The organism is Hymenobacter piscis (assembly GCF_018760735.1).
GTDB lineage: Bacteria > Bacteroidota > Bacteroidia > Cytophagales > Hymenobacteraceae > Hymenobacter > Hymenobacter piscis.
The window spans coordinates 1-115343 of sequence record NZ_JAHHZN010000011.1; the positions used below are offsets into that span (position 1 = coordinate 1).

General features: G+C 61.3%; 103 protein-coding genes and 1 tRNA gene (1 of these 104 running past the window's edge). 43 read left to right on the forward strand and 61 right to left on the reverse strand.

Annotated features, from left to right (window positions below; genetic code table 11):
* Positions 1-359: 359 nt before the first annotated feature.
* The 3 genes from gldD to KLP40_RS12740 all read left to right on the forward strand — a co-directional run bounded on the left by gldD (position 360) and on the right by KLP40_RS12740 (position 5327).
* Positions 360-956 (forward strand): gliding motility lipoprotein GldD, encoded by a 597-nt coding sequence (gene gldD / locus KLP40_RS12730; RefSeq protein ID WP_215594167.1) that lies wholly within the window; start codon positions 360-362, stop codon positions 954-956.
* 121 nt (positions 957-1077) lie between these two features.
* On the forward strand, positions 1078-3177 hold the full coding sequence (recG, locus tag KLP40_RS12735) for an ATP-dependent DNA helicase RecG (protein WP_215594168.1): 2100 nt from the start codon (positions 1078-1080) through the stop codon (positions 3175-3177).
* Positions 3178-3875: 698 nt separating this feature from the next.
* Positions 3876-5327 carry a TolB-like translocation protein gene (locus KLP40_RS12740; protein WP_215594169.1) on the forward strand — a complete coding sequence of 484 codons (1452 nt, stop codon included), beginning with the start codon at positions 3876-3878 and terminating at the stop codon, positions 5325-5327.
* Positions 5328-5460: 133 nt separating this feature from the next.
* Here the strand turns inward: KLP40_RS12740 and KLP40_RS12745 are convergent, their stop codons facing one another.
* The 7 genes from KLP40_RS12745 to KLP40_RS12775 all read right to left on the reverse strand — a co-directional run bounded on the left by KLP40_RS12745 (position 5461) and on the right by KLP40_RS12775 (position 15827).
* Positions 5461-6885: a Glu/Leu/Phe/Val family dehydrogenase gene (locus tag KLP40_RS12745; RefSeq protein WP_215594170.1), complete on the reverse strand. Its 1425-nt coding sequence runs from the start codon at positions 6883-6885 to the stop codon at positions 5461-5463.
* A gap of 222 nt (positions 6886-7107) precedes the next feature.
* Entirely contained in the window at positions 7108-8895 is a 1788-nt protein-coding gene (locus KLP40_RS12750; RefSeq protein WP_215594171.1) for an acyl-CoA dehydrogenase family protein, read from the reverse strand.
* Positions 8896-9219: 324 nt separating this feature from the next.
* Positions 9220-10398 (reverse strand): acetyl-CoA C-acyltransferase, encoded by a 1179-nt coding sequence (locus KLP40_RS12755; protein WP_215594172.1) that lies wholly within the window; start codon positions 10396-10398, stop codon positions 9220-9222.
* Positions 10399-10458: 60 nt separating this feature from the next.
* Positions 10459-10809 carry a four helix bundle protein gene (locus tag KLP40_RS12760; protein WP_215594173.1) on the reverse strand — a complete coding sequence of 117 codons (351 nt, stop codon included), beginning with the start codon at positions 10807-10809 and terminating at the stop codon, positions 10459-10461.
* A 39-nt stretch (positions 10810-10848) separates the two neighbouring features.
* Positions 10849-13257 (reverse strand): 3-hydroxyacyl-CoA dehydrogenase/enoyl-CoA hydratase family protein, encoded by a 2409-nt coding sequence (locus tag KLP40_RS12765; protein WP_215594174.1) that lies wholly within the window; start codon positions 13255-13257, stop codon positions 10849-10851.
* A gap of 171 nt (positions 13258-13428) precedes the next feature.
* Entirely contained in the window at positions 13429-13905 is a 477-nt protein-coding gene (locus KLP40_RS12770) for a MarR family winged helix-turn-helix transcriptional regulator (RefSeq protein WP_215594175.1), read from the reverse strand.
* Positions 13906-14045: 140 nt separating this feature from the next.
* Positions 14046-15827 (reverse strand): AMP-dependent synthetase/ligase, encoded by a 1782-nt coding sequence (locus tag KLP40_RS12775; protein WP_215594176.1) that lies wholly within the window; start codon positions 15825-15827, stop codon positions 14046-14048.
* 202 nt (positions 15828-16029) lie between these two features.
* Here KLP40_RS12775 and KLP40_RS12780 point away from each other — a divergent pair, with 202 nt between their 5' ends.
* The 4 genes from KLP40_RS12780 to KLP40_RS12795 all read left to right on the forward strand — a co-directional run bounded on the left by KLP40_RS12780 (position 16030) and on the right by KLP40_RS12795 (position 19197).
* Positions 16030-17223 (forward strand): formimidoylglutamase, encoded by a 1194-nt coding sequence (locus KLP40_RS12780; protein WP_215594177.1) that lies wholly within the window; start codon positions 16030-16032, stop codon positions 17221-17223.
* Between the two features lie 58 nt (positions 17224-17281).
* Positions 17282-17551, forward strand: a complete 270-nt coding sequence (locus KLP40_RS12785; RefSeq protein ID WP_215594178.1) for a cytochrome b5 domain-containing protein — start codon at positions 17282-17284, stop codon at positions 17549-17551.
* Positions 17552-17677: 126 nt separating this feature from the next.
* Positions 17678-18481, forward strand: a complete 804-nt coding sequence (gene murQ / locus KLP40_RS12790; protein ID WP_215594179.1) for an N-acetylmuramic acid 6-phosphate etherase — start codon at positions 17678-17680, stop codon at positions 18479-18481.
* Positions 18482-18630: 149 nt separating this feature from the next.
* On the forward strand, positions 18631-19197 hold the full coding sequence (locus tag KLP40_RS12795; protein WP_215594180.1) for a hypothetical protein: 567 nt from the start codon (positions 18631-18633) through the stop codon (positions 19195-19197).
* A gap of 120 nt (positions 19198-19317) precedes the next feature.
* Here the strand turns inward: KLP40_RS12795 and KLP40_RS12800 are convergent, their stop codons facing one another.
* From KLP40_RS12800 to era, 4 genes are all read right to left on the reverse strand, one after another.
* The gene (locus tag KLP40_RS12800) at positions 19318-19557 is read right to left on the reverse strand and encodes a hypothetical protein (RefSeq protein ID WP_215594181.1); all 240 of its coding nucleotides are present in this window, start codon (positions 19555-19557) and stop codon (positions 19318-19320) included.
* Between the two features lie 197 nt (positions 19558-19754).
* Positions 19755-21077: a ribosome biogenesis GTPase Der gene (gene der, locus KLP40_RS12805; RefSeq protein WP_215594182.1), complete on the reverse strand. Its 1323-nt coding sequence runs from the start codon at positions 21075-21077 to the stop codon at positions 19755-19757.
* A gap of 92 nt (positions 21078-21169) precedes the next feature.
* Positions 21170-21412 carry a hypothetical protein gene (locus KLP40_RS12810; protein WP_215594183.1) on the reverse strand — a complete coding sequence of 81 codons (243 nt, stop codon included), beginning with the start codon at positions 21410-21412 and terminating at the stop codon, positions 21170-21172.
* A 157-nt stretch (positions 21413-21569) separates the two neighbouring features.
* The gene (era, locus tag KLP40_RS12815; RefSeq protein ID WP_215594184.1) at positions 21570-22469 is read right to left on the reverse strand and encodes a GTPase Era; all 900 of its coding nucleotides are present in this window, start codon (positions 22467-22469) and stop codon (positions 21570-21572) included.
* 236 nt (positions 22470-22705) lie between these two features.
* On the opposite strand from era, the gene hemH reads away from it, so the two are divergent.
* Positions 22706-23743 carry a ferrochelatase gene (gene hemH, locus KLP40_RS12820; protein ID WP_215594185.1) on the forward strand — a complete coding sequence of 346 codons (1038 nt, stop codon included), beginning with the start codon at positions 22706-22708 and terminating at the stop codon, positions 23741-23743.
* A gap of 154 nt (positions 23744-23897) precedes the next feature.
* On the opposite strand, the gene KLP40_RS12825 is transcribed toward hemH, so the two are convergent.
* Positions 23898-24380 (reverse strand): PRC-barrel domain-containing protein, encoded by a 483-nt coding sequence (locus KLP40_RS12825; RefSeq protein WP_215594186.1) that lies wholly within the window; start codon positions 24378-24380, stop codon positions 23898-23900.
* Positions 24381-24446: 66 nt separating this feature from the next.
* The gene (locus tag KLP40_RS12830) at positions 24447-25103 is read right to left on the reverse strand and encodes a hypothetical protein (protein ID WP_215594187.1); all 657 of its coding nucleotides are present in this window, start codon (positions 25101-25103) and stop codon (positions 24447-24449) included.
* 159 nt (positions 25104-25262) lie between these two features.
* Between KLP40_RS12830 and KLP40_RS12835 the strand changes: the two genes are divergently transcribed.
* Both KLP40_RS12835 and KLP40_RS12840 read left to right on the forward strand, forming a co-directional pair.
* Entirely contained in the window at positions 25263-26267 is a 1005-nt protein-coding gene (locus tag KLP40_RS12835; RefSeq protein WP_215594188.1) for a DUF2157 domain-containing protein, read from the forward strand.
* Positions 26251-27480 (forward strand): hypothetical protein, encoded by a 1230-nt coding sequence (locus KLP40_RS12840; RefSeq protein ID WP_215594189.1) that lies wholly within the window; start codon positions 26251-26253, stop codon positions 27478-27480. The genes KLP40_RS12835 and KLP40_RS12840 overlap by 17 nt, the downstream gene beginning before the upstream one ends.
* Before the next feature lie 240 nt (positions 27481-27720).
* On the opposite strand, the gene KLP40_RS12845 is transcribed toward KLP40_RS12840, so the two are convergent.
* Together KLP40_RS12845 and glmM are read right to left on the reverse strand one after the other, a co-directional pair.
* Positions 27721-28860 (reverse strand): cysteine desulfurase family protein, encoded by a 1140-nt coding sequence (locus KLP40_RS12845; RefSeq protein WP_215594190.1) that lies wholly within the window; start codon positions 28858-28860, stop codon positions 27721-27723.
* 208 nt (positions 28861-29068) lie between these two features.
* Entirely contained in the window at positions 29069-30457 is a 1389-nt protein-coding gene (glmM, locus tag KLP40_RS12850; protein WP_215594191.1) for a phosphoglucosamine mutase, read from the reverse strand.
* A 168-nt stretch (positions 30458-30625) separates the two neighbouring features.
* Here glmM and mazG point away from each other — a divergent pair, with 168 nt between their 5' ends.
* The 9 genes from mazG (at position 30626) to KLP40_RS12895 (ending at position 38825) form a co-directional block, all read left to right on the forward strand.
* On the forward strand, positions 30626-31456 hold the full coding sequence (mazG, locus tag KLP40_RS12855) for a nucleoside triphosphate pyrophosphohydrolase (protein ID WP_215594192.1): 831 nt from the start codon (positions 30626-30628) through the stop codon (positions 31454-31456).
* Positions 31457-31735: 279 nt separating this feature from the next.
* Positions 31736-32626, forward strand: coding sequence for a MotA/TolQ/ExbB proton channel family protein (locus KLP40_RS12860; RefSeq protein WP_246558816.1), 891 nt, complete (start codon positions 31736-31738; stop codon positions 32624-32626).
* Positions 32627-32695: 69 nt separating this feature from the next.
* Complete coding sequence (locus tag KLP40_RS12865; protein WP_215594193.1) at positions 32696-33322, forward strand: ExbD/TolR family protein; 627 nt, start codon at positions 32696-32698, stop codon at positions 33320-33322.
* A 15-nt stretch (positions 33323-33337) separates the two neighbouring features.
* Positions 33338-33859, forward strand: a complete 522-nt coding sequence (locus KLP40_RS12870; RefSeq protein ID WP_215594194.1) for an ExbD/TolR family protein — start codon at positions 33338-33340, stop codon at positions 33857-33859.
* The gene (locus KLP40_RS12875) at positions 33856-34686 is read left to right on the forward strand and encodes an energy transducer TonB (RefSeq protein WP_246558817.1); all 831 of its coding nucleotides are present in this window, start codon (positions 33856-33858) and stop codon (positions 34684-34686) included. Before KLP40_RS12870 ends, KLP40_RS12875 begins: the two co-directional genes overlap by 4 nt.
* A 234-nt stretch (positions 34687-34920) precedes the next feature.
* The gene (locus tag KLP40_RS12880) at positions 34921-35751 is read left to right on the forward strand and encodes an energy transducer TonB (protein WP_215594195.1); all 831 of its coding nucleotides are present in this window, start codon (positions 34921-34923) and stop codon (positions 35749-35751) included.
* A 195-nt stretch (positions 35752-35946) separates the two neighbouring features.
* Positions 35947-36204 (forward strand): DUF308 domain-containing protein, encoded by a 258-nt coding sequence (locus tag KLP40_RS12885; protein WP_215594196.1) that lies wholly within the window; start codon positions 35947-35949, stop codon positions 36202-36204.
* Positions 36191-37153 (forward strand): PstS family phosphate ABC transporter substrate-binding protein, encoded by a 963-nt coding sequence (locus KLP40_RS12890; protein ID WP_246558819.1) that lies wholly within the window; start codon positions 36191-36193, stop codon positions 37151-37153. The genes KLP40_RS12885 and KLP40_RS12890 overlap by 14 nt, the downstream gene beginning before the upstream one ends.
* A gap of 46 nt (positions 37154-37199) precedes the next feature.
* On the forward strand, positions 37200-38825 hold the full coding sequence (locus KLP40_RS12895; RefSeq protein ID WP_215594197.1) for a tetratricopeptide repeat protein: 1626 nt from the start codon (positions 37200-37202) through the stop codon (positions 38823-38825).
* Between the two features lie 83 nt (positions 38826-38908).
* On the opposite strand, the gene KLP40_RS12900 is transcribed toward KLP40_RS12895, so the two are convergent.
* From KLP40_RS12900 to KLP40_RS12970, 15 genes are all read right to left on the reverse strand, one after another.
* The gene (locus KLP40_RS12900; RefSeq protein ID WP_215594198.1) at positions 38909-40021 is read right to left on the reverse strand and encodes an RluA family pseudouridine synthase; all 1113 of its coding nucleotides are present in this window, start codon (positions 40019-40021) and stop codon (positions 38909-38911) included.
* Positions 40022-40140: 119 nt separating this feature from the next.
* Positions 40141-40767: an OmpH family outer membrane protein gene (locus KLP40_RS12905; protein ID WP_246558820.1), complete on the reverse strand. Its 627-nt coding sequence runs from the start codon at positions 40765-40767 to the stop codon at positions 40141-40143.
* A 45-nt stretch (positions 40768-40812) separates the two neighbouring features.
* Entirely contained in the window at positions 40813-41490 is a 678-nt protein-coding gene (locus KLP40_RS12910) for an OmpH family outer membrane protein (RefSeq protein WP_215594200.1), read from the reverse strand.
* Between the two features lie 42 nt (positions 41491-41532).
* Positions 41533-44064 carry an outer membrane protein assembly factor BamA gene (bamA, locus tag KLP40_RS12915; protein ID WP_215594201.1) on the reverse strand — a complete coding sequence of 844 codons (2532 nt, stop codon included), beginning with the start codon at positions 44062-44064 and terminating at the stop codon, positions 41533-41535.
* Positions 44065-44073: 9 nt separating this feature from the next.
* Positions 44074-44820, reverse strand: coding sequence for an isoprenyl transferase (locus KLP40_RS12920; protein WP_215594202.1), 747 nt, complete (start codon positions 44818-44820; stop codon positions 44074-44076).
* Positions 44821-44972: 152 nt separating this feature from the next.
* Complete coding sequence (gene porG, locus KLP40_RS12925; RefSeq protein ID WP_215594203.1) at positions 44973-45707, reverse strand: type IX secretion system protein PorG; 735 nt, start codon at positions 45705-45707, stop codon at positions 44973-44975.
* Between the two features lie 71 nt (positions 45708-45778).
* Positions 45779-46669: a DUF6089 family protein gene (locus KLP40_RS12930; RefSeq protein WP_215594204.1), complete on the reverse strand. Its 891-nt coding sequence runs from the start codon at positions 46667-46669 to the stop codon at positions 45779-45781.
* Positions 46670-46797: 128 nt separating this feature from the next.
* On the reverse strand, positions 46798-47691 hold the full coding sequence (locus KLP40_RS12935; RefSeq protein ID WP_215594205.1) for an NAD kinase: 894 nt from the start codon (positions 47689-47691) through the stop codon (positions 46798-46800).
* Between the two features lie 35 nt (positions 47692-47726).
* On the reverse strand, positions 47727-49193 hold the full coding sequence (locus KLP40_RS12940; protein WP_215594206.1) for a POTRA domain-containing protein: 1467 nt from the start codon (positions 49191-49193) through the stop codon (positions 47727-47729).
* A gap of 12 nt (positions 49194-49205) precedes the next feature.
* Positions 49206-49883 carry a CBS domain-containing protein gene (locus tag KLP40_RS12945; protein WP_215594207.1) on the reverse strand — a complete coding sequence of 226 codons (678 nt, stop codon included), beginning with the start codon at positions 49881-49883 and terminating at the stop codon, positions 49206-49208.
* Positions 49884-50021: 138 nt separating this feature from the next.
* The gene (locus tag KLP40_RS12950; RefSeq protein WP_215594208.1) at positions 50022-50798 is read right to left on the reverse strand and encodes an alpha/beta fold hydrolase; all 777 of its coding nucleotides are present in this window, start codon (positions 50796-50798) and stop codon (positions 50022-50024) included.
* Positions 50752-51423, reverse strand: a complete 672-nt coding sequence (locus KLP40_RS12955; RefSeq protein WP_215594209.1) for an anthranilate synthase component II — start codon at positions 51421-51423, stop codon at positions 50752-50754. Before KLP40_RS12955 ends, KLP40_RS12950 begins: the two co-directional genes overlap by 47 nt.
* Before the next feature lie 110 nt (positions 51424-51533).
* Entirely contained in the window at positions 51534-52055 is a 522-nt protein-coding gene (locus KLP40_RS12960) for a CvpA family protein (protein ID WP_215594210.1), read from the reverse strand.
* A 111-nt stretch (positions 52056-52166) separates the two neighbouring features.
* Positions 52167-52631, reverse strand: a complete 465-nt coding sequence (locus tag KLP40_RS12965) for a GatB/YqeY domain-containing protein (protein WP_215594211.1) — start codon at positions 52629-52631, stop codon at positions 52167-52169.
* A 101-nt stretch (positions 52632-52732) separates the two neighbouring features.
* Positions 52733-53788, reverse strand: a complete 1056-nt coding sequence (locus KLP40_RS12970) for a hypothetical protein (RefSeq protein ID WP_215594212.1) — start codon at positions 53786-53788, stop codon at positions 52733-52735.
* 80 nt (positions 53789-53868) lie between these two features.
* Here KLP40_RS12970 and KLP40_RS12975 point away from each other — a divergent pair, with 80 nt between their 5' ends.
* The 7 genes from KLP40_RS12975 to KLP40_RS13005 all read left to right on the forward strand — a co-directional run bounded on the left by KLP40_RS12975 (position 53869) and on the right by KLP40_RS13005 (position 61193).
* Positions 53869-54594, forward strand: coding sequence for a pyridoxine 5'-phosphate synthase (locus tag KLP40_RS12975; protein WP_215594213.1), 726 nt, complete (start codon positions 53869-53871; stop codon positions 54592-54594).
* 96 nt (positions 54595-54690) lie between these two features.
* Positions 54691-55722, forward strand: a complete 1032-nt coding sequence (gene mnmH / locus KLP40_RS12980) for a tRNA 2-selenouridine(34) synthase MnmH (protein ID WP_215594214.1) — start codon at positions 54691-54693, stop codon at positions 55720-55722.
* A gap of 42 nt (positions 55723-55764) precedes the next feature.
* A complete protein-coding gene (gene selD / locus KLP40_RS12985) occupies positions 55765-56811 on the forward strand; it encodes a selenide, water dikinase SelD (protein WP_215594215.1) in 1047 nt (348 codons plus the stop codon).
* 74 nt (positions 56812-56885) lie between these two features.
* A complete protein-coding gene (locus tag KLP40_RS12990; protein ID WP_215594216.1) occupies positions 56886-57479 on the forward strand; it encodes a hypothetical protein in 594 nt (197 codons plus the stop codon).
* A 222-nt stretch (positions 57480-57701) separates the two neighbouring features.
* Positions 57702-59549 carry a tetratricopeptide repeat-containing sensor histidine kinase gene (locus tag KLP40_RS12995; protein WP_215594217.1) on the forward strand — a complete coding sequence of 616 codons (1848 nt, stop codon included), beginning with the start codon at positions 57702-57704 and terminating at the stop codon, positions 59547-59549.
* A 62-nt stretch (positions 59550-59611) separates the two neighbouring features.
* Complete coding sequence (locus tag KLP40_RS13000) at positions 59612-60391, forward strand: alpha/beta fold hydrolase (protein ID WP_215594218.1); 780 nt, start codon at positions 59612-59614, stop codon at positions 60389-60391.
* A gap of 94 nt (positions 60392-60485) precedes the next feature.
* On the forward strand, positions 60486-61193 hold the full coding sequence (locus KLP40_RS13005) for an SAM-dependent methyltransferase (RefSeq protein ID WP_215594219.1): 708 nt from the start codon (positions 60486-60488) through the stop codon (positions 61191-61193).
* A 70-nt stretch (positions 61194-61263) separates the two neighbouring features.
* On the opposite strand, the gene feoB is transcribed toward KLP40_RS13005, so the two are convergent.
* Entirely contained in the window at positions 61264-63447 is a 2184-nt protein-coding gene (feoB, locus tag KLP40_RS13010; protein ID WP_246558823.1) for a ferrous iron transport protein B, read from the reverse strand.
* Positions 63448-63458: 11 nt separating this feature from the next.
* Positions 63459-63725, reverse strand: coding sequence for a FeoA family protein (locus KLP40_RS13015; protein ID WP_215594220.1), 267 nt, complete (start codon positions 63723-63725; stop codon positions 63459-63461).
* 224 nt (positions 63726-63949) lie between these two features.
* On the opposite strand from KLP40_RS13015, the gene KLP40_RS13020 reads away from it, so the two are divergent.
* A complete protein-coding gene (locus KLP40_RS13020) occupies positions 63950-64846 on the forward strand; it encodes a carboxypeptidase-like regulatory domain-containing protein (RefSeq protein WP_215594221.1) in 897 nt (298 codons plus the stop codon).
* Positions 64847-65016: 170 nt separating this feature from the next.
* On the opposite strand, the gene KLP40_RS13025 is transcribed toward KLP40_RS13020, so the two are convergent.
* Positions 65017-65646, reverse strand: a complete 630-nt coding sequence (locus KLP40_RS13025) for an OmpA family protein (protein ID WP_215594222.1) — start codon at positions 65644-65646, stop codon at positions 65017-65019.
* Between the two features lie 77 nt (positions 65647-65723).
* The gene (locus tag KLP40_RS13030) at positions 65724-68243 is read right to left on the reverse strand and encodes a bifunctional UDP-N-acetylmuramoyl-tripeptide:D-alanyl-D-alanine ligase/alanine racemase (RefSeq protein WP_215594223.1); all 2520 of its coding nucleotides are present in this window, start codon (positions 68241-68243) and stop codon (positions 65724-65726) included.
* A gap of 295 nt (positions 68244-68538) precedes the next feature.
* Here KLP40_RS13030 and KLP40_RS13035 point away from each other — a divergent pair, with 295 nt between their 5' ends.
* The 4 genes from KLP40_RS13035 to KLP40_RS13050 all read left to right on the forward strand — a co-directional run bounded on the left by KLP40_RS13035 (position 68539) and on the right by KLP40_RS13050 (position 74193).
* Entirely contained in the window at positions 68539-69477 is a 939-nt protein-coding gene (locus KLP40_RS13035; protein WP_215594224.1) for an EamA family transporter, read from the forward strand.
* A 96-nt stretch (positions 69478-69573) separates the two neighbouring features.
* Positions 69574-72177: a YfhO family protein gene (locus tag KLP40_RS13040; RefSeq protein WP_215594225.1), complete on the forward strand. Its 2604-nt coding sequence runs from the start codon at positions 69574-69576 to the stop codon at positions 72175-72177.
* Between the two features lie 379 nt (positions 72178-72556).
* Positions 72557-73456, forward strand: a complete 900-nt coding sequence (locus KLP40_RS13045; protein ID WP_246558824.1) for a 1-aminocyclopropane-1-carboxylate deaminase/D-cysteine desulfhydrase — start codon at positions 72557-72559, stop codon at positions 73454-73456.
* Between the two features lie 107 nt (positions 73457-73563).
* Positions 73564-74193 (forward strand): DUF4230 domain-containing protein, encoded by a 630-nt coding sequence (locus KLP40_RS13050; RefSeq protein ID WP_215594226.1) that lies wholly within the window; start codon positions 73564-73566, stop codon positions 74191-74193.
* 32 nt (positions 74194-74225) lie between these two features.
* On the opposite strand, the gene KLP40_RS13055 is transcribed toward KLP40_RS13050, so the two are convergent.
* Positions 74226-74729 (reverse strand): regulatory protein RecX, encoded by a 504-nt coding sequence (locus KLP40_RS13055; RefSeq protein ID WP_215594227.1) that lies wholly within the window; start codon positions 74727-74729, stop codon positions 74226-74228.
* A gap of 220 nt (positions 74730-74949) precedes the next feature.
* Between KLP40_RS13055 and KLP40_RS13060 the strand changes: the two genes are divergently transcribed.
* Complete coding sequence (locus KLP40_RS13060; protein WP_215594228.1) at positions 74950-77634, forward strand: DUF5686 and carboxypeptidase regulatory-like domain-containing protein; 2685 nt, start codon at positions 74950-74952, stop codon at positions 77632-77634.
* 79 nt (positions 77635-77713) lie between these two features.
* Here the strand turns inward: KLP40_RS13060 and KLP40_RS13065 are convergent, their stop codons facing one another.
* Together KLP40_RS13065 and KLP40_RS13070 are read right to left on the reverse strand one after the other, a co-directional pair.
* On the reverse strand, positions 77714-78007 hold the full coding sequence (locus KLP40_RS13065; protein ID WP_215594229.1) for a DUF4834 family protein: 294 nt from the start codon (positions 78005-78007) through the stop codon (positions 77714-77716).
* A gap of 24 nt (positions 78008-78031) precedes the next feature.
* A complete protein-coding gene (locus KLP40_RS13070; RefSeq protein WP_215594230.1) occupies positions 78032-78784 on the reverse strand; it encodes an FkbM family methyltransferase in 753 nt (250 codons plus the stop codon).
* 135 nt (positions 78785-78919) lie between these two features.
* Here KLP40_RS13070 and KLP40_RS13075 point away from each other — a divergent pair.
* Positions 78920-78995 (forward strand) — tRNA-Thr (locus KLP40_RS13075).
* Between the two features lie 66 nt (positions 78996-79061).
* Here the strand turns inward: KLP40_RS13075 and KLP40_RS13080 are convergent.
* The 3 genes from KLP40_RS13080 to KLP40_RS13090 form a co-directional block, all read right to left on the reverse strand.
* The gene (locus KLP40_RS13080) at positions 79062-79439 is read right to left on the reverse strand and encodes a cupredoxin domain-containing protein (RefSeq protein ID WP_215594231.1); all 378 of its coding nucleotides are present in this window, start codon (positions 79437-79439) and stop codon (positions 79062-79064) included.
* Between the two features lie 55 nt (positions 79440-79494).
* Positions 79495-81816: a heavy metal translocating P-type ATPase gene (locus tag KLP40_RS13085; protein WP_317196773.1), complete on the reverse strand. Its 2322-nt coding sequence runs from the start codon at positions 81814-81816 to the stop codon at positions 79495-79497.
* Between the two features lie 234 nt (positions 81817-82050).
* Complete coding sequence (locus tag KLP40_RS13090; protein ID WP_215594233.1) at positions 82051-82548, reverse strand: hypothetical protein; 498 nt, start codon at positions 82546-82548, stop codon at positions 82051-82053.
* A gap of 219 nt (positions 82549-82767) precedes the next feature.
* Here KLP40_RS13090 and KLP40_RS13095 point away from each other — a divergent pair, with 219 nt between their 5' ends.
* Positions 82768-83526: an SDR family NAD(P)-dependent oxidoreductase gene (locus KLP40_RS13095; protein WP_215594234.1), complete on the forward strand. Its 759-nt coding sequence runs from the start codon at positions 82768-82770 to the stop codon at positions 83524-83526.
* 236 nt (positions 83527-83762) lie between these two features.
* On the opposite strand, the gene KLP40_RS13100 is transcribed toward KLP40_RS13095, so the two are convergent.
* Positions 83763-84128: a hypothetical protein gene (locus tag KLP40_RS13100; protein ID WP_215594235.1), complete on the reverse strand. Its 366-nt coding sequence runs from the start codon at positions 84126-84128 to the stop codon at positions 83763-83765.
* A gap of 314 nt (positions 84129-84442) precedes the next feature.
* Here KLP40_RS13100 and KLP40_RS13105 point away from each other — a divergent pair, with 314 nt between their 5' ends.
* Both KLP40_RS13105 and KLP40_RS13110 read left to right on the forward strand, forming a co-directional pair.
* Complete coding sequence (locus tag KLP40_RS13105; protein ID WP_215594236.1) at positions 84443-85042, forward strand: C40 family peptidase; 600 nt, start codon at positions 84443-84445, stop codon at positions 85040-85042.
* Positions 85043-85204: 162 nt separating this feature from the next.
* Positions 85205-85885 carry a YkvA family protein gene (locus KLP40_RS13110; protein ID WP_215594237.1) on the forward strand — a complete coding sequence of 227 codons (681 nt, stop codon included), beginning with the start codon at positions 85205-85207 and terminating at the stop codon, positions 85883-85885.
* Positions 85886-86064: 179 nt separating this feature from the next.
* On the opposite strand, the gene KLP40_RS13115 is transcribed toward KLP40_RS13110, so the two are convergent.
* The 6 genes from KLP40_RS13115 to KLP40_RS13140 form a co-directional block, all read right to left on the reverse strand.
* A complete protein-coding gene (locus KLP40_RS13115; protein ID WP_215594238.1) occupies positions 86065-86337 on the reverse strand; it encodes an acyl carrier protein in 273 nt (90 codons plus the stop codon).
* A gap of 178 nt (positions 86338-86515) precedes the next feature.
* Positions 86516-90031 (reverse strand): efflux RND transporter permease subunit, encoded by a 3516-nt coding sequence (locus KLP40_RS13120; protein WP_215594239.1) that lies wholly within the window; start codon positions 90029-90031, stop codon positions 86516-86518.
* Positions 90032-90056: 25 nt separating this feature from the next.
* Positions 90057-90446, reverse strand: coding sequence for a four helix bundle protein (locus KLP40_RS13125; protein ID WP_215594240.1), 390 nt, complete (start codon positions 90444-90446; stop codon positions 90057-90059).
* A 33-nt stretch (positions 90447-90479) separates the two neighbouring features.
* Positions 90480-91604 carry an efflux RND transporter periplasmic adaptor subunit gene (locus KLP40_RS13130; protein ID WP_215594241.1) on the reverse strand — a complete coding sequence of 375 codons (1125 nt, stop codon included), beginning with the start codon at positions 91602-91604 and terminating at the stop codon, positions 90480-90482.
* Between the two features lie 98 nt (positions 91605-91702).
* Positions 91703-93400: a TolC family protein gene (locus tag KLP40_RS13135; protein WP_215594242.1), complete on the reverse strand. Its 1698-nt coding sequence runs from the start codon at positions 93398-93400 to the stop codon at positions 91703-91705.
* A gap of 118 nt (positions 93401-93518) precedes the next feature.
* Positions 93519-94133 carry a TetR/AcrR family transcriptional regulator gene (locus KLP40_RS13140; protein ID WP_215594243.1) on the reverse strand — a complete coding sequence of 205 codons (615 nt, stop codon included), beginning with the start codon at positions 94131-94133 and terminating at the stop codon, positions 93519-93521.
* Between the two features lie 226 nt (positions 94134-94359).
* Between KLP40_RS13140 and ispF the strand changes: the two genes are divergently transcribed.
* The 4 genes from ispF to KLP40_RS13160 all read left to right on the forward strand — a co-directional run bounded on the left by ispF (position 94360) and on the right by KLP40_RS13160 (position 99488).
* Positions 94360-94839, forward strand: coding sequence for a 2-C-methyl-D-erythritol 2,4-cyclodiphosphate synthase (ispF, locus tag KLP40_RS13145; RefSeq protein ID WP_215594244.1), 480 nt, complete (start codon positions 94360-94362; stop codon positions 94837-94839).
* A 140-nt stretch (positions 94840-94979) separates the two neighbouring features.
* Positions 94980-96674, forward strand: coding sequence for a M28 family peptidase (locus KLP40_RS13150; protein WP_215594245.1), 1695 nt, complete (start codon positions 94980-94982; stop codon positions 96672-96674).
* Positions 96675-96969: 295 nt separating this feature from the next.
* Complete coding sequence (locus KLP40_RS13155; RefSeq protein WP_215594246.1) at positions 96970-98364, forward strand: LutB/LldF family L-lactate oxidation iron-sulfur protein; 1395 nt, start codon at positions 96970-96972, stop codon at positions 98362-98364.
* Between the two features lie 98 nt (positions 98365-98462).
* Entirely contained in the window at positions 98463-99488 is a 1026-nt protein-coding gene (locus KLP40_RS13160; RefSeq protein ID WP_215594247.1) for a hypothetical protein, read from the forward strand.
* A gap of 217 nt (positions 99489-99705) precedes the next feature.
* Here the strand turns inward: KLP40_RS13160 and sdaAA are convergent, their stop codons facing one another.
* From sdaAA to KLP40_RS13175, 3 genes are all read right to left on the reverse strand, one after another.
* On the reverse strand, positions 99706-100611 hold the full coding sequence (gene sdaAA, locus KLP40_RS13165; RefSeq protein WP_215594248.1) for an L-serine ammonia-lyase, iron-sulfur-dependent, subunit alpha: 906 nt from the start codon (positions 100609-100611) through the stop codon (positions 99706-99708).
* 234 nt (positions 100612-100845) lie between these two features.
* Positions 100846-101304 carry a peptide-methionine (R)-S-oxide reductase MsrB gene (gene msrB / locus KLP40_RS13170; RefSeq protein WP_215594249.1) on the reverse strand — a complete coding sequence of 153 codons (459 nt, stop codon included), beginning with the start codon at positions 101302-101304 and terminating at the stop codon, positions 100846-100848.
* Between the two features lie 117 nt (positions 101305-101421).
* Positions 101422-102243, reverse strand: a complete 822-nt coding sequence (locus KLP40_RS13175; RefSeq protein WP_215594250.1) for a M949_RS01915 family surface polysaccharide biosynthesis protein — start codon at positions 102241-102243, stop codon at positions 101422-101424.
* A gap of 36 nt (positions 102244-102279) precedes the next feature.
* Here KLP40_RS13175 and KLP40_RS13180 point away from each other — a divergent pair, with 36 nt between their 5' ends.
* Complete coding sequence (locus KLP40_RS13180; RefSeq protein WP_215594251.1) at positions 102280-103791, forward strand: NAD(P)H-hydrate dehydratase; 1512 nt, start codon at positions 102280-102282, stop codon at positions 103789-103791.
* Positions 103792-103885: 94 nt separating this feature from the next.
* On the opposite strand, the gene KLP40_RS13185 is transcribed toward KLP40_RS13180, so the two are convergent.
* The 3 genes from KLP40_RS13185 to pafA form a co-directional block, all read right to left on the reverse strand.
* A complete protein-coding gene (locus KLP40_RS13185) occupies positions 103886-104788 on the reverse strand; it encodes a UbiA family prenyltransferase (RefSeq protein WP_215594252.1) in 903 nt (300 codons plus the stop codon).
* A 140-nt stretch (positions 104789-104928) separates the two neighbouring features.
* The gene (locus KLP40_RS13190) at positions 104929-105513 is read right to left on the reverse strand and encodes an inorganic diphosphatase (protein WP_215594253.1); all 585 of its coding nucleotides are present in this window, start codon (positions 105511-105513) and stop codon (positions 104929-104931) included.
* Between the two features lie 165 nt (positions 105514-105678).
* The gene (pafA, locus tag KLP40_RS13195; RefSeq protein WP_215594254.1) at positions 105679-107388 is read right to left on the reverse strand and encodes an alkaline phosphatase PafA; all 1710 of its coding nucleotides are present in this window, start codon (positions 107386-107388) and stop codon (positions 105679-105681) included.
* A 266-nt stretch (positions 107389-107654) separates the two neighbouring features.
* Between pafA and KLP40_RS13200 the strand changes: the two genes are divergently transcribed.
* Positions 107655-108350, forward strand: coding sequence for an HAD family hydrolase (locus KLP40_RS13200; RefSeq protein WP_215594255.1), 696 nt, complete (start codon positions 107655-107657; stop codon positions 108348-108350).
* Between the two features lie 129 nt (positions 108351-108479).
* On the opposite strand, the gene atpG is transcribed toward KLP40_RS13200, so the two are convergent.
* From atpG to KLP40_RS13240, 8 genes are all read right to left on the reverse strand, one after another.
* On the reverse strand, positions 108480-109370 hold the full coding sequence (gene atpG, locus KLP40_RS13205) for an ATP synthase F1 subunit gamma (RefSeq protein ID WP_215594256.1): 891 nt from the start codon (positions 109368-109370) through the stop codon (positions 108480-108482).
* Between the two features lie 90 nt (positions 109371-109460).
* On the reverse strand, positions 109461-111044 hold the full coding sequence (atpA, locus tag KLP40_RS13210; RefSeq protein ID WP_215594257.1) for a F0F1 ATP synthase subunit alpha: 1584 nt from the start codon (positions 111042-111044) through the stop codon (positions 109461-109463).
* Between the two features lie 6 nt (positions 111045-111050).
* Entirely contained in the window at positions 111051-111611 is a 561-nt protein-coding gene (atpH, locus tag KLP40_RS13215; RefSeq protein WP_215594258.1) for an ATP synthase F1 subunit delta, read from the reverse strand.
* A gap of 106 nt (positions 111612-111717) precedes the next feature.
* Positions 111718-112212 carry a F0F1 ATP synthase subunit B gene (locus KLP40_RS13220; RefSeq protein WP_215594259.1) on the reverse strand — a complete coding sequence of 165 codons (495 nt, stop codon included), beginning with the start codon at positions 112210-112212 and terminating at the stop codon, positions 111718-111720.
* Positions 112213-112394: 182 nt separating this feature from the next.
* The gene (atpE, locus tag KLP40_RS13225; RefSeq protein ID WP_019946527.1) at positions 112395-112655 is read right to left on the reverse strand and encodes an ATP synthase F0 subunit C; all 261 of its coding nucleotides are present in this window, start codon (positions 112653-112655) and stop codon (positions 112395-112397) included.
* A 65-nt stretch (positions 112656-112720) separates the two neighbouring features.
* Positions 112721-113773, reverse strand: coding sequence for a F0F1 ATP synthase subunit A (gene atpB / locus KLP40_RS13230; RefSeq protein WP_215594260.1), 1053 nt, complete (start codon positions 113771-113773; stop codon positions 112721-112723).
* Positions 113774-113806: 33 nt separating this feature from the next.
* The gene (locus tag KLP40_RS13235; RefSeq protein ID WP_215594261.1) at positions 113807-114214 is read right to left on the reverse strand and encodes a hypothetical protein; all 408 of its coding nucleotides are present in this window, start codon (positions 114212-114214) and stop codon (positions 113807-113809) included.
* A gap of 82 nt (positions 114215-114296) precedes the next feature.
* Positions 114297-114548: an AtpZ/AtpI family protein gene (locus KLP40_RS13240; protein WP_215594262.1), complete on the reverse strand. Its 252-nt coding sequence runs from the start codon at positions 114546-114548 to the stop codon at positions 114297-114299.
* 200 nt (positions 114549-114748) lie between these two features.
* On the opposite strand from KLP40_RS13240, the gene porW reads away from it, so the two are divergent.
* Positions 114749-115343 carry the 5' end (the start) of a type IX secretion system periplasmic lipoprotein PorW/SprE gene (porW, locus tag KLP40_RS13245; RefSeq protein ID WP_215594263.1) on the forward strand. It continues 2534 nt past the right edge of the window, so the window shows 595 of its 3129 coding nt (coding positions 1-595); it begins with the start codon at positions 114749-114751; its stop codon lies beyond the right edge, outside the window.

The following is a 115343-nucleotide window of genomic DNA, read 5'->3' on the forward strand; positions in this document are numbered from 1 at the left end:
CCCTGCGCCTGCTCGTCGAAGGCGTCCACTTGGCGGCGCACCTACGCGACGAATAGCCCCTAACCCCGCAACAAAAAAGCGTCGGCCTTCCGGCCGACGCGCTTCGCAAGTTTTGGGTAAGGACAAGGTTCTGCCGGGGCTTTTTGCGTACCGGGATACCGGTAGCAGCACTGGCGAAAGTCTTACCCCAATGAGTCGGCACGACTGCCTGCCGACTCATAAGGCCAGTTCCCCGACGTGTGACCAGCCGGCCCGCGCTGCTTACTGCTCTTGTCGTCCGCCGCGGGGAAAAACCCTTTTTTAAACGCACGAGCCGGCTTTCCTGGTTACCTTTACTGTCTCACCCGATTCGCTTCTGCATGGCCGTTTTCCGATTTTCTGGTGCCTGGTGCCCAGCTGCCCTGCTGGGGCTGTTGCTGGCGGGCTGCACGTCCGCACCCGACTTCACGCCCAAGCCCCGGGGCTACAACCGCATCGATCTGCCGGCCCACGCCTACCAGCAGCTGGCCCCGGGTCACCCGTACACGTTTGAGTACTCGCGCTACGCCAAGGTGCTGCGCGACTCTTCCTATCTGGCTCAGCCCCACTGGATCAACGTGTACTACCCCCAGCTGAAAGCCAGCGTGCAGCTCACCTATGCCGATCTGAAGGGCAATCCGCAGCGCTACACTCGCCTGCTGGAAGATGCCCGCAAGCTCACCAGCAAGCACGAGATAAAGGCCTCGGCCATTGATGAGAAGGTGCTGGAAACGCCCTTCGGCATGCGGGTGGCCGTGTTTGAGCTCCAGGGTGAAGTGCCGAGTCAGTTCCAGTTCTACACCACCGACAGCACCCGCCACTTCTTCCGCGGCGCCCTCTACTTCCGCACCGCCACCGCCAACGACTCCCTGGCCCCCGTCATCGAGTACGTAAAGCAGGACGTAGTGCACCTGTTGAACACGCTGCAATACCGGTAGGATTGAGTTGTTAGCTAATGGCTATTGGCTTTTAGCTTCCTGACAGAAGGCCAGACCACCTAACCGCACCTTCCAGCCCGAAAAAGCGAACAGCCAATAGCTATCCGCTAACAGCTACTTCATGAGTACCTTTTTTCAGACCAAAATAGAGCACCTGCGGGGTGTGGGCCTGCAACGGGCCCAGCTGCTGCAAAAGGAACTGGGCCTGTTCACCTACGGCGACCTGATCCAGCGCTATCCCTTCCGCTACCTCGACCGCACCCAGTTCTACAACGTGGCAGACCTGCACGAGGACCTGCCTTACGTGCAGGTGAAAGGCATTCTGCGGGGGCGGGAGGTGATTGGCGAGGGCCACAAGAAGCGCATGGTGGCCAAGGTGGCCGACGCCAGCGGAGAGCTGGAGCTGGTGTGGTTTAAGGGCGTGAACTACCTGGAAAAGATCATCAAAAACCATCAGGAGTACATCGTATTCGGCAAGCCCACGATGTTCAACGGCCGCCCCCAGATGGCCCACCCCGAGATGGAGGAAGTGACCGAGCAGAAGCCCGGCCAGAGCTTTCTGCAGCCCGTTTACAACACGTCGGAGAAACTCAAGAACTACCACCGCATCGATAGCAAGGCCATTGCGCGCATGGTGGCCGACCTGCTCAAGATTGCCTTGCCCCAGGTCCAGGAAACCCTCTCGCCCGACCTGATTCAGCAGTATGCGCTGCTGGATAAGGCCACGGCCCTCCAGCAGATTCACTTCCCCCAGACGCCCGACCTGCTCCAGACGGCCCGCTTCCGGCTCAAGTTTGAAGAGCTGTTCTACATTCAGCTCAAGCTGCTGCGCCAGCGCGACCAGCGCAAAGTGACCCTGGCCGGTCAGATTTTCAAGGAGGTGCCCACGCTGGTTCACTTCTACAAGAACGTGCTGCCCTTCGATCTGACCGGGGCCCAGAAACGCGTTATCCACGACATTTACAAGGATTTTTGCGCCGGCCAGCAGATGAACCGCTTGCTGCAGGGCGACGTGGGCTCGGGCAAAACCATCGTGGCCTTCATTGCCATGCTCATGGCCGCCGACAACGGGGCCCAGAGCTGCCTGATGGCGCCCACTGAAATCCTGGCCGACCAGCACTACACCGGCCTCAAGCAGTTTGCTGATCTGCTGGGACTCAAAATCGGGCTCCTGACGGGCTCCACCCGCACGGCGGCCCGCCGGGTGCTGCACGAGCAGTTGCGCTCCGGCGAAATGCACCTGCTGGTGGGAACCCACGCCTTACTCGAAGACGTGGTGCAGTTCAGGAACCTGGGCCTCACCATCATGGACGAGCAGCACCGCTTCGGGGTGGCCCAGCGGTCCAAACTCTGGCAGAAGAACCCCCACGTGATTCCCCATGTGCTCGTGATGACGGCCACGCCCATCCCGCGCACCCTGGCCATGACGCTGTATGGCGACCTCGACGTGTCGGTGATTGACGAGCTGCCGGCCGGCCGCAAGCCCATCGTCACGGTGCACCGCTTCGACTCAAACCGGCTCAAGGTATTCCAGTTTCTGCGCGACCAGATCAAGTTGGGCCGGCAGGTGTACATTGTGTACCCGCTCATTGAGGAGAGCGAGGCCATGGCCGACTACAAGGACCTGATGGACGGCTACGAGAGCGTGGCCCGCGCCTTCCCCGAGTTCCAGATCAGCATCGTACACGGGCGCATGACAGCCGGCGAAAAGGACGCCGAAATGCAGCGCTTCGTGAAAAACGAAACCCAGATCATGGTGGCCACCACCGTGATTGAGGTGGGCGTGAACGTGCCCAACGCCTCCGTGATGGTCATTGAAAGCACCGAGCGGTTCGGCCTCTCCCAGCTCCACCAGCTGCGGGGCCGGGTAGGTCGCGGGGCCGACCAGAGCTACTGCATTCTGATGAGTGGCTACAAGCTCAGCAAGGACTCGCGCACCCGCATCGAAACGATGGTACGCACCAACAACGGCTTCGAAATTGCCGACATCGACCTAAAGCTGCGCGGCCCCGGCGACCTGATGGGCACCCAGCAGAGCGGCGTGCTCGACCTGCTCATTGCCGACCTGGCCAAGGACGGCCGCATTCTGAGCGAAAGCCGGGCCGCCGCCCAGGCCCTGCTCCAGGACGACCCCAACCTGGCCAAACCCGCCAACCAAGCCATTCGTCACCATATCGAAAGCCTGCCCGCCACGGCCGTGAACTGGAGCCGCATTAGCTGAGGGAGTTTCCTTTGCCGTGGAGTAATTGGCATAAAAAAAGCGGCTTCCGAAGAGCCGCTTACCGGGATGCTATTGGTATGAGTTGACGCTGACCGGGGCCGCCACCTGCCAGAATCGGGAACCGCTTCCCTGCTTCTGAGCCGGCATGGCTATTCGCCGGTGCTGCAAAGAGGCATTGCGCACGGGGGTTGCAAGCACAGATACGCCCGCTTTGATAACGGTTGCTGGTACGGAGGGCTCCCGGTTGAGCTTGCCAACTACTACCAGGGAAATCATAAGAGCAAACTGGAGTAAAGATTTCATGCTATGCTTTTGCAGTTAAAGGGCCCAAGTATTTTACAATAACCAAGCCAGATGTCATTTTTTTACTGAAGCTGCCCCGAACAAGTCGTGAACAGAGAGTCGAAGTTTCTTCTTTCTAGCAACTCATTGCTTTAGAAAGATGCCATTCCACACGGCAAATATAACTTATGCCATATAAAATTACCCTATTTTTTGAAAATAAGGAACTCTTCGTCTAGGCGTGACTAACGAATTCGTCGCCTTCAGGTTACATTCTGACCACAATAAAAAGTGGGTAAGTCTACTTTCTACCGCTCTAGCTGCCTTTGGTCCTCTGTCCGCTCAAAGTTGGATACCTTTGAAGAATCCATTTTCTTGGATACTGGTCCTGTTCTTTCCTTTAACTGTCTCTGCTTGTGCGTTTTTCACTTTTGTTCGCCGCCGGCTTCTCCGTGGCGGCCCTGGTGCTGAATCCGGCTCCGGCTTCGGCACAGCGGGTAAAATCTGCCGCTTTCAGCTACCTGCCTGAAACTTCTCAGGACCGCTACAACCAGCGCGTGGCGCATAAAACGTTGACCCTGCCCGGGGGCGGTTTTCTTATTCTGGCCCGCAAGGCGGCCAACGAGTACGCTGTACAACGCTACGATCAGGATTTGAAACAGGTCTGGAGCACGGCCCTGCCCCTGGCTGCCGGCGAGGCGGTGGACGGCTTCATGCGCAGCAACGGGCAGGCGACGGTGGTAGTGCACCAAAAAACGGAGGCAGCGCAGCAGCTCAGCGCTTATTCCCTGGACTTGGCCAACGGTCAGAAAAGCCCGGTTAAGCAACTGCTGACGGCCGGCACCCGCGACCGGCGCCCGGGAACGGCCTTCTCGCCCGACGGCAGCCGGCTGGTTGTGTGGAGCTACGCCACCCAGAAAAACCAGATCAAAGCCATCAAGGCTACCGTCTACGACGAAAAGCTGCTCAAGCTCAAGGACCGTACCTACGACTTTCACGACCAGGGTGGCTTCTTCTCCGTGACGGTGCACGTAGGCAACGACGGCTCCCAGTTTGTGACCCTGGCCGGCGACGACATGAAAAAGCTCACCGTCCGCCGCTACCGTAACGATTCGCCGGAGGTGAAGGTCATGTCGGTGTCGGTGGGTGGGACATTTGGGGGCAAAGTGGTGAACATCTTCGACTCCCGCTTTGCGCTGCAGCCCGACAATACGCTCTACGCCGCCGCCATCTGCAACGAGCGGGAAACCGGCCTCTACCACAGCCTAAAGGTGGTCAAGTACGACTTTTCGGACGAAGGTGAGATGAAGTTCGCGCCGGAAATAGCCTTTTCGCCCGAGTACCTGGCCGATGCCAATAAAGCCAGCGGCGCCGCTGCCCAGCGCCTCGAAGATATCTACCTCACCGACCTGCTGCTCACGGCTGAAAAACAGTTGGTGGTGGTGGCCGAGAAAAAGTACGAGGAAGGCGGCGAGGATTCGCCCGGTCACACCCGCGAACTGCACCTGTTTGGCTTCAACGAATTTCTGACTCCCGCCTGGCACAGCATCGTGGGCAAAGATCAGGTGGCTCCGGCTGCGGAAGGCTACAGCAGCATCGGCTACCAGGCCGCCGTGTTCGGCTCGGAAGTTCAGTTCCTGACCTGGGAGAAACTCAAGGGCAAATCGGATGTGTACCTGCGCCGCCTGAACGTGCAGACGGGCGTGCTACAGGAGCCCAAGGGCCTGGGTCTGAACGTAGCCGCCGACCAGAACCTAGCCTACGTAAAGGATTTTACCGCCTGGCTCGACCCTAAAACCATCGTCGGTGTCAGCCGGCCCAGCAAGAAATCGGCGGCCCTCATGCTCAATAAGATTGTGGTGAAGTAGCATCACAGATTAGCCCGAATTTCAACTGATTTCGCGGATTCTGTGAATGACACCAGGCTCCCGGATAAAGAAAGCGCCCCTTCCCACGATAACGGGAAGGGGCGCTTTGTACTGAAGCTGACCGCTAAACAAATCAGGGGAAGATACCAAGCGACTGGTAGCTGACGCCGATTTTCTCGATGGCACTGTAGAAGGCCGCCGTGCGCAGGTCGGTAATGCCGTCTACTTCGTCCATCACCTTGCGGATGGACTGGTAGGCCGTAATCATCGTGTCTTCGAGGCCGGAACGCACTAGGTCAATTTCGTCGGCTCCGTGCACAATGAGCTGGCGCTCCTCGGGGGTGATGGTCTTCCCAGTCGTCCGCTCAATAGTGGCCACCAGGCGGCGCATGGCGCCTTCCTCGGCCCGCTTGCCCATGCGGCCGAAGCGCACGTTGGACAGGTTTTTCAGCCACTCGAAGTAGGATACCGTCACGCCGCCGGCATTCAGGTAGAGGTCGGGCAGGATCACTACACCTTTGGCCAGCAGGATTTTTTCGGCGGCCTGGGTAGTGGGGCCGTTGGCCCCTTCGGCCACTATTCTGGCCTTCACCTTATCGGCATTGCCCTCGTGAATCTGGTTTTCCAGCGCGGCCGGCAACAGCACGTCGCACTCGTATTCGAGCAGGTCGAGAGAGCGTTCCACGTCTGTGGCACCTGCAAATCCCATAATGGAGCCCGTCTGCTGGCGGTGCTGGAACACATCAGCCACATCGAGCCCCTGTTCGCTGAAGATACCTCCTTCGCGCTCGGCAATACCGGTTATGACGGCACCGGCATCCTGGCAGAACTTGGCAGCATAATAGCCCACGTTGCCCAGCCCCTGCACAATAATGCGTTTACCCTCGATGCCAGGCGTCAGGCCCGCCTTCTTCGACATGACCTCATCCTGCAGCAACTCCCGCAGGCCGTAAAACACGCCCAGCCCCGTCGCCTCCGTCCGGCCCCGGATACCGCCCTGGCCCACCGGCTTACCGGTTACACAGCCCAAAGCACTGGTATCGCCGTACTTAAACGTCATATACGTGTCAGCAATCCAGGCCATTTCGCGGCTGCCGGTACCGTAATCGGGGGCGGGCACGTCCATGCCGGGACCAATAAGGTTCTTCTTGATCAGCTCACTGGCGTAGCGACGCGTCACGCGCTCCAGCGTATGCTCGGAACTGGTGCGCGGGTTGATTTTCACACCGCCCTTGGCCCCGCCGAATGGCACGTCCACGAGGGCGCACTTGAAGGTCATCAGGGTGGCCAGGGCCATTACCTCGTCCTCATCCACGTATATGCTGTAACGAATGCCTCCTTTGCTGGGCAGCTTGTGATGGCTGTGCTGCACCCGGATGCCCTCGAACACCTGCACGTGGCCGTCTACTTCCACCGGGAAGTTAACTTTGTAGATACTGTTGCAGGCCCGAATCTGGGCAATAATGCCGGGATCCAGCTTCGAAAAGCTTGCCGCGTGGTCATAGAATTGCAACACGCTTTCGTAAAAGTCCTTGCCCTTTACTTGCTCGTTCGTCATAGTGGATGGGAAGTTGAGAGTGGAAATTTCCTCTGCAAACGGCAGATTACCTTGTGGCGTTGTTCAGGGCAGTAAACTAATAAAAAGCAGCAAGCCGCCCCCGAACCGGGAGCGGCTTGCTGTTTTCTGATTTTTCCCGACTTCACGGTTCGTAGCAAGCGCCTGCCAGCACCGGCTACAAAATCCGTGAAATCCGTGAAAAAATCCGCGTCAGTCCGCGATTTAGTAGGCGTACTCGTTAGCGGCAATCAGCTTGTCGGCAATGCGACGACGGGCTTCCTTGGCGTTGTAGAGGTCGGCTTTGGTGAAGCGCTTGAGGCCCATAGCCAGCAGACGCTGCTCGTCGCCCTCGGTCATGGTGCCGATGGCGTCTTTGCCGAACTTGTTCACCTGATCCACGGTGTCGTAGAGGTACACGCGGGCAATATCAATCTGGGTCGAAACGGCCTCTTCGCCTTTAGCGGCGGCTTCTTTCTCCACGCGCAGCAGCGTGCTTTCGGCGGTGTACACCTTGATGGCCATGTCGGCAATGTTCATCAGTACTTCCTGCTCCTTGGCGAGCGAGTTCATGTACTTCTGCACGGCCGTACCAGCTACCATCAGGATGGCCTTTTTCAGCTTGGCAATGGTCTTTTTCTCGGCGGCGAACAGGCCGGTTTCCTCTTCCAGATTCATGTCCGGAATAGCCATCAGCTCCTGCTGTACGGCCTGGGCCGGGCCCATCAGATCCAGCTCGCCTTTCAGACCCTTCTTCAGGATCATGTCGACGGCCAGCATGCGGTTGATTTCGTTCGTGCCCTCGAAGATGCGGTTGATGCGCGAATCCCGGTAGGCGCGGTCCATGGGGTAGTCGGCCGAGAAGCCGTAGCCACCATAAATCTGCACGCCCTCATCCACCACGTAGTCGAGCACTTCCGAGCCTTCTACTTTCAGAATGGCGCACTCCACGGCAAACTCGCGGGCAGCACCCAGCAAGGCTTCGTTGTGGCTCTGGCCTTTGCTGAGCAGTTCCTGCTCCATGCGGAAGATGTCCATACCGGCGCGGTAAATAGCCGATTCCACGGCGTAAATCCGGATAGCCTGCTGGGCCAGTTTGAACTTGATGGCGCCGAACTTGCTGATGGGCAGCTTGAACTGCACCCGCTCGTTGGCGTATTTCACGCTCTGGGTGGCGCACATCTTAGTAGCCCCCAGGCAGGCCGCGGCCAGCTTGATGCGGCCGATGTTCAGGATGTTGAAGGCAATGAGGTGGCCTTTGCCAATCTCGCCCAGCACCGCCGATTTCGGCACTTTCACGTCGGAGAGGAACACTTGGCGGGTCGAGGAACCCTTGATGCCCATTTTGTGCTCCTCGTTGCCGAGGCTCAGGCCGGGGGTTTCTTTCTCCACGATGAAGCCGGTGAACTTGTCACCATCCACCTGGGCAAACACGATGAATACGTCGGCGAAACCACCGTTCGTAATCCACATTTTCTGGCCGTTGAGCACGTAATGCTCGCCGTCCTCGGTGGGCATGGCTTTGGTTTTGGCGCCCAAAGCGTCGGAACCGGAGCCGGGCTCGGTGAGGCAGTAGGCCCCCATCAGCTCGCCGTTGGTGAGGCCGGGCAGGTACTTGGCTTTCTGCTCCTCGTTGCCGAAGTACAGAATGGGCAGCATGGCAATGCCGGTATGGGCCGCGAAAGCCACCGGGAACGAGTGGCCGCCACCTACCCCCTCCGTCACGCGCAGCGACGTGGGGAAGTCCATGTCGAGGCCACCAAACTGCTCGGGGATGCTCACGCCGAACAGACCCAGCTCGCCGGCCTTCTCCATCAGGCCGCGCATGAGGCCTTCCTCGTGGTTATCGAGGCGGTCCAGCAGGGGCGTTACCTCTTTCTCCACGAAGTCGAGGGCCGTCTGGTGCATCATGTTCTGCTCCTCCGAAAAATCGGCGGGCGTAAATACGTCCTGGGCGTCGGTTTCTTTGATGATAAACTCGCCGCCTTTCACAAGCTGATTGGTTACTTCCATGACCGGGTGAGATGTTGATGTGGGAAAATTCGAAGTCAAAAAGTCGCGTAAACTACTCGGCTTACCTACTAAATACTGGCAAGCAGGCCCAGTTGTTTTCTCGTACCGAAAGATACAAAAATTTGTTATGCTTGCCGACTAGTTCACGAAAAGAAAACCCCGCATTACCGGGGATTCTTTTTTACTGCTCATCTGAACGCGTAGAGCGGCAAGGGGTTGCGCCCAGCGACTGGAACGACGGGCCGGGCACTGACGGGTGCCGTGGGCGGCTGAGTTTTCCGTCCGAAGCCGCGCTTCGGGCCGCCCACGGCACCCGTCAAATAGCTACTTCAGCAGCTCGTAGATGCCGGCTACGCCCTGGCCGCCGCCCACGCAGGCGGTTACCATGCCGTACTTCTGGCCGCGGGCGCGCAGCTCGTGGAACAGCTGGATGCTGAGCTTGGCACCGGAGCAGCCCAGCGGGTGGCCGAGGGCAATGGCGCCGCCGTTCACGTTCACTTTGCTCTGGTCCAGGTCCAGCTCGCGCATCACGGCCAGGCTCTGGGAGGCGAAAGCCTCGTTGAGCTCGAACAGGTCGATGTCCTGGAGCTTCATGCCGGCCTGGCGCAGCGCCTTCGGCACGGCTTTGATGGGGCCCATGCCCATGATGCGCGGGTCAATGCCTTCGGTGGCGTAGGTCACCATGCGGGCAATCGGCTCCAGGTTCAGCTCCTTCACCATGCGCTCCGACATCACAATGACGAAAGCGGCCCCATCGGACGTCTGCGAGGAGTTACCAGCCGTTACCGAACCGTTGGCCGCGAATACCGGACGCAAACGGCCCAGGGCTTCCACCGACGTATCGGCGCGGGGACCTTCGTCGGTATCGACCACGAAGGAACGCTTCTTCTTCTTGCCGCTGGCCGGGTCGAGGTAGGTTTCCTCCACCGTGATGGGCACAATCTGCTCCTTGAACTTGCCTTCCTGAATGGCTTTAATGGCCTTCTGGTGGGAGTTGTAGGAGAACTGGTCCTGGTCTTCGCGGGTGATTTTGTAGTCCTGGGCTACGGCTTCGGCGGTGAGGCCCATGCCGAGGTAGTAGTCGGGGTGCTTTTGGGCCAGGTTGTAGTTGGGCACGGTTTTCCAGCCCACGGTGGGCACCAGACTCATGCTTTCGGTGCCACCGGCCACGATGCAGTCGGCCATACCGGCGGCAATTTTACCGGCGGCCATGGCAATGGTTTCCACGCCGGAGCCGCAGTAGCGGTTCACGATGAGGCCCGACACGTTCATGGGCAGGGCCAGCAACGAAATCAGGCGGCCCATCTGCAGGCCCTGCTCGGCCTCCGGTACGGCGTTGCCCACAATCACGTCGTCGATGCGGGTGGGGTCCAGCTGGGGCACCGAGGCCACCAGGTGCTTGATGACGTCGGCGGCGAGGTCATCGGGGCGGGTGAAGCGGAAACCGCCACGGTTGGCCTTGCCAACGGCCGTACGGTAACCGGCTACGATATATGCGTTCATTTCTTTTAGTACTGAGTAGTGAGACGTGAGTAGTTAGATGCTGTTCTGCTCCAGCAGATTTTACGTCAGTGACTTTTGTAGGCCGAACAGCATTTTCTGCAATTCTGTGAGTTGCGAGGAAATGGTATTGAGATTTTCTTCTGAAACATAGCCGAAGGAAGCCGCCAGCAGAAACTGGGTTTCCAGTTCATAAGCAGAGCCGTTTGCTATAGCCAGAAACTGCCGGAATTCCGGCTTGGAGTTTCGGCCAGCACCTTCCGCAACATTGGAAGGCAACGACACGGCCGCCCGCCGCATTTGCGACACCAGCCCGTACCGCTCATTATCCGGAAACCCGGCGCAAAGCTGATAGGTGAGCTTGGTTATGCTCATCGCCTTCTGCCAAACCTTGAGCTCCTTGTACTGATGCACAGCCAGAAAATCTCAACACTCAATACCAACTACTCACTACTAATTACGAAGCGGTTTGCCCGTCGTCAGAATCGACTGAATCCGCTCCAGCGTTTTCCGCTCGCCGGTGAGCGAGAGGAAGGCTTCGCGCTCTAGGTCCAGCAGGTACTGCTCCGATACTTCGGTGGGGCTGCTCAGGTCGCCGCCGCACATGATGAAGGCCAGCTTGTTGGCAATCTTCATGTCGTGGTCGGAGATGTAGCGGCCTTCCTTCATGGCGTGCACGCCGGTCAGGAACATGCCCAGGGCGCCCTTGCCGTGCACCTTGATGTTGGTTTTCTGCACCGGCTGGGTATAACCGTCCTCGGCCAACTCGATGGCAGCGGCTTTGGCCTGGGCCAGTACCCGGTTGCTGTTTACCACGATTTCGTCGCCCCGGCGCAGGAAGCCCAGGTCGAAGGCTTCGGCAGCCGAGGTAGACACCTTGGCCGTGCTTACGGTCACGAACGTGTTGCGCAGCAGGTTGTACTCCGGCTCGCCTTCCTCGTATTTGAGGGCGGTGCGCAGGGTCATTTCCTTGGTGCCGCCGCCGGCCGGAATCAGACCCACGCCGAATTCCACGAGGCCCATGTAGGTTTCGGCCGCGGCCACCACCTTATCGGCGTGCAGGTTCAGCTCGCAGCCCCCGCCCAGGGCCAGGCCGTGGGGGGCGCTGACTACCGGAATGCTGCTGTAGCGCATCCGCATCATGGCCTGCTGGAACTGGGCAATCATCAGGTTCAGCTCGTCGTACTCCTGATCGAGGGCGTACATGTACACCAGGCCCAGGTTGGCGCCGGCCGAGAAGTTCGGCGCGTCGTTGCCCACCACGAGGCCGCGGAAGTCCTTTTCGGCTAGCTCCACGCCCTTCATCAGGCCCTGGATTACGTCGGAGCCCAGCGCGTTCATCTTGCTGTGGAATTCCACGTTCAGGATACCGTCGCCCATATCGAGCACCGAAGCGCCCGAGTTTTTCCAGAGCACTTTGCCCGTGGCGCGCAGGTTGTCAAGGATGATAAAGTTCTCGACGCCCGGAATGGCTTTGTAGCTCTTCGACTCGATGTCGTAGAACTGTTTCACCCCGGCTTCGCTCACTTGGTAGAAGGCGGTGTGGCCGGCAGCCACCATTTCCTCTACCCACGGCGCCACGGTTTTGCCTTCGGCCTTGGCCAGTTCCAGGCCCTTCTGCACGCCCAGGGCATCCCAGGTTTCGAAGGGGCCCATGTCCCAGCCGAAGCCGGCGCGCAGGGCATCGTCAATCTTGTAGAGGGCGTCGGTGATTTCCGGAATCCGGTTGCTCACGTAGGCAAACAGGCCCGCGAAGGTTTTGCGGTAGAAATCCCCGGCCTTGTCCTTGCCGCCCACCAGCACCTTGAAGCGGTCGGCCAGCTTCTCGATGGGCTTGGTGGTTTCGAGGGTAGCAAACTTCACCTTCCGGCCGGGCTCGTACTCGAGGGTGTCGAGGTTGAGGGCCAGAATGGCGGTTTTGCCCTTGTCGTCCTTGGTTTTCTTGTAGAAGCCCTGGCCGGTTTTGTCGCCCAGCCACTTGTTCTCGCCCATCTTCTTCAGATAGTCGGGCAGCTCAAAAACGGCTTTGGCTTCGTCGTCGGGCAGATTCTGGGCGAGGCCGTTGGCCACGTTCATGAGCGTGTCCAGGCCCACCACATCGGAGGTGCGGAAGGTGGCCGACTTGGCGTGGCCAATAACCGGACCGGTGAGCTTGTCGACTTCCTCCACCGAGAGGCCGAGCTGCTTCATCACCTGGATAACATCCATGATGGCGAACACGCCCACGCGGTTGGCAATGAAAGCGGGCGTATCCTTAGCCAGTACGGTGGTTTTGCCCAGGTACAGGTCGCCGTAGTGCATGAGGAAATCCACCACCGCCTGGTCCGTATCCGGGGTCGGGATGATTTCGAGCAGCTTCAGGTAGCGCGGCGGGTTGAAGAAGTGGGTGCCGCAGAAGTGCTTTTTGAAGTCGTCGGAACGACCTTCGGTCATCAGGTGAATCGGGATGCCCGAGGTGTTCGAGGTAATGAGCGTGCCGGGCTTGCGGAACTGCTCCACGCGCTCAAACAGGCTTTGCTTGATATCGAGGCGCTCCACTACCACCTCAATCGTCCAGTCGCAGCCGGCAATGTCCTTGAGGTTGTCGTCGAAGTTGCCGGTTTTAATGCGGCTCACGTCCTGCTTGCGATACAGCGGCGAAGGGTTGGCCTTCACGGTGGCCTCCAGGGCGCTGTTGACGAGGCGGTTTTTCACCAGGGGCGAATCCAGCTTCAGGCCTTTGGCTTCCTCAGCGGGCAGCAGCTCTTTCGGGGCAATGTCGAGCAGCAATACCTGCACCCCGATGTTGGCGAAGTGGCACGCAATGCGCGAGCCCATCACACCGGAGCCCAAAACGGCTACTTTTTTGATGGTACGATTCATTCGTGGGGGAATTAAGGTTGTTTTAGTAAGCTATTGGCTAAGAGCTGGTGGCTGTTAGCCTTCATTCAAAGTCCTCGGCATGCCGAGTTGTTGAGCCATTGTATATCGTCGGCATCACTGCCGGAAAACAAGAAAGCTATCAGCCAGGGGCCAATAGCTAACCGCCAGCCTTTACGCCGGCGACTCGGAGCGCAGAGGTTTCAGTTTGAAATCGTCGTAGAGCGTTTTGCCCTCAATCATACCCGTAATCTGGCCGATTACCTTGAAGAACACGTTCAACTCACTCTGCGGGATTTTGTCGCGCACCTTCAGGTTGAAGTGGCGCACCGTCTGGCGGGAGATTTCCTTGCCGCGCAGGCCTTCCTCGGTCAGGAAGATGCGCACCGAGCGTTTGTCCTGGGTGTCGGCCTGTTTATAGATCAGACCTTTTTCTTCCATGGAGCGCAGAATGCGCGTGAGGGAGCGGGTTTCGAGGCCCAGCAGGGGCGCGATTTTGGTCGCGGGCGTGCCGTTTTCCTGATCGATGTTCAGTAGCACAAAGCCGATGCTCGTGGTGATGTCGTGCTTGGCGGCCTGCGTATTGTACATACGCGAAATGGCATGCCAGGCAACTTTGATGTTATAATCGACGGTTTCTTCGGGAGTCATGGGGAGGTGCTGCACGTCCGGTAAACATACAGAAATATGTTATGCTTGCATACTACCTCACCTAAAAAAATTTGGTTCTCCGGCCCGGCTTGGCCAATAAAAAGCCCCGCAACCAGGTGACTACGGGGCTTTTCAGGTCGCTACCGCCGCTCATCGCGGTTATAGAGACTTTCAATCAGGTCCTTGTTGTTTTCCGTAATGGCTTTACGTTTCACCTTCATGGTAGGCGTCATTTCGCCGGTTTCCACGGTCCAGAGCTGGGGCAGAAGGGCAATTTTCTTAACCTGCTCCCACTGCGCGAAGCCCTTGTTCTGCTTGTGCACCAGGTCCTCGTACATTTTCACCACTTTCTCGTCTTTGATCAGCTGCTCGTTGGAGCAGTTGCAGTCCACGCCGTTGCGCTTGCACCAGCCTTTCAGGTCGTCGAAAGAGGGAATCACCAGGGCCGACGGGAATTTCTGACCGTCGCCGACCACCATGCACTGCTCCACGAGCGGAGACTCCTTGAGTTTGCCCTCAATCACCTGCGGGGCAATGTACTTGCCGCCCGAGGTTTTGAACATCTCCTTTTTGCGGTCGGTGATTTTGAGGAACTTGCCCTGCACCAGTTCCCCAATGTCGCCGGTGTGGAACCAGCCTTCCTCATCGAATTCCTTGGCCGTGAGCTCGGGCTTGTTGTAATAGCCCTTCATCACGGATTCCGACTTGGTAAGGATTTCGCCGTCGGCGGCAATTTTCACCTCCGTGTTGTCGATGATGGGCCCCACGGTGCCAATCATGTTGTTTTCGGGCTCGAAGCCGCCCACCGCAATAACGGGCGAGGTTTCGGTGAGGCCGTAGCCTTCCATCACCCGGATGCCGGCCGACCAGAACACGCGGGCCAGACGCGGCTGCAGGGCCCCGCCCCCGCTCACGATGCAGCGCAGGTTGCCGCCCAGGGCTTCGCGCCACTTGCTGAAGATGAGCTTGTTGGCCAGGGCCAGCTGGGTGTTGTAGAAGAAGCCGTGGTCCTGCTGGTTATCGTACTTGAGGCCCAGATCCAGCGCCCAGAAGAACAGGTTCTTCTTGACGCCGGTTTGCTCGTGGCCCTTGGCTACAATCTTGTCGTACACCTTTTCCAGCAGACGGGGCACGGTGGTGAAGATTTCGGGCTTCACTTCGCGCAGGTTGTCGGCAATGGTTTCCATGCTCTCAGCGTAGTAAATGCTCACGCCGTTGATCAGGTAGAGGTGGGTGACCATGCGCTCAAAGATGTGGCAGAGCGGCAGGAAGCTCAGGGCCTTGTCGTCCTTGGTCACGGGCACGAAGCGCTGGGCATTGCGGCAGTTGCTGAGCAGGTTGTTGTGGGTGAGCATGACGCCCTTGGGCTTGCCGGTGGTGCCACTGGTGTAGATGAGCGTGAGCAAATCGTCGGGCGTGACGGCGGCTTTCAGGGGCTCCAGGTCGGCGGGGTTGCCTTTTTTGCCGATTTCCAGCAACTCGCCGAAATGGCGGGCGCCGCTCAGCTTATCGAAGGTGAACACGTTTTCGGCCGGAATGGACAGCCCCTGGGTGGCTTCGCGTACCTTATCGAGCAGCTTCTGATCAGACACCAGTACGGCTTTTACGCCCGCATCAGCGAAGATGTACTGGTAGTCTTCTACCGTAATGCTTGGGTACATGGGCACGCTGGTAGCTCCGAGCTGGGCAATGGCAAAATCGGCAATCATCCACTCGGGCCGGTTCATGGAGATGATGGCCACTTTATCATCCTTGCCAATGCCTAGGGACCGGAGCCCCAGGCTGGTCTGATTCACCTGCGCCGCTACCTCATCGGTGCTCATGGGCGTGTACTGGCCGTTTATTTTGGCGGCGAAGCAGTCGGGTTTGTTGTAGTTCTGCTGCAGATGAGGCAGAATATCAAACGTACGGCGAATATCCATGCGGAGAGAGGGCACTAAGGTGGGAGGTAGCAAAAGGGAGAGAGACGTGCTTCCCGCGGCGGGCCAAGGCAGACCTGAAAGCGGAAAAGGCAGCTTAAATAACTACTTTTTTCGCGGAAAAACGGTTATTCCCTTCCGAAAACCGATAGGGCCGTGGCCCGCTTTTGCGTAGCTTTGTCGGGGTCCGCTCCTTCTGCGCGCAATGAATCTGGCTATCTTCTTTGACCCGCTCCCCGAGGAGCTGGTAACGGCTACCGCTACTGCCACCACCCTGGCCGGCTACGTAACGCCCTTTCTGGATACGTTTCCGGATTGGCGCGCCGCCGACCTGGCCCTGATCGGGCTGGACGAATGGCGGGGCAGTGCGGCCGGCGCCCCGGCGGCGCACGGCGCCGACGCCGTGCGCCGCCAGCTCTACCAGCTGCAGAAGGGCAGCGGCCCCTGCCGCCTCGTGGACCTGGGCAACCTGCGGCCCGGCCTGACCCTGGAAGACACCTACCAGCGCCTGCGCGAAATTATTGCCGCCCTGCTCGAACACGGCACGGTTCCGCTGCTGCTGGGCGGCTCCCACGACCTCGACTACGGGCAGTTTCTGGCCTACGAAACCCTGGAGCGGGCCGTGAGCTTCGCCACCATTGACGCCCGCGTGGACATGGCCGAGCCCGAGGGCGCCGCGGCCGAGGACAGCCACCTGCGCCGCATGCTGCTGCACACGCCTACCTTCCTGTTCAACTTCACCCAGCTCGCCCACCAGCAGTACCTGGTGGCTCCCGATGTGCTGACGGCCCTGGAAAAGCTGCACTTCGAGACGCTGCGGGTGGGCCAGATCCGGGACGACATCCGCCAGGCCGAGCCCCTGCTGCGCCAGGCCGATTTCGTGAGCTTCGATATTGCGGCCCTGCGCTGGAACGATGCGCCCGGGTATTTTCCGGCCAACCCCTTCGGCCTCACTAACGAGGAAGCCGCCAAGCTGGCCTGGTACGCCGGCTGCAACGACCAGCTTACCTCCTTTGGTCTTTACGGCTACCGTCCCGACCACGATACCCACGGGTTAGCCGCCCTGGTGCAGGCCACCATGCTCTGGTACTTTATAGAAGGCTACTACTACCGCCGACGCGAAACCGATTTCCGCGGCCCCAGCTTTGTGCGCTACGCCGCCGGCCTGCACGGCCCGGCCCGCTACAGCTTTCAGGCCGACGATGAGGCAGCCCACGACGACGGACCGGACCGCATTGTGTTCTACAAATCCCAGCAGACGGACCGCTGGTGGATGGAAGTGGTGAACCTGACGGGTAACACCCGCCGCATCGTGCCCTGCAGCTACCAGGACTACCTGCGCGCCGCCCAGGGCGACGTGCCCCACCGCTGGATTCTGACGCAGGCGTTGTTGGGGTAATTGGTTGTTGGTGCGTAGTTGTTAGTTGTCAGAACCTGTTTGATTCCATAAGACCTGTATGCCCCTAACAACTGACAACGAAGCCCTAACAACCAACCGCCCCACCTACACCCGCAGCCAGCTGGCCCTGCGCAACGGCCAGGACCGGGACGAAATCTGGGTGGCCTATCGGGGGCTGATTTACGACGTGACCCGCTCCCGCCTCTGGAAGCGCGGCAACCACTATGAGCACTGGGCCGGTCAGGACCTGACCCGCGAACTGGACCACGACGCGCCCCACACGCCCAACGTTTTCGACCGGTTCCCGGTTATTGGGCAGCTGGCGTAGCTGCGGCCCGAACTTCAGTCCAGAGCTCATCATTGGCCCTTCCTCCTATTTCGCTCCGGACTAAAGCCCCAGGACTATAGTCGCCAACTGCAACCACGAACAGATTACAACCGCTCCTGCTCCATCATGACGACCGAAAGCCCTTCCGAATTCAACGACCTCGAAACCCTTCCCACCGCCGCTCTGCTGGCCGGCATGAACCAGGTGGATCAGACGGTGCCCCGGGCCGTGGCCCAGGCCCTGCCGCAGCTGGCAGCACTGGTGGAGGCTACTGTGGCCCGGTTGGGGGCGGGCGGGCGGCTATTCTACATCGGGGCGGGCACCAGCGGCCGACTCGGGATTCTGGATGCCTCGGAGTGCCCACCCACCTTCGGGGTGCCCCAGGGCGTGGTCATCGGGTTGATTGCGGGCGGCGACTCGGCCATTCGCAAAGCCGTGGAAAATGCCGAGGACGATGCTCGGCAGGCCTGGCAGGACTTGCAGGCCTTCGATATCAACAACAAGGATATTGTGGTAGGCATTGCCGCCTCGGGCCGGACGCCCTACGTGATTGGCGGGCTGGAGCAGGCCCGGCGGCACGGGCTGGCTACGGGCTGCATCGTGTGCAACGCGGATTCAGCCGTGGCCGCCGCCGCGGAGTTTCCGGTGGAAGTAGTGACGGGGCCGGAATTTGTGACCGGGAGCACCCGCCTCAAGGCCGGCACCGCCCAGAAGCTGGTGCTCAACATGCTCACCACCGCCACCTTCATCCGGCTGGGCCGCGTGAAGGGCAACAAAATGGTGGACATGCAGCTCAGCAACGCCAAACTGGTGGACCGGGGCGAACGAATGCTGATGGAAGAGCTGCGCATTGGCCAGCCCAAAGCCGCCGAGCTGCTGGAGCTCCACGGCTCGGTGCGGGCCGCCCTGGCCGCCTACCACGGGCACTAGCCGACCTTTTCTCCAATACGGATTTTAGCCCCGGAATTCGGGACGAGTTGGAAACCAGCGGGCTTTTTTCGGAGTTAGCAGGGAATGATAATTGTGGCTCCGCAGGCTTGAGGGCTGATACGGGTGCTTCCTTTTCGCATTTCTCCCCTATGCACACCATCGAACCCCACTACGCCTGGCAGGACCAGTATTCGGCCGCCGAGGACCCGCTTTCGCCGCTTCACGAGGCCGAAAACAGCCTGGATTCTTACGTGAACACCATCTACGGGTACTACATCCACCCGCAATGGGACAGCCTGGGCTCCGAGACGCTGTTTCTGAAGATTCTGTTCGTGGATTACGAGCTGGGCGCGGCCATCATTGAGTTCATCGGGGAGTGGAACGACGCCATCGAGAACGATGTAATGCAGCTCAAGCGCAACATCATCGACCTGATGACCCACGAGGGCATCACCAAATTCGTGCTGGTGGGCGAAAACGTGTTCAACTTCCACGGCTCCGACGACTGCTACTACGAGGAGTGGTTCGAGGACGTGGAGGATGGCTGGATTGCGGCCGTCAACTTCCAGGAGCACGTTATCCGCGAAATGCGCCAGTATAACATTGACAGTTACCTCAACTTCGGCGGGGAGCTCGACGAGCTTCCCTGGCGGACGTACCCGCCCCGCAAGCTATTCAAGCGGGTGGATGGGCTGTTGCAGCGCCGGCTGGGATGAGTGCCCGAAGTAGCTATTGCGACGAAGGAGGGAGCTGGGGCAAGTTCGAGCACAAAAAAAGAGGCTTCCCGCGAACGGAAAGCCTCTTTTTTTTGCACCCGGTGAAGGATGCAGCAGTAATTACTGAGCAGGAGCCGTAGCAGGAGCGTCCTGAGCGTCAGCGGCGTTTTCCATAGCGTCAGCTTTGGCATCGGCCGAGTCACGAACCATGTCAGCCTTCTCTTCCATAGCGTCAGCCTTCATTTCGCCGGCTTCTTCTACGTTGTCAGCAGCTTGCTCCTGAGCATCTTCGGTCTTGCTGTCGCAAGAAGCGAACGAGAAAGAAACAGCAGCCAGGGCGAGGAACAGTACTTTTTTCATGATGGGGGTTGTTGAGAGAATTTGGAAAGTCTTATTTGATAAACCAGGCCGCCGGTTCCTCAGAACTACCGGCTGATTTGGGGCTTTATACCCGAAAGCGGCGGAGGTAACCCGGCGGATGAAAAAAAATGCACCTTTTTTTCACCTGCCACCCTAAAACAGCCTTAGCGGACATTCAGGGGCTTTTTTGGGGTTACTTATTTTTTCCGGAACACAATACCGATGGGTACGCCGGTGAAGTCGAAGTGCTCCCGCATCCGGTTTTCGAGGTAGCGGGCGTAGCTCTCCTTCACGTACTGGGGCAGGTTGCAGAAGAAGGCAAACACCGGGTTGTGGGTGGGCAGCTGGGTAGCGTATTTGATGCGCACCATTTTGCCCTTCTGGATGGGCGGCGGGTACTTCTCAATTTCCTTGAGCATAACCTCGTTCAGCTCCGAGGTCGAGATTTTGCGGCGCTTGTTGTTGTACACTTCGATGGCCGTTTCGATGGCCTTGTGCACGCGCTGCTTGGTGAGCACGGAGGTGAAAATCACGGGTGGGTACGCAATGGGCGCAATCTTCTCCATGATGCGGGCCTCGAACTCCTTGGCCGTATTGGTTTCCTTGTTCTCGATCAGGTCCCACTTGTTGACCAGAATTACAATGCCCTTGCGGTTCTTGTCGGCCAGACCGATGATGTTCACGTCCTGGGCCTCAATGCCGCGGGTAGCGTCCAGCATCACCACACACACGTCGGCTTCTTCCAGGGCGCGCAGGGAGCGGAGCACGGAGTAGAACTCCACGTCTTCGTGCACCTTGGTTTTGCGGCGCAGACCGGCCGTATCCACCAGCATGAACTCGTTGCCAAAGGCGTTGTAGCGGGCCTGGATGGAGTCGCGGGTGGTGCCGGCAATATCGGTCACGATGCTGCGGTCGGTGCCCAGCAGCAGGTTCACGAACGACGACTTGCCCACGTTGGGCCGGCCAACGACGGCAATTTTGGGAATGCCCAGGTCGGGCTCTTCCACCCCTTCGTCCTCGAAATGGCTGATTACCATATCGAGCAAATCACCGGTGCCGGAGCCGCTGGCCGAGGAAATCGGGAAGATTTCCCCGTCGCCCACGCCCAGGGCGTAGAATTCGCCCGAGGCGTGAATGCGGGAGTTGGTATCGGCCTTGTTGGCCACGATGTAGATGGGCTTTTTGCCCTGGTAGCGGCGCAGTACGCTGGCAAACTCCTCGTCGAGGCTGTGCACGCCTTCCATGGAATCGACCATGAACAGCACCACATCGGCTTCATCAATGGCCAGCTTGACCTGCTTGTTGATTTCGCCTTCAAAGATGTCGTCGGAGTTGTGCACGTACCCGCCGGTGTCAATCACGGTGTAGTACTTGCCCGTCCAGTCGCCGTAGCCGTAGTGCCGGTCGCGGGTGACGCCGCTCTCGTCGTCCATAATGGCTTTGCGCTGACCGACGAGGCGGTTAAAAAGGGTCGATTTGCCCACGTTGGGGCGCCCGACAATGGCAATGGTATTTTTCATGCGTCTGACTCCAGCCGCCGGCCCGACCAAGTTCGGCAGTGCCCGGAGTAGTTAAGTGAGTTGTGAGTGGTCGGAGTTGTATTTTGAAGCTTTTACAATCTGTGCCAGGCCGCTACCAGCAGATATAAAGCCAGCAGAATGGTGCCTACTGCGTTCATAAACTGCCGGGGCAATCGCGACTGACGGGACTGGCGTGACCAATCAGGCATTGTTTCCTGCTCGGGACGATGTTTCTGATAATCGGTTTGAGCCTGAATCCATAGAATAATTCCAGTCACAAAAACTAGTATGGCTATCAGCAGTACCAACCAGCCGGGCATATCGTCTGGAATCATTAGTTATTTGAGCAGTGCTTATCTCAGCAAGTGGTTAAATTAGTCTGTACTCGTTATCTGAAGCGCAACCAGGCAATCCTGCTCATTGTAAAGACATCAATTTGGCAACATCAGCCCGCGAGGTTCCTCGGCTGCGCTCGGAATGACGTACTAAATATTATTGATTGTACCCGAAGCGGTTTAGGGCTTTGGGGTCGGTGCGCCAATTCTCGTTGACCTTGACGTAGATTTCGAGGAAGACTTTCTTCTGAAAGAATTTCTCCATCTCCTCCCGGGCCCAGGTGCCTACTTTTTTGAGGGCCACACCCTGCTGGCCGATGATGATGCCCTTCTGGCTGGCCCGCTCCACGTAGATAATGGAGCGCATCCGGATGATGTCGTCGTCTTCCTTGAACTCCTCAATTTCGACCTCGCAGCTGTAGGGAACCTCCTTTTTGTAGAGCTTGAAAATTTTTTCCCGGATCATTTCGGCTGCGAAGAAGCGCTCGGGCTTGTCGGTGAGCTCGTCCTTGGGGTAGTAGGGCGGGTGCACGGGCAGGTAGCCCAGCACAAGGTCGAGCAGCTCGCCGGTCCCGAACTTTTCGAGGGCCGAAATGGGCAGCACCCGGGCCGCGTTGGGCAGGTGTTCGCGCCAGTAGTCTACCTTGGCTTCCACCTCGGCCTGGTCGGCCTGGTCGATTTTATTCACCAGCAGCAGAATGGGCGTATCGGTCATCTTGCGCAGGCGCTCTACCACAGGTTCTTCGTCGTGCTTCTCGTAAATATCGGTCACGAACAACACCACGTCGGCGTCTTCCAGGGAAGAGTACACGAACGACATCATGGCGTTGTGCAGCTCGTACTTGGGCTGGATGATGCCGGGCGTATCGGAGTAGACGAGCTGGAAGTCGTCGCCGTTGAGGATGCCCAGGATGCGGTGGCGCGTGGTCTGGGCCTTGCTCGTGACGATGCTGAGCCGCTCGCCCATCAGGGCGTTCATGAGCGTGGACTTGCCCACGTTGGGCTTGCCGATAATGCTCACAAAGCCAGCGCGGTGCGGAGTTGGTTCGGTATTCATTTCAGTATCTGAAATTTAGGGCTGCAAAGATACAGCTATTTTGAGCCGTTCGCTACTGATAGCTTTGGGCAGCTAGCTGGTAGCGAACGGCCGCTCGCATTTTTGTGGCTTGGTTAAGGATAACCGGCCACCTTTGCGGTTACATATCCAGCCAGCGCCCGGCTTTCAACGGGGCTGCTGAAGACTTTACCCTAACAAGCTAACAGCCAGCAGCTACTAGCTATCAGCTCAAAAAAATGTCCGCTTCCAACCCAGGCCGCATCGGTGTGCTGCTCGTCAACCTCGGCACGCCCGACTCGCCCCAGACGCCCGACGTGCGGCGTTACCTGAACGAATTCCTGACCGACGGCCGCGTGGTGGACATGCCGGCCGCCATCCGCTACCCCCTGTTCCGGGGGCTGGTGGTGCCGCTGCGGGCGCCCAAATCGGCCAAAATCTACCAGCAGCTCTGGACCGAGCGCGGCTCTCCCCTGCTCTTCCACGGCCTCGATCTGCAGAAGCTGGTGCAGCAGCAGCTCGGCGACGAGTACCTGGTGGCCTTCGGCATGCGCTACCAGAACCCCAGCATTGAGAGTGCCCTGCAAGAGCTGCGCGACGCGGCCGTGCGCCGCATTATTGTGCTGCCGCTGTTTCCGCAGTACGCGGCGGCCAGCACCGGCTCGGTGCAGGAGAAGGTGATGGACATCGTGAAGGACTGGTGGGTGGTGCCCAGCATCAGCTTCATCAGCAACTTTGTGGACGAGCCCGGCTTCATCGAAACCTTCGCGGCCCTGGGCCTGGCTGAAATGGCCAAGCACGATTACGACCACGTGGTATTCAGCTACCACGGCATCCCGGAGCGGCACGTGCTCAAGGGCAGCCACAAGGGCTACTGCAAGCTGGGCAGCTGCTGCGCCAGCTACAACAAGAACAACCGCTATTGCTACCGGGCCCAGTGCTTCGAAACCTCGCGCCAGCTGGGCAAAGCCCTGGGCCTGACGCCCGAGCAGTACACCACCACGTTCCAGAGCCGCCTGCAAAGCCGCCTCCGCGACCCGTGGCTACAGCCCTACACCGACGAGGTTATCAAAGAATACCCGGCCAAAGGCATCAAGAGCGTGCTGGCCTTTAGCCCCGCCTTCGTGGCCGACTGCCTGGAAACCACCATTGAAGTAGGCGAGGAATTCAAGGAAATGTTTGAGGAGGCCGGCGGCCAGCACTGGCAGCTCGTGCCCAGCCTCAACACCCACCCCCTGTGGGTGGACGCCGTAGCCGGCATGATCCGCCGCAACTGAGTAGGCGGTTGTCAGCCGGCGAAAAAACCTGCACCCGGCTGCTCCGTTGCGCCTTTTCCCATCCGGCCCGTCCGAAGTCCTTAACCGGACCGGACGGGCCGGATGGTTGCGTGGCTACTCCAGAGGCCACGCAAACGGCGGGGCGGCTTGCGGCCTAATGCAGCCGGCGCCGCTGGTAAAACGTGGAGCCGTCGTAGCCGGGCTGGTTGTAGAAATCCGGTTCGGCGGCGGGCAGCGGCAGATTCAGGGCGCGCAGCATGGCCTGCTCATACTCCCGGCTGATCTGAATTTCGGCGTAGGGCGGGTAGTGCGTCACCGACTCGTAGGTGAGCGAGGGCACGAAAACGTTGTCGGCATCCTCGTCGAGGGCGGCCACGCCAATGGGCAGCAGAATGTGGCGGTCCCGCTCGCTCAGGCCCAGCGCCTCGTCCAGCTCGATATCGAGGTAGCGCACCTTGAGAGCGTCCACGTCCACAATCAGCTCAAATACTTGCCCGAACCGGCGGCCATCGGCCCCGCGCACGGCCCAGCCGCGCACATCGGGGTTGTCGTCGGCTACTTCAAACTCGGTGAGGTCGTGCAGGCGGCGCAGGTGCAGGCCCTGGCCTGAGGGGATGGGGTCGGGAGCAGGTTGCATAGGAATACTGGACGGTTGCGGAGCATGCCGCGGTTAAGGAAGTAGTACAGGATGGGGCCCAGCGCGCTATTGCGCTACCGATGGAGCGCTAAGCGCCCGGACCAGGTCGGCAGCCCGCGTGAAGTAGTCGCGCAGGGCCTGCTGTTCGGCGGCCGTGGCCGACCGGCCGCTGAGCTCGGCCGCCTGGGCGCTGAGCTGCTGCGCGGCGGGCTGCAGCTCGGGGTAGCCCTGCTGTTGCATGGCCTGCATAAGAGCGGCCGCCGCTACGTAGCCGGGGCGCAGACTGGCGGCGGGCTCCTCGAGGCGGCTGGTGGCGCTGGTCAGGTCGTCGCGGCGGGTCTGGATGAGGGGCGTGCGCAGGTCGTCGCGGTCGGCGAGGCCCACCAGGGCGGCCGTCAGCAGGCGCAGTCCTTCCCGGCCATAAGTGGGGCGGGCGGCATCGGAGGCAGCAAAGGCAGCCAGCACCTCGGGCGTAACCGGGGCCGACTCAGCAGCCAGGCTGTTCACGTCATCGGGGGCGGGACGGGGGCCGGTTTCGGCCCCGCTGAGGCTATCGACGGGCGTAGCAGCGGGTGGCGGCGGCGAAGGGGGTAATGCACGGGGCGCATTCGCATCGGCCCGAAGCAGAAAATAGGCCCCCACGGCTACCACGGCCAACACCAGCAGAATCAGAAGCCAGGGGCTGGGCGTATTTTTCTTGCGCTGAATGTTGATGTCGGCCATACGGAAAGAAGAAAGCAAGGAGAAACACGGGTACGCGCTAGCCTTACGCGGCCGGGCAAATTATGATTCGGTTCCCGAATATTCACTCTTGTCGATACAAACGCTTCCATACTGCCGGCAAACTGCTATGTTTAGCCTCCTCATCCCCTGCCCAGGCCCATGCGTGTTCTCCCCCTTATTGCGGAATTACGGGCCCGCGGCCTGCTCGAACCCGAACAGGCCGCGGGCCTTGAAGCCCATGAGCGCACCCGCCCGTTCTCACTGCACTACGAAATCCGCACCCTGCTCTACCTGGGCATTACCCTGCTCAGCGGCGGCCTGGGCGTATTACTCTACGACCACCTCGATGACCTCGGCCACGGCGCGGTAGTGGTCCTCATCAGCCTGCTGACGGCCGCCTGCTTTACGTACGCGGCCCGGCACCGACGGCCTTTCAGCTGGGCCCAGGTACCCAACTCCGGACTGCTGCCCGATTACCTGCTGCTGCTGGGTTGTTTGCTGTTTCTGGTTCTCGAAGGCTACCTGCAGGCCCAGTATACCCTCTTCGGCACCCGCTACGGACTGGCCCTGGCCGTGCCAGCGGCCCTGTTCTTCTACCTCGCCTACCGCCTCGACCACCGGGGCGTGCTCTCGATGGGCATTACGGCCCTGGCCGCCTGGGCCGGCCTGAGCGTGCAGCCGTTGTCCATCTTCGAAAATCAGTTTCTGACCGCGCCGGTTAGCCGGGCCGCGCTGGGACTGGGGGCGGCGCTGCTGGTAGCAGGCTGGCTGAGCGAAACCCGCCACCGCAAGGCCCACTTCGCCTACACCTACCTGCTGCTGGGCGGCAACCTGCTGCTGGCCGCCGCCACGGCCGCCCTGTTCGCCGAAGTGCTGCGGCCCGCCGGGCTGCTGGTTCTGCTGATTCTGGGCGTGAGTGCCGGGCTGTTCTGGTACGGCCGGCGGGCTCACGCTCATGTTTTCCTGCTGCTGGGCGCGGCCTACGGCTACGTGGCTCTCACCTACGGCCTCTTCCGGTTCTTCGACAGCCTGGGGACCAGTGGGAGCGAATTATGGTTCACGTTCTGCCTGTATTATTTCCTGGTTTCCGCCGTGGCAGCCGTGTGGTTTCTTACGCACCTCAAACGGCTGGCCGGCACCGCTGCTCATGCGCAAAATCTATAATCCCGCCTGGGCTCATCACGAAGCCATGCGGCAGGCGGCCCAACGCTGGCACCGCGCCGGGCGGCTGCCCCAGCCGCAACTGGAAGCCATCCGGGCGGCTTATCCGCTGGACTTCTACCGTCCCACCATCTACCTGCGGATTCTGCTCTTTCTGCTCGTGAGCCTGGCCTACTTGGTGGCGGCGGGTTTGCTGGGCCTGTTCATTTACTCCCTCACGGATACCCACTCGTACCATGCAGGCCGCGAAACGCTGGTGTTCGGCTCCACCTTTCTGCTGGCGGCCCTGGCAGGGCAGTTTGTACTGCTTAACCTGATTCGCACCTCCCGGCTCTACCACGCCGGCTCCGACCAAGCCCTGCTCTACCTCAGTCTCGGCTTTGCCGCCGCCACCGTCTTCTGCTTCCTGGAAGTGGGGCGGCCGCCTGTTGAGGGCGACTGGCTCACCCTCGGCTCCGCTTATCTGCCGCTGCTATTGGTACCGGTGCTGGGGCTGCTGCTACTGGCCACGGTAAGCTACGCCGATCCGCTGGTGGCAGCTGCCGCCTACCTAACCACGCTGGCCCTGCTGGCCAACCTGTTGCTGCGCTTCGGCAGCGGCCGGCTGCTGCTGCCGTTTGCCGTCATGGCCGCCGCCGTGGGCCTTTATTACCTGGTGCGTCGCCTGGGCCGCCGTCCCGATTACTGGTACTACCGCTACTGCCTGCTCACGCTCAAAGCCCTGGCCCTGGCTACGTTTTACCTGGGCGGCAACTACCTGATGGTGCGCGAAGCCAACGCGGCCCTGAGCGGCGACTACGTTTCCCGGCAGATTCCCTTCGCGCTGATTTTCTACCTGCTCACAGCCCTCCTTCCGCTGGCCTACCTTGCCCACGGCCTGCGCCGCCCCGACCGGGTCTGGCTCCTGACGGGCCTGGCCGCGCTGGCTTTTTCGGGCTACACCGTGCGGTTCTACCACTCGGTTCTTCCCCCCGCCGTGGCCAGTGCCTTGATCGGAGCCGGCCTGGTGGCACTCATGGCCCTGGCGCTGCGCTACCTGCGCACGCCCCGTCACGGCCTTACGGCCGACCCCGACGATGCCCCGTCGGAACGACCGGGCCTCAACCTGGAAGCCCTCATCGTCGCTCAGACGGCCCACGCCCCTCAGGCCCCGGAGCCCGGCTTCCAGTTCGGGGGCGGCCAGACCGGCGGCGGCGGCGCGGAAGGGAAGTGGTGAATGAGTGAAGTAGCAGATGGGTGAGTAGGACTGTAATCATGAGGCGCAACTGATGCAATCCGTCCTTTCCGCAGTCAAAAAATCCTGGTAAACACAAAGCCCCTGACGTGCGCACGTCAGGGGCTTTAAGACAGGTCGAAGATGGGAAGAAGGTGAAGGACGGATTGCTTCGGCCACCGGCCTCGCAATGACGGCCCGGTTCACTTATTCGCTACTGCACTCATGCACCAGATTCACCGCTTAAGCGGGTACTTTGCGGTACATTTTGGCCAGCTGCTCCACGGCATAATCCACTTCCTCCGCCGTGTTGTACTTGCTCATCGAGAAGCGGATGGTGCCGCGGGTGGGGTCGCAGCCCAGGGCGGTGAGCACGTGGGAGCCGGCGTTGGCCCCGCTGGTACAGGCCGAGCCGCCCGACACCGAGATGCGGTTGATATCGAGGTTGAAGAGCAGCATCTCATTCATATCAGAGGGCGGCAAGCTCACGCTCAGCACCGTGTACAGGCTCTGGTCGGCCTCGGCCGAGGTGCCGTTGAATTCTACTCCGTCGATTTCCGTGCGCAGCTTCGCCATAAACCGGTCTTTTAGGCCCTGGATGTGCTGCTGGTGGTCGGCCATGTCGCGGTAGGCAATTTCGAGCGCCTTGGCCAGGCCCACAATACCGTACACGTTCTCGGTGCCGGCACGCTGGTTGCGCTCCTGGGAGCCACCGTGAATGAGCGTATCCACCGTCTGGCCCGAGCGGCGGTAGAGGAACCCAACGCCCTTCGGACCGTGGAATTTGTGGGCTGAGCCCACCAGAAAATCCACCGGCAACTGCTGCACATCGTGACGGTAATGGCCCATGGTCTGCACCGTATCGGTGTGAAACACGGCCTTGTGCCGGGCGCAGATGTCGCCGATGGCCTGAATGTCGTTGAGGTTGCCGATTTCGTTGTTGGCGTGCATCAGGCTCACGAAAGTGCGCGGGTGCGCGGCCAGCAGCTCTTCCAGATGCTCCAGATCCAGACGGCCGCGGGCATCGTGGCGCAGGTAGCTCAGCGCCATGCCCTGCTTTTCCAGGGCCTGCATGGTGTGCAGCACGGCGTGGTGCTCCAGGGCGGAGGTAATGCCGTGCGTCAGGCCCAGCGTGCGCACACTCCCGAAAGCAGCGTAGTTGTCGGCCTCCGTCCCGCAGGAGGTAAACACAATTTCGGCCGGGGCAGCATTGATGAGGTGGGCCACGGTTTTACGGGCATTCTCGACGGCGGCGCGCACCTGCCGGCCGTGGCCGTGGATGCTGCTGGGGTTGCCGAAGTGGTTTTGCAGAAACGGCAGCATGGCCTCCAGCACTTCGGGGTCCAGGGGAGTCGTGGCGGCGTTATCGAAATACACGTTCATGAGCGGCGCGGCAAGGCAGTAACGACCGGCGCCCGGGCCGGTCCGAATAATTTCGCCACAAAAATAGGGGTTTCCCCGGTGGCGAAATTGTGAAGTGGAGAGATAGGAAAATACTGAGTTGCCGTTCAAACGGTCCTGGCAGCGCTACGTGCACCGATAGAACCATCCGAACGGCAACTCACCATTTCCCTATCTCACCACCTCGCCGCTACTGGTTGATAATTTCCTTGATATCACCGATGATTTTGTTGGCCAGATGGTCAGCCGTAGCGTTGGACTCCGACTCGGCGTAGATACGGATGATGGGCTCGGTGTTGGATTTGCGCAGGTGTACCCACTCCTTATCAAAGTCGATTTTCACGCCGTCAATGGTGTTCACTTGATGCTTGGCGTAGCGCTTTTCCATCTCCACCAGTACCTGGTCGGTGTTGATGTCCGGTGTCAGTTCAATCTTGTTCTTCGAGATGAAGTAGTTTGGGTACGAAGCCCGCAGGCGCGTCATGGTCAGGCCGGTTTTGGCCAGGTGGCTCAGAAACAGCGCAATGCCCACCAGGGAGTCGCGGCCGTAGTGCAGCTCGGGGTAGATGATACCGCCGTTGCCCTCCCCGCCAATTACGGCGTTGGTTTCCTTCATCTTATTCACCACGTTCACCTCGCCCACGGCGGCGGCGGCGTACTGCCCGCCGTGCTTCTCAGTCACGTCGCGCAGGGCGCGGGTGCTGCTCAGGTTGCTCACGGTGTTGCCGCCGCCCAGTTGCTGGAGCACGTAGTCGGCCACGGCTACCAGCGTATATTCCTCCCCGAACATGCTGCCGTCCTCGTTCACGAGGGCCAGACGGTCCACGTCAGGATCCACCACGATGCCCAGGTCGAAGGAGCCTTTTTCGAGCACCCGGGCAATTTCGCGCAGGTTTTCGGGTAGCGGCTCGGGATTGTGGGCGAAGTCGCCGGTCGGCTCGCAGAACAGCTTTTCAATTACCTCCACGCCCAGCTGCTCCAGCAGCATCGGCACGGCAAAACCGCCCGTGGAATTCACGGCGTCTACCACCACGCGGAAGTTTTTGGCCTGAATGGCGGCTTTATCCACCAGAGGCAGGGCCAGAATGGCCTCAATGTGCTGCTGCAGGAAAGTGTCGTCGGTGGTGTAGCTGCCCAGCTTGGTTACAGGCGCAAAATCGAACGACTCGGAGTCACCCAGGGCCAGTACCTGCTTGCCGTCCTCGTCCGAAATGAACTCGCCTTTGTGGTTAAGCAGCTTTAGGGCATTCCACTGCTTGGGGTTGTGCGAGGCCGTGAGAATAATGCCGCCGCCAGCCTTTTTGGCGGGCACGGCCATTTCCACAGTCGGCGTAGTGCTCATACCCAGATCAATCACATTGATGCCCAAGCCCTGGAGCGTGGCCGTCACGAGGCGGTTGACCATGTCGCCGGAAAGGCGGGCGTCGCGGCCGATGATGATGAGGTTGTTCTGCGTTTTTTCCAGTACCCACGTGCCGAAGGCAGCGGCGTATTTAACGATGTCGAGGGGCGTCAGACCGTCGCCGGCTGCGCCGCCGATAGTGCCCCGGATACCCGAGATGGATTTGATCAGTGCCACGTGCTTACTGCTAAAATGGATGTGGGCGAAATCACCCGAAAGAGGCCGCAAAAGTAGCCAACCCCGCTAGCTTTCCCTACGAAAGAAGTTCTGGTTTCGGATGCTTTCCGCCCTAATCGTACTCGTGTAGGCACAGGGAATGCCGTAAGCCATTGTATATTTGGCCTGATGGAAACTACCCTCCCCCCCCGCCGGGAAGAACAGCTGAAGGCTTTTGGCCGCCTGCTGGACGTGCTGGAGCGCCTGCGGGCCGAGTGTCCCTGGGACCGGAAACAGACCCTGGAAAGCCTGCGCCACCTCACCATTGAGGAAACCTACGAGCTCAGCGACGCCATTATCCGTCACGATCTGCCCGACCTGAAAAAGGAACTCGGCGACGTGATGCTGCACCTCACGTTTTACGCCAAAATTGCCAGCGAACAGGGGGCGTTTGACATTGCTGATGTGCTCCATGCCCAGTGTGAAAAGCTCATCTTCCGGCATCCGCACATTTATGGCGATGCAAAGGCGGAAACGGAGGAGCAGGTCAAGCAGAACTGGGAGCAGCTCAAACTTCAGGAGAAAGGCAACACCTCCGTGCTCGGCGGCGTACCTACCTCACTGCCGGCGCTGGTCAAAGCCATGCGCATTCAGGAAAAGGCCCGCGGTGCGGGGTTCGACTGGGAAAAACCGGAACAGGTGTGGGAGAAGGTGCAGGAAGAGTTGGCGGAGTTTGGAGCCGAGTTTGCCGACGCTGACTCCGCTACGGCCAGTCCCGAGCGTACGGCGGCCGAATTCGGGGACGTTTTATTCTCGCTCATCAACTTCGCCCGCCACGCGGGCATCAACCCCGAGGAAGCCCTGGAGCGGACCAACCGCAAGTTCATCCACCGTTTTCAGTATCTTGAAACCCAGGCCGCCCAGGATGGCCACCAACTTCGTGACCTCACCTTGGCCCAGATGGACGTGTATTGGGAACGGGCCAAGCAAATTCCGCCAGCCGCCGCGAAAGAAAGTTGATCGAGAAATAGCCTTTTTTTAAGGCGCGTGTAGTTTTAAAGCGTTTAAACGCATTTTTCATTTGGCGGCACTCATGTTTTTTAAGTAGGTTTGCCAAGGCTAGGCTTGTTTGCACTACGAGTCCTGTACACGAGCAGACCCATGCTTTGCCGGCCTTAGGCCTCAGAGTGTGTGGGTGAACAGGAACTATCGTGCCGGAAGGATTAGTCAGCTCTTTTTCCAAACTTTTTTTACAAAACGCTCAACCTTTCACCAACAACCCACTAATTCTCCGGAACAATGGAACAAAAGAATGCCATGAATAAGCCCGCGGCTCGGCCTGCCGCTGCTGCAGCGCCGAAAAGCGACGCCAAGGGCAGCGGTTCTTCCGCATTTGCCATTATCGCCATCCTCGCGGCGTTCGTTGTAAGCGTACTCATTTACATGTTCGTGCTGGGTGACGGTAGCCACTTCCAGGGCGGCAGCAACGAAAACAACCCGATTTCGGGCGATTATTTCGGGGTAGTGTACAAAGGTGGCCCGGTAGTACCGGTGCTGATGACGATGTTCCTGCTCGTGATTATCTTCTCGATCGAACGTTCGCTCACGCTGAGCCGCGCCAAAGGCTCGAAAAGCATTGAATCCTTCGTGCGTATCATCCGTCAGAAACTGAACGTGAACGACATCACCGGTGCCATTGCTGCCTGCGACCAGCAGAAAGGCTCGGTAGCCAACGTAGTACGCGCCGGTCTGGGCAAGTACCAGGAGATGTCGCGTGAGCGTCACATGGAGAAAGACCAGAAAGTACTGGCCATCCAGAAAGAAATTGAAGAGTCGACGGCCCTGGAGCTGCCGATGCTGGAGAAAAACCTCGTTATCATCTCCACCTTGGCTTCCGTAGCCACCCTGACCGGTCTGATCGGTACGGTACTGGGTATGATCAAGGCCTTCTCGGCTCTGGCCGCTGGTGGTGCTCCTGACGCCGTTGGTCTGGCTAACGGTATCTCGGAAGCACTCATCAACACGGCTCTGGGTATTTCGACCTCGGCCCTGGCCATTATCGCCTACAACTTCTTCACCAGCAAAATTGACGAGCTGACCTACAGCATCGACGAAGCTGGCTTCAGCATCATTCAGACCTTCTCGGCCCAGCATGGTGCCACGGACCACTCCAACACCACCAACGTTTAATTTTAGTGCTGCACTGCACTAAAGTGTTGGGTTGTTCGTTTCTGAATCACGCGTTTAATTACACCAGCAATGCCTAAAGTAAAGCCTCACAGAACATCCCCCTCGTTGGATATGACTCCGATGGTGGATCTGGCCTTCCTGCTGGTGACTTTCTTCATGCTCACCACCAAGTTCGCTCCGGAAGAAGCGGTGGTAGTAGATACGCCTTCTTCCACTTCCGAAATTCGCTTGCCCGAGTCCCACGTTCTCACTGTTGCGGTGGACAAGGATGCGCGCATCTTCTTCGGAGTTGGCGACGACGAGATCAAAACTGAGTTGCTACGCACAGTAGGAGCCAAGTACGGCGTCAGCTTCACGGCCAAGCAGGTACAGGCCTTCAAAGGCGTAGGAGCCAGCTTTGGCACTCCCATCGAGAAACTGCCCGCTCTGCTGAACCTGGACAGCGAGCAGCGCAAGGAAGTTAAGCAGGACGGCATCCCGTCCGATTCGCTTAACAACCAGCTCATCGAGTGGGTGATGGCGGCTCAGTCGCTCAGCCGGAAGCAGTTCAGCACCCCTGCCTACATTGCCATTAAAGGCGACGGCGAGGCGAACGTGCCAACTGTGAAGAAAGTCATCAAATTGATGCAGGAGAAGAACATTAACCGGTTCAACCTGATTACCGACCTCGAAACCAAACCCGTGGCCGGTAACTAATCCCGCACAGACGATATGGCAGAAATACAACAGAGTAGCGGCGGCGGCGGAAAAGGCGGGAAAAAGCGGGCAAAGAAAATGTCGACCAAAATCGACATGACCCCGATGGTAGACCTGGCCTTTCTGCTGCTGACCTTCTTCATGCTCACGACCACCTTTAGCAAACCCACCGTGATGCAGGTCACGATGCCGGTGAAGCCGAAGGATGATACCGAAAAGTCTGAGATTAAAGCATCCAATGCTTTTACCATTCTGCTCGGGGAAAACAACAAGATCTACTATTACGATGGTCTGTTGGCAAACGACACGAAACCAGAACTTAAGGCTTCGAGCTACGACGCCAACGGTATCCGCAAGGAGCTGCTGGCCCGCAAGAGCAACCCCAATCTGGTGGTACTGATCAAGCCGGACGACAAGTCCAATTACAAAAACATGGTCGATATCCTCGACGAAATGAACATCACCGACCAGAAGAAATACGCGCTGGTGGACATTTCGAAAGCGGATACTGACCTCATTCAATCTTCAGGGTTATGATGGACAACGCACAGTTGGCCAATGCATCCCTCGATGACATCGTCTTCGAAGGACGCAATAAGGCCTACGGGGCTTACATAATCCGGCGCGTGTACGGTAAGCACGTTACCCGTGCAGTGCTTATCTCCGTGGCTCTCTTCGCCCTCATGATTGCCTTCCCTTTGGTGGCACGCATGCTAAAAAAGGATGAGGTAGTTGTGGAGGATCAGATGCTCAAGGTGAACGAGCTGATGGAAGCCCCGCCGCTGGATAAAGTAGCACCCCCACCCCCACCGCCACCCCCACCGGAGGCGCCGCCACCCCCACCACCTAAGCTCACGACGATCAAGTTCACCCCGCCCGTTGTCAAGAAGGACGAGGAAGTGAAAAAGGAAGAAATTCCGGATCAGGAAGAGCTCAAGGAGAAAACGGTGGCTACAGTAACCGTAAAAGGCAACACCGACAATCCGGCCGACCTGGCTGGTTTGGAACCCGGTGAAGGCACGAAGGCGGTTGAAGAAGTAGTGACCAACAAGCCCTACACCTACGTGGAACAGATGCCGGTATTCCCCGGTGGACAGGAAGCGTTGCTGCAGTACATTGCCAAAAACATCAAGTATCCGGCAATGGCACTGCGCAATCAGGTAGAAGGCCGCGTTTTCATCAAGTTCGTAGTAGGTCCTGATGGAGCCGTGACCAACGTGGAAGTGCAGAAAGGTATCGGTGCCGGTTGCGACGAAGAGTCGATGCGGGTAATCAAAAACCTGCCCCGCTTCACGCCTGGTAAGCAGAATGGTCGCGCTGTATCCGTGTACTACACGGTTCCCGTAACCTTCGCCATTAAGTAACATCCCGGTTACCAACCCGTTGATGCCACCTGAACGCCCGAACTGGACAGCCGTCCGGTTCGGGCGTTCTGCTTTCGTACTGGTTCCCTAAAAAAATTATACCCGGCCGATATACTACCTGCCTTATACTACACGTTGATTACTTGAAAGCCAGGAAGTAAGCACGGAGCAGTTGGGCATTGTACCGGCTTGAATAGCTGTATTCTTTCATTCCTCACTTAACGCCGTACCCGTATGACCACAGCCGCGCGCACTTCCCTCCCCTCCCTCGACGATATGGTCTTCGAGGGCCGTAACAAGGCCTATGGCGCCTACGTCCTGCGCCAGGTCTATGGCCGCCACGTGACCAAAGCCGTTGCCCTGGGCATCACACTGACGGCTTTACTGATTGCCGTTCCGGTTATCGTGCAGCGGGTATGGCCGGCGGATGTGGTCGTACCACCCACCGTGAAGCCGGGTCCGGTAATCGACATATTACCTCCCCCTACCTTAGTTGAGCCGGTGAAGTCTCAACCACCCGCCAGTGCGGCTACTGCCACCATCCGAACCAGTACAGCCACTGTTCCCACCAAAGTGGTACGCGACGAAGATGCCAAAACGCCGGATAAACCAAAAGATGAAGCACCGGCGCTGGAAGGCCCGGTACTCACCGGCCCCATAGATCAGGACGGTAACGGCGGGCTTATTGCCAACCCGAACCCGGGTGGAGGCAACGATACTGCTGACAGACCTGCGGCGCCGGCCGTGGTTACGCCCTTCGTTCACGTGGAGCAGATGCCCGAGTTCATGGGCGGTAACGCCGCATTGATGAAATACCTGCAGAAGCAGATGAAGTACCCTTCGCAGGCCTTGCGGGCGGGTATTGAGGGCAAGGTTTTTATTTCCTTCACCGTGAATACCGACGGCTCTATTACCGATGTGGAAGTACTGAAAGGCCTGGGCTACGGCACCGACGAAGAGGCGGCGCGGGTCATTGGTAAGATGCCCGCCTGGAAACCAGGCTACCAAAACAACCATGCCGTGCCCGTGCGCTACAATCTGCCCATCACGTTCAAGTATGAATAGCCGATTGGGTTCGATAGTGAATTGATTGCATGACGCTTACAATGTCAGGAAACGGCTGGTAGCATAAACCAGCCGTTTTTTGACGTTTTTTACGTTTGTAACGTCTGACCGCTCGCAGCCACCCATACGGTTGGCGAACAAAAAACTTATTGTTTGGCGTTTAGACGGACGACCTGCCTTCTTACCAGCTTTCTCATGTCTGACAACCGCCCCACAACCGACGACCGACTGGGCCACCACAGTCAACCCGGCCTCGTGCGCTACTTTACCCTCATCATGTCGGTGCTCTACATGGTGCTGGGTATTTACCTGTGGTTTGTGCCGGCCGGCACCATTAATCTGCCCGAAACGCCGCGCCAACTGCTGGCCGCCGTCTTCGTATTTTACGGAATCATTAGATTTGTCCGAACATACCAGCAACACTTCAGAAAAAACCGGGATGATGCGCGTTAATTTCAAGGTTCTGGCCGGTGGCCTGCTCATGGGCTCGGTGTTGTGGAGCTGCAATGGGAATGGCACCCAGGACAGCAAACCAGACCTTGATACCCCAACCAGCGGCACTATTCGCATCGGGGTGGATGAGACGTTTGAGCCCATCCTCAAATCACAGGTTGATACCTTTCAGAAGCTGTACCCGGCGGCTCAGGTGCAGGCTACCTACCAGCCGGAGCGCGACATTGTACAGGCCCTGCTGGCTGACAGTATCCGGCTGGCGGTGATTTCGCGCCAGCTCACGGCGGAAGAGGAAAACCATTTCAAGCGCCTCAAGATTGAGCCCAAAACCATTCGGATCGGCGTAGATGGCGTGGCCATCATCATGCACCCCGGCAACCCCGATTCCCTGCTGACCACCGCCCAGTTGCGCGGTATTTTTACCGGCCAGCTGAAGCAGTGGGGGCAGATCAGTCCGAAAAATTCACTGGGCGATATCACCGCCGTATTCGACAACAACAATTCCAGCACGGCCCGCTTCGTGCAGGATTCCATTACCGGCGGCGTGGCTCTGGCCAAAGGCATTTTTGCCTCCAAATCGAACCCTGCCCTGCTCGATTACGTTGCAACCCATCCGAATGCCATTGGCGTTATCGGCGTTAACTGGATCAGTGACCGGGACGACGCCGCAGTGCAGAAGTTTCTGAAGCGCGTTCGGGTAGCCGGCATCAGCAGCAAAGCCAGCGGTGCCACCTCCGACGACTATTTCCAGCCCTATCAGGCTTACCTGGCTCAGAAAACGTATCCGCTCCGCCGGGAGCTGTACGTGGTCAGCCGGGAGGCCCGGGCCGGTCTTGGCACCGGTTTTGCATCCTTCGTGGCAGGCAACAAAGGCCAGCTGATTATGCTGAAGTCCGGTTTGATGCCCGCCACCGGTCAGGTTCGCCTCATTGAGGTGAAGCCTAACTAGTAGCAGTCTTTTTCCTTCCTACGTACTTTCACTAAACCTTTCGCACATGAACCTTAAGCCCTGGAAGCTCACGCTCCTCGCTGCTTTGTCTGTCTCCGGCTCGGCCGCCCTGGCCCAGTCCACGGGGGTCCAGAAGTCCCTCGAACTGGAGCGTTACAATGAAGCCCGTGCCACTCTGCTCCGTCAGGGTCAGTCCAACGAAACCTCGTTTCAGCTTGGCCGCCTCTACCAGATGCGCGAAATGCCGGACTCGGCAGCTTATTACTTCAATCGGGTTACCCTCGACAAGAAGGAGCCGATGACCATGATTGCGGCCGGTCGGGCTGCTCTGGCCCAGGGCAAAGCCGCTGAGGCCCAGATTCAGTTTGACAACGCCGTGAAAGCGTCGAAAGGCAAAGACCTCGATGTGTACACGATGATTGCTCAGGCTTACGCTGAATCCAACATCAAGGATATTTCCAAAGCCCTGGAGTACGTGAAAGCAGGAGAAGCCCTGGCCGCCAAAAGTGGCAAGGATAATCCGGCCCTGATGATTGCCCGCGGCGACATCTACCAGAAATCGGAATCGGGTGGCGGTGAAGCCATGAACAGCTACGAGCGCGCCACCATGGCCGACCCGAACAACGTGCAGGCCTATGTTCGTAAAGGACAGTTAAACCTGCGCGCCCGCACCTACAACCAAGCCAAGGAAAACTTCGACAAGGCCATCAGCCTTGACCCAAACTACGCGCCCGCCTACAACTCGCTGGCCGAAACCTACTACTTCGCCGGTCGTTACGACGACGCGCTGGCCCAGTTCCAGAAGTATTCCTCGCTGGCCGAGAAATCGTCGGACACGATGGCCAAGAACGCTTCCTTCCTGTACCTGACCAAGAAGTACCCGGAAGCCATGGTAGAGATTGACAAGATCCTGGCCCAGGATCCTAACAACCTCACCATGAACCGCCTGAAAGCCTATTCGTTGTACGAGATGGGCCAGAATGACGCTGCCGTAGCTGCCATGCAGAAATACATGGATGTTGCCAAGGCCCAGGATAAGATGATTACCGAAGACAACGTGTACTACGGTAAGATGCTTATCAAAGGCGGCAAAACGGCGGAAGGTGCGGCGATGATTGAGGCCGCTATCAAGGCTGATCCCAAGAAAGCCGCTGAACTGCAGAACGAGCTGGCGCAGGCCTATCTGGCGGCTAAGGACTACCCCAAGGCCATTTCTACCTACCGGGCCCGGATGGCCGCCAACAACGGTGGTGAACTGACCGATAAGGTATACCTGGCCCGGGCCTACGAGCTGAACGAGCAGTATATGCCTGCCGACAGCCTCTACGGCATTATCACGAAAGAGCGTCCGGAGTACATCCCCGGCTACCAGATGCGCGCCCGTGCCAATGCTAACATGGACAAGGACTCCAAGAAGGGCCTGGCCAAGCCGTACTACGAGGAGTATATCAAGATGGTCAAAGCCTCTGAGACTCCCGATAAGTACACGTCGGGTTTAGTAGAAGCCAACAAGTACCTGGGTTACTACTACTACCAGCTCGGCGACAAAACGACTTCGTTGCCTTACTGGCAGCAGGCTCTGGCCCTGAAGCCCGAAGACGAGCAGGCGAAAACGGCTATTGAAGCCATTACGCAGCCTGCCAAAAAGGCCCCAACGGCCCGTCGTAAGTAGTATTCGCTGCGCGTCGGCCGACCAACCAAAAGGCCCGCTACTTCGGTAGCGGGCCTTTTGGTGTTTTAAGGGCTGTGGCGGACTCAGAAAGGGTTGGCGGCGTACTGCTCCCACATGGCCAGCACGGCTTCAAAATCGGCCGGCAATTCGACTTCAAACTGCAGGTGCTCCCGGGTGATGGGATGCTCAAAGCCCAGCGACCTGGCGTGCAGGGCCTGGCGGGGCATCCGGAGCAGGGCTTTTTCGGCGAAGGCCTTGTAGGCACCCGTCCGCTGTCCGTACACGATTCGGTCACCGCCGTAGGTAGTATCGCCGAACAGCGGATGGCCGATGTGCTTCATGTGGACCCGAATCTGGTGGGTACGGCCGGTTTCGAGGTTGCACTGCACCAGCGTGACTTTACCAAAGGAGCGCAGCACCTTGTAGTGCGTTACGGCGTGCTTGCCCAGCTCCTCCCCTTCCGGATACACCGTCTGAATCTTGCGGTCCTTGATGCTACGGCCGATGTTGGTGCGGATAGTGCCTTCCGTTTCCTTGGGCACGCCCCAGACCAGGGCCAGATAAGTCCGCTCGATGCTGTGATGGAAGAACTGATTCGAGAGGTGGGTCATGGCAAATTCCGTTTTGCCGATTACCAGCAGTCCCGAGGTGTCCTTGTCGATGCGGTGCACGAGGCCAGGGCGGACTTCGCCGTTGCGACCCGTGGGCATGTCCTTGAGGTGGTGGGTCAAGCCATTGACCAGGGTGCCTTCCCAGTGGCCGAACGCCGGGTGCACTACCAGTCCGGCCGGTTTATTGACCAGCAGCAGTTCCGGGTCCTCGTAGCGGATATCGAGGTCCATGGGTTCGGGCATGACCTTGAATTCCCGGGGCGGCTCGGGCAGCGTGACGGTGATGACGTCGAAGGGCTTGACGCGGTAGTTCGACTTCACCGGCCGGTCGTTCACCTGCACCGCTTCGGCCCGGATGGCGTTCTGAATGCGCGTGCGGGAAGTGCTTTGCAGGCGGTTGAGCAGAAACTTATCCAGCCGCAGCAGCTCCTGCTTGCGGTTGGCCTGAATGCGGTGATGCTCGTAGAGTTCATCACCGGCGTCCTCGTCGTCCAGGTCTTCCTCGGCAGCTTCCGGGGAGTTGGGCAGCAGCGGGGCGGGTGATACGGGGTATTCTTGCTCTTGTTCTTCTTCCAGCTCAGCCATACGAGGGTCAGACGGTGACGACGCCGGCGGCCCGGAGCCGGCTAAAAAGGGTAAACAGCAACAGCCGGAGCATAAGCCCCGGCTGCGCAGGTAGTTCAGGCCAGAAGAAACCGATTCGGCTATTTCTTCGACTTGGTTTTCGTTTTGGTAGCAGTAGGCACGGCTGCAGGAGTAGGCGCGGCCGGCGTCGTTACTTTTGGGGCAGCAGTGGCCGCACCGGGCGTAATACCCATTTTCTTCAGAATCAGATCCGATACGTCGCCTTCCTTAGGACCGTGGAGCAGCACCGGGCTGGCGCCATCGGAGTTCAGGATGTAGGTATAGCCGTTTTCTTCGGCTACGGCGTCGATGTTCTTCTGGAGCTTATCGAGGGCGGGCTTGAGCAGGGCCTGCTGCTTCTGCTGCAACGACGCCTCAGCGTTCTGCTGGAACTCCTGGATGGACTGCTGCAGGTTCTGCAGCTCCTTCTGCTTATCGGCCCGCACTGGGTCAGGCATGGTGGCAGCGCCTTTCTGGAAGGCCTCGCCTTTCGTCTGGTACTCGGTGTATTTAGTGTCGAGCTGGTTTTTGAGCTGGGTGCTGTAGTCTTTCAGCTGCGACTCAATCTGCTTGCTCTCGGGCATCTGGCTCAGCACGTATTCCACGCTGGTGTAGCCGATTTTCAGCGGTGCGGTCTGAGCCAGCGAGGCAGTAGCCGTAGTGAAAGTAAGAGCGGCAGCAGCCAGGGCAACGCGGAATTTGTTCATGGTGGTCATCAAAAAGGAAAATGTCAGAGAGTTAGATGCACAAAGTTACTTTTTTCGGCTTGCCGAACGCGTTGCCGGCCGGGCGGGCTGGCGGCCCGGTACCGGTTCTTCTTCCCCGGCCGCATCACCGGCCGGGGTAGTGGGCGTGGCCACGGATTTCACCGGGCCCTTCTGGCCGGGCTGGTTGCGCTCTTCCGAGGCCAGGCCCAGCTCTTCCAGCACGAATTCGGTGTAATCGTGCACGGGATTGGTATAGAGCATGGTCAGGTCGCCGGCTTTATCGAACATAATAGCCAGCTGTTTTTTCTTGGCTACTTTCTCGATGGCCTCAAACACGAGGTCCTGCACCGGCTTGGTCAGTTCCTGGCGTTTCTTGAAGAGTTGGCCCTCGTACCCGAAGATTTTGTTGGAGTAGGCTTTGATTTCCTGCTCCTTGGTCAGGATTTCATCCTGCCGCTTTTTCTTCATGGTTTCCGTCAGAACCACTTCCTCGGCCTGATAATTCCGGTAGAGCTTATCCAGATCTTTTTTCTGGCCCTCAATGTCCTTCTGCCAGTTGGTGGAAAGCGTGTTGAGTTCCTGCTGGGCCTGCGCGTAAGCCGGCATCTTGCTCATGATGAACTCCGAGTCGACGTAGCCGAACTTCTGCGCGGCGACGGGCCGGGCTCCCATCAGGCCCAGGAAAAGCACCAGGGCGGCTACTCGCAAAAAAATGTAGTTCATACCGTACAAGAGGATGCGTGGCGGCCCGGAGCGCCGCCGGGCTTAGCGGAGCTGCTGACCAATGATGAAGTGGAAGATGCCCTTGTCCTGCTTCTGCGTGGGCGACAACACCGGAACGTTGTCGAAAGCCCAGCCGTAATCGAACCCTAGCAAACCGAATGCCGACATGAAAATCCGGGCGCCAACGCCTGCCGAGCGGTAGAGCTTGTAGGGGTTGTAGTTGGCATACTGCTCAAAGGAATTACCCGCTTCGGCGAAGCCCAGCACGTACACCGTAGCCGCCGGGTTCAGGCTGACCGGGTAACGCATTTCCATCACGAATTTATTGTACACCACGCCCCCCGAAGAAGAGGACCGCGAAGCAGGCAGCGAGTTGGGGTCGTTGGGGTCAGCGTAGCCCCGCAGGCCTACGAACTCCGTACCGGCCAGAAAGTTGGCGTTGCCGCCGAAACCCAGTCCGGCTCCGCCGAGTTTGAAACGCTCAAACGGCCCGATGGTACGGTCGCTGTTGTAGTTGCCAATAAACCCAAAGTGGGCGCGGGTGTTGAGAACCAGTTTGCCTACCAGCGGCGAGAACCACGAAGCATCGAACATCCACTTATGGAATTCTACCCATTCCACCACGTCGGGGTGAGAGCCCGGGAATAGCGAGTAAGGTGGCGTCAGGTTCACGCTCAGCGCGAGCGAGGAGCCCCGCCGGGTGAAGGTAGGGTTATCAATGCTGTTGCGGGATAGCGTGCTGTTGAAGGTGATGTTGGTAGCCGTACCGGTGCCGTTGGGGAAAAAATCCTGTCCCAGCCCTAAGTAGTTGTTCAGTTTATACTGCGTTACCGACAGGGCATTGCTCAGGGTGAAGTAATCATCGGGCCAGCGCAGGCGACGGCCCAGACTTACGCTGGCGCCGTTGGTTTTCAGCGAGCTGCCAGTGCTGGCATCGAAGTTGGTGCCCTGCCGGAAAATGGTTTTAGTCAGGCTAACCGACAGGGAGTTCGGTTTGCGCCCGCCCAGCCAGGGTTCCGTGAAGGAGAAGGAATAGGCCTGGTACTGCAAGCCGTTGGCCTGCACGTTCAGCGCCAGGCGCTGGCCGTCGCCGGACGGCACAGGCGTCCAGTTACTCAGCGTACCGGCTTTGCGCAGGGAGAAATTGTTGAACACCAAGCCTACCGTACCGATGAAACCGGCAAAGCCGCCCCAGCCGCCCGAGAGCGTAATCTGGTCGGAGGGCTTCTCTTCCACGGTATAGTTGATGTCTACCGTACCGTCGGCCTGGTTCGGCACCGGGTTGAGGCCGATTTTTTCGGGGTCGAAGTAGCCCAGCGTAGCCAGTTCGCGCTGACTGCGGATCAGGTTCTCGCGGCTGAATTTATCACCGGGCAGCGTGTAGAGCGCGCGGCGCACCACGTGGTCGGAAGTTTTGGTATTGCCGGCAATGTTCACGTCTTTCACCCGGGCCTGCACGCCCTCGGTTACGCGCATCTCGATATCGATGGAGTCGCCCTCCACCCGGGTTTCCACGGGTTCAATCTGGAAGAAGAGGTAACCATCGTTCATGTAGAGCGAGGTCACGTCCTGGCCGGTGGGGTTGTAGTTGAGGCGCTTGTCCAGCGTTTCCTTGCTGTACACGCTGCCCTCCTTAATCCCCAGTACCGAGGCCAGCGTTTTGTCGTCGTAGAGGTAATTGCCCTTCCAGCTGATGTTGCGGAAGTAGTATTTCGGGCCCTCATCTACCCGCACGGTTAGCTTCAGCCCGTCGCCCTCCCGCGTCAGCGAATCGGACACGATGGTGGCGTCGCGGTAGCCTTCACTGTTGTAGAAGTCCAGCAGCTTTTGCTTGTCATCGGCAAATTCCTTGGCCTGGTATTTACCCGAGTTGAAGAACTTGGGAAATTTCTTCTCCTTGGTCTTTTTGAATTTGCCCTTCAGTTTGCCATCGGAGAAGGCCGTATTGCCCTCAAATACGATATCGTTGATTTTGACTTTGGAGCCCTTATCCACCTCAATAGCCAGTACCACACTGTTCGACAGCGACGAATCGGGCCGCTGGGTGATGTTGACTTTGGTGTCGAGGAAGCCCTTGTTGGTGTAAAACTTCCGTACCTGGCTCCGGGTATTGCTCAGCAGTGCATCGGTTACCACCTTGCCCCGAATCAGCTTGATCTTGTTTCTGAGCTCATCGGCCTGCCCCTTGCTGATGCCTTCAAACTCAAACTTCGAAAGCCGGGGCCGTTCCTTGAGGTTGAAATCCAGAAAAATCCGGGTGCCTTCCGTACGGGCAATGCTCACGCTCACATCGCCCAGAATGCCCTGGTCCCACAATTTGCGGATGGCTTTCCCGATTTCCTCCCCAGGCACCGTGATGGGGTCGCCGACTTTAAGGCCCGTCAGGCCAATCAGGGTGTTGGCGTCGAGGTATCGGGCACCGCTGATGGTGATACCGCCTAGCGTGTAGCGCTGGGGTTCTTCACCCGTTGTTAAGGGGGCCTGCACCTGCCCCAAGGCGGCGGTAAGAGGCGCTACGCCCAGCGTGAGGGCCAGAGCGGCAACCGGAATAATCTTATGGTAGGAAGAACTCATGTTCGGCGATTACGAAACGGTTAGCTGCTCACTGGTTTTCCCGAACCGACGCTCCCGCTGCTGGTAAGCCCGCAGGGCATCGTAAAGATGCTCGCGCCGGAAATCCGGCCACAGCAAATCGGTAATGAACAGTTCCGTGTAGGCGAGCTGCCACAATAAAAAGTTACTAATGCGCTGTTCGCCACTGGTCCGAATCAGCAATTCCGGGTCCGGTATCCCGGCCGTCGACAGAAACCCGGCCACGGTGTTTTCCGTAATCTGCTCTGGCTGCAAGCGGCCGGCAGCCACTTCAGCCGCCACCCGCTGCGCCGCCTGGGTCAGATCCCAGCGCCCACTGTAGCTTAACGCCAGCACCAGGGTCATGCGTGCGCCATGCTTGGTCAGTTCCATAGCCTCCGCCAGTTCCTTCTGACACGAAGCCGGCAGGTTGCTAATTTGCCCGATGGCCTGCAGCCGAATGCTGTTTTTGAGCAACGTGGGGGTTTCCTTGCGAATTGTGTGCACGAGCAGTTGCATCAGGGCCATTACCTCGTGAGCAGGGCGGGCCCAGTTTTCAGTAGAAAACGCGTAAAGCGTCAAATACTGTATACCAGCTTCGGCGGCACCTTCCACGGTTTCCCGTACTGCCGTAATAGCACTCTGGTGGCCAAAAATGCGCAGGCCACCTTTCTGCTTCGCCCACCTTCCGTTACCATCCATGATGATGGCAACGTGCGCGGGAACCTTCTGGGAATCAATTTCGGACCGAACGGCCATGGGTACTTTTTGCGTAAAGAGGCCGCAAGTTACGTAAATGGTTGCATTCCCTGTTGGTCAATAAGGGCTTGCCACTGAGCCCCAAGCCAACGGCCCGCCCTATCTCTCCGATAAGGCGGGCCGTTGGCTTACCAGTTTACCAGCAAAACCAGTTAGTCTTGCTTCTTTCCTTTTTCCTGGCTTTTGTCAGGACAGCGGATTTTATAGAAAGTATATGAAATACTTAATCCGTTGTAGAAGTACCAATCCTGGTCGTTCGGGTTGCCTAGCAGGTCGTTTTGCCGGGCTCTCTGGCCATCGATATGATCCAGATTGTCGGTAATCGTCTTCCGGGCCCCAACCTCCAGCCCCAGATTCCAATGTTCCGACAAAGCGTATTTGAAGCCTACGCCCACGGGAATGGCTAGGCTGATAACACTCTCATCAGCATTCAGATTGGGCTGGGCGATACTTACCGTTTGGGTATTTGCGTAAAACCCGGCTAATCCCACAAATACGTAAGGGGTGAAATGGATCTTATCGGTCCGGTCATGATAGTCGAAGAAATTGTATTCCATCGTCCCGGAAAGTTCCAGCAAACCACCTTTTAGGTATGCATCGCGATAAGCTGCCAAGGGTGTAATGTTGCCATTCACTCCCTTTACATTACGATCATCAGCGCGTAACATTCCGCCCATAATTCCTGCGCGTAACGTGACTGGCGGAGAAATATCCTTGCGGAAGAAGGCGGTAAGCGCCGGACGGTTATTACGCAACTGATACTTCGGCGACAACTCTCCTTTGTAGGAGAGTCCTCCAATGCCCAAGCCTATCTCAGTGGTGTTCTGCGCCGAAGCGGAGGCAGCAAAAAAAATACTCCCTACCGGCGCTAAACCGATAAGGAGCATTTTATTAAATCGGAAATTGGTCATTCGGCTGACTAACTGTTGACAGATAACACGACAGCCACATCTGTTGACTACCGGAATTTAGGGTTACGTACTTTTGGAGCCAAAATGTAGTTTACTGAAATCCCCAGCGTAGTATACCAGTCTTTCTCATTGCTGTTACCACGCACTTCACCCCCCTGCTGAGAACGATCATAAGTACCTGGTACCAGCGCTTTTCCTTTAGTTATATCCCATCCAAAGTACTGAGCATTTCCTGACTGCAAGACTGAACGATTATCTACGTAATTCCCTCCTACGTCGTCCAAGTAGTCAGTAAATGTCTTGCGAAAACCAAGTTCTAAGCCAACGTCAAACAGCTTACTTACTTTGTAACGAGCACCAGCACCGAATGGAATAACAAATTGAGTTAGCGCATATCCTTTAGATTGTCCCTCAGTACGCAGCGGTTGGAGAGCAACAATGTCACCATTGGCATCTGTACCCTTGGGGTTATGCCGTATGACGCCTACTCCACCAAACAAATATGGTACAAAATCAGGTCGTCTGATATAATTATTGCGGTTCTCTACCAAATCGAACATTCCAACAGCCGCAAACTCGAGGATGTCATTGCGAAAGTTCATGTTACGGTTGAAACGGAACTTAGCTTGTTGGTCAGTTTGGTCTGCTGCCTTAACATCATCGCCCGTAATACGCCCGTAGGAAAGAGAAGCCCGACCTGAGATACGAGGTGCAAAACGACGTGTGAAGTTGAGACCTATATTAGGTCGAGTTGCACCCAGTCGGAAGCTAGGAATGCTTGTCTTCGGGGTGATGTCGCCAAAGTAGTTCATCGCATTCAGCGTTACGCCAACCGAGTTGTACTTCTTGCGCTTACTGAACTGCTGCGCGTTTGCCTCCGACGCTACCAGTGCAAGCACCAGCAGCAAGGTTAACGTGTGGGTGAAGAATTGCTTCATATTGAGCGAAAAATTAGGGATATCAGGCTGAAAAAAGCACTGACTGCCGAAGACATACGGCCTCAGTTAGGGACAAAAGTAGGGGGATGCCGGGAACTAAAAAAACAAATCGTTGAAAAACACCAAGTTCAGACTGGAATTCCGGCCGGATTGCGCCGGTCAAGGCCCCAGTTTAACTTACTGCGCAAGGTACTCAGGAAGTTAACATGATTCAGCTTCACCAGACGAGCGTTGAAGTTTTCTCGGCGAACTGCAATCTGAATACCGGCTTCTACGGTACGGGAACGGGAGTCAAGAGAAAGCAGAAAATTGTTACTGCGTCCTTCTATCTCAAAGGAGATGACGCTCCGATCCGATACGATAAGAGGCCGCACGTTCAGATTGTGAGGGCATACGGGGGCAATGATGAAATTGTTTGTCTGGGGCAGCATTACCGGCCCACCGCAACTCAGTGAATAGCCTGTGGAACCAGTTGGCGTGGCAACAATCAGCCCATCGGCCCAGTAGGAATTCAGGTACTCGCCGTCGATGTACGTATGTACGACGATCATGGATGAGGTATCGCGCTTCAGAATACTGAACTCGTTGAGACCGAAGTTGATATCCCCGAACGTATCCGGGTCCGTATCAACTCGAATCAGGCTGCGGTCTTCCAGTACAAAGTGCCCCTTGAACAAAGCGTCAATGGCCTGTGCTATTTTATCAGGGGAAATAGTAGCCAGGAAGCCCAGCCGGCCGGTATTAATGCCCAGAATTGGGATTTGCAGCTCCCCAACGTAGGTCACTGTGTCCAGCAGCGTCCCGTCGCCTCCGATGCTGAGCACAAAACGGTTGCCGGCCAGTGAATCCTGACGGGTAAAAGTGGTAATGCCTTCAGGCAGCGTGATGTGTCGGCTCAGATAGTCGTGGAACGTATCGACGATGCTGATTTCTGCCTGACGGCTCAGCAAATCGTCCATCATTTCCTGCATGAAGGCGGCTTGGTCTTCGTCGAAGGGCTTACCCAGAATGGCAATTTTCATAACAAAAACTTAATTCAGCTATTCTGCCCAACGGCTCAGATGGGAAACTGGGTGCGAAAAAAGAAGCCGCCCTGCTGTTCCCGGTTACGGGCGTATTCGAGCGTGAAAACCCAGTCGTAGTAGGTAACCAGGTGCAGGGCTGCCCCGGCAGATGCCAGTAACCGGTTGGGCAGCCGGTTGGCTGGTGTTTCCCCCGGCTGGCGCACGTAGCCGACATCGGCAAAGGTATTTAAATAAAAGACCAGCGGGATAGTATTGAAACGCGTACTGGGAATGCTTTGCAGACGGAGCTTACCCAGATCGAGCAGGCGGTAGCTTAGTCCTTGCTGGAGCAGCCCCAGTTGGCGTCCTTCCACTACGTAAGCGTCGTAACCGCGCACCAGGATATCGTAGCCGAATGCCCGACGGTCGGGGTAAGCCAGGGCGCGGGCAAAGCGGAGCTGACCGGTGGCACCCACGGCGTAGTAAAATGGGCCGCCCAAAGACACGTAGCGGTTGTACCGGCCCTTTACGGTAAGGTTGTCAGGAGTCTGATTGCCGAGAAAGGTGCGGTAGCTGACTGCCAGCTGAGCGTACTGGCCAGTGAGCGGATAGGCAAAAGTATTGCGCTGGTTGAGCGTGCTAACGAACTTAAACTCGAGGTATTCGCGCCGGGGTCCGTTGAGAAAGTAGTCGGGGTTGTAGTAAAGCACCGAATCAGATACCCGCTCGTGGTGGTAAGCAACATCCAGCGAGGCCAGAAACTGTACCGTACGCCGCCAGCGTAGCCCCACCGTAGCGTACTGGCGCTCGATGGGAAAGTCCTTTTCCTGGCGCAGGTTGCGTAGCCGGTCGTTGACGGTGGCGTAATCCAGAGCGCGGCTGCGGTAGTAGGAATAACCGGCGCCGAAGCCTATGCGCCGGCGGCGGCCGTAGCCAGGCGCTTCGTAAAACAGCTCGTATTTGCGGTTGAAACCAAGTTGAAGGTTGCCCAGCAGTTGCTCATTACGGCCCCGGAAGTTGCTGCGCACCAGATGCAAACCGTAATCCACCCGCTGCCACCGGTCAGGACGATCAAGCCAGGAGCGGAAGTTGCGGTCAGCCAGAGAGAAAATGGGAATGGGAAAGAGATACCAGCGCTCCTGAAAGCTGTAGAGTACCGTCAGTTCCCCATCGCGACAGACGGCCTGCACCAGCACCTGGTGGAACAGTTGGAGGTTAAAGAGCCGGCGGCGGTTGGCTTCGAGGCGGCGGCCCAGATTGGCCGTGGTCAGTGTGTCGCCCTCCCGGAAGTCCAGCTCGGCCTGCAATACTACTTCCCTGGTTACCTTATTGCCCACGAACAGCAGCCGCCCAATCCGCAGCGTGGCGTAGCCGGGGCACTGCGCCCGTACGAGGCTGTCGGGGCCGGGGGCGCGGAGCGTATCGGGTGCCACGACGGTGGCCGGCCGGGGCGCGGGCGGGCCCGGGTGGGCCGCGACGGGCAGACAGCTCAGCAGAAACGTCAGAATAGTTAGCAGCACTCCCCCGCGGGCTCAGATGTTGAGGTAGCGCAACAGGGCGTCGTAGCGCTGCTGCTCATCCTCACTCGGCTCCCCGGCCCCGCTGAACTGGGCCGTAATGGAGTAGCCAAAGCGCTCCAGCGTGGCGATGATGCGGGTAATGTTGGGCGTATTGAGCTTGAGCGTAAGCCGGATGCGGTAGGGGTCGTGCTCATCCTGGGCCACGTGGGCACTCATGATTTTGGCGTTGTTTTCCTCCACGTACCGGCTGATCTGGGTCAGGGAGTAGTCGCGCTCCTCCATGGCCAGCACGATGATACCCTGCTGGCCCGTGGCCACGGGTACCCGGCCAAAAGCCGCCAGCGTGTCGCTGATGGTCACGACGCCCAGGTACTCGTGCTGGTCGTCCAGCACCGGCACGAGCTGAATCTTGTTCTGCACGGCCAGCTCGATAATGTTGTAGAAGTGCTGGTCGCGCTGCACGTGCACATCGGCAAAGCCCAGTTGCAGGCTGCCCAGCAGGGCCCCGGTGCCTTCCTGGTCAATCAGGTCCGACTCCGTGATGAGGCCGCGGTAGAGGCGGTCCTCCAGCACGGGCAACTGCCCCACGTGGAATTCCTCCAGCCAGCGGGCCGCCTTCTCCGTGGAGTCCGTGACCTTGAGCGGGGGAACCATCTGGTTCAGTAAATCTTCAGCGAGGATGGAGTTCATCGGAGAATCGGCAGAAAACAGGTCGGGAAGCAAATTGCTGAGCCGTATAAGTCGCGGTTCCGCAGAAAGTTTTACGCAGGTAGCTAGTAGAGTGGCCGAACCGGTTGAATAGTTGCACCCGCTCCTGGAAGCCCCCCGCTACGAGGTGACGGCCCCGGGGCAACGCGCCATGAACTGCAGCAGCAGGGCATTGAAGGCGCGGGGCCGCTCCATCATGGGCGCGTGCCCGCAGTGGTCAAGGAAGCGCAGCTCGGAGTTGGGCAGCAGCCGGTGAAACTCGTGGGCCACTACCGGCGGCGTGATGGTATCATTGAGGCCCCAGACCAGCAGGGTGGGCGCACTGATTTTGTGCAGCTCCTTGGCCAGGTTGTGGCGCTGGGCCGAGCGGGCGATGCTGATAATGCGCAGGCACTTGGCGTTGGAATTGGTGACGTTGAACACCTCATCCACCAGTTCCTTGGTAGCCACGGCGGGGTCGTAGAAGGTGTAGGCCACGCGCTCCTGCACGAAACCGTAATTGCCGCGCTTGGGGAAGGAGCCGCCCATACCGTCTTCGAACAGGCCGCTGCTGCCGGTAAGCACCAGCCGCGACACGCGGGCCGGGTTCCGGAGCGCGTACACCAGCGCGATGTGGCCGCCGAGCGAGTTGCCCAGCACCGCGCAGGGTTCCGTCAGGCCGATTTCGGCCAGAAACTCCTCCACAAAGCTCACCAGGCCCGGCACGCCGGCCTTGAGCAGGGGCATCTCGTAGATGGGCAGCAGCGGAATGATGACGCGGTAGCGGGGGCTGAACTCGGCTACCACGTCTTCCCAGTTGCTGAGGGCCCCGAACAGGCCGTGCAGCAGCAGCAGCACCTCGCCGGTGCCCTCATCTACGTATTGGAAGTCGTTTTTCTCCTGAATCTGCAACGCCATCTTCGCTAGAACTAAACCGGCCGGGTAGGGCTACCAGGGCGGTATGTGCAATGATACAACTCTTGACCCAATTGCCGAGCAACGCCAGTCCGTGGGGCGTGAGCAGGGCTTCGGGATGAAACTGCACCCCGTGCAGGGGCAGCCTGCGGTGGCGCAGGGCCATCAGCTCGGGCGTACCGGCCCCAGTGGTAAAGGCCAGGGCCTCCAGCACGGGCGGCAACTGTCCCACCACCAACGAATGATAGCGCGTCACCGGCATCCGGGCCGGCAACTCCTGCCAGAGCACATCGGGCGCCACCCACGAAATTTCCGATACTTTGCCGTGCATGGGCCGCTGCCCGCGCCCAACCGGAGCCCCGAAAAACTCGGCCAAAGCCTGATGGCCGAGGCACACGCCCAGCATGGGCAGCCGCGCGTGGAACTCCCCGATGACGGCCAGCAGGTTGCCTGCCGCCGCCGGCGTGCCCGGCCCCGGCGACAGCACCACGGCCTCGGGCGCCAGGGCCCGCAACTCCGCCAGGGGCGCGTCGTTGCGGCGCACTAGCACCTCGCACCCCAGCTGCCGCAGGTAATCCAGCAGGTTGTAGGTGAACGAGTCGAAATTATCCAGCAGCAGCAGACGCATGATGTTAGAACTTTGTGCTTAGCTGTTAGTGCCTCGACCTCGCGACTAGCTCGCTTTACCGATTTTCCTGAACTGTCTGAGCACTACCTACAATGCACTGAGCTCTACCCCTAAAACACCTCCCGCACCCGGGCCAGCAGGGTGCCGGCGAAGGGTAGCACCACGCCCACGATGCTCAGGGCCAGGGGAGTGGCTTGGCGCACGTAGGGCAGCACCTGCGAATCGGCCACGAGGTGGGGCGCAATGAGCGGAAAACCCGCCGACTCCACCCCATACAGCAGCAGGCTCAAACCCAGCACCCACTTGAGCAAGCCACTGATGGCTCCACCCAGGTTGTCGAGGAAGCCCAGGGGGGTGAGGTGAACGGCCGTGCGGATAAAGCCACTGAGCAGATGTACGCCCCAGGCAATGGCGGCAAACACCAGCACGAACGACACCAGGGGCAGCATCCCGAAGGCCTCGCCCACGTAGTGCCGCACCAGCGGAAGGGCATCGTTGAGCAGGGCCAGCCCGCCCACCACGCCCAGCACGAAGGCCAGCAGCGTGGCAACCTCTACCACCAGCCCCCGCCGGTACCCCTGCACCGCCCCGATACCCAGCAGAAACAGCAGGAAAATATCGAAAGTAGACATGGCGTGAAGGTCTGGGGGTGTGGGGGTCCGGGGATCTGGGGGACTGAGGGTCTGGGCTGATCGGCTTTCATCCCAGACCCTCAGTTCCCCAGTTCCCCAGTCGGTCCCTAACTAGAAATTGGTGTTGTTGAGCAGGTGGCTGACGGTCTGGGAAATCAGGCGGCCGTCGGCCAGGCCGGCCAGCTCGCGGGCGGCCACGCCCATTACCTTGCCCAGGTCAGAAGGGCCGGTAGCTCCCACGCGCTGGATAATGTGGACCAGCTTCTCCACCAGCTCGGCTTCCGAAAGCTGCTTGGGCAGGTATTCCTCAATGATGGCCAGCTCGTTGAGCTCTACTTCTTCGAGGTCGGAGCGGAACTGCTTGTTGTAGGTTTCGGCGGCCTCGCGGCGCTGCTTGGCCTGCTTGGTGAGCAGCTTCATTTCGGCATCGGGCGTCAGGGCCGCGCCGTGCTGGCCCTCGGCCGTTTCAGCCAGCAGAATCTGGGACTTGATGCTGCGCAGCGTGGTCAGGCGCAACTTATCCTTGGCCAGCATGGCCTGCTTGATATCCGCGTCGATGGTTTCTTTCAGAGACATATGTCAGGGGGAAAAGGAATTAGGATGCTTAGGGTAATGGGGGGCGGCGGTCAGCTACAGCCAGAAGCTAACGGCTGCTATTTGCGCCGGAAGGGCCAAAATTACGCCTTATTCCCGGATGCCGGGCCGCTATCGGTCAGCGCCCACTCCGCCAGGGCAGCCCGGAATTGAGTGGGGTCATCGAGATAGAGGGCCAGGCGGCTGACTTGCTGGGGGAAGCCGTAGGGGCCACGGGCGCGGCGCGGTTCCCGGAGCGTGAGCAGCAGGTTGGGCGGGGTGAGCAGCAGCCGGGCCGCATTCACGAGGCCGGGCGCAGCGGGTGGCACATCGTTGATTAACTGGCTGGCCGTAAGAGCCGCGGCGGGCAGGCGGAGCTCCCACAAAAAACCTACCCGTACTACCAGCTCGCCGGCGGCGGTGAGGCGGACCGGGCGCAGGCGTACGGCCCGCAGATGGGCCAGCAGCAGCAGCAGCCCGTAGGCGTGCAGAATGCCGCCCACTAGCGCCGCCGTAGGGCTCCAGCGCAGCAGCAGCACGTGGGCCGCCCCCATTTCTACCCCCGACAACAGGCCCACCGTGCCCAGGTAAGCCGTAAAAGCCGAGTTGCGGTAGGCCGTGAAGACCCGGTCGGTGGGGCGGCTTTCGGGGCGGGCGCGCCAGCTGAGCAGGGCGTAGTAGAAGAGACTGAGCTCGGTCACCAGCGGCGTGAGCGGGCGGCCGAACACGGCCCGGAAGGCAGTTTGCAGGTTGGCTACCAGGTCGGGATTCTCCGTAGCCGCCGCCCGGTAAGCCCGGCGCAGGCGCCGCAGATTCAGCAGGGCCAGCGCGAAGGTGAGGGCTTCGGCCGCCACCAGACCGTAGCGGGTCCAGTGCAGATAGGTTTGCTGGGCGGGCGGCAGCAGCCAGAAGCCCAGGGCCACGGCCGCCGTGAAGGCCGCCGCCACCGTACTCACGGGCAGGCGGTAGGGCCGCACCACCAGCAGGTAGAACAGCACCGGCAGGCCCACCAGCACATCGAAGCTCACGGCGGCGGGCAGCGCGGGCCGCCGCGTGAAATCAGGCTGCTGAATCACGAACAATTCTACTCCCACCGCGGCCAGCAGCAGCAGGGCAAACCCGAACAGCGGGCGGTAACGAATGAGCGGGGTGGCAACCATCGGCTTCAACTTAAACGGCCCCGGGCTGTTCGGCTCTGTATCTTTACGACACGTACTTTCCCTTCAGCCCGCCCCCAGGTATGACGAAGCTTAGCGTAAACATAAATAAAATAGCCACCCTGCGGAACGCCCGCGGCCACAACCGCCCCGATCTGCTGCAAGCCGCCCGCGACATCGAGCGGTTTGGCGCCCAGGGTATCACGGTGCACCCCCGCCCCGATGAGCGCCACATCCGCTACCAGGACGTGCGCGACCTGAAAGCGGTAGTCACCACCGAGCTCAACGTGGAGGGCAACCCCACCCCCGATTTCCTGGACCTGGTGCGCGAAGTGCGGCCCGAGCAGGTGACGCTGGTGCCCGACGCGCCCGACGCCATTACCTCCAACGCCGGCTGGAACACGGTGCAGCACCAGGACTACCTGCGCGGCATCGTGGCCGACCTCAAAAGCCTGGGCTGCCGCGTGAGCATCTTCCTCGACCCCGTGCCCGAGCTGGTGCACGCCGCCGCCACCACCGGCACCGACCGCATCGAGCTCTATACCGAAGACTATGCCCGCCACTACGCCGCCAACCCCGAAGCCGCCCTCCGCCCCTACCGCGACGCGGCGCTGGTAGCCCAGCAGCTGGGTCTGGGCCTGAACGCCGGCCACGACCTCGACCTCGATAACCTGGCCTACCTGCACCAGCATCTGCCCGGCCTGCAGGAAGTCAGCATCGGCCACGCCCTGATCTGCGACGCGCTTTACCTGGGCCTCGAAAACACTGTGCAGTTGTACCGGCGCTGCCTTTCGGGAATTAAAAATTAAAAGTGAAAAACAAAAAATGGACTCGTCGGGCTGCTGACGGATAGTCCGTTCTGCCATTCATTTTTAATGTTGAACTTTTAATTTTTAACTCAACAAATGCCCCGCCTTTCCCTGCCCGATTTCCTGCGCCACCCCGCCGACGTACCCATTCTCGACGTGCGGGCGCCGGTGGAGTACGCGCAGGGGCACATTCCGGGGGCGGTGAGCTTTCCGCTGTTTTCCGACGAGGAGCGGGCCCGCATCGGGACTACTTACAAGCAGCAGAGCCAGGACAAGGCCGTGCTGCTGGGGCTGGATTTCTTCGGGCCCAAGATGAGTCAGTTCGTGAAGCAGGCCCGCAAGCTGGCTCCGCACCAGCGGGTGCGCCTGCACTGCTGGCGGGGCGGCATGCGCTCCGGGGCGGTGCAGTGGCTGCTGGAGCTGGCCGGCTTCGACGTACAGCTGCTCGACCACGGCTACAAGGATTACCGCCGCTGGGCCCTGGCTGAATTCGACCGGCCCCGGCCGCTGTGGGTGCTGGGCGGCCTCACCGGCTCGGGCAAAACCGACGTACTCCACGCCCTGCCCCCCCACCAGCAGCCGGTTATCGACCTGGAAGGGCTGGCCGCCCACAAGGGCTCGGCCTTCGGCAGCATCGGGCAGCCGGAGCAACCCACCCAGGAGCAGTTCGAGAACGAGCTGGCCCTTTTGCTGACCGCCACGCCCGCTGATGCGCCCATCTGGCTCGAAGATGAGAGCCGGACCATTGGGCGCATTTCGGTGCCGGGCGGGCTCTTTGAGCAGATGCGCACGGCCCCGCTGGTGGTGCTGGAAATTCCGCGCGGAGTGCGGGTGCGCAAGCTGGCCGACGAGTACGGGCGCGAAGACCCCGCCGCCCTGGCCGGTTCCATTTTGCGCATCCGCAAGCGCCTGGGCGGCCTGGCTACCAAGGACGCGCTGGCCGCCATCGGGGAAAGCGACATGGAGAAAATGGTGAGTCTCGTGCTCGACTACTACGACAAAACCTACTCCCACGGCCTCGACGGCCGCCCCTTCGTAACCGTCGCCTCCGATACCTGCGACCCGCTGGTGAATGCCGAGCTGGTGCTGCGGGCGGCCCAGGCAGCATTTCCCGCTCCCATACGTTGAATAGCTCCGCGCTCCTCTGCGGGAACCCTCACTCCGACCAACATGACCGAAACCGACGACATCCGCCTCACCCAGTACAGCCACGGCGCGGGCTGCGGCTGCAAAATTGCCCCCAAGGTCCTCGACCAGATTCTGCACACCAGCCTGCCCCAGCCCGCCCACGACAAGCTGCTGGTGGGCAACGCCTCCCGCGACGACGCGGCCGTGTACGACATCGGGGGCGGCCAGGCCATCATCAGCACCACCGACTTCTTCATGCCCATCGTCGATGACGCCTACGATTTCGGGCGCATTGCCTCGGCCAACGCCATTTCCGACGTGTACGCCATGGGCGGCCGGCCCGTCATGGCCATTGCCGTGCTGGGCTGGCCCATCGATAAACTCTCGCCCGAAGTGGCCCGCCGCGTGATTGAGGGCAGCCGCAGCATCTGCGCCGAGGCGGGCATTCCGCTGGCCGGCGGCCACAGCATCGACTCGCCCGAGCCCATTTTCGGGCTGGCCGTGACGGGGCTGCTCGACATTAAGAACCTCAAGCAGAACGACACGGCTACGGCCGGCTGCGAGCTGTACCTGACCAAGCCCCTGGGCGTGGGCATGCTCACCACGGCCCAGAAAAAGGGCATTCTGCGGCCCGAGGATGCCCAGCTGGCGCCCCAGAGCATGATGCGCCTGAACAAGATCGGGGCCGAGCTGGGCCAGCTGGAAGCCGTGCGGGCCATGACCGACGTGACGGGCTTCGGCCTGCTGGGCCACCTCTCGGAAGTGTGCGAGGGCAGCAACCTGACCGCCGAAATCGAGTTCGGTAAGGTGCCGCTGATTCCGGAAGCCGCGCCGTATTACGCCCAGAAGTCGATTCCGGGCGGCACGGTACGAAACTGGGATTCCTACGGCCACAAAATCGGGCCCGTGACCGATGAACAGCGGGCCTGGCTCTGCGACCCGCAGACTTCCGGCGGCCTGCTCGTGTGCGTGGATCCTGCCGGCCGCGACGCCGTGCGGGCCGTGTTCGAGCAGCACGGCCTGGCCCTGGAGCCCTTCGGAACCCTGCGGGCGCACGACGCCGGGGAGCCCTGGATTCTGGTCCGTTAGCGCATTTTCTTTCCCGACCCTTACCCGGCGGCCGCCCCGGCAGAATTCCGGGCCGGCCGCCGTTCTTTTCTCTGATGAAGCTTCTGCTCTTTCTGCGGCCCTTGCTCGAAGCCGCCGCCCTGGTGGCCGCCGTGGTGCTGGGTCTGCGGCTGCTAACCGGCCTGTTCAGCCGCAAAACCCACGTGTACCGGCTCACTTTCAGCCGGCAGCTGCGGCTGCTGTTCTGGCCCCTGCTGTGCCTGGGCGTGGGGCTGCCGTTTCTGGGGTCGTTTTTCTACGCGGGTCCGCTGGCCGTTCATGAGCTGGTGCTGCTCACGGCCCTGGCGGCGGTGGTACTGGGGTTTTCCGCACCGGCCTTTCTGCTGCACCTGCGCTACTACTTTCTGAACCTGAACACCACCCTGGTTTTCGACCCCAAGCAGAACGTGCTGGAAGTGTACGAGGCTGGCCACCGCATCCCGTTCGGCAAGCGCGACCTGGCCCGGGTGGAGCGCGTGAGCTGCCATTCGGACCGGCTGTTCTGGAGTTCTTACCAGTACCTGCGCCTGCATCTGCATACCGGCGAAACAATTACCCTCACTTCCTTGCTCACGAGCCTGGACCCGGTAACGGAATTTCTGCGCAACACGCCCTTGGAAACCCGCCGCGCGTGGTTCTGCTGGGCATAACTCCGCGGCGGCGACACCTGAATTCGGGTCAAGTGCCTGATTTACTCGTTCAAAAGGCCTATTTGCCTGTTTAATACCGATTAGCGAATATTATATTTGTTGGTTATCCTGCGGTCTGATCCTGTCCTGCCACGACGTTACCTTTTGTAGCATCGTACCCACTTGTTGCTGATGCGGCGCTTCGTGCTTCTTGTATTGCTGCTGAGCAGTTTTCTCAGCACCGTGCCTGCCCACGCAGCCCCGGTGCCGGAACTGCGCAGGCAATTGCGGACCCAGCTCCCTGATACCACCCGCTTACGGCTACTCAATGCGCTCTGCTACGAGCTTCACGACAACGCCCCCACCCAGGCCTTGCCCTACGGGGAGCAAAGCATTGCCCTGGCCCGTCGGCTGCAGGATCAGAATGCTTTACTGCGCGGCCTGCTGACCCTGGCCAGCTGCTACGCCAACCTCGCCGACGGCCCCCACGCCCTGCAGTTGCAGCAGGAAGCCCTGCTACTGGCCCGGCAGCTGCGCTCCAACGATGGCCTGGTGCGCAGCTACGCGGGCATGGGCGGCGTGTACCACGAACGCAACGACACCACGGCCGCTCTGCGCAATTACCGCCGGGCACTGGCTTACGCGTACCGGCCGGGGGTTAAAAGCCGCAGCCAGCTTATGCTGTTCGGCAACCTGGGCAACCTGTACTTCTACATGCAGGATTACGATAAGGGCCTGCTCTTCACGCGGCGCGCCCTGCAGCTGGCCCGGCGCAACGGCGACGTAGCCGGTGAATCCTTGTACCTGGCCGACCTGGGCTCATTTTATTTGCAGCTCGACCAGCTCAGCACCGCCGAAGGGCTGCTGCGCAAGGCCGTGAGCCTGGTGCAGCCCCTGCAAAACCACCGCTTCGAGGCGGGCCACCTGGAGCTGCTGGCCACGGCGCTGCTGCTGCGCAACGAACTGGATGAGGCAGAGGAGCTGACGTTGCGGGCCCTGCACCTGGCCCGCCGCATCGATTACAAGGAACGGGTGCTCGACGCGTATAACCTGCTGGGCGAAATCAGCGCCAGCCGCCGGGATTTTGAGCAGGCCTACGCCTGGCAGAACCGGTTCCGGGACCTCAACGACAGCCTCAACAGCCGCTCCCGCCTGCAAACCCTGATGGCCCTGCAGACCCGCTACGAAACGGCCGATAAGGAGCACCAGATCCGGCGCCTCACCGACCGCGAAGTAGTTATGCAGGAACGTAACCGGGCCCTGCTGGGCGGGGTTGGGGCGCTGCTGCTGGGTCTGGGCGGCATGGCCTTCCTCTACGCCAAGCTGCGCCGCAGTCGCGAGGCCCTGGCTCTCAACCACCAGGCCCTCGGCGAAGCCACCCAGGAGCTCCGCCAGCTTTCGGCCTCCAAAGACCGCCTGTACGCCATCATCGCCCATGATTTGCGCGGCCCCGTTACGTCCTTTGCCAGCGTCACGGAGCTGATTGGCTTCTACCTCAAGCAGGGCGATGAGGCCGGGCTGCGCCGCCTGCCGGAGCTGGTGCGGCAGTCGGCCCAGCAGCTCAACCACCTGCTCGATAACCTGCTGAACTGGGCCGTGAGCCAGACCGGGGAGCTGGCCTTCCACCCGCAGGCTCTGCTGGTAGCGGAACTCTGCGACGAAATTGTGCACCTGTACGCCAACGCCGCCGAAGCCAAGCAGATTACCCTCGACCTGCACTGCCCCCTGACGCTCACCGTCTGGGCCGATGCGCACATGACCCAGACCATCCTGCGCAACCTGGTTGGCAACGCCCTCAAGTTCACGCCTCCCGGGGGCACCATCCGGCTGCTGGCCGAACCGGCTGCCGGCAATACGGTGGCCCTGAGCGTGCAGGACAGCGGCCAGGGCATGGAACCGACCCAGATAGCAGCCCTGCTTTCCTCGGAGATGCCGCCCCTGCGGGGGCCACGCTCGGGCACCGGCCTGGGGCTGCTGCTCTGCCGGGCCTTCGTGAGTCGCCAGTCCGGCACGCTCCGCATCGAGAGCACACCCGCCCAGGGCACCACTGTGCGCGTATACCTGCCTGCCGCTACGGTGAGTAGTGAGTAGTGAGTAGTGAGTGCATACGGGTTTCGGGCGCTCCGGCGGGGTTTCCTTACTTTTGTGCCACTATGCTGCAACTACACTTCCGCGAAATGGGCCAAGGCGCCCCGCTCGTTATTCTGCACGGCCTGTTCGGAACCCTGGACAACTGGCAGACCCTGGCCCGGCGCTGGGCCGAGGCCGGCCACCGCGTGCTGCTGGTGGATCTGCGCAACCACGGCCGCTCGCCCCACTCCCCGGACCACTCCTACGACCTGATGGCCGAAGACGTGCGCGGCCTCTTCGACCAGCTCCAGCTCGGCCCCGATACCACCGTGCTGGGCCACAGCATGGGCGGCAAAGTAGCCATGCGCTTCGCCCTCGATTACCCGGCCCGCCTCGCCAGGCTGGTGGTGGTCGATATTGCCCCGCGCCTCTCCGACATGCGCCACCAGGACCAAATCCTGGCCGGCCTGAACGCCGTGGATTTCACCCAGTGCGCCAACCGCCAGGACGCCGACGATGCCCTCGCCCGCCATATCTCCAGCTTCGGGGTGCGGCAGTTCCTGCTCAAAAACCTCTACCGCCAGGACGACAACACGTTTGCCTGGCGCGTGAACCTGCCCGTACTCACGGCCGAAATGCTGAATATCGGTGAGGAAATCACCGGCGAATCACCCTTCCTCAAGCCGGCTCTGTTCATCCGCGGCGGCACCTCCGACTACATCAGTTCCGAGGACAAGCTCTACGGCATCCCGGCCCTGTTTCCTAACTCCCAGGTCGAAACCATCCTCGACGCCGGCCACTGGGTCCACGCCGAAAAGCCCGACGAGGTATTCGGGCTGGTGCAGGCGTTTGTGGGAGTGTAAGAGCGTGTAAAGGGTTCGTCATGCTTTGACTGCGGCTCCGCCTTCGCTCAGCATGCCCGTCCCACTCATTCACTTATTCACTCATTGACAACCCATGCCCGGCACGCTTTACCTGATTCCGACTATTCTGGCCGATGACACGGCCGCGCAGGTGCTGCCGCCCCAGGTGGCGGAGCGGGTGGCGGCGCTGTCGTGCTTTCTGGTGGAGAATGCCCGCACGGCCCGGCGTTTCATCAAGAGCGTGGCCCCGGCGCACGTTATCGAGCAGCTCAGCATCAGCGTTATTGACAAGGACAGTACCGAAGCCCAGGTGCAGGCGGCGCTGCAGCCCGTGCTCAAGGGCCAGGATGCGGGCGTGATTTCGGAGGCCGGCTGCCCCGGCATTGCCGACCCGGGGGCTGAGCTGGCCCGCCGGGCTCATCAGCTGGGCCTGCGGGTGGTGCCACTGGTGGGGCCATCGTCGCTGCTGCTGGCCCTCATGGCCTCGGGCCTGAACGGGCAGAGTTTCACGTTTCACGGCTACCTACCCATTGAGCGCGGCCCGCGGGTGGCAGCCCTCAAGAAGCTGGAGCAGCAGGCCCTGCAACTGCACCAGACCCAGCTGTTCATCGAAACGCCCTACCGCAACCTCCCACTCTTCGACGACCTGCTGGCCACGCTACACGCCGGCACCCGCCTCTGCGTGGCCGCCAGCCTCACGGCCCCCCAGGAGTTTGTGGTCACGGATACCGTCGCCGGCTGGAAAAAGCGTGCCCGCCCGGACATCCACAAGCAGCCGGCCGTGTTTCTGATTGGGCAGTAGCATTTTGGGAAAGGGCGGATGTTCTTCGCTACGCTTTGAATGACGGCCTTTTTCCAGCTGCCCGGCCTTTCTACTTCATAAACTGGTACACCGCCAGGGAGGCGAAATAGGCCAGCCCGGTCATGTACACGAGCTGCAGAATGGGCCACTTCCAACCCTTGGTTTCGCGGTAGGTGGCCGCCAGCGTGCTCATGCACTGCATGGCAAAAACGTAAAACACGAGCAGGGAAAACGCCCGCGCCGGCGTGAAAAACGGCTGGCCGTTAAGGTCTTTTTCGGCGGCCAGCTTCTGCTGCACGGTCTGCTCATTGGCATCCTGGCCCACGCTGTAGATGGTGCTCATGGTGCCCACGAATACTTCCCGGGCGGCAAAGGAGGTGATAAGCGAAATACCGATTTTCCAGTCGAAGCCCAACGGGCGGATGGCCGGCTCCAGCACGTGGCCGACCACGCCGGCGTAAGAGTTTTCGAGGCGCTCGGAAGCTACCCGGGCCTGGGTTTGCTCGGGGTCCAGGCCCTGGGCGGCGGCCGTGGTGCGGGCCCGGGCTTCGGCGCGCTCCAGGCGGCCGGGCGGGCCGTAGGTGGCCAGCACCCACAGGATGATGGAAATGGCCAGAATCACCTTACCGGCCTGGAATACGAAGGCTTTCACCTTTTCCACTATGGTCAGGCCCACGTTTTTCCAGCGCGGCCAGCGGTACACCGGAAATTCCATGATAAAGTAGCTCCGCTCCCGGGTTTTAAGCAGCAGCTTCATGGCCCAGGCCGAGAAGATGGCCGCGAAAAAGCCCAGCAGGTACAGGCCCATCAGGGCAAAGCCGCGCAGGTTGAAGATACCCAGCACCGGCTCGTCGGGCACCACCAGGCCAATGAGCACGGTGTACACCGGAATCCGGGCCGAGCACGACATGAGCGGGGTCACGAAGATGGTGATGAGCCGGTCCTTGCGGTTTTCAATGGTGCGGGCGCTCATAATGGCCGGCACGGCGCAGGCCACGCCCGAAATCAGGGGCACGATGCTCTTGCCGTTGAGCCCGAAGCGCCGCATGATGCGGTCCATCATGAACGTGACGCGGGCCATGTAGCCGGTTTCCTCCAGCACCGCAATAAAGGCGAAGAGCAAGGCAATCTGGGGGATGAAGATGAGCACCCCGCCCAGGCCCGCCAGCACGCCCTCGGTGAGCAGATTAATCAGCGGCCCGTCGAAATTGGTCTGGATGAGGCCGTTGATCCAGGCTACGCCCTGGTCGATGAGCTCCATGGGGTAGCTGGCCCAGGCAAACACGGCCTGAAACATGAGAAATAGCACCCCGAAGAAAATGCCGTAGCCCCATACTTTGTGGGTCAGCACCTTGTCGAGGCGGTTGCTGTAGGGCTCGTTTTTCTCGGTACGCGTCACCGTCACACAGTTCAGCAGCACCTCGTTGATGCGGCCGTAGCGGGCAATGGTTTCCTGGGCCTGGCGGGCGGTGGGCTGAAAGTCGTACTGCTCGGTCAGCTCCTGAATGTAGGCCCGGTCGTCGGGCGTCAGGAAGCTGATGTGGCGGTACTGGTGGGCGTAATGCAGCGCCAGGTAGTCGTTGTGCAGGTTGAAGTAGTACCGAATCTGCCGGATCATGGGCAGCAGCGCCTCCTCGGGCTCGTAGAAGCTGACCGTGGGCGCGCCCAGGGTCTGGGCCATCAGGATTTTGAGGGCCGTGATGCCCACACCCTGGCGGGCGTTCATGGGCACCACCGGCACGCCCAGCTCCTGCTGCAGGGCCGCCACATCAATGTGCACGCCGTGCTGGTCGGCCACGTCCATCATGTTCAGGGCCAGAATGGCGGGCAGGCCCATGTCGGCCAGCTGGGTGAACAGCAGCAGGTTGCGGCGCAGGTTGCTCGCGTCCACGGTCACCACCACGAAATCGGGGTACTGGGCGCTGGTCTTGTCGTAGAACAGGTCGGTGATGACCTTCTCGTCGAGACTCTTGGGGTAGAGCGAGTAGGTGCCCGGCAGGTCAATGATTTCGGCCCGCAACTGGGGCGTGAGCTGGCTGACGCCGGTTTTGCGGTCCACCGTCACGCCCGGAAAGTTGCCCACCTTCTGGTTGAGGCCGGTAAGCTGGTTGAACAGCGACGACTTGCCGGAGTTGGGGTTGCCCACCAGGGCAATGCGCGTGAGCGGGCCAGGGTGGCGCAGGGCGGCCGCTTCGAGGTGGGCGGCCGATGCGGCGACGCCGGCCCGGCCCGGTACTACTTGCCCACCGCTCATGTACTCAGAAATTATTTCAGAAGAATAGTTGCCGCCTCACTCACCCGCAACGACAACGTGTAATCGGCCATGTCGCCCACCACCAGGGTGATGGGGCAGCCCAGCGGGGCCCGGCTGTTAAGGCGCACCTGCGTACCCGGAATACAGCCCATTTCCAGCAGCTTCAGGGCCATTTCGGGGTCCTGGAGGCAGCAGATAGTGCCGGATTCTCCCAACTGGAGGTCTTTCACGCTGCGACGAATGGGCGGGGCGGAAGCAAGGGGTGAACGATCAGACACGGGCGGGGGGAAAGCTATTTAGACTTACTACAAACAAAGGTACCACCCTTTTATGTTTCGGCCAAAATTGCCCCCCGGCGGACCGGCACGCCGGCACCGTTCTAAGTCCCTGAGCTATAAATATTCCCCAGTCGAATTGCATTACTGTAAATATTCTTAGAAGGCTTGCATTTAGTGCCCCATTTCCTCGTAATTTTGGCTGATAACACTAGTTTGATTAACCTATGGTCCAACGCGTACTCTCCCTCCTTTTTGTGGCTCTGGCTCTGCCCTTGCTCAGCATCGCCCAAGACGCCAAAATGACCGGCCGTATCGTCGATGACAAGACGAAGGAACCCATTCCGTTCGCCTCCATTGGGCTTAAGGAAGAGCAGACCGGTGCCCTCACCAACGAGTATGGCTTTTTCCAGATGGCCATGCCCCAGAAGAACCCCCAGGATTCGCTCATCATCATGGCCCTGGGCTACTTCCGCAAGGCCGTGCTGGTGAAGCCCGGCATCAAGGTGCAGGACATGATTATCGAGGTACCCAAGCGGGCCATCGAGCTGAAGGAGGTAAAGATTCAGGGCGGCAAGGTGAAGGACCTGGCCCTGGGCTCCAAGTCGAATACGCCCGGTGAAGGCATGATTCAGGGCATGCCCGGTAGCCAGTACGCCTTCTTCGTGAAAAACGACAAGGGCAAGAACCTGGGCAACGTGCGCTCGGTATCGTTCTACATCGGGGAAAACGGCTTCCCCCGCGAGCCGTTCCGCGTGCGCCTCTACAAGGCCGACGGCAACTACAACTCGCCCAACACCGACCTGCTGACCGAAAACATCGTGGTATCGGCTCCCAAGGGCGGCGAATGGTACACGATTGACCTGACCGAGTATAACATCGAGGCGCCTAAGGAAGGCTTCTTCGTGGCTATGGAGTGGATTGTGAGCGGCGACAACTTCTACACCACCAACTTCATGGACAACTACACGCCCTACGGCCAGATTCTGCGCCCCACCTTCGAATTCAAGGAGGCCCGTACCTGGAACTACACCATGGGCCGGGGCTGGAGCCTCATCACCCTCGCCAACAACGGCATGCGCTACAACGCCATGATCCGCGCCGAGGTCGACCAGATCAAATAAATCACTGATTAACGCTGATTAATCGTGATTTCACTGATTTTTATCGGTGGTCAAAAAAAAGAGGACCACTCCGGCTTGGAGCGGTCCTCTTTTTTTTAATTGAGTTGACCAATTAATCAGGATGCAGAAGAAATCAGCGAAATCACGATTAATCAGCGTCAATCAGTGATTTATTTGAGCACGGCAATTTCCACGCGGCGGTTCTGCTGGCGGCCGGCGGGCGTGGCGTTGGTGGCCACGGGAGCTTTCTCGCCCATGGGCTCCAGGCTCACCTGGTCGGCGGTCATCATGCCGTTTTTGGTCAGCCAGTCCTTTACGGCGGCGGCGCGCTCCTTGCTCAGCTGCATGTTGTAGGCCTTGTCGCCGCGCGAGTCGGCGAAGCCCAGCACCCGCACCTGCTTCCCGCGGTAGCGGCGGGCGATGGACGCACTGATTTCCGAGAGGGCCCGGGTGGCCGAGGGCTTGATGACGGCTTTGTCGGTGTCGAAGAGCACTTCCTCGTCGAGGCCGTAGAGGTTGATCCGCTCGCCCTCCCGCACTGTGATTTCAGGCAGGTCGATTTCTTCCAGCTTGGTGTCAGCGAAGTTGTCCTTGGTTACATCGAAGGCATCTTCCACTGCGTTTTCAGTGGCGTTGGCCGCCGCGTCAACCATGCCTTCGGCCGTACGGCCGTTATTAAATACCACGGCCGTGTCGGCAGTGGCTTCCTGGGGCTCATTTTTCTCCGAAGGGTTTTTGAGGTCGGAGCACGAGGCCAGCAGCGCCAGGGCGGCCAGGGCAGGGAGGAATACTTTTTTCATGGGAAAAGGAGAGAATAGGGTGAAGTGAACGTACGGTCAGGGTAGTCAGATGTTGTGCCAGGCTCCGGGGCAGGATGCTATTCGGCCACGAAAACCCGCTTTACCCGCTCGCTCACGTTGGTGAGCAGCTCGTAGGGAATCGTGCCAATGCGCTGGGCCAGCTCCGGGAGGCCCAGCTGCTCGCCAAATATAACGGCTCCGTCGCCGGCCCGGGCGCCGGCAATGTGGGTCACGTCGGCCATGCACATGTCCATGCACACGCTGCCCACCAGCGGGGCGCGCTGCCCCCGGATGAGCACTGCCCCCACCCCGTTGCCGAAGCGTCGGTCGTAGCCATCGGCGTAGCCGATGGCCAGGGTGGCAATGCGCCGGTCGTGGGCAGTGGCCTCACCCCGGCGGCCGTAGCCCACAGTGTGGCCGGCGGGCAGGGTTTTCACCTGGGAAATGGTGGTGCGCAGGGTGCTTACGGGCCGCAACGCGTCGGGCTCCTGGCCGCTGGCTTCCACCCCGTAGAGGCCGATGCCGAGGCGCACCATATTGAGCTGGCCCCCGGGGAAGCGCACAATGCCGGCCGAGTTGAGCGCGTGCTTGAGCACCGGGTAGCCCAGGGCATGCTCCAGAAGGGGCGTCATGCGCGCGAAGGCGGCTAATTGGCCCCGCGAGAAGGCATCCTGGCCGGCTTCGTCGGCGCTGGCTAGGTGGGTAAGGGCGCTGGCCACCCGCAGGTGGGCGGCGTTGGCGTGCAGCAGGGCACCCAGCTCGGGCACGTCTTCTTCGCCGAACCCCAGGCGGCGCATACCGGTATCGAGCTTGAGGTGAATGGCGGGCATGGCGGCCCGGCGGGCGGCGGCCAGGTAGTCGTGGAGGCGCTCGAAGGAGTAGATTTCCGGCTCCAGATGGTACTGGCGCAGCACCTCGAAGGAATCGGGGGCCGGGTTCATCACCATAATGGGCAGGCTGATGCCGTGCTGGCGCAGGTCCACGCCCTCGTCGGCGTAGGCCACGGCCAGGTAATCGACGCGGTGAAACTGGAGCAGATTGGCTACTTCGGCCGAGCCGCTGCCGTAGGCGAAGGCCTTGACCATCACCATGAGCTTCACGCCGGGCTGCAGGCGGCGGCGGTAAAAGTTGAGGTTGTGCACCAGCGCATCGAGGTTCACTTCCAGCACCGTCCCGTGGATTTTCTGCTGGAGCGCGGCCACAATCCGCTCGAAGCCGTAGCGGCGGGCCCCCTTCACCAGCAGCAGCTCCTGCCGGAACTGCTCGGGCCGGAAGGCGGCCAGGAACGCCTCCGTATCGGGATAAAAAGCTGTTTCCAAACCCGCAAAGGCAGTTTGGTGGGCGCTGATGTCGGGGCCGATGCCGATGAGGCGGGCCACGCCGTGGGCGGGCAGCAGGGCCGCCACCCGGGCGTAGAGCTCGGCCCCACTCAGGCCCGATTCGAGCACGTCGGAGAGGATGAGGGTGCGGCGCAGGCGGCGCGTCTGGCGGGCCAGGGCATCGAGGGCGAGGCGCAGGCCGGCCAAATCGTTGTTGTAGGTGTCGTCGAGGACGTAGCAGTCGTGGAGGGCCTGCTTCATTTCCAGGCGCATGGCCACGGGCTGGAGCCGGTCGAGGCGGCGCTGGATTTCGGCGGGCTCCACCTGCCGCCAGAGCAGCACCACGAGGCCGTGGAGGGCATTTTCCACCGAGGGCTCGTCGGCGAAGGGCAGGGTGAAGGTGTGCTCCGCGGGCTGGGGCTGGGGCTGGGCCTGCTCCACGCGCACCACGGTGCGGTCGGCGGAGGCGGCTTCGCCGCGCACCAGCCAGTGGGCTTCGCCGGCGGCGTAGCGGCGCGGCTCGCGGGTCCAGGCCGCCAGGCGGGTGCGCCCGGGGCGAAGCTGGCGGCGGGCGGCGGCGTGGATCAGGGCGTGGTCAGCGCAGTAGAACAGGGTATCCACTTCCTCAAAGAGCCGCATCTTCTCGGCTACTTTCTGCTCAGGGGAGGCAAAACCGGCGTCGTGGGCGGTGCCCAGGTTGGTGAACAAACCCAGCGTGGGCTGAATCACGCGGGCCAGGCGGGCCATTTCGCCGGGCTCCGAAATGCCGGCTTCGAAGATGCCGAGCGTATGCTGGGCCGTGAGCTCCCACACGCTCAGCGGCACGCCCACCTGGGAGTTGTAGGAGCGCGGACTCTTGCAGATCAGCTCGTCGGGGCTCAGCAGCTGGGCCAGCCACTCCTTCACGATGGTTTTGCCGTTCGAGCCGGTGATGCCGAACACGGGCAGCGCAAACTGCTGCCGGTGCCGGGCCGCCAGGATTTGCAGGGCCGCCAGCGCGTCGGGCACGGCCACAAACCCCGCCTCCGGGTACGCCGCCACGCCCCCGGGCAGGTCGGCGCCGGCTTCCACCACAAACTGCCGCACCCCGGCCCGGTAGAGTTCGGGCAGGTAACGGTGGCCGTCGTGCTGGGGGCCGCGCAAGGCGAAAAACAGGCTATCGGCCGGAGTTTCGATGCGGCGGCTGTCCAGCAGCAGGCGCTGGATGACCGGGGCGGCGGCCGGGCGTTGCAGCAGGGTGCCGCCGGTAAGGGCGGGCAGGTCGGAGTACTGAAGCATGCGCAAAGGTAGCGCGGGGCGGATTGGTGGTTAGTGGGTGGTTATTGGTGGGTCGTAGAAGAAACGTCATTCCGAGCGCAGGCGGAGCCGGAGCCGAGGAATCTCGCGTGCTGACATTGCCAAAGCAGCTCTACTATCAGGCTTACCACCACAACATCAGCACGCGAGATTCCTCGGCTGCGCTCGGAATGACGTTTCTTCCACGACCCACCAAAACCACCCGCCAACAACCAGCAACCACCCACTAACCACCCAGCAACAACCATCAACCTGCCCCGCGCTACCTTTGCGAGGCATGAAACTTTCGCGTCATCATCTGGCGGCTCTGGCGGCCTTTGTTATCTGGGGCTTCTTCCCGATTCCGCTGCGCTGGCTGGCCGGGTATGCCAGCGGCCAGATTCTGCTGTTCCGGGTGCTGCTTTCCCTGCTGCTGCTGGGGCTGCTGCACGGCTTGGGCCGGCGCGCTACCGTGCGGGCCACCTGGGCGCAGTGGCGCGCTGCCCCCCGTCCCGCGCGGCGGCAGGTGCTGCGCGGGACGTTGCTGGGCGGGGTGCTGCTGACTGCCAACTGGCTGCTGTTCATTTACGTGGTGAACCAGGTAAGCGTGCAGGCCGGCTCCTTTGCCTACCTCATCTGCCCCATCCTGACGGCCCTGCTGGGCTTCGTGGTGCTGGGCGAAAAGCTGCGGCCCAACCAGTGGCTGGCCATCGGCCTGAGTGCCCTGAGCTGCACGCTGCTGGGCGCCGGGGGCGGCCGGGCGCTGCTGCTGAGCCTGGTGGTAGCCTTCACCTACGCCGCCTACCTCATCAGCCAGCGCCGCCTCCAGGGCTACGACCGACTGGTGCTCCTGATGGTGCAGCTCACCCTGGCGGCCCTGCTGCTGCTGCCCCTGGCCGGCCGCCTGGGGGCCCGGCCCCTGGCCGGCCTTCACGATGGCCGCCTGCTGGCCGTAACGGCCCTGCTGAGCGTGGTCTTCACCGTGGTGCCCCTGTTTCTGAACCTGTACGCCCTCAACGCCCTGCCTTCCGGCACGGTGGGCATCTTCATGTACATCAATCCGCTGCTGAGCTTTCTGCTGGCGTTTCTCTACTTCGGAGAGCACGCCACCGCCTTGCAACTGCTGGCCTACGGACTGATTTTCCTCTCGATTGGCCTGTATAATTTCCGGCCGGCGCAGCCCCGGTTGCCGGAGCCGGTCGGCGGCACGCCGGAAGCCCCGCCGGCCCTGGGTTGATCGGGGCGGCGCAACAGGCAACATTCTCTTACCTTCGGGGCTCCCTGGCGGCGGTTTTGGCGGCCCGGGAGCCCAATCCGACTTTCCATAAGCCGAATGACCACTTCTCCCCGTCAGGCCGCTGCGCCGTTGTGGCGGCGGGTGCTGCCGCACCTGCTGGCCGTGTTGTTTTTCCTGGTGCTGGCCGCCGTGTACTTCTCGCCCATCCTCTTCGATGGCAAAACCCTGGCCCAGCACGACATCGTGCAATTTAGGGGCGGTTCGCAGGAGGCGGCCCAGTTCCGCGAGGCGACCGGCGAGGAGGCGCTCTGGACGAACTCCATGTTCTCGGGCATGCCCACCTACCTGATCAGCACCCGCTTCCCCGGCGACCTGAGCCAGTACCTGCACAAGCTCTTCACCATCGGGCTGCCGGCGGTGGTAGCCAACCTGTTTCTGGCTTTGGTGTGCGGCTACGCGCTGTGCGTGGCCCTGGGCCTCTCGCCGCTGGTGAGCGTGGTGGGCGCCCTGGCCCTGGGCTTCACGAGCTACAACCTGATTATTCTGGCCGCCGGCCACAACACCAAGAGCCTGGCCCTGGCTTACGCTCCACTGGTGCTGGCCGGGCTGCTGGTGGCATTCCGGCGCAACAAGTGGCTGGGCACGGCCCTGTTCGCCCTGGGTCTGGCCATGAACGTGCGCTCCAATCACCTCCAGATAACCTATTACCTGCTGCTGCTGGTGCTGGTGTTCGGGGTGGTGGAGCTTATTTTTGCCTTCCGCGAGAAGCGCCTGCCCGACTTTTTCACCCGGACGGCCCTGCTGGCGGTAGCCGCCCTGCTGGCGGTAGGCGTGAGCTTCGGCCGTCTCTACGTTACGCTCGACTACAGCAAGTACAGCATTCGGGGCAAATCGGAACTGACGACGCCGGCTCCGGCGGCGCCCGGCCAAGTCCAGGACCCGGTGGAAAACGGCTCCGGCCTCAACCGCGAGTACGCCTTCAGCTACAGCTACGGCATCGGCGAAACGGCCACCCTGCTCGTGCCCAACTTCTACGGCGGCGCCTCCCAGATGAAGCTCGCCGACAACTCGGAAACGGCCAAGGCCCTCACGGCCGCCGGCGTGCCCCCGGCCCAGCTCTCCGACTACTTGGCCCAGATGCCCACCTACTGGGGCGACCAACCCATCACCAGCGGGCCGGTGTACGTGGGCGCGGTGGTGTTTCTGCTCTTCGTGCTGGGCCTTCTGGTGGCCGACCGCCGCACCCGCATCTGGCTGCTGACGGGCACGCTGCTTTCCGTGGTGCTGGCCTGGGGTAAGAACTTCGAGACGTTCAACTACCTCATGTTCGACTACTTCCCGGGCTACAACAAGTTCCGAGCCGTGAGCATGGCCCTCGTGATTGCCCAGCTGGCTATGCCGGTGCTGGCCGTGCTGGCCCTGGCCCGCGTGCTGCGCGGCCGCCGGGTTCAGGCCGAACCCGCCGCCGCCGTCAGCACCCACCCGAGCCTGGCCGCCCTCGCCGGTCGCCCCGCCGATACCGCCGACACGGCTTACCTCAAGCAACAGGTGCTGCGGGCCCTGGCCATCACGGCCGGGTTGTGCGCCCTGGCTTTCCTGGCCGGGCTGGTATCCGATTTTGCAGCGCCCATCGATGCCCAGCTCCAGCAGCAGGGCTTCCCGCTGGAGGCGCTGCGGGCCGACCGTGCCTCCCTGCTCCGCTCCGACGTGTTCCGGTCCCTGCTGTTTGTGGCCCTCACGGCCGGGGTGCTGTGGTTTTTCCTGCAGCGCAAGCTCTCGGGCGGCCTGGCCGCGGCCCTGGTGGGCCTGCTCACGCTGGTGGATTTGTGGGGCGTGGACAAGCGCTACCTCAACGACGGCAACTTCCAGCAGGAAACCGTGACCGAGCAGTTTGTACCCTCCGCCGCCGACCAGCAGATTCTGCAGGACAAGGACCTGAGCTACCGGGTGCTGAACCTGCAAAACCCCTTCAACGAAGCGCAAACCTCGTATTTCCACAAGAGCATTGGCGGCTACCACGGGGCCAAGCTGCGCCGCTACCAGGATTTGATTGAGCGCCAGATGTCGCCCCAGCTCCAGCGCATCTACTCTGAGAGCCGGCCCGACGCGGCCCCGGTGCTCAACATGCTCAACACCCGCTACCTCATCACGCCGCCCGCGGAAAAGCAGCCCCAGCAGGCCGTGCGCAACCCCGGCGCCCTGGGCAACGCCTGGTACGTGGCCCAGGTGCAGCCCGTACAGAACCCCGACGAGGAAATCAAGGCCCTGGGCACGCTGAACCCCGCTACTACGGCCGTGGTGGACGTGGCCAAGTTCCCGCTGGCCCAGACCACTTTCCCGACCGAAGGCTCCACCATCGCCCTGACCACGTATTCGCCCAACGCCCTTACCTACCGCACCACCGCGGCCCAGGCCGGCTTGGTGGTGTTCTCGGAAATCTACTACGCCGATGGCTGGCAGGCCTACCTCGACGGCCAGCCGGTGCCCCACCTGCGGGCCAACTACGTGCTGCGGGCCCTGCAGGTACCGGCCGGCAGCCACACCATCGAGTTCAAATTCGAGCCCGCCCAGTACGCTCTCGGCAACACGGTGTCGCTGGTGTCGTCCGTCCTGCTCCTTATGGCCCTGCTGGCGGCCCTCTTCTACGCCGTCCGCCACCGCCCCGAGCCCCGCACCATTTCCGACACGCTGCTGGCGTGAGGTGAAATGGTGAGGTGGTGAATTGGTGAGTTGATGGTCAACGAGCCAGCTGGCCACCACCAATCAACCTAGTCTTGCGGCAGCTCGAATCATACTTTAGCACTGAACCCCTGACGTCCGTTGGCGTCGGGGGTTTTTGTTTTACCGAACTTCGCTCCTCGAAAAGCCCGGGTTGGTGATGGCCGTAACCGCGTCTCGTCGTTGCTGAACGATGTACCGCCGCCATAGAGACACAATATTTTGGGTCTCGTCGTTGCTGACATCCCCCGTCGGATGAACTGTGCAACGGCGAGACCCAAAATATTGTGTCTCTACCACCTCTCGCGCCAGCAGGCCCGCAGAACGTCAACTCACCAGTTCACCATCTCACTATTTCACCTTGCCCCCGCTCATCCTTTCCCCGCTGGCGGAGCCCCTGGCCGAACGGGCCGGAGTGCGCCTGCTGCTGGCCCGCGACGACCTGACTCACCCCGAATTGCCGGGCAACAAGTGGCGCAAGCTCCAGCACAACCTGCGGGAGGCCGACCGTTTGGGCCACGACACGCTGCTGACTTTCGGCGGGGCCTACTCCAACCACCTGGCGGCCGTGGCGACGGCGGGCCGGCTTACCGGCCGCCGCACGGTGGGCGTGGTCCGGGGCGAAGAGCTGGCCCACCGCCCCCTCAACCCCACCCTGGCCCGCGCCGCCGCCGACGGCATGCAGTTCCGGTTCGTGGACCGGGCCACTTACCGCCGCAAGCAGGAGCCGGCGTTGCTGGCGGAGCTGCTGGAGGCCACCGGGCCGGCCTACGTGCTGCCCGAGGGCGGCTCGAACGCGCTGGCGTTGCCGGGCTGCGCCGCCCTGGTGCCGGAAATCCGGGCGCTGACCGATTTTGATATTCTCTGCGTAGCCTGCGGCACCGGCGGCACCCTGGCCGGTCTGCTCACCGGCCTGCACGGCCGCCAGCAGGCCCTGGGCTTCGCCGCCCTCAAGGGTGCCGACTTTCTGCGCCAGGACATCCGGCAGCTCACCCTGGCCGGCACCGGCCGCACCTACGCCAACTGGGAACTGCGCACCGACTACCACGGCGGGGGCTACGCCCGCCTCAGCCCGGCCCTGCGGCAGTTCATTGGGGAGTTCCAGCACCGCCACGGCATCCTGCTCGACCCGATTTACACCAGCAAAATGATGGTGGGGGTGCTTGATTTGCTGGCGAAAGGTTACTTCCGCCGGGGCAGCACCGTGGTGGCCCTGCACACCGGTGGCCTCCAGGCCTGGGATGGGTTCGGCGGGTTGTAGCCTGTTGCCCCGCCTGGCTGCTGCCCGGCGGCGGAATTTACGGCGGCGGAAACCGGGCCTTTTCCGTATCGGTTACCAACTCACTGTTCCGCTTTCGCCCGCCTGCTATGCCCTACCTGCTCCGTCGCCTGCTGCCGCTGTTGTTTCTGCTGGGGCTGGGGTGGTTTCTCTGGACGAAAGTCCGCCCTGCCCTCACGGCGTTTGAGAACCCGCTCAACCCGAATCCGCGCGTGACGGTCACCCACAATACGGTGCTGGAAAAAGTGGAGGCCCTGGGCCGGATGGAGCTGGTGCGCTACGAATTCCGCGACGTGGTGGAGTACAAGAAAAGCACCTACCGCTTCCTGCCCGACGCCAAAGTAGCCCTCATCGTGGCCGGCAACGCCATCGGCTGCCTTGACCTGCGCAAACTGCGCCCCCAGGACGTGGTGCTGGAGGGCGACTCCGTTGTGCGCGTGGCCCTGCCCGCGCCCGAGCTCTGCGTCTGGCAGATCGACCACCGCAAAAGCAAGGTCTACAGCATCGAAAACGGCTTTTTTCAGGATGCCGAGCTGGTGGATGCGGGCTACAAATACGCCGAGGCCAACGTGCGCCGGGCGGCCCTGAACTCCGGTATTCTGGCCCAGACCGAGCAGAACGCCCAGCGCATCCTGCGCCCCATGCTCCAGACCATGACCGGCCGCCGCGTTATCCTGACCCGCCAGATGAATACCCCGCAGCTCCCGGCGAAGCGGTAAAAACTGCCGCCCCCGCAACGGCGCAACGACGGTTATTCCTCGTCGTCCTCGCCTCCTTTACCCAAATCATCGAGGGCCATTTTGATCAGGTCCTGCTCGTAGCCTTTGGTCATGAGAAAGAGCTGGATTTTCTGGCGGCGCTTGCCGGGGTGGCGCTCCTTTTCCTGGCGGTCCTTCTTTTCGAGCAGGTCCACGAGGTTCTGGTAGTACACGTCGCCGTCGATTTCCTTCATGCCCGACTTGATGCAGTAGTCGGACAGGCCTTTTTGCTTGAGTTCCTGCAGGATGCGGCGGCGGCCCCACTTCTTATTGCTGTAGTGCCCGCGCACGTAGGCCTGGGCGTAGCGCTCCTCGTCGAGCAGCTTTTCCCGGCTCAGGCGGATGATGATTTCGCCGGCCTCGTCCTCACTGAGCCCGTAGCTGCGCAGCTTGGCTTCCACTTCCTTCTGGTTGCGCTCCTGATAGGCGCAGAACTCAGCAATTTTGCGCAGGGCTTCGGTGGGCGTGTAGAACTTGGGGGCGGCGGGCTTGAACATACGGGGGCAGTGAGGTGACGAAAGGAAGCGGGCGCCAAGGGTCGGCGGCCGGGCTGATTCCAACGCTGATCCGGCTAAAATAGCTCCCTTATCAACTATGGCCGCAGACCGGGGTGGGCGCGATGCGGGAGCAGGGACTTTAGTAACGGAAAAATAAGGCGGCGGGCAACCCTTGCCCACCGGATTTCCTCTTACTTTCACTGCCTGTTATTCCTGTTCTATGCTGTTACGTTTTCTGCGCGCCGGGTTCTTTGTAGTGCTGCTGCTGGCCGGCCTGACGCCCGCGGGCCGGGCCGGGGTGGTGAAGGGCCGCATCACCGACCCCAAGAACGAGGGCCTGGCCTTCGCCAACATTGCCGTCCGCGGCACCACCACCAGCACGGCCTCCAACGAGCAGGGCAACTACCAGCTCCCGCTGCCGGCCGGCACCTACCAGCTGGTGTACCAGTACGTGGGCTTCAAACCCAGCCAGCACACCGTGCGGGTGGCCGGTGGCGACACGGCCACCGTGCTCGATGTGACCCTGACGCCCGAAAGCTACCAGCTGCGCGAAGTGGTGGTGCGCAGCTCCGACAAGGATCCGGCCTACGCCATCATGCAGCAGGCCATTAACTGGCGGCGCTACCACCGGGCCGAGGTGGCGGCCTTCTCGGCCCGCATGTACATTAAGGCGGTATTTCGCCTCACCGACGTGCCGGGCAAGGTGATGGGCCTGTTCAAGGTGGGGCCCGACGTGAAGCCGGGCATCGTGTACCTGTCCGAGTCGGTGTCGGACCTCACGTTCCGGCAGCCGGGGCAGCTGCAGGAGCGCATGATTTCGTCCAGGGTGAGCGGCAGCAGCAAGGGCTTCAGCTTCAACCGGGCCTCCAAGAGCTTCAACTTCTACGATAACCTGCTGCAATCGGGCTTCGCCGAGCGGGGCTTCGTGTCGCCGGTGGCCCAGAATGCCATGCTGTTTTACCGCTACGAGCTGGTGGGCGCCACCGTGCAGAACGGCATCACCATCAACAAAATCCGCGTTACGCCCCGCCACCGCATCGACCCGGCCTTTTCGGGTTTCGTTTACATTGCCGAAGACGGCACCTGGCGCCTGCACAGCCTCGATCTGAGCCTGAACGCCGACGCCGGCATTGAGTACGTGGACAAGCTGCGGGTGGAAATCCTGTACGCCCCCGCCCCCGGCCACCCCCAGGCCTGGGTTATTCAGTCGCAGAAAGTGTACATGAACGGCGAAGGGCTGGGTTTCAAGGGCAACGGCAGCATCAACGCCGTGCTCTCAAACTACCGCGTGAAGCCCACGTACGCCGCCCCGCCTGTAGCGGCGGCCGCCCCTGCTCCCGCTTCCACCGCCGCCAACGAGCCGGTGTACCGCGAAACCGTGGCCCAGGTGCGGCAACAGCAGGCGCAGGTGCGGGCCGCTACCCGCGGCATCCGGCGCGAGGCCCGGAACTTGGGTCAGGCGCCGCCATCCGCCGCCGCTACCCCCGACACCCAGGTCGTGGCGCTGCTGCCCAAGGGCGAAATCATGCGCATCGAGCAGGGCGCCAACGAGCGGGATGCCACCTACTGGAACCAGGTGCGCCCCATTCCGCTCAGCGACGAGGAAACCAAGGACTACCGCGTGAAGGACAGCGTGGAGGTCATCCACCGCTCGAAGCCCTACCAGGATTCGATGGACCACCTGCGCAACCGCTTCAGCCCCGCTGAGCTGCTGCTGACGGGCTATACCTACCGCAACTCCTTCCGCAACCGCTACATCTCCCTGGCCCCGCTCCCGACGGCCCTGCTCTACAACACGGTGGAGGGCACCGTACTCAACGCCTCGGCCACGCTGGTGCAGCGCTACGAGGACCGCCGCAACTACCTGCTGACTCCGATTCTGCGTTACGGCTTCGGCAACCAGCGCCTCAGCCCCAGCCTGCGCGGCTACTACACCTACCGGCCCGAGTCGTTCAGCCGGGTGGGCTTTGCCGTGGGCCGCACCATTCTCGACTTCGACCCGGCCGCCAACTTCCAGCAGACCCTGATCAACACCCCCGACATCAACACCACTTACACCCTGCTGGCCAACCGCAACTACGCCAAATACTACCAGCAGGACGGCCTGGAGCTCAACTACCGCACCGAGCTGACCAACGGCCTGATGCTGACCGTGAGCGGGGCCTACGCCGACCGGCGGGAGCTGCAGAATACCACCATCCGGCTGCTGCGCGACGTGCCGGGCCGGGCCTTCACCCCCAACCAGCCCGTGGCGGCCGAGCGGCCCGCCGGCACCGGCTTCGGCCGCAGCCAGGCCGCCACGCTGGCCGCCGAGCTCGTCTGGCAGCCCGGCCAGCAGTACATCACCCGTCCCGACGGCAAGTTCAACCTGCGCAACTCGCGCTACCCGCGCTTCACGCTGGGCGCCCGCCAGGCCTTCCGCGGCGTGCTGGGCGCCGATGTGCGCTACACCCGCCTGGAGCTGGGCCTGTACAAAAAGCTGGAGCTGGGCCTGTTCGGCGAAACCCAGCTCGATGCCACCGCCGGCACCTACGTGGGCCGCCCCGACCTGACCTTCGTGGACTTCCGTCACTTCAGCGGCAACCGCACCCTGCTGGCCGTGAACTTCGACCGGCAGTTTCAGCTCCTCGACTACTACCGCTACAGCACCGCTCGCCACTACCTGGAAGGCCACTTCAGTCACCATTTCAACGGCTTCTTTTTCAACAAGGTGCCGGTGCTGCGGAAACTGCGCTGGCAGGAAGTGGCTACCCTCAATTACCTGCGCACGCCGGCCGCCGGCCACTACCTGGAGCTGGGAGCCGGCGCGGAGCACATCCTCAAGTTTCTGCGGGTCGATTATTTCACGGCCCTGCAGTCGGGCCAGCGCCTGAACTCGGGCGTGCGGGTGGGCGTGCAGTTTTAGCACCTCCCCCGGCCCCTACCGCCACGCAAAAGCCCCGGACCAGTTGTTGGTCCGGGGCTTTTTCTGCCAGGTGCGTTGGTTATTTTACTTCCTCAAAATCCACGTATTCGCCACCCTTGAATTCCTCGGGCTTGGGTTTGGATTTGGGCTGCGGAGGCACGAAATCAACCTGCACTTCGCCGGGGGCCGCTGGGGTGGAACGGGGCCGGGGCGGTTGCGCAAATGGATCCTGGCCAAATTGCTGACCGAACTGCTGGCCGAATTTCTTGGCTTGTTTTTTAAGCAGGGTGCCCACCACAAACCGGAGCAGCACGGGCAGCACGTACCGGGTAAAGAGCCAGAAAATGAGCAGTATGAGCAGGAATTTGGCCATGAGCAACGGGAAGCGAAGCGGGTTCTAGCGAACGGGTTGAAAGTAAAAATCGGCCGTGACGGCGCTGGCCAGCTGGGCCTCGGAGCACGGCTCGAGTTCTGAACGCGCCGAGAGCACAAATGGTTTGTAGCCCAGCTCGGCCAGCAAAGCGGCCACGGCCCGGCGGTTTTCCAGGCCGTTGAGTTCCGTCTGAATCAGAGGGCGGAAGCGGCGCAGGGTGGCTTGCAGGTGGCGGAACACCTCGTACTCAAAGCCCTCCACGTCGCACTTCACAAAATCGAGGCGGGTCAGATCGGCCAGCAGCTCGTCGGGTACGCGCATGGGCACCTCGTAGGTGCGGGCGTAGGTCTCCTGGGTGTTGCTGGCCGCTACTTTGGTCATGCCGTGGTGGAGCAGGCCGTTGCGCTCGGGCGTACCCATCCGCACGGTGGTGTTCTCTCCGCCCAGGGCGTAGGGCAGCAGCGTGAGGTTGTTGTGGCCGCTGAGCCGCACGTTATCCCGCCAGATGGCCTGGAAATCCGGAATCGGCTCCACGGCCAGCACCCGGCCCGTGGGCCCCACCAGCCGCGAGAGGGCCACCGAGTAGTAGCCCAGGTTGGCCCCAATATCGAGACAAACAAAGCCCGGCCGCACAATTTTCTCCAGGAAAAAGAGCTCCGGATACTTCGTTTTGCCCCAGCCCGCGCCCACCAGCCGCAGGTACACGCGGCTCACGAAACGGATGTAACGCTCGAAACCGAGCGTGCGGACCAGTAATTTGCGCAGGGCTTTCACCATAGTCCCGCAAAGATGCCCCAAACCGCCGGAACCTCATAGACCGGGCTGCCCGAAAAAAAACCGGCTACCACTTGCGCGTTGTTGAACCAGGTTTCTATCTTTGCAGCCCCTGACGGGGATGCCGTCCCGGGAAATGCCTGTTTAGCTCAGTTGGTAGAGCAGCTCATTCGTAATGAGCAGGTCGTTGGTTCGAGTCCAATAACAGGCTCCATAGGTAACAAAGAGGCCCTTTTCCCTGCGGAGAAGGGCCTCTTTCGTTTTTGCCGGGTCGCCCTTTCTACCTCACCACCACCTGTCCGCGCAATATGCCCATGCCGCAGGTGAAAATAAACGTACCCGCCTGCTGGGGCAGAAACTCAATGCTCGTGGTCTGGAACGGAGCCAGTTCCCGGCGAATATTGAAGTCGGGCAGCAGCAGCTCTTCCGAGCAGCTATTGTCTTCGTCGCGGTAGAAGTTGAGCTGCACGGGCTGCCCCTGGCGCACCTCCACCACGTTGGGCGAGTAGCCGCCCTTTACCGTAATGGCCACCTCCTGAATTCCGCTGCCGGACGATACGGCGGCGGCCACTTGGTGCGGGGCCAGAAAGAAAAACCAGCCGACGAAGCCCATCAGGCCGAGGCCGAGCATGGTGACGATGAGTTGGGCAGAATCCATGAGGGAAGCGAAAAGAAAGCAGTGGGAATAAGAGCGGCGGGAAATCCCCGGGCCGTTATTCGGGGCGGAAGGCGCGCAGGCGTAGGGAATTGGTCAGCACCGAAACCGAGCTCAGGGCCATGGCGCCGGCTGCAATCATGGGCGAAAGCAGCCAGCCCGTGAACGGATACAGCACGCCGGCCGCCAGCGGGATGCCCAGCACGTTGTAAAGGAAGGCGAAAAACAGGTTCTGGCGGATGGTGCGAATCGTCTGGCGCGAGAGGTCGATGGCCGTGACCACACCCCGCAAATCAGAGCGCATGAGCGTGATGCCGGCCGCCTCCATGGCCACGTCAGTACCCGAGCCGATGGCCAGCCCGACATCGGCCTGGGCCAGGGCGGGCGCGTCGTTGATGCCGTCGCCGACCATGGCCACCGTGCGGCCCTCAGCCTGAAGCTCCTTCACTTTGCCGGCCTTGCCCTCGGGCAGCACGTCGGCGAAGAAGCGGGTGATGCCCACCTGGGCGGCCACGGCGGCGGCCGTCTGCTGGTTGTCGCCGGTCATAATGACCACCTCGATGCCCTCGGCCTGCAGGTGGCGGATGGCTTCGCGGGAGGTTTCGCGCACGGTGTCGGCCACGCCCAGCAGGGCCACGGCCTGCCCGTCGATGGCGGCGTAAAGCACGGTGCGGGCCTGGCGGAGCAGTTCTTCGGCAGCCTGTTCCAACTCGGGCGGCAGGGCTACGCGCTGCTCCGTCAGCAGCCGGCGGTTACCAATCAGAACTTCGGACCCGGCCACGGTGGCGGCGGCCCCGCGCCCTTCGTGGGCCTGAAAGCCAGTGGCTTCCAGTCGATCAGCCCGCTGTTCGTCGGCGTAGCGCACCACGGCCTCGGCCAGCGGGTGCTCGCTCTGCCGCTCCAGGGCCGCCAGCCGGGCCAGGGTATCGGCGGGGGCCGTGGCGGCGGGCACGTAGTCCATCACGCCGGGCTCGCCCCGGGTGATGGTGCCGGTTTTATCGAGCAGGACGGTATTCACCCGGTACGCCTTCTCCAGGGCTTCGGCGTTGCGAATCAGCACCCCGTACTCGGCCCCTTTGCCGGTGCCTACCATGATGGCCGTGGGCGTGGCCAGCCCCAGCGCGCAGGGACAGGCAATGATGAGCACGGCCACAAAATTGACCAACGCCAGCGGCAGGCGCTGGGCGGGCGCGGCCACATCGAACCATACCACAAACGTAGCAATGGCCACCAACATCACCACCGGCACGAACACGGCGCTGACCTGATCGGCCAGGCGCTGGATGGGCGCGCGGCTGCCCTGGGCCTCTTCTACCAGCTTCACAATCCGGGCCAGCATGGTGTCGGTGCCCACCTTGCTCACCCGGAAGCGGAAGGAGCCGGTTTTGTTGAGCGTGGCCCCGAACACCGGGTCGCCGGCCGTTTTCTCGACCGGCAGGCTCTCCCCCGTAAGCATGGATTCATCGAGAGCGGAATGCCCGGCCAGGATGATGCCGTCGGTGGCTACTTTCTCGCCGGGGCGCACCAGCACTTCATCCCCGGGCCGCACCTGTTCCAGGGGCACATCCACTTCCTGACCGTTGCGGATGAGGCGGGCCGTTTTGGCCTGGAGGCCGATCAGGGCCTTAATGGCGGCCGAAGTCTGGGCCTTGGCCCGGCTTTCGAGCACCTTGCCCAGCAGAATCAGGGCAATGATGGTGGCCGTGGTATCGTAGTACACCTCCGGCACGAGGCCACGCTGGCGGAAGAAATCCGGCACCACGGTGGTGGCCAGACTGTAGAGAAACGCCGCCCCGGTGCCTACTGCAATGAGCGTATCCATGCTGGCAGTGCGGTGACGGAGGCCATTCCAGGCCGACACGTAGAATTCCCGCCCGCTGTAGAGCAGCACCGGCACCGTAAGCAGCAGCAGCACATAGTTGAGCACCGGCATCGAAATGCGGCTCATCAGAGCGGGCCAGAGCATGAGCATGCTCAGCGGCATAATCACGAGAGCCAGTCCCACCGCCACCTGAAACCGGCGCTTCAACTGCTGATAGGCGGCAGCCTTGCGCGCGGCCAGCTCGTCATCGGAAGCCAGCAGGCCGGGCGTCACGGGAGCCACTGCGTCGTGCACGGCGTACCCGGCCTGCTCCACGGCGGCTTTCAGGCCGGCGGAGTCAATGCGGGCGGGGTCGAATTCCACCGTGGCTTTTTCGCTGGCCAGGTTCACGGTGGCCTGAGTGACGCCGGGCGTGCGCGTGAGGGCCCGCTGCACAAAGTTGGAGCAGGAAGCGCAGGTCATACCCTCAATCTGGAGTACTTCGGTGCGGGTAATCCCGCCGGACGAGGCGGGCGGCCCGGCGGCGGGCGCGGGGTGCGAATGGGAAGAAGCAGACACGGCAGAGTAGGTAGCTTTCATAAAGCGGCAGGTCCGAAACAGACCAGCCGGTAGAATATTAAACCACAAAGCGCCCTGAAAAGACGTACGGAATTAGCCGGAAATCCTGCAAAATTCCGCGCCGGATGAGCGGGTGGCAGCTTCCCTTCCTCGTATTCGGCGGAGAGCTATAAAAGCGAAAGGGCCGCCGCTGAGTAGCGGCGGCCCTTTCAGGGTACTGGGTGAGGCTAAGCCTTAGAGGGCAGCATCGTCGTCAGCGGCGTGGTTGCGGGCCGTGGCGCCACGGTACACCGAGTCAGGGGAACCCTGCCAGGCCGTGTTGGCGTCGCTGCCGTAGTAGGTTTTGCCTTTGCTGTTTTTAGCGCGCAGGGCCAGCCAGCTCAAACCGCTTACCAGCAGGGCACCGCCCACTACTTTCTGGGTTGGCGTGAGCCGGTTTACCTGATCTACGGCTTTTGTGCCGAGGTCTTTGGCTTTATTGCCCAGATCCTTGGCTTTTACGCCGAGGTCCTTGGCCTGCTGGGAGAGTTGGGCTACGTCTACGTTCTGCAGCCACTGCTGCTGGTCGAGCCAGGACTTCTGCTCGCCGTTCTGGCGGCTCTCCGCTTTTGCGGACGTAGTCGATTCGTTCTGCTCTGCGTTATCCGAGCTGCCGTTTACTTCGCTGGCGGGAGTAAACGAAATATGCTTGTGGGCCGGAGCGCCGGGCTGGGTTGACTTATGATTGCTCATGGGAGGAGAAAGTAATTGTTCAGAAAATAAATGGAGAGAGCCAACGGGTTGGTTCTGCTCCCTATTCGTGAAAAGCCCCTTCAAGGTTGCCGACAGCCAAACCAAATTGCACCCTTTCGTCTGAAGAGGCCACTGTTCAGGGCCCGGATGTCAGGCCGGGCGCAAACATCCGGGCGGCCTTCGCGTTGGGGTACTACTGTTTTGCTTAACCATCTCTTTATGCCCTTCACCCCCGTCCCCGATACCGTCCGTCGCTTTCAGGATAAGATTTGTTTTGTTACCGGCGCTACGTCCGGCATTGGCCGGGCCGTGGCCGTGCGCCTGGGCCGGGAGGGCGGCCGCGTGGCCGTTATCGGCCGCGACGCGGAAGAGGGCAAAAAAACGGTTCACCTCATCGAGCAGGCCGGCAGTCAGGCCCTCTTCATCAGCTGCGATGTAGCCAAGGACAGCCAGCTGGTGAAAGCCGTGGAGCGCACCGTGAAAGAGTGGGGCCGGGTGGACGTGCTCATCAACAACGCCGCCATGATGACCTTTGACTCCATTCAGCAGCTCGACCCCAAGGACTGGGACCAGCTCATGCACGTAAACCTGCGGCCCCTGTTCCGGCTCACCCAGCTCTGCCTGCCCCACATGAAGCAGGGCGCCATTGTGGCCGTTAGCTCGGTGCACGCCGCCCAGACCACGCCCAACGTGGTGCCCTACGCCACCAGCAAAGGGGCCACCGAAGCCTTCGTGCGGGGCCTGAGCCAGGAGATTCCGCATACCCATGCCCGCGTGAATGCCGTAGCCCCCGGCGCCGTGGATACGCCCATGCTCTGGAGCAACCCCAACGTGAAAAGCGGTAAGGAAAAAATAACCGGCCAGGTAGGCACCCCCGAGGAACTGGCGGCTGCCATCTGCTTCGTAGCCTCCCCCGAAGCCAGCTTCGTCAACGGCACCACCCTGGTGGTGGACGGTGGCCGCCTGGCCGCTTTATAGCGGTTGGATGGCTGAACTGTCATGGCGAGGCATGTGGCGTATCAAGCCAGTGTCTGAAGAAATCCGTCCTGCCCGCAGCTCTAAACCTTGGAGTACACACATAGCCCCTGACGTGCGCACGTCAGGGGCTTTTAAGTAGGTCCTGGTTGGGAAGAGGTTGAAGAACGGATTGCTTCGCTTCACTCGCCACGACAGTTCAGCCAGTTAACCAGCCCGCCATTCAGCCATCCATCAGTTCAGCCATTGGCCTTCGGCGTGGGGTGGCGCTGGGCAGGCGCAGGCAGCGGCCGGCCGGCGGCGTAAAGGTGGGCGTCGCGCTCGGCGGCGGCGCGGGCTTCTACTTCGAAGGGAATATGGTAGTAGCCGTGGCGGACCCAGTCGCGGAGGTAGCGGACCAAGAAGCCCAGGCGGCCATGCTGCGCAAACTGGCGGATGTGCTCCATTTCGTGGGCCACCCAGAATGGGTCGCGCAGAAACTCCTCCCGCGTGACGCCGCTCAGATGAATGCTGCGGCCCAGCACCATGGCCACGGTACGGGCTCCCAGCTTGAGGCGGGCGAGGCGGGCAAAGGGGGAGTTTTCGACGATGCGGGGAAGGTCCATGACGGCAGGAAGGAAGGGCGGAGTATACGGAACATAATTCGGGGGAGTTGGGGTAGGTTGCATGACTTTTCAATAAAATACTTGAATCATAAGAAGAATCTTGACCAAAAGGCCCAAGAAGCCTTGGTCGGTCCCGGGGATTAGGATTAGCTTTACCCAACGACTATGGTGCTGCCCGGCAGATAGTATGGTCGTTGAATACCTTTCTTCACTCTTTTTGTCATCCGGACCGACCGGTTGCCTATCGAAAAAAAGTAGCCCGCTTGCGTTGCCCGGTAGCCCCGGCCGGCGTTCTTACCACCTCCCGACGGACAATGAAAAACAGTATCCTGTATTGCCTCGCCGCGGCCTCGATGGTCCTCTCCTTTTTCTTTGAACAAGCTCCCGCCGCTTCCGGCACTACGCTGGTCGCTTCCACCCAACACGCCTCCTTTCTCGGCGGCCTGCTCGACTCCGACGAAGAGCCCCGGGTGCTGACTTCCTCCGATTCGCTGGCTTACGATAAAGCGGCCCAGCGCCTGGGCATTGCCACCAGCTACTCCGAGAACGAAACGCTGCTCGAAACCGTGGTTTCCTGGTTGGGCACCCCCTACCGCTACGGCAGCAACAGTAAAAGCGGCACCGACTGCTCCGGGTTCGTAACCCGCGTTTTCAAAGAAGTATACGGCCTGACGCTGCAGCGCAGCTCCCGCTCCATGTTTACCAGCGTGAAGCACATTGCCAAGGACGAAATGCAGACCGGCGACCTGGTATTCTTCCGCCGGGGTCCGGGCCAGCCCATCTACCACGTAGGTATCTACCTCAAGGACAACAAATTTGCCCACGCAGCCTGCAATGGCGGCGTCATGGTAAGCTCCCTTACCCAGGCTTACTACAGCCGCAACTTTTACGCCGCCGGGCGGGTAGAACGCTAACATTCGGCTCCCCTTCCCGTTTTTCCGACGCCTCGTTTTTTCAAACGGGGCGTTTTTGTTGGCAGCGGGTCCGGGCAACCCATTCCCGCCCGACGCAGTATAGGAGCACATGGGTGCCCACCGGTGCCTTTCCTCCTCTATTCCCGCTCAGATTTTCCGATTATGGATAAGCAGAACCCTAAAGGCCAGGACGTAGCCTCGTCGCTCCTATTCAAAAAATTCGTTGGCAAAGCCGAAGAGTACGTGAAGAAGCCGACGCGGATGAAGCAGCTGCTCAACGACGCGTACCAGAAGGCCAGCGAGAAAAACGATGTCGGCTCCATTGCCCACGAGGCCTGGGAGACTCTTCAGACCCTCTTCCGCCTGATCCGGACTTCTGTGGCCGGAGAATACCACGGCGTGCCCACGTCTACCGTGGTAGCAGCCGTGGCAGTGACCATCTACTTCCTGAGCCCCATCGACCTGATTCCGGACTTCATTCCGGTGCTGGGCCTGCTCGATGATGTGGCCCTGGTAGCCTGGTTCAGCACCACCATCAAGGAAGAGATGGATAAGTTTCTGGAGTGGGAGAAAACCCGCCCTACCGTAATCGAAGAAAATACGGCAGAAAAAGCCCCGTCGGCCGCTGTTGCCACCGTTTCTGCTTCGGCCATGAGTTCGTCGGCCCAGCCGAACGCGACCCAAGCCGCCCCCAGTACCACCCCAACCCCTGGTACCGGCTCCTCTGCCGCTCCTACCATCAGCCACGATATCGCCTCGACTACCACCGACAGCTCCCGGGAGCCCAACCTGTCTGGCGAAGCCCGCCCCAGCGGCGGCGACGCCGGCGGCAACCTGCGGTAGTAAATCCCGCAGCTTCAACAACTCAAAGCCCCGCCCCGACAGCTCCGGTAATTCGGATTTGTCGGGGCGGGGCTTTGAGTTATTGGCAATTCTCAGCAGCCGGCCAGTTCACTCAACCCTGGCAACCGGCAACCGGCAACCGGCAACTGACAACTGACAACTGGCAACTGACAACTGAGCTACGCGGCTGCCTGTTGAGCGGGCGTGTGGGTAGCCACATAATTCACGAAGTCGCCGACCGTGGCCAGGGGCACTTCGTCGGGAATGATGATGTGGAAGTTGCGCTCCAGCTCCAGGATAATATCGACGACATCTACGGTGTCGAAGCCCAGCTCCCGGCTTAGGTCGCTGCCGATACGCAGGCGGCGGGCCTTGATGGCCTTCCGCTTGCTGATGATGCGCAGCACCTGCTGCCGAATGGATTTGGAGGCGGAAGTCGTTGTGGTAATCATACAAAAAAACGACGGGGGTACGTGGGGAAGAAAAACTGCGGGCTTGCCGGCAGCGCGTTGGCCCCGCCCGTTCGGGCGGAGGAGTACGCGGGGCGGGCCAATGGTTGCAAGGCCCGCGAAAAAAACTGCACCTTCCCGGTCGGCCTTTGCTTACCAACCTGGGAAGGCGCGGCAAAAATCAGTACTGGGCCAGTACCGGGGGCGTGGCGGCTTCCACCTCTTCGGCATCAGCCGGCGTTTCGGGCGTGCCCTTGATGCGCAGCTTCAGACTTTCGGTCAGCAGGTACATCACCGGTACGACCACCAGCGTAATGCCGGTAGCAAACACCAGCCCGAAAATGATAGTCCAGGCCAGCGGGCCCCAGAACACCACCGACTCGCCGCCGATAAAGAAGTGGGCGTTGCCGGAGGCAAACAGCTCGTAGAAGTCGATGTTGAGGCCGATGGCCAGCGGAATCAGCCCCAGGGTGGCGGCCGTGGCCGTCAGGATAACCGGGTTGAGGCGGGTACGGCCGGCCAGCACAATGGCTTCGCGCAGGGGCATGCCCTGGGCGCGCAGAATGTCCATGAACTCGACCAGCAGAATCCCGTTTTTCACCACGATACCGGCCAGGGCGATGATACCCACGCCCGTCATCACGATGCTCACGTTCATGCCCGTGATAGCCAGGCCCCAGAACACGCCCGCAATGGAGAACAGCACTTCCGAGAGGATGATGAGCGGCTTGCTGAACGAGTTGAACTGCGTGACCAGAATCAGGAAGATGAGGGCCAGCGCACCCAGACCCGCCAGGGGCAGGAAGTCGGTGGTTTCCTTCTGGTCTTCCTCGGCCCCGCCCATCTTGATGGTATAGCCGGCCGGGGTGGGGAAGCTTTGCAGGGCCGTGCGGATGTTCGCTACCACGTCGGGGCCCGTGTAGCCGTTGAGCACGTTGGAGCTGATGGTGATGACGCGCTTGGTGTCTTTGCGCCGGATGCCGCCGTAGGTAGAGCCGTAGGTGACGCTGGCAATGGACGAAATGGGCACCTGCCGCACCTGGCCCGTCGCGTCGCGGAAGGTCAGGGGGGCGTTCAGGATGGCGTCGATGTCGTTGCGGTAAGGCTCGGCGTAGCGCACCTGCACGGGGTACTCATCGTCGGGGGTCTTGAATTTGCTGGCTTCCGAGCCGTAGATGGCCGTGCGCACTTCCAGGCCAATCTGTCCGGTGCTGATGCCCTCCCGGTTGGCCCGGGTCCGGTCAATGTTGACGGCAATTTCGGGGTTGCGGTCTTCCAGGTTGGAGCGCAGGGCCTCGATACCGGCAATGTTGAGCGAATCAACGTAGCGCGTTACCTTCTTGCTGAGCTTGGCCAGCGTGGGGTAGTCGTCGCCGCTTACTTCGATGGCAATGGGCTTGGCCTGGGGCGGCCCGCTGGCTTCCTGGTCCACGGAAATTTCGGCACCCGGAATGCCTTTTACCACTTCCCGGATTTTATCCATGTAGGTGCCGGTAGCGGGGCCGGTCCGGTCGCTGAGCTCCTTGAAGGCCACGGCCACTTTGCCCATGTTGGACATGGCCGTCCCGCTCGACGAGGACGCGTCGCCCGGGTCGCCGGCCCCGATGGCCACGTTGGAAATCACTGATTCCACGTCGGGGTTGTTCTTGCCAATGACGCCGTAAATACGGTTTTCCAGCACTTTGGTAATGGAGTCGGTGATTTCGACCCGGGTACCTACCGGCATTTTCAGGTAGGTGTAAATGAATTTGGGGTCGCCTTTCGGGAAGAAGTCCACCTTGGGGCCGCGCAGGCCCACGGCCACGAACGAGCCGAGGAACAGCACCACCACGCTAACCATCACCAGCACCGGATGGCCGATAGACCAGCGCACCAGGCTGGCGTAGCCGTTCTGGAAGCGGGGCAGCGCCCGGGTCTGGAACCAGGCAATCATCTTCACGAGCAGGAACCGGTCGAGGGCGATGAAGGCGGCCAGGGCCAGGCAGATGTTGCCGATGAAGTGACCAAGGCTGCCCAGTGGAGCACCTAATGAAATTTCCGCCCCAACTGACACGCCCGGTCCAACAGCGGTGCTGGCTTTTATATTGGAATAAATAGCCAATACGTTGAACAAAATGCCCAGCGCCACCAGCACGCCCACGGCAATTTTGAAGCCTTTGGTAACCTTGGGCTTGCTGTGCAGGTCTTCCTCGAAGTGCTCCTCGCGCTCCATGAAGCTCACGGCAAACACCGGGTTCATGATGAAGGCCACCACCAGCGACGACATCAGGGTGATGATGAGCGTGACGGGCAGGTAGTACATGAACGAGCCCACAATGCCGGGCCAGAACATCAGCGGCACGAAGGGCGCCACCGTGGTAAGCGTACCGGCCAGTACGGGCACGAATACCTCGCCGGCCGCAAATTTGGCGGCTTTTTCGGTGGTTAGTTCGGGGTGCTCGTGCAGCAGGCGGTGGGTGTTCTCAATCACCACAATGGCGTCGTCGACCACAATGCCCAGGGCCAGCAGGAAGGCGAAGAGCACGATCATGTTCAGCGAGAAGTCGAAGCCCGGGATGATGAGAAAGGCCAGGAACATCGACAGCGGCACCGACAGGCCCACGAACATGGCGTTGGTGGTGCCCATGAAGAACATGAGGATGAAGGTTACCAGCAAAAAGCCGATGACGATGGTGTTGATCAGGTCGTGCAGCGTTACGCGCGTGTCGCTGGAGGTGTCGCCGGTTACGGTTACCTTCAGCTCGCTGGGCAGCGTCTTTTCCGATTCCGCAATGAGGGCCTTGATTTTGTCGGAGGCGTCAATCAGGTTTTCGCCCTGGCGCTTTACCACGTTGAGCGTAATGGCGGGCTGGCCGTCGAGACGGGCGTAGGACTCGCGGTCCTTGAAGCCGTCCTCCACGGTGGCAATGTCGCCCAGGCGTACGGCCGCGCCGTTGAGGTTCTTTACCTGAATGTCGGCAATGTCTTCGGCGCGCACGTACTGGCCGGCCACGCGCACGGCCCGCTTCTGGGAGCCCACGTCGATGGAGCCGCCCGAAATGGTCACGTTTTCGTAGCCAATGGCCCGGGTAATATCGGAGAAAGCCAGACGCGAGGCCCGCAGCTTGTTCAGGTCCACGTCCACGTTCACCTGCTGGTCGAGGGCGCCCACGATATCCACGCGGGTGATTTCGGGCAGGGCCTCAATCTTATCCTGGAAGTCGTCGGCGTACTTTTTGAGCTGCACGGCGGGCAGGTTACCGCTCAGGTTCACGAACATGATGGGCTGCTCGGAGATGTTGATTTCCTTCACCGTGGGCGGCGAGGGCAAATCGTTGGGCAGCTCGGGGGCGGCCTTGTCCACGGCGTCCTTCACCAGCTGCTTGGCATACTGCACGTCCACGTTCGAGTTGAACTCGATGTCGACGATGCAGTAGTCCTGGTTGGAAGTGGAGTTGATTTTTTTCACCCCGTTCACGCTCTTGAGCTCTTTTTCGAGCTGGCGCGTCACCAGGTTCTCGATGTCGGCCGGCGAGGTACCAGGATAAATGGTGGCCACGATGATGCGCGGAATCACGATGTCGGGGAATTTCTCCTTGCCCAGCTTGATGTAGGCAAAAATCCCCGCCAGGCACAGCAACACCGTGATGATGTAGACGCTGGTTTTATTGTTAATCGACCAACTGGTCGGCCCAAATTCTTTTTCTAAGTCTTGCATGTTAGAAGGAGCTAGGAGTTAGAAGCTAGGAGTTAGAATCGGCCACCAATCTGGCTCGCATGGTCCTGCCATAGGAATCCAGCAGTCGACTCACTTCATTCGCTTGTTCAGTTATCAGGTGCGTATCCGCATAGCCTAGGTCTTTAGCCAGTATGAGGTAGTACTGCACCTCTTCTAAAGAGCCCTCCGCTATATTGAAAAACCTGATTTTATCTTTTAGGCCTCTTCTGCGGAAGCCTTCGGCCACATTGGCGGGTACAGATACCGCCGCACGGCGCAGCTGAGAAGTCAAGGCGAAAAGCTCATGTTTAGGAAAGGCATCGGTAAGCCGGTACACTGCCAGAACCAGCTGATGGGCTTTCTGCCACACCAGTAATTCCTGAAAGCTCTTGGCTGGTTCCCGTTGATTTTCCATAAACTCCTGGCTCCTAACTCCTAGCTTCTTTGGCTACAGCGTAACTGCCTGTCCTTCGTTAAGCGTCTGGTAGCCGGCTGAAATCACCTGGTCGCCGGCCTGCAGGCCGCTGGTTACTTCCACTTTGCCGTTGTAGGTCTGGCCGGTCTGGATGACGCGCTTGGCGGCTACTTTCTGGCCGCCTTTCTCACTGACTACCAGCACGTAGCTGTTTTGTTCGTCGCGCTGCACCAGGTCGACGGGCACCACGGTGGCCTCCGGACGGCTGTAATTGAGGATGCGCACGCTGGCTACCATGTTGGGGCGCAACTTGCCGGCCTTGCCGTTTGTGAGGCGCAGCTCCACGGTAAACGTGCGGCTGGTGGGGTTAATGGTGCTCGATACTACCCGCACCGTAGCGGGCAGCTCCTCCCCGCCCAGGTCCGGAATGGTTACCAGGGCTTTGTCGCCGGCCTTAATGCGCGAGGCGTAGGCTTCCGATACCTCGGCCAGGACTTTACCCGAGCCGCTGCTGCTGATCAGCTTCACGACCGGAGCGCCGGGGGCGACGGTTTCGCCCAGCTTGGGCAGCACGTCGTCCACGGTCCCGCTGAACGGCGCTACCACGTTGTAGAGGGCGCGCTGCTGGTTGAGGGTGCTGAGGTTGCGCTGGAGGGCCTGGTAGTTGTTCTTCGCCTGCAGAAACTGGATTTCCGTCCCGATCTGCTGGTCCCAGAGGCGCTTCTGCTTCTCGTAAATGACTTTTGCCAGGTCCATGCGGGTGCGCAGCTCGGCCAGGCTGGCGTCGAGGATGCTGGCATCCACGGTGGCCAGCACCCGGCCCTTGCTCACTTGGTCGCCGCGCTGCACGCGCAGGCTGGTGAGCGTACCGGCGGCGCGGGCGGCCACGGTGGCGTTCTGGTCGAAGTCCACGCGGCCCTGCACTTCGAGGTAGCTGCTGAAGCCTTCGGGGGCTACTTTAATCACCGAAACGGGCGTGGCCTGAGCCGCCGCGTTTTCGGCCTTGGCGCCGGTTTTGGCTTCCAGCTCGGCAATTTTGGCCTGGTTGGCCGCCTGCTCCTTTTTCAGTTTAGCCAGCTCGGCCTGGGGGTCTTTTTCGCCGCCGCAGGCGGTCAGCAGACCCAGGGTCAGCAGAAAGGCAGAAGTAAACGATTTCATCGTTGAAGAAAGATAGTTGCGAAGGAGTGAGGAGCTAGAACAGGGGGTACGCAGCCGGGTCAGAAGCTTCTAGCTCCTAGCTTCTGACTTCTGGCTCCTTAGTTGTTGGCCTTGCGGAACAGCTCCCCGGTGGCTTTGTCGCGGTCGACCTTGGCTACCAGCACGTCGTAGAGGGCGGCGTAGTAGTTGGTCTGGGCTTCGCGCAGGCCGGTTTCGGCCGATATAACCTCCAGGTTGGAGCCCACGCCTTCCTCAAACTTGATGCGCGAGACGCGGGCTACTTCTTCGGCCAGGGCCAGGTTGGCCTTCTGGTTGTCGAGCACGTCGAGGGCGTTGATGAGCGTGGTGCGGCTCTGGGCATCCTGCAAATCGATGCTCTGGCGCAGGGTTTCGAAGCCCCGCTCAATGGTCTGCTGCTGAATACGGGCCTGCTGCACCAGGTATTTGCGGCGGAAACCATCAAACACCGGAATCTGCAGACTCAGGCCCACGTTGCCGAAACCAAACCAGTTCTGGTTGGGGAAGCCGTTGCCGGCCCGCGAATCGGGTCCGCGGAAGGCAAACAGGTCGCCGGCCGTTTTGGCCGAGCCCGAGAAGCCGTAGGCAGCCGTAGCGAGCAGGCGCGGATAAGCCCCGGCCCGGCGGTTGGCCAAATCCAGGCCGGCCAGGGCCTGCTGGGTTTCGAGGGTGCTAAACTCGATGCGGTTGTTGTAGTTGAAGGCCGCGGCCAGCTGGCCGGTCCGGGCGCCGCTGAGGGCCGTCCGCTGGTCCTGGTCGCGCTGGTCGGTGGTGGTGGCGGGCGTGGTGGGGGCAGTGGGCACCGGTCCCAGGCCGGCGTCGCCGGCTCCGGTGGCGAAGCTGGCCGCGCCCAGGCGCTGGCGCAGGGCGCCGGCATCCACCAGGGCGTTGCTGAGCTGGTCGGTCAGCTGCACGTCCTGGCTCTGGGGCAGGCCCATCTGAAACTTGAGCAGGGCCACGCTCAGCTCCGTGAGGCGGGTGGCCTTCTGCTGCTCCACTACCAGGTTGTTGCGCTGCACCTGCAGGCGCTGCACGTCCAGCTTCTCGGCAAAGCCCGCCTTGAAGGTTTCGTTGGTCTGGTAGAGGATGGTGTCGAGGCGCTGCACGTTGCGGGAGAGCAGCTGGAGCCGCTCCCGCGCCACCAGGGTGCTGTAGTAGGCCTTGCTGACCTGCTCCACCACGTCGATTTCGGCCTGCTGGGTTTGCTTCTGGGCCAGCTGCTCGTACACCTTAGCCGCTTTCAGACCAATCAGGTAAGCGCCGTCGAACAGCAGCTGCGACACCGAGGCGCTGGTGTTCCCGGCCCACTGCAAACCAAAAGCAAAGGCCTGCGGCGGCGCCGGCGGCGCCTCATTTTTCACCCTGACGGGAGTCAGATTAACGGTCTGGCCGTTCTGAGCGGCGGCTACGTCATTCTGCCGGAGTGACGATAAGGTGAGACTATCTCCGCCCAGGGCCCCAAAGTCCACGAGGCTTTTCTGCAGCTTGAAGTTGTCGGCCACGTTGGCCGACACGTTTACCTGGGGCAGGCCCGCCGAGCGGATTTCGCCCACCTTGGCCCGGGCGGTCTGCTCGCCCAGGCGCGTAGCCAGCAGCGTGGATTTGTTCTGCACGGCGTAGTCGATGGCCTGCCGCAGGCTCAGGGGCAGGGTGCCGGTGGTAGCCTGCAGCGCCAGGGCGGGCTGAGCGGCGGGCGCGGTCTGCGCCAGGGCGGCCCCGGCGGGGGCCAGCAGGCCCGGCCCGGTGGCCAGCAGCAAAACGCGGAGGTTGTTCTTCATGGTTGACTGTTAGGGCTTAGGGCTTAGTAGATAGTGCCTGGTTGGTAGTGCCTGGTGCTTAGCTTGGTTCGGGCAGAACGACCTAAGCACTAAAACCCAAGCACCAAGCACTAAAAACCTATTCTTCTTCCGTCACCTGACGGTATTCGTTGACGAGCTTATGGCCCTTGAGCGTGACCATGCCCAGCAGAAAATGCTCGTTGCAGGCCAGCTGCACCCGGGGCTGATCGAACTGCGCAACCGGGAATACCTCCTGGTCGAAGAGCACGTCAATCTGAGCCAGGCGCAGGCGCGAGAGCACCTCCACGTCGAGGTCGGCGCGGTAGAGGCCCTCGGCCACGCCCCGGCGCAGATTGGCCTGAATCTGGGCCAGGATGTACTTGTTCTTGTGGTTGTGAAACAGCTTCCAGGCGGCCGGATAGTACTTGCGCAGGTCGTGAATGGCGTTGGGGTTGGTGTTGCTGAACTGGCGCTTGGCCCAGTCCATGATCTGCACCATCTCGTCGACGGCATTGATGGCCGTTCCCGAAATGCCCTCGCACTCGCTCTGCACCCCGTTCAAATGGCTGGAAATGACGGCTGACACCAGCTCATCCTTGTTGTCGAACCACTTGTAGAGGGTTTTCTTGGAGATGCCCAGCTCGGAGGCAATGTCGTCCATCGACACGCTCTTGATCCCATTGCGGGTGAAGAGCGTGACGGCGGCGTGTAAAATTCGGTCTTTGATTTCCATGATAACGCGGCAAAGATACTGCGGAAACTTTTAATGATTCCTAAGTTTCCATCGGTTTTTTCCTATTTATTATCCGCGTCTTTATCCCCCGACGTTTCCGCCGGCTTTTTACTTTACCGGCGGCCGTTTTTTGTTGGCAGCCCGCTGCGGCCGGCGGCACGGGCCGGCCCCCAACCAACCTGCCGAAAGCGTACCTTGCGGGTCCATTCCCTAGTTTCTGCTCGATATGAAAATCCGGACCGGCTTCGGCTACGACGTTCACCAGCTCCAGGAAGGCCTGCCCTTCTGGCTCGGCGGCATTCAGGTGCCCCACACCCACGGCGCCCTCGGCCACTCCGATGCCGATGTGCTCATCCACGTAATCTGCGACGCGCTGCTGGGCGCGGCCAACCTGCGCGACATCGGCTTCCACTTCCCCGACACCGACCCGCAGTACAAGGGCATCGACAGCAAGAAGCTGCTGGCCGGCGTAGTGCGCCTGCTCCGCGGGAAGGGCTACGAAATCAGCAACATCGACTCTACCATCTGTCTGGAAGCGCCCAAAGTCAACCCCCACATCCCGGAGATGCAGCGCGTGCTGGCCGAGGTGATGGGCCTGGCCGAGGACGACATCAGCATCAAGGCCACCACCACCGAAAAACTGGGCTTCGTGGGCCGCCGCGAGGGCGTGGCCGCCTACGCCGCCGTGCTCATTGTGCAACCTTAGCAGGGGCTTAGGGTCTTGAGGATTCGGGAGTCTGGGGGACTGGGATGACGTTCAGTAATTACTTCGAAGAACTTCATCCCAGTCCTCCAGTTCCCCAGTCTTTCAGTCCCCAAGTTCCTCAGTTCCTCAGATCCCCAACCATGAAAAAAACTTCCCTGCTGGCCTGGCTGCTGGTAGCGGGCACGGCCACCGCGGCCCTGGCCCAGCAAACGCCCGAGAAAATCAAGGTCAAGCACAAGCGCGGCAAGGCCCGGACCGAAGTAACGGCCACCCCCACCGTGGAGGCCGCCGCGCCTACCGCGCCCGCGCCCGCCGACCCGGCCCAGACCTACGCCGGCACCATCACCCAGGCCGACCTGCGCCAGCACCTGAGCGTGCTGGCCTCGGATGAGTACGAGGGCCGCGAAACCGGCGAGAAAGGCCAGAAAATGGCCGCCGAGTACATTGCCAACCGCTTCAAGGAGCTGGGCCTGGCGGGACCCGTGCCGAATTCCGACAACCCCTACCTTCAGCACTTCACCATGGTGCGCAGCACCTGGGCCGACGGCGCCACCCTGAAAGTGGGCTCCGACAGCTACCAGTGGCTGACCGATTTTTACGCCTACGGGGGCCAGGGCTTCCAGCAGGCGACTACCGTGCAGCCCGTATTTGCCGGTTACGGCATCGAGCAGGACGGCTACTCCGACTACGCCGCCCTGGGCGATGTGAAAGGCAAGGACCTGCTGATTCTGCTGGGCGAGCCCCAGAACGGCCAGGGCACCGCTCTGCTGGGCAAGGACGGCCAAGGCAGCAAGTGGGGCCAGGATTTCCGGGCCAAGCTCACGCTGGCCGCCCAGAAGGGGGCCCGCTCGGTGTTCTTCGTCGACTTCAATCCTAACAGCAACTTCGCCAAGCAGGCCGGCCGCATGGCGCCCTACGTGAGTCGCCCCAGCATTGCGTTCAAGGACGCCGTGGATGGCCCCCGCCCGACGGCCTATTTCGTGTCGCCGGCCGTGGGCTACAAGATGCTCGGCACCTCGGCCCAGACGCTGCCCAAGTACGCGGCGGCCGTGACCAAGGCCGGACAGCCCGTCACCAGCCCCTTCCGGCCGGTAAAAACCACGGTGCTGGCCCCGCGCAAAACCGAGGACTTCACCACCGAAAACGTGCTGGGCTTTCTGGAAGGCACCGACCGCAAGGATGAAATCGTCGTGCTCTCGGCCCACTTCGACCACATTGGCATCATCAACGGCGAGGTGCACAACGGCGCCGACGACGACGGCTCGGGCACGGTTACGGTGCTGGAAATGGCCGAGGCCTTCACCAAAGCCAAGGCCGAGGGCCACGGCCCGCGCCGCAGTATTCTGTTCCTGACCGTAACGGGCGAAGAAAAAGGCCTGCTGGGCTCGGAGTACTACACCGACCACCCCATCTTCCCGCTGGAAAAAACGATGGTCGACCTGAACACCGACATGGTGGGCCGCACCGATAAGGACCACGAGGGCAAGGGCGACTACGTGTACGTGATTGGCTCCGACAAGCTCAGCTCCGAGCTGCACACCATTCTGCAGGCCCAGAACCAGAAGTACACCCAGATGGACCTGGACTTCCGCTTCAACGACCCGGAAGACCCCAACCGCTTCTACTACCGCTCCGACCACTACAACTTCGCCAAGCACAACATCCCGGTGGCCTTCTTCTTCAACGGCGTGCACGCCGATTACCACGGCGCGGGCGACGAAGTCGAGAAAATCGAGTTTCCGAAGATGGAAAAGCGCGCCCGCCTCGTCTTCTACACCGCCTGGGACCTGGCCAACCGCGACCAGCGCATCGTAGTGGACTCGAACAAGAAGTGAGAACTGAGAGGTGAGAACTGAGAGCTTAGAACTGAGAACTGAGGAAGGAACGTCATTCTGAGCGCAGCGAAGAATCTCGCGTGCTGACGTTGGGTTACTCTGGCAACGTCAGCACGCGAGATTCCTCGGCTGCGCTCGGAATGACGTTCCTTCCTCACTTCTCACTTCTCACTTCTAAGCTCTCAGTTCTCACCTCTCAGTTCTTACCTCTCAGTTCTACAGAAAAAACCCGCCGAACCGAATGTGGTGCGGCGGGTTTTTATATTTGTCTGAACCCGTTGCTACCCGTGCTGCCATGAACCCGACCTCTGTTGCCCCGACCAAAGCCGCGCAATTCCTCCAGGATACCGACCGCAAGGCCTTCGACCTGGAGCACCGGCGCAAAATCCGCTTCAACATCGGCAAGTACAACGCGGCCGTGAGCACCGGCATGGGCTTCTACCAGGACCACGAGCTGGCCCGCAGCCGGGCGGCCTACCTCAAAACCGAGGTCATCAACCGCCTCGATGAGTACCTGCTCCAGTTCGAGGAGAATTTCACCCGGCGCGGCGGCAAGGTTATCTGGGCCCAGAACGCGGAGGAGGCCCTGTTTGAAGTGGGCAAGATCATGGAGCGCCGCAAGGCCCGCACCGTGGTGAAGGCCAAGAGCATGACTACCGAGGAAATCCACCTCAACCAGTACCTCTCAACGCGCGGGATTGAGTCGGTGGAGACGGATCTGGGCGAGTTCATTGTGCAGCTCAACGGGGAGCGGCCCTACCACATCGTGACGCCGGCCATGCACCTGAGCAAGCTCGACATTGCCGATATTTTCGTTAAGCACCTCGGCATCGAGTACACCGACGACGCCCAGAAGCTCGTGCTCACGGCCCGCCACCTGCTGCGCAACAAGTACACGGCGGCCGAAGTGGGCGTCACGGGCGGCAACTTCCTCATTGCCGATACGGGGGCAGTCTGCGTGACCGAGAACGAGGGCAACGCCCGCCTCTCGGCCACGTTTCCGCACACCCACATTGCCATTGTGGGCATTGAGAAGGTGATTCCCAGGCTCCAGGACCTGGATTTGTTCTGGCCCCTGCTCAGCACCAGCGGCACCGGCCAGCAGGTCACGGTCTACAACACCATCTACACCGGCCCCCGCCAGCCCCTGGAAAAGGACGGCCCGGAGGAAATGGTCGTGATTCTGCTCGACAACGGCCGCACCAACCTGCTGGCCCAGCCCGACAAGCGTGAGGCCCTGAACTGCATCCGCTGCGGGGCCTGCCTGAACGTGTGCCCGGTCTACAAGAACATTGGCGGGCACAGCTACGAGGCCACCTACTCCGGTCCCATCGGCTCCGTGATTACGCCCCATCTCTCGGGCCTGGCCGAAAACAAGCACCTGAGCTTCGCCAGCAGCCTGTGCGGGGCCTGCTCCTCGGTGTGCCCGGTCCGCATCCCGATTCACAACCTGCTGCTCAAAAACCGCCAGCAGAGCGTGCAGGAGCAGCTCACCGACAAGGAAGAGCGCCGCGCCATTAGGCTGTGGCTGCACGGCATGAAGCACCGCTGGGTCTGGGACCTGGCCCCCGCCGCCGGCAAAAACTGGGTCCTGAGCCGCCTGCTGGGCGAAGTGGGCTGGAGCAAGCGCCGCGATGCCGTGCAGGTAGCCCCCCAGACGTTCCGGCAGCTCTGGAAGGCGCGGGGGTAGTACCCGGCCGGCCCGGCCCCGGCCCACGCCGGCCTGACCAACCCCACAGAGGCCGTAGCAGTACAAGGCAGGCGGCCTGACGCCGCGCCCACTCCCCTATGCCCGATGTTCTGTTGCACTGGTTTGCCTTCGGCGGCGGCCTTTTCCTGGTCATCAGCACCGTACTGGCCGCTATCCGCTCTTTTGTGCTGCCCCGCAACGAAACCGTGCTGATCAGCAGTTTCGTGTTCCGGGTGTTGCGGATGCTGTTCAATGGGCTGGCCCGGCTGGGCACTACCTACGAGCGGCGCGACCGGGTTATGGCCCTCTATGCCCCGGTGGGATTGGTGGCCCTGCCCATCGTGTGGCTGACGCTGCTGAGCGTGGGCTACACCAATATTTTCTGGGCCCTGGGCGAAGGGCGCTGGGAGCGGTGCCTGCGCATCAGCAACAGCTCCCTGCTCACGCTCGGCTCGGAAGAGCCCAGTCATAACGTGTGGGCCAACCTCATTTCCTACTCCGAGGCCACGCTGGGGCTGCTGCTGATGACGCTGCTCATTTCCTACCTGCCCACCATGTACCAGGCCTTTTCGCGGCGCGAAATCACGGTCAGCCGCCTGGAGCTGCGCTCGGGGGCCAAGGCCTCGGCGGTAGAGCTGCTGCTCTGGCTGCACCGCACCGGCTCTTTGCAGGACGACCGCGCCCAGTGGCAGGAGTGGGAGCAGTGGTTTGTGGAAATCGAGGAAACCCACACCTCCCTGCCCATCCTCTCCTTTTTTCGCTCGCCCCAGCCCGGACGTTCCTGGATTACGGCCGCCGGCGTCATTCTCGACGCGGCGGCGCTCATCATCAGCACCGTGGAGCAGCCCCGCGACCCGTACCTGACGCTCTGTTTCAAAGCCGGCTGCGTAGCCCTGAACCGCGTAGCCCGGTTTTTTGGCTACGACGAAAGGCCCGGCAGCCCGCCGTCGCCCGCTGAGCAGGCGGGTTTCCATCACAGCCGGGAGCAGCTCCGCGAAGCCGGCATCCCGCTTTGCCCCGAAGCCGAGGCCTGGCAGCAGTACCAGGAACTCCGCAGCCGCTACGCCCGCGCCGCCGCCTACCTGGCCCGCGTCACGATGGCCCCGGGGGCAGTGAATGATTGACTCGGTGAATGAGTGAACCTTTCTGCTATGGCGAGGCCGAGCCGACGCAATCCGTCCTCTACCGAGCGCCGAACCAGTATTCAGCACAAAGCCCCTGACGTGTGCACGCCAGGGGCTTTTCGTAAATCGGGGCTTTGAACTGCGTGAAGGACGGATTGCTTCGGCTGCGCCTTGCCATGACAGAACGGTTCCCTCATTCACCGAGTCACTCGTTCCCTCACTCCCCATCTTCATCCGGCAGGATTTGCACGTCCTGGATGAGGACCATTTTCTCGATTTCGCGGCCGCGGGTGGTGTTGGCCAGGCCGCCGAGGGCAGTTTCCTTGTAGCGGGTTTCCATGCTCTGGCCTACTTCGCCCAGGGCCGCCACGCACTGATCCACGGGAATCACCGGATCGACGCCGGCAATGGCAATCTGGGCCGAACTGAAGGCAATGGCGGCGGCCGAGGCATTGCGCACCACGCAGGGCACTTCCACCAGGCCCGCCACCGGGTCGCAGATGAGGCCCAGCATGCACTGAATGGTAATGGCCACACCGGCAAAAGCCTCGCTCACGGAGCCGCCCAGGCAATACACAATGGCTCCTGCGCCCATAGCTGCCGCCGAGCCGGTTTCGGCCTGACAGCCGCCCACGGCCCCGGCCAGGGAGGCGTTCTGCTCGATGATGAGGGCAATACCGGCCGCCACCAGCAGACCTTCCAGAATAGCGCGGTCCTCAAGCTTATGAATGTCCTGGAGCGTGACCAGCACGCCGGGCAGGATGCCCGAAGCCCCGGCCGTGGGCGCCGCTACCACCCGGCCCATGCACGAATTCACTTCCTTGGCCCCCAGGGCCCGCGTCACGAGGTTTTTGAACTCCGGCGAAAGCACCGTGACGGGCGAGGCGGCAATCTTCTTGGCCCCGTTGTTCACCATGCCCGAGCGCGAGGTCATGTCCTGGGTGAGGCCCGTGTGCACGGCGTCGCGCATCACGTCGTAGGCCCGTTGCAGGCCTGCCCAGATTTCCTCCTCGGTGCGGCCCTTCTGCTCGATTTCGTAGTCGAGCACGGGCTGGTAAAGCGGTTCGTTGGTAGCGGCGCAGTGGGCCTGCCAGCTGTTGAAATCGGTGAAGAGCAACGACATGGGTGGGGTGGGAAAGCGGGGTGGGACAAGACGAGCCTGCTTACGTAAGCAACCCGTCCCCGGGGACGGGGGTGCAAAAATCGGCAGAAAAACTTCGGCACCCGCACGCCGGCCGGCACCGGCTTTTTTGCGCTCCGCCCGGAGCCGGCGGGCTGGTTCCGGGCGGAGCGTGAAAAAGCCGGTCAGCAGCCTCAGGCTACCAACCGGCTTTCGGGAGATGGCAAGGCCGGCGGGTTACGCTTCCTGCTGCTCACTCACCAGCTTCACGCTGGCCGAATTGATGCACAGACGCAGGCCGCCGGGGGGCGGACCATCGGGGAAGACGTGGCCCTGGTGGGCGTCGCAGACGTTGCAGAGCACTTCCACCCGGGTCATGCCGTAGCTGGTGTCCTTCTTGTAGCGGATGGCGTTTTCCTTCACCGGCTGGGTGAAGCTGGGCCAGCCCGTGCCCGACTCGAACTTGGTGCGCGAGTCGTAGAGCGGGGTGCCGCAGCACACGCAGGCGTAGAGGCCGGCCTCGTGGGCCTCGCAGTATTCGCCCGTGAAGGCCCGCTCGGTGCCGTGCTCCCGCGTCACGTGGTACTGCTCGGGCGTGAGCTGAGCGCGCCACTCGGCGTCGGTTTTTTCTACTCGCTTATCGGGGGCCGGGGAGCCGTGGTTGGCCAGCCGGATAACGTCGTTCCAGGTTTGCATGGGGTCAGGTCGGTTTAGTAAGCACAATCAGCCCGGAGGCTGCCCGTACAAACGCGGCGGGCGGGCCGGAAGTTTTAGCGGCGCGGGGCGAGCGTAGTTCAGCCGCTGGTCAGCGCCTCACAACTGTTTCAACTCATCCCGCACCGACCAGCGCCGCCACTGCCGGCGGGCGAAGCGCAGAAAAGCCGGGGGCGCTTGCGCAAACTCTTTTTCCGACTGATAGCGGCCGGCGTAGAGCACGTAGCCGTCGGGAGCGTCAAGCTGTTGCTGGCTGATGGTATCCAGGCAGCACGGATTGGCGGGAGCCCGCTGGCTGACCGGCACGGAATCGTACTGCACCACCGTGTGGCCCCGCAGGGCATACTTGGCGGTGCCTTCGCGCATAATCAGCTTGAGGGTGGAGGGGCTCACGTCGCTGCGGCAGCTGAACGTGTAGAGGAGCGTGGTTTCCGTCTGGCCGTCGCCGTCGAGGTCCGTCACGGTGGCGGCGCCGGGCAGCGGGCCGAGCCAGGTATCAAAGGCGCAGCGCTCCACGGCATCCTGGAGGCGCCACACTTCCCGCCATTGGGCACCCCGCCGCACGTACTGCCGGGCGTACAACCGGATGGTCTGGGTTTCATTGGGGTCTTCGGGACGCGCGGGCAACGTCTGGGGGGCCGTTCGGGTGAGGAGCAGCAGGTTCGCGCCCTGGCTATCCGTCCACTGCCGGGCCTCCAGCACCCGGCCCGGCGGACGCGCCACGCCGGCCGGCACCTGCCCGGCCGATAGCATTCGTACCGTGGCTGAATCGAAGGCCGCCGGGGGTGTTACGGTAGTTACAGCAGTTCTGGCAGTTGCAGCGGCGGGAGCGGGAACCGCCGTTTCGGGGGCGGCGGGTTGGCGCTCTGAGCAGGCGGCCAGCAGCAGCAGCAGCGTAAATCGGGGAGCAAGACGCAGCATATATCCAATCAGGTAGGTTCCAAGTATACCATTTCTATGAAACTCCTTTCCGCCGCCCAGACCCGCGCCCTCGATCAGGCTACCATCCAGGCCCAGCACATCAGCTCCCTCGATCTGATGGAGCGCGCCGCCACGGCCCTTACCAACTGGCTGCTGGAAGAGCTGCGCCCCGCTTATGACACCGAGTTCCACGTGTTCTGCGGCCCCGGCAACAACGGCGGCGACGGGCTGGCCGTGGCCCGTCAGCTCCACGGCCTGGGCTATGCCCCCCGGGTGTGGCTGCTGCCCGCCAGCCGGCACTCCGCCGATTTCACCCACAACCGCCAGCAGCTCCCCGCCGCGCTGGCCTGCGAGGAAATCAGGCCCGCCCACCTGCCCGCCCTGGCCCCGGACGCGGTGGTGCTGGATGCCCTGTTCGGCACCGGCCTGAGTCGCCCGCTCGATGGCCCGGCCGCCGCCGTGGTGCGGCACCTCAACGCCGCGGCCGCCACCGTAGTAGCCATCGACCTGCCCTCGGGCCTGCTGGCCGACGCGCCCCAGCCCGCCGACAGCCCGGTGGTGCAGGCGCGGTACACGCTCAGTTTCGAGCTCCCCAAGCTGGCCTTTCTGCTTCCTCAAAACGCAGACTTCGTAGGCGACTGGCACGTACTGCCCATCGGGCTGGACCAGGAAGTTATCCACAAAATAACTGTGGATAACTATTTCGTCACGGCCGCAGACCTGCAAGGTTGTTTCCCGAAAAGACCGAAATTCAGCCATAAGGGCACTTTCGGGCATGCGCTGCTGCTGGCCGGGAGCCGGGGAAAAGTGGGGGCGGCCGTGCTGGCCTCCCAGGCCTGCCTGCGGGGCGGCGTGGGCCTGCTCACCACCCGGGTGCCGGCCGTGGGCTACGACATCCTCCAGATGTCCGCCCCCGAAGCCATGTGCCTCGCCGACCCGGCCGCCGACTACGTGACGGAGCTGCCGGACCTGACGCCCTACGCTGCCGTGGGCATGGGCCCCGGCCTGGGCCAGCACGAAGCCACCCGCGCCGTGCTGGCCCAGCTGCTCGATACTGCCCGGGTCCCGCTCGTGCTCGACGCCGACGCCCTCAACCTGCTCGGGGCCCACCCCGACCTGCTGGCCCGGCTCCCGCCCGATACCCTGCTGACGCCCCACCCCAAGGAGTTCGAGCGCCTCGTGGGCGAGCCCGCCCGCGACGATTACCACCGCCTCGACCAGCTCCGCGACTTCGCCCGCCGCTACCGCTGCTACTGCGTGCTCAAGGGCGCCCACACGGCCCTGGCCACCCCCGAAGGCATCGTTTACTTCAACAGCACCGGCAACCCCGGCATGGCCACCGGCGGCAGCGGCGACGTACTCACGGGCCTGCTCCTGGCTCTGCGCGCCGATAAGCGCCTCTCTCCCCTGCACGCCGCCCTGCTGGGCCTCTACGCCCACGGCCGCGCCGGCGACCTGGCCCTCCCCCACACCGGCCCCGCCGGCCTCCTGGCCGGCGACATCGTCCGCTTCCTCGGCCCGGCATTAGGTGAGTTGGTGAATTGGTGAGATGGTGAGTTTTATGTTCAAGCTACCTAACGGCGCTAATTGCGCAGTCTGGACCAGCCAAACATCAAACTCACCATCTCACTATTTCACCATCTCACCACTTTTCCGCCCCCCACACCGTCAGGAACTGCACTACCATCACGCCGTCCGTCAGCAGAGCGAAATAGTAGTCCGGCCTCGATTCTTCGGCTTGCCAGACAACGGCGGCGGCCAGCAGCAGGGGCAGCAGCAGGGCCGCGTGGTGAACGGTCGTGGCGCCGGCCGGCCCCAGCAGGGCTGCCGCCGTTAGCGCGGCCACTCCCAGTGCTTTGGTGGCCCCAATGCCCAGCACGCCCGGAAACGTGCGGGTGCCGGTGAGGCGGTCCTTGGTGCAGTCGCGGATGTCGAACACCAGGGCCAGGGCCAGAATGAACAGGAAGCGGTGGGCAAACAAGGGCAGCACCGCCGCGCTGCCCAAAGGCCGCCCCTGGTACAGCGCCGGCACCCATACGGTGACGGCGGCCCAGACGTAGGCAATGAGAAATACCTTGAGCAGGGGCAGGTCGCGCAGGGCCCGCCAGCGGCCCCGGTAGCGCACCAGGGGCATGGAGTAAAGCACCGAAATAATGCCCAGGTGGGCCAGAAACGGCGTCAGTTGGGGCAGGCGGGCATCGGCCAGGAACAGGATGGTGGCAACTAGGCCAGCCGCGGCCGTGAGCACCAGCAGCTGGGGGCGGTGGGCCCGGATCCAGTGCTTGCGGCGGGTAGCGCCGGGCAGCTGCCCGTGCTTATAGGGCAGCACGCTGTCGAGGTTGTAGAGAAAGAGCGTGGCCGCGAAAATCAACGCCCCCAGCCGGCCGGGCAGCGGCGCCCCCCATCCCAGAAACGTGGCCCCCACCAGCCCCAGCGCCGCCCCCGACAGCCACCCACTGCTGTAGAGCACCGCATCCAGCGCGCGGCGGGGCCACCCCGGCGGGGGCGTCGGAACCGGTTCGCGGACGTGGGAGGCGGGCTTCATGGGCAGCAGCAGGCCCCCGGGAAGCACGGCGGCCGATGCAAGGTACGCCCGCTCCGGCACGCCACAGCCCCCGGAACCGAAGATTCGGCCGGGGGCTGTGGGAGTAGGGGGCAGAAAAAAAGTACCGGACCAGCCGGGGGTTAGCCGTTGAGTTCCTGCTGGCGGAGCTTCTCGTCGTGGTCGTTGCCGTTGGGGAAGGTTTCGTCGTAGAGGCGGATGCTTTCCTCGATGATGCGGTAGGCCTCTTCGCGGGGCAGGAAGCGCTGCACGGTCACGGATTTGTGCTCCAGGGCTTTGTAGTCCTCGAAGAAGCGCTGCATTTCGCGCAGGGTGTGGGGCGGCAGGTCTTCCAGCTCGTTGTAGTGGTTCACCGAGATGTCGTTGGCGGCCACGGCAATGATTTTATCGTCTTCCTCGTCGCCGTCTATCATCTGCATCACCCCGATCACCTTGGCTTCCACCAGGCACATGGGCACGATTTCCACGGAGCAGAGCACCAGAATATCGAGCGGGTCCTTGTCGTCGCAGTAGGTTTTAGGAATGAAGCCGTAGGCGGCCGGATAGTGCACGGCCGAGAACAGGACGCGGTCGAGTTTCAGCATGCCGCTGTCTTTGTCGAGCTCGTACTTGGCCTTCGAGCCTTTCGGGATTTCAATGATGCCAGTAACGGCAGTAGGAGCGTTTTCGCCGCGCGATACGTCGTGCCAGGGGTTGAATTTGGCCATTTGTTGGTTGTTGGTTATTCGTTATTCGTTTTTGGCAGCTGGTATTCGGGGCTTGGTTTTGGTTCCGGCGCATCCGTTTACCTGCCTAACCGCCTGCGCCTAGCATACGCGGTTGGCCGGAAAAAGAGCAGCCAAAAACTAAAAACCGAGAACCAAAAACCAGACTTACCAGCCCAGCACCTGCCGCAGGGGCTCGCCGGTGCAGCCGTCGGGCTCCTGAATACGGAGCCAGCGGGCCAGCGTGGGCGCAATATCGGTAATCTTTACCGGAGCCGACGACTCACCGTGCTTCACGCGCCAGCCCCAGAACAGGACCGGCACGTGGGTATCGTAGCGGCTGGCCGAGCCGTGGGTGGTGCCCTTGCTCACGGGGAAGGAGTACGACTCCAGCCAGCCCGGCTCCAGCACCACCAGCACGTCGCCCGAGCGCTTGGGGAAGTAGCCGTTTTCCAGGTACATGAGCATCCCGCTCTCCCAGTGCGACTTCTGCACGTCCTCGGCGGCCAGGGCCCGCGTCACGCCCGCGAAGCCCCGCATCAGGTCGGCCGTTTCGCGCTGCATCTGGTACAGATCGAGGTTTTTCTGGGCGATGAGGGGGCGGTTGAGGTACACCTGCTGGTTTTCATAGCTCAGCACCCACTGGCCCGCCCCGTGCCGGCGCACCAGCTCGTGCTGGAGGGAGTCGCGCATGAGGCGGGGGCCCACCGAGCCGGCGGGCAGGTGGTGCTCGAGCAGGAAGTTGGGCGAGTGGGCCGCTCCGTGGTCGGCACTCAGAAACACCAGCACGTTTTTGCGGCCCAGCGTTTTGTCGAGGTGCTCGAAGAGGCGGGCCAGGTCCTGGTCGAGGCGCAGGTAGGTATCCTCGGCCTCAATGGAGTTGGGCCCGAACTGGTGCCCCACGTAGTCGGTGCTGCTGAAGCTCAGGGCCAGAAAATCGGTCTGGCCGCGCTGGCCCATCTGCTCGGCGCGCAGGGCTTCGAGGGCGAAATCGAGGGTGAGCGAGTTACCGAAGGGCGTGGACCGGATCAGGTCGAGGTTGCGGACGGGGGCCGTTTTCTCACCGGCGGCCTGCATGGCGCCCTTCACGGCCGCGGGCAACGCGGCGCTGAGCGTGGGCAGGTCGTGGGGGAAAACCGGCCGGGCTTCGCCCCGGAAGGCCGATTCCCAGGCCACATCGTCGGGGGTACTTTCGGTGTACTGGCCGATGGGCAGCAGCGTGTTCCAAGGCTGATCCAGGTACCGGGCGGCCCGGTTTTCGGCGTTGAAGCGGGTAGCCCAGTCCGGCAGCTGCTGCTGGTAGAAGGTGCTGGTGATAAAGGCCCCGTTGGCGCCGTCGTACCAGTAAGCGCCGTTGGCGGCGTGCCCGGCCGGCAGGATGGAGCCCCGGTCCTTGATGCAGACGCCGATAACCTTGCTCTGGAAGTTGGTGGCCAGGCGCAGCTCATCGGTGATGGTGGTGGCCAGCAGGTGGCGGGGCGACTGTTGCCCGGCCGCCGCCGTGCCGCCCACCGCCTGCACGTCGGTATCCTCCGTGACGTAGGTACCCCGGCCGGTTTCGCGCTCCAGCCAGTTGTTGCCGATAATGCCGTGGACCGAGGGCGTGGTGCCGGTGTAGATGCTGGCGTGGCCCGGCCCGGTGTAAGTGGGCACGTAGTTGTAGTGGGCGTTTTCGTAGCTGAAGCCCTCCCCCAGCAGCAGCCGGAACCCGCCGGTGCCGTACTTGCTCCAGTAGCGGTAGAGGTAGTCGTAGCGCATCTGGTCCACCACAATGCCGACCACCAGCTTGGGCCGCTCCAGGGGGGCAGCATTCTTTTTTTGGGCGAAGGCGGGCAGGGCCAGGGTGGCCGCCAGCAACAGGCTCAGACGCTTTTTCAAGGCAAAGGGGATAAGCGAAGCCGCCCCGGGGCCGCTTCATAGTTCAGCAGGCAAAGATAACCCACCCCGCCGGGAGTTGCGTAGGCAAAGCAAGCAGCCCGGTTATAATTGCCCAGCCGCCCGCTGTAGCGGCGCGACCCTTCGCGTCTCGGCGTTGAACGATGGGAACCACCCGGTCACACCAACCTCAGCAATGCCGAGACGCGAAGGGTCGCGTCTCTACATCGTTCAGCGCTGCCCTGTTCCTTACCTTCCTCTCCCCTACCATGCCCGATTCTGCCCCGTACGCCCTCATCTTTGATATGGATGGGGTGCTCATTGACAATACCGCCGCCCAGGCCCGGGCATTTCAGCTCCTGTTCCGGGATTTGGGTTTGACCACCAACGCCCGCCGGTTGTTGCGCCGCCTCAACGGCATGCCCGCCTCCGAGATTCTGCAACACGTGTTCACCAACCCGGTGCCCAAAAAACAGCTCGCAGAATACGCCGCCCAGCGCGAGCTGCTCTACCGGGTACTCTACTGGAATCAGCGCCGGGAGCTGCCCGGCCTGCGCGGGTTCCTGGAAGCAGCCCGCGCGGCCGGCTTCCGCATCGGGCTGGGCACCGGCTCCGGCGACGACACCATCTCCTACATCCTCGACCACCTCGACCTGCGCCGCTACTTCGATGTGGTGATAGGCAAGGACGACGTACAGCACGGCAAGCCCCACCCCGATACCTACCTCACCACGGCCCGGAAGCTCGGCATCCCGCCCGAGCGGTGCGTAGTGCTGGAAGACGCCCTGCTGGGCGAGCAGGCCGCTTACCGGGCCGGCATGCGCTGCATCGGCGTGAGCACCACCCTGCGGCCCGACGAGTTCCAGGCTCCCCTCACCGTCATCCCCGACTTCACCCACCTCACGCCCCAGCGGGTATGGGAGCTGCTGGAGCAGCACCCCACCGCGCCCAAACCCAGCCGGTAGCTGGCCAAACGCCGGGGCGCGCAGGGTCGCATCTCTACCCACACCCGACCGGTGGTTGGGACTAGCGCAACTAAAAAGGCCCGCCTCCTTGCGGAAGCGGGCCTTTTTCCTATTGTAAAACAGGAAACCTTACTTGCTCGCGGCCAGGGCCTCAGCGCCACCCACGATTTCGAGAATCTCGGTGGTAATGGCGGCCTGACGGGTACGGTTGTAGGTCAGCTTGAGCTGCTTGAGCAGTTCGCCGGCGTTTTCCGTGGCCTTGTCCATGGCCGTCATGCGGGCCCCGTGCTCCGAGGCATTGCTTTCCAGTACGGCCTTGTAAAGCTGCACCTTCAACGACTGCGGAATCAGGGTCTGCACAATCTCCTCCTTGGACGGCGAGAAAATGTAGTCGGCGTTGGCCGTGGCGGGGGCGTTGGCGGGCTGCTCCTGGGGCACCAGGGGCAGGAGCTGTTCGGCGCGCACCACCTGGGTGGCCACGTTCCGGAACTCGTTGTAGACCATCACCACCTCGTCGTAGGTACCGGCCCGGAAGCCGTCCATAGCCTGCTCGGCGGCTTCGCGCACGGTATCGAAGGAGAGCTTGCCGAATACGTGCTGGTAGTCGCCCAGTAGGGGACCACGCTTGCCGAAGTACTCGTGGGCTTTCTTGCCGATGGCCATCACGGTGATGCTGCCCGCGGCGGCCTGCTCGGCGTAGCGGTTCTGCACCAGGCCATTCACGCCCTTGAACACGTTGCTGTTGAACGCGCCGGCCAGGCCCCGGTCGGAGGTAATGGCGATGATCAGCACGCGGTGCACGTCGCGCACCACGCTGTACTCGCTCACGGCCTCCTCGCCGGTCAGGGCCGTGAGGTTGCTCAGAATGCTGTTGAGCCGCTGGGCGTAGGGCCGCATGCGCAGGATGTTATCCTGGGCGCGCCGCAGCTTGGCCGCCGCCACCATTTTCATGGCTTTGGTAATCTGCTGCGTGCTCTGCACCGACGTAATGCGGCTCCGGACTTCTTTTAAGCTAGCCATATGGGATGGGTTGCCAGTTGCCAGTTGTCAGTTGCCAGTTGCTTTTCGTGCGAACGAACTGACAACTGGCAACTGGCAACCAACAACTGATTACTTGGAAGCGTACTGTGCCGACAGGTCTTTGGCAACCTGACGGATGGCACCGGTGATGGTGTCGTCGAGTTTGCCGGCCTTCAGGGCTTTGAGCTCCTCGGGATGACGCGTCTGCATGGTGCGGGTGAATTCCTTCTCGAACTCGCGCACGCGGTTCACCGGCACCTGGTCGAGCAGGCCGTTGGTGGCGGCGTAGATGATGGCCACCTGATCTTCTACCTTCTGGGGCGAGAACTGGGGCTGCTTCAGGATTTCGAGGTTCCGGCGGCCACGCTCAATGGTGAGCTTGGTCGAGGCATCGAGGTCGGAACCGAACTTAGCAAAGGCTTCCAGCTCACGGAACTGGGCCTGGTCGAGCTTCAGCGTACCGGCCACCTTCTTCATCGACTTGATCTGGGCGTTACCCCCCACGCGCGATACCGAAATACCCACGTTGATGGCGGGACGCACCCCGGAGTTGAAGAGGTTGGTTTCGAGGAAGATCTGGCCGTCCGTAATCGAAATCACGTTGGTCGGGATGTACGCCGAAACGTCACCGGCCTGAGTTTCGATGATGGGTAGGGCCGTCAGCGAACCACCGCCTTTCACCAGGTGCTTGATGCTGGCGGGCAGGTCGTTCATGTCCTGGGCAATGGCGTCGGACGCGTTGATCTTGGCGGCGCGCTCGAGCAGGCGGCTGTGCAGGTAGAATACGTCGCCGGGGTAGGCTTCGCGGCCCGGCGGGCGACGCAGCAGCAGCGACACTTCGCGGTAGGCCACGGCCTGCTTCGAAAGGTCATCGTACACCACCAGAGCCGGACGACCCGTATCGCGGAAGTACTCACCGATGGCGGCACCCGTGAAGGGAGCGTAGAACTGGAGGGCAGCCGGATCGGAAGCCGAAGCCGACACCACCACGGTGTAGTCCATGGCACCACCCTTGGTGAGGGCCTGCACAATCTGGGCTACCGTCGAGGCCTTCTGGCCCACGGCCACGTAGATGCAGAACACGGGCTCGCCGCGGTCGAAGAATTCGCGCTGGTTCAGGATGGCATCGAGGGCCACCGTCGACTTACCCGTCTGACGGTCGCCGATGATGAGCTCGCGCTGGCCCCGGCCAATCGGAATCATGGCGTCGATAGCCTTGATACCGGTCTGCATGGGCTCGGCTACCGGCTGGCGGTAGATTACGCCGGGCGCCTTGCGCTCCAGGGGCATGTCGTAGGTCTGGCCCTGGATGGGGCCGCGGCCGTCGATGGGCTGGCCCAGCGTGTTCACCACGCGGCCGATGATGCCTTCGCCAACCTGGATGGAGGCAATTTTATTGGTGCGGCGCACGGTAGCACCCTCCCGGATTTCGGAATAATCGCCGAGCATTACTGCGCCCACGTTATCTTCTTCCAGGTTGAGCACGAGGGCTTGCAGGCCGTTTTCAAATTCGAGCAATTCCCCCGCCTGGGCGTTGCCCAGGCCGTAGATGCGGGCTACACCGTCGCCAACCTGCAGTACCGTGCCCACCTCTTCGAGTTCGGCTTCGGTTTTGAAGTTGGAAAGTTGCTCCCGCAGAATGGCGGATACTTCATCCGGACGTACGTCTGCCATGGTGGGTTATAGTTGGGGTTGGTAGGGGTTCTTCGAGAATTCGGTGCGCAGCTTGCGCAGCCGGTAGCTAACCGAGTCGTCAATCAGCTGGTCGCCGATGCGGAGCACGAAGCCACCGATCAGGCTTTCATCCACTTTTTCCTGGAGCGTAACCTTGGGCAGGCCGGTTTGCTCGCGCACGAGCTGCACCAACTGCAGGCGGGTGGGCGCATCCAGCGGGGCGGCCGTCGTGACCTGGGCCACCTGCATGCCGCGCTTGAGGTTATACTGCTTCAGAAATTCGTCACCGATGAATACCAGGGAATCTTCGCGGTTGTGCTGGGTCACGATGGAGAAGAACTTCTCCGTCAGGGCCGTCACCTTGCCGCCGAAAATAGCCCGCAGAATAGCCAGCTTCTTGTCGCTCTTCACGATGGGGTTGCGCAGCAGCAGGCGCAGGTCGCGGTTCTCGCCCAGCGTTTTGCTGAACAGGTCCATATCCTGCTTCACTTGCTCTAGCTCACCGCGCTCCTCGGCCAGATCCAGCAAAGACTTGGCGTAGCGGGAGGCAACTCGTAGTTCAGACATTGATGTAGTTGTCGGTTGCTAGTTGTCAGTTGTCAGTTTTTAGCTGTTGGTGCCGGACGAAGAACGTCGGACAACTAACAACTGAAAACTGACAACCCCCAACGGACTAGTTGAGCTTTACTTCTTTCAGGTACGAGTCGACGAGCTGCTGCTGGGCGGACTGATCGGTCAGTTCGCGGCGCAGGATACGCTCGGCAATGTCGATGGAGAGCTGGGCGGCGGTGTTTTTCACCTCGGCCAGCGCGGCGTTCTTCTCGTTCTGAATGGCTTCGCGGGCCTGGGTAATCAGGCGGGTGCCTTCTTCGTTGGCTTTGTCCTTGGCCTGCTCGATGAGCTGGCTGGACATGGCCGTGGCCTCCTTCATGATCCGGTCGCGCTCCAGACGGGCTTCGGCCAGCAGCTTTTCGTTGCCGGCTTTGAGCTCCTGCATTTCCAGCTTGGCCTGGTCGGCCATGCGCAGGGCGCCTTCGATGGAGCTTTCCCGCTCCTTGAGGGAGCTGAGGATGGGTTTCCAGGCAAACGAGCGCAACAGGAGCAGCACGATGCCAAAAATCACCACCTGCCAGAAAATCAGGCCTAATTCGGGGGTTACAATGTTCATGGGGAAGTAGTCAGTAAGGCGTACTTAGTACCTGAAATCCGGAGCAAGCCCAAGGAGCCGAAAGCCGCCCGCAGGCGGCCGGCGGCCCGGGCAATCTGCCTACCGGAAAAGCCAAGACAGCCCGCTACGCCGTGCGCTGAAGCGACCTAGCGCAGCGGGCTGCTCTTGTACTACCTCTATCCCTAGAGATTGAAGGAAATCAGCAGGCAGACTACTACTGCGAACAGCGCCAGACCTTCGATCAGAGCGGCAACGATCAGCATGGCAGTCTGGATTTTGCCCGAAGCTTCCGGCTGACGACCAATGGCTTCCATAGCCTGACCACCGATACGACCAATGCCCAGACCGGCACCCAAAGCAACCAGACCAGCACCGATAGCAGCACCGAATACGGCCAGACCAGCAGAATTAGTAATGGCCTGCAACAACAGAGAAAGAAGCATAAAAAAAAGGTTTGTGGGGAGTGAAAAACGAAAAAATCAGGGGGTGGTGTGCGTACTACTTGGTTCTAGTGGGCGTGGGCCGGCTCAGCACCGTCGCCGCCGCCCATCTGGTAATCCGCGTCGTGGTGTTCCTCCACCGCGCCACCGATGTACATGGCCGTGAGCAGCGTGAAGATGTAGGCCTGCAGAATGGCTACCAGCAGCTCCAGCACGTTGATGAACAGGCCGAAGGCCAGCGAAACGGGCGCCACGCCAATGTTACGGAAGATGAAGATGAGCGAGATAAAGCTCAGCGTGACGATGTGGCCGGCCGTGATGTTGGCAAACAGACGCACCATCAGGGAGAACGGCTTTACCACGATGCCGATCAGCTCCACCGGAATCATGATGGGCAGCAGGGCCTTCGGCACGCCGGGCGTGGCGAAGATGTGGTGCCAGTAGTTCTTGTTGGAGCTGAACAGGGTGATGAGCAGCGTAATCAGGGCCAGGGTCAGGGTCACGGCGATGTTGCCGGTGAGGTTGGCCCCGCCGGGCATCAGGCCCATCAGGTTGTTGAACCAGATGAAGAAGAACACCGTCAGCAGGTAGGGCATGTAGCGCTCATACTTAGGGCCGATGGACTTCTTGGCTACTTCGTCGCGCACAAAAATGATGATGGGCTCGAAGAACGACTGAATGCCCCGGGGAGCCCCGGTGCCGCGCTTGGCGTAGCCCCGGGCCACGGCCGTAAACACCAGCAGCAGCAGCGCCGCACTCAGCATGAGCGACATCACGTTCTTGGTAATGGAGAAGTCGTAGACCTTGCTGCCGTCTTCCGACACCAGGTGCTCGTGCTCCAGTTTCAGGCCGTCGTACACCTTGCCTTCGGCCAGCTGGTGGGAAGAGAACGTGGACAGACCGTGGCCGGGCCGGAAGGCAATAACGGGCAGGTAGGTGGTGTAGTGGTCGTTGCCGAGGGAGAACCAGTGCCACTCGTGCGAATCGCCGATGTGGTGCAGGATCATCTCGCCCGGATTGAACTCTTCCGTGTCGGTAGCCTCGGCCGTCGTGGCGGTTGGCTCGTTGGCGAAGGTAGAGAACGAAAGGAAACAGAAGAGGGCTAACAGTAAGCGCTTCATTCAGAGTGGCTTAGGGATTTGTTCACAAAAACTTCATTTTGTGATTTCGCCCGGTTTTGAAAACGGGCGCAAGTTACTCAGAACGCTCCAGACTTCAAACCCGGCAAAGAGAAAATACAGCAGAAAGAAGCTTCCCAGGAAGGCCCAGCGGGCGCTGCCTTCGTGGCCGCCACCCCGCAAAAGGTACACCAGCACCAGCGTGAGCGACAAAAGCAGCCGGGCAATCATGGCCCCGAAGTAGGCCACCAGAAAATTATCGGGGTTGGCGCGGATCAGCCGTTCCATCAGCCGGTAGAGCACCAGCGTGAGCACGAAGAAGAAGCCGAACGTGTAGGGCGTGAACGGATGCACGATGCGCGGCCCGAACTGGGCGTACACCGCGTACAGCGCAAAGCCCACCAGCAAACTGAACAGCAGATACGGACGAAGGAAGGTTTTCATTAAAGTAGGGCGAAGCGCCGCTTCGCCCCAGGGCAGCCGCAGCAATAAATTCCACTAAACCAGCGCGACGAACTGCTTCGCCCTACTGTTCTTTCGTAACGGCGCGGATGACGTTATATAAGGCCGCGAACAAGCCCAGCAGCATCAGACCCAGCGTGAACCAGGGCGTTTCGGTCCGGTAGTGCGTATCGAGCCAGTAGCCGGCCCAGGTGCTCAGGCCGATGGTGGCCGCCATCTGGGCGCCGATGCCGGAGTAGCGCGCCACCGCCCGCATGCGGTCGGGGTTGGAATCGGGCTGGGGCGTGGGGCGCGGGGCGGGAGCGGAATCGGGCATGGCGGGCAGGATTAGCGGAGGGAAAGGCAAAATTACGGGATACTTCGGCAGCAGCGGGCCACGGCGGCAGCGTCCGGGCAGAAACCTGTACTTTTACTCAGTCGGCTACGTTGAGAGAAGCGCGCCCCGCCGAACGATTCCGTTGGCGGGGGGCGTTTTCCGTCTGTACCCTTTCCTTCGCCCTGAGCTTTTCTGCCGCCTTGACGACGACTAACTCTCTGCTGCTGCGCACGCTCGCGGCTTCCACCGCCGCCGGACTGCTGCTGGCCGGCCTGGGCGGCTGCGCCTCGGAGCGCCGCTCGGTGGTGGGCCGCGCCTACGATAACGTGGTGGCCCGTGACAACGCCTACTTCCTGGCCCGCGAGAAGATGCGCGCCACCGAGCTGGCCCTCGATAAAGCCCGCGTCAACGACTACAACCGCGTGCTGCCCCTGTTCCCGGTGGTAGATGAGGCCACTGCCGCCCGCCTGACGGCCGACATGGAGGACATCATCAAGAAGGCCTCCCTGCCGGTGCAGCACCGCCCCGGCTCCGACTGGACCGACGACAGCTACCTCCTCATCGGGCAGGCACGCTACTACAAGCGGGAGTTTGAGGACGCGGCTAAGACGTTCAAGTACGTCAACAGCACCAGCAAGGACCCCAACGCCCGCCACGAAGCCCTGATCTGGCTCATGCGCACCTTCCTGGCCCTTCAGGAGCCGGGCAACGCCGCCGCCGTCTCGGATATTCTCGACAAGGAGCAGGGCACCGAAGCCAACGCCCGCGCGCTGTTCCTGACCCGGGCCGAGTACT

Coding starts and splice junctions, on each gene's coding strand:
- KLP40_RS13095 (WP_215594234.1), top strand. CDS start 82,768: ATGCCCTTCACCCCCGTCCCCGATACCGTCCGTCGCTTTCAGGATAAG.
- bamA (WP_215594201.1), bottom strand. CDS start 44,064: ATGAGTTCTTCCTACCATAAGATTATTCCGGTTGCCGCTCTGGCCCTC.
- KLP40_RS12920 (WP_215594202.1), bottom strand. CDS start 44,820: ATGGCCGTTCGGTCCGAAATTGATTCCCAGAAGGTTCCCGCGCACGTT.
- KLP40_RS12825 (WP_215594186.1), bottom strand. CDS start 24,380: ATGCAACCTGCTCCCGACCCCATCCCCTCAGGCCAGGGCCTGCACCTG.
- mnmH (WP_215594214.1), top strand. CDS start 54,691: ATGCCCCGCCTTTCCCTGCCCGATTTCCTGCGCCACCCCGCCGACGTA.
- KLP40_RS13130 (WP_215594241.1), bottom strand. CDS start 91,604: ATGAAATCGTTTACTTCTGCCTTTCTGCTGACCCTGGGTCTGCTGACC.
- KLP40_RS12765 (WP_215594174.1), bottom strand. CDS start 13,257: ATGAATCGTACCATCAAAAAAGTAGCCGTTTTGGGCTCCGGTGTGATG.
- KLP40_RS12870 (WP_215594194.1), top strand. CDS start 33,338: ATGGCAGAAATACAACAGAGTAGCGGCGGCGGCGGAAAAGGCGGGAAA.
- KLP40_RS12755 (WP_215594172.1), bottom strand. CDS start 10,398: ATGAACGCATATATCGTAGCCGGTTACCGTACGGCCGTTGGCAAGGCC.
- KLP40_RS13120 (WP_215594239.1), bottom strand. CDS start 90,031: ATGCAAGACTTAGAAAAAGAATTTGGGCCGACCAGTTGGTCGATTAAC.
- KLP40_RS13055 (WP_215594227.1), bottom strand. CDS start 74,729: ATGTTCAAGCCCGCCGCCCCCAAGTTCTACACGCCCACCGAAGCCCTG.
- KLP40_RS12835 (WP_215594188.1), top strand. CDS start 25,263: ATGCGTGTTCTCCCCCTTATTGCGGAATTACGGGCCCGCGGCCTGCTC.
- KLP40_RS12810 (WP_215594183.1), bottom strand. CDS start 21,412: ATGATTCCAGACGATATGCCCGGCTGGTTGGTACTGCTGATAGCCATA.
- KLP40_RS13175 (WP_215594250.1), bottom strand. CDS start 102,243: ATGCTGCGTCTTGCTCCCCGATTTACGCTGCTGCTGCTGCTGGCCGCC.
- KLP40_RS12945 (WP_215594207.1), bottom strand. CDS start 49,883: ATGAACTCCATCCTCGCTGAAGATTTACTGAACCAGATGGTTCCCCCG.
- KLP40_RS13005 (WP_215594219.1), top strand. CDS start 60,486: ATGCCCGGCACGCTTTACCTGATTCCGACTATTCTGGCCGATGACACG.
- recG (WP_215594168.1), top strand. CDS start 1,078: ATGAGTACCTTTTTTCAGACCAAAATAGAGCACCTGCGGGGTGTGGGC.
- KLP40_RS12745 (WP_215594170.1), bottom strand. CDS start 6,885: ATGACGAACGAGCAAGTAAAGGGCAAGGACTTTTACGAAAGCGTGTTG.
- mazG (WP_215594192.1), top strand. CDS start 30,626: ATGGAAACTACCCTCCCCCCCCGCCGGGAAGAACAGCTGAAGGCTTTT.
- KLP40_RS12955 (WP_215594209.1), bottom strand. CDS start 51,423: ATGCGTCTGCTGCTGCTGGATAATTTCGACTCGTTCACCTACAACCTG.
- KLP40_RS13000 (WP_215594218.1), top strand. CDS start 59,612: ATGCTGCAACTACACTTCCGCGAAATGGGCCAAGGCGCCCCGCTCGTT.
- KLP40_RS13135 (WP_215594242.1), bottom strand. CDS start 93,400: ATGAAGAACAACCTCCGCGTTTTGCTGCTGGCCACCGGGCCGGGCCTG.
- KLP40_RS12965 (WP_215594211.1), bottom strand. CDS start 52,631: ATGTCTCTGAAAGAAACCATCGACGCGGATATCAAGCAGGCCATGCTG.
- KLP40_RS13070 (WP_215594230.1), bottom strand. CDS start 78,784: ATGGTGAAAGCCCTGCGCAAATTACTGGTCCGCACGCTCGGTTTCGAG.
- porG (WP_215594203.1), bottom strand. CDS start 45,707: ATGCTCCTTATCGGTTTAGCGCCGGTAGGGAGTATTTTTTTTGCTGCC.
- KLP40_RS13160 (WP_215594247.1), top strand. CDS start 98,463: ATGCCCGATGTTCTGTTGCACTGGTTTGCCTTCGGCGGCGGCCTTTTC.
- KLP40_RS12785 (WP_215594178.1), top strand. CDS start 17,282: ATGCCCCTAACAACTGACAACGAAGCCCTAACAACCAACCGCCCCACC.
- KLP40_RS13140 (WP_215594243.1), bottom strand. CDS start 94,133: ATGGAAATCAAAGACCGAATTTTACACGCCGCCGTCACGCTCTTCACC.
- KLP40_RS12795 (WP_215594180.1), top strand. CDS start 18,631: ATGCACACCATCGAACCCCACTACGCCTGGCAGGACCAGTATTCGGCC.
- KLP40_RS13200 (WP_215594255.1), top strand. CDS start 107,655: ATGCCCGATTCTGCCCCGTACGCCCTCATCTTTGATATGGATGGGGTG.
- KLP40_RS12895 (WP_215594197.1), top strand. CDS start 37,200: ATGAACCTTAAGCCCTGGAAGCTCACGCTCCTCGCTGCTTTGTCTGTC.
- KLP40_RS12930 (WP_215594204.1), bottom strand. CDS start 46,669: ATGAAGCAATTCTTCACCCACACGTTAACCTTGCTGCTGGTGCTTGCA.
- KLP40_RS13050 (WP_215594226.1), top strand. CDS start 73,564: ATGCCCTACCTGCTCCGTCGCCTGCTGCCGCTGTTGTTTCTGCTGGGG.
- KLP40_RS12960 (WP_215594210.1), bottom strand. CDS start 52,055: ATGTCTACTTTCGATATTTTCCTGCTGTTTCTGCTGGGTATCGGGGCG.
- KLP40_RS12885 (WP_215594196.1), top strand. CDS start 35,947: ATGTCTGACAACCGCCCCACAACCGACGACCGACTGGGCCACCACAGT.
- KLP40_RS13115 (WP_215594238.1), bottom strand. CDS start 86,337: ATGATTACCACAACGACTTCCGCCTCCAAATCCATTCGGCAGCAGGTG.
- KLP40_RS13110 (WP_215594237.1), top strand. CDS start 85,205: ATGGATAAGCAGAACCCTAAAGGCCAGGACGTAGCCTCGTCGCTCCTA.
- KLP40_RS13105 (WP_215594236.1), top strand. CDS start 84,443: ATGAAAAACAGTATCCTGTATTGCCTCGCCGCGGCCTCGATGGTCCTC.
- KLP40_RS12840 (WP_215594189.1), top strand. CDS start 26,251: ATGCGCAAAATCTATAATCCCGCCTGGGCTCATCACGAAGCCATGCGG.
- KLP40_RS13035 (WP_215594224.1), top strand. CDS start 68,539: ATGAAACTTTCGCGTCATCATCTGGCGGCTCTGGCGGCCTTTGTTATC.
- KLP40_RS13025 (WP_215594222.1), bottom strand. CDS start 65,646: ATGAAAAAAGTATTCCTCCCTGCCCTGGCCGCCCTGGCGCTGCTGGCC.
- selD (WP_215594215.1), top strand. CDS start 55,765: ATGACCGAAACCGACGACATCCGCCTCACCCAGTACAGCCACGGCGCG.
- KLP40_RS12935 (WP_215594205.1), bottom strand. CDS start 47,691: ATGAAAATTGCCATTCTGGGTAAGCCCTTCGACGAAGACCAAGCCGCC.
- KLP40_RS12905 (WP_246558820.1), bottom strand. CDS start 40,767: ATGAACAAATTCCGCGTTGCCCTGGCTGCTGCCGCTCTTACTTTCACT.
- KLP40_RS13180 (WP_215594251.1), top strand. CDS start 102,280: ATGAAACTCCTTTCCGCCGCCCAGACCCGCGCCCTCGATCAGGCTACC.
- KLP40_RS12770 (WP_215594175.1), bottom strand. CDS start 13,905: ATGACTCCCGAAGAAACCGTCGATTATAACATCAAAGTTGCCTGGCAT.
- KLP40_RS12910 (WP_215594200.1), bottom strand. CDS start 41,490: ATGAACTACATTTTTTTGCGAGTAGCCGCCCTGGTGCTTTTCCTGGGC.
- murQ (WP_215594179.1), top strand. CDS start 17,678: ATGACGACCGAAAGCCCTTCCGAATTCAACGACCTCGAAACCCTTCCC.
- sdaAA (WP_215594248.1), bottom strand. CDS start 100,611: ATGTCGTTGCTCTTCACCGATTTCAACAGCTGGCAGGCCCACTGCGCC.
- atpE (WP_019946527.1), bottom strand. CDS start 112,655: ATGCTTCTTTCTCTGTTGTTGCAGGCCATTACTAATTCTGCTGGTCTG.
- KLP40_RS13080 (WP_215594231.1), bottom strand. CDS start 79,439: ATGGATTCTGCCCAACTCATCGTCACCATGCTCGGCCTCGGCCTGATG.
- KLP40_RS13030 (WP_215594223.1), bottom strand. CDS start 68,243: ATGCTTCAGTACTCCGACCTGCCCGCCCTTACCGGCGGCACCCTGCTG.
- atpH (WP_215594258.1), bottom strand. CDS start 111,611: ATGTCTGAACTACGAGTTGCCTCCCGCTACGCCAAGTCTTTGCTGGAT.
- ispF (WP_215594244.1), top strand. CDS start 94,360: ATGAAAATCCGGACCGGCTTCGGCTACGACGTTCACCAGCTCCAGGAA.
- KLP40_RS13150 (WP_215594245.1), top strand. CDS start 94,980: ATGAAAAAAACTTCCCTGCTGGCCTGGCTGCTGGTAGCGGGCACGGCC.
- KLP40_RS13185 (WP_215594252.1), bottom strand. CDS start 104,788: ATGAAGCCCGCCTCCCACGTCCGCGAACCGGTTCCGACGCCCCCGCCG.
- atpA (WP_215594257.1), bottom strand. CDS start 111,044: ATGGCAGACGTACGTCCGGATGAAGTATCCGCCATTCTGCGGGAGCAA.
- KLP40_RS13060 (WP_215594228.1), top strand. CDS start 74,950: ATGCTGTTACGTTTTCTGCGCGCCGGGTTCTTTGTAGTGCTGCTGCTG.
- hemH (WP_215594185.1), top strand. CDS start 22,706: ATGTCCGCTTCCAACCCAGGCCGCATCGGTGTGCTGCTCGTCAACCTC.
- gldD (WP_215594167.1), top strand. CDS start 360: ATGGCCGTTTTCCGATTTTCTGGTGCCTGGTGCCCAGCTGCCCTGCTG.
- KLP40_RS12830 (WP_215594187.1), bottom strand. CDS start 25,103: ATGGCCGACATCAACATTCAGCGCAAGAAAAATACGCCCAGCCCCTGG.
- KLP40_RS12970 (WP_215594212.1), bottom strand. CDS start 53,788: ATGGTTGCCACCCCGCTCATTCGTTACCGCCCGCTGTTCGGGTTTGCC.
- msrB (WP_215594249.1), bottom strand. CDS start 101,304: ATGCAAACCTGGAACGACGTTATCCGGCTGGCCAACCACGGCTCCCCG.
- atpG (WP_215594256.1), bottom strand. CDS start 109,370: ATGGCTAGCTTAAAAGAAGTCCGGAGCCGCATTACGTCGGTGCAGAGC.
- KLP40_RS13220 (WP_215594259.1), bottom strand. CDS start 112,212: ATGAACATTGTAACCCCCGAATTAGGCCTGATTTTCTGGCAGGTGGTG.
- KLP40_RS12845 (WP_215594190.1), bottom strand. CDS start 28,860: ATGAACGTGTATTTCGATAACGCCGCCACGACTCCCCTGGACCCCGAA.
- era (WP_215594184.1), bottom strand. CDS start 22,469: ATGAATACCGAACCAACTCCGCACCGCGCTGGCTTTGTGAGCATTATC.
- KLP40_RS13040 (WP_215594225.1), top strand. CDS start 69,574: ATGACCACTTCTCCCCGTCAGGCCGCTGCGCCGTTGTGGCGGCGGGTG.
- KLP40_RS12900 (WP_215594198.1), bottom strand. CDS start 40,021: ATGGCTGAGCTGGAAGAAGAACAAGAGCAAGAATACCCCGTATCACCC.
- KLP40_RS13235 (WP_215594261.1), bottom strand. CDS start 114,214: ATGAAAACCTTCCTTCGTCCGTATCTGCTGTTCAGTTTGCTGGTGGGC.
- KLP40_RS12890 (WP_246558819.1), top strand. CDS start 36,191: ATGATGCGCGTTAATTTCAAGGTTCTGGCCGGTGGCCTGCTCATGGGC.
- KLP40_RS12860 (WP_246558816.1), top strand. CDS start 31,736: ATGGAACAAAAGAATGCCATGAATAAGCCCGCGGCTCGGCCTGCCGCT.
- KLP40_RS12990 (WP_215594216.1), top strand. CDS start 56,886: ATGAAGCTTCTGCTCTTTCTGCGGCCCTTGCTCGAAGCCGCCGCCCTG.
- KLP40_RS12865 (WP_215594193.1), top strand. CDS start 32,696: ATGCCTAAAGTAAAGCCTCACAGAACATCCCCCTCGTTGGATATGACT.
- KLP40_RS12975 (WP_215594213.1), top strand. CDS start 53,869: ATGACGAAGCTTAGCGTAAACATAAATAAAATAGCCACCCTGCGGAAC.
- KLP40_RS12880 (WP_215594195.1), top strand. CDS start 34,921: ATGACCACAGCCGCGCGCACTTCCCTCCCCTCCCTCGACGATATGGTC.
- KLP40_RS12750 (WP_215594171.1), bottom strand. CDS start 8,895: ATGGAAGTAACCAATCAGCTTGTGAAAGGCGGCGAGTTTATCATCAAA.
- KLP40_RS12800 (WP_215594181.1), bottom strand. CDS start 19,557: ATGAAAAAAGTACTGTTCCTCGCCCTGGCTGCTGTTTCTTTCTCGTTC.
- KLP40_RS13190 (WP_215594253.1), bottom strand. CDS start 105,513: ATGGCCAAATTCAACCCCTGGCACGACGTATCGCGCGGCGAAAACGCT.
- KLP40_RS13100 (WP_215594235.1), bottom strand. CDS start 84,128: ATGGACCTTCCCCGCATCGTCGAAAACTCCCCCTTTGCCCGCCTCGCC.
- KLP40_RS13065 (WP_215594229.1), bottom strand. CDS start 78,007: ATGGCCAAATTCCTGCTCATACTGCTCATTTTCTGGCTCTTTACCCGG.
- atpB (WP_215594260.1), bottom strand. CDS start 113,773: ATGAAGCGCTTACTGTTAGCCCTCTTCTGTTTCCTTTCGTTCTCTACC.
- der (WP_215594182.1), bottom strand. CDS start 21,077: ATGAAAAATACCATTGCCATTGTCGGGCGCCCCAACGTGGGCAAATCG.
- KLP40_RS13020 (WP_215594221.1), top strand. CDS start 63,950: ATGGTCCAACGCGTACTCTCCCTCCTTTTTGTGGCTCTGGCTCTGCCC.
- KLP40_RS12775 (WP_215594176.1), bottom strand. CDS start 15,827: ATGGATATTCGCCGTACGTTTGATATTCTGCCTCATCTGCAGCAGAAC.
- KLP40_RS12875 (WP_246558817.1), top strand. CDS start 33,856: ATGATGGACAACGCACAGTTGGCCAATGCATCCCTCGATGACATCGTC.
- KLP40_RS12950 (WP_215594208.1), bottom strand. CDS start 50,798: ATGGCGTTGCAGATTCAGGAGAAAAACGACTTCCAATACGTAGATGAG.
- KLP40_RS13090 (WP_215594233.1), bottom strand. CDS start 82,548: ATGAGCAATCATAAGTCAACCCAGCCCGGCGCTCCGGCCCACAAGCAT.
- KLP40_RS12780 (WP_215594177.1), top strand. CDS start 16,030: ATGAATCTGGCTATCTTCTTTGACCCGCTCCCCGAGGAGCTGGTAACG.
- KLP40_RS13125 (WP_215594240.1), bottom strand. CDS start 90,446: ATGGAAAATCAACGGGAACCAGCCAAGAGCTTTCAGGAATTACTGGTG.
- KLP40_RS13240 (WP_215594262.1), bottom strand. CDS start 114,548: ATGCCCGATTCCGCTCCCGCCCCGCGCCCCACGCCCCAGCCCGATTCC.
- KLP40_RS13155 (WP_215594246.1), top strand. CDS start 96,970: ATGAACCCGACCTCTGTTGCCCCGACCAAAGCCGCGCAATTCCTCCAG.
- feoB (WP_246558823.1), bottom strand. CDS start 63,447: ATGAGCGGTGGGCAAGTAGTACCGGGCCGGGCCGGCGTCGCCGCATCG.